This is a genomic window from Collinsella aerofaciens, from assembly GCF_015670745.1.
GTDB lineage: Bacteria > Actinomycetota > Coriobacteriia > Coriobacteriales > Coriobacteriaceae > Collinsella > Collinsella aerofaciens_T.
Genome location: NZ_JADPCH010000010.1, coordinates 1 through 80,976, shown reverse-complemented (window position 1 = coordinate 80,976; position 80,976 = coordinate 1). Strand labels below are relative to the sequence as shown.

The window sequence follows — 80,976 nt, the reverse complement described above, 5'->3', positions numbered from 1 at the left end:
AGATTCTAGGACGAAGGCCGTTCTTCGTTAAACGGGCGCTAGGGCGTCACCCTTACACCAACATTTTCGACGCGATCTCACGCTGTGCGGCATGGAGGTGTGGGGCAACCTGATGCTTCGCGGTACTGGGACCCTAACGGCGACGGGCTCGCAGTGCGGGATCCACGTTTCGCAGGCGCTCGTGGTGGACGGCTGCACCGTCGATGCCCGCGCGGATGGGGCCGATATTACGGACGAGGCGGTCGCCGGCGTGATCGCTGGCGACATGGCCGTGCGCGGCGGCGGGCGCGTCGTTGCCGCGGGCGCCGGGTCCGGAGCGGGCGTGCGCGCCTACGGCGTGTATCTGCAGGATGCGGGCCTTGGCGATGGTGACGCCGGCTGTCGGCTTTCCGTCGATGCCTCGTGGCTTGATGCGGCCGGTGCCGACGGCGGCGTTGCGTGCACGAGCGGGTCGCTTGTGTCCGCGCGTTTTGTGACGCCTGCTGGTGGGGTCTTTGGTGCTGGTAGCGTGGTGGATGCCGTAGGGGCCGTGGCACCGCACGTGGTGGTTGAGCCCGATGTCGCCACGCCTCCGGCGGGGGAGACCGACGGGCGCGACGTGCCAGGTGGCGGGTCGGGCGAGCCTAATGGTGGCGCCAGTCCTGCTGCAGGGCAGCCCGGTGCGGGGCCGACGACGGATCCCGCGGTGAAGCCTGCGGCCACGTCGCCCAAGACAAACATAACGACCAAGACGACGGTGACCGCGTCTTCCAAACCAAAAACCGCCGCTGCGACTACAGCGACACTCCCCAAGACTGCAGACAACAACTTGATCGCCGTTTCCTTAACGCTTTTCATTCTGGGAACAGCGCTCCTGACAGCCGTATATCGCTGCTAATGCCCCGTTTAAGTGAGACCAGGGGAGAGGTGAATGCAGCTATTGGAGAAGTCTTTAGCCTTCCAATAAATCAATTTCTTAGGGATTGGTGCCGTATCAGCTATCGCTGCGACGGCACTATTTTGTTCAGCTCGACCGCCTCTCGATCTATTACCGATGTTGAGCCTTACACCCCATCCGCCAGAGCGATAAGATAATTGCAATCCAAATGCTGCCGTTTATAAAGCTTCTTGTTCCACTAAAGGATTGATATATGTCTAGTGAAGCCAAAGTTGAGGTTGAAGATGTAGCCTCGTATATCAAATACATCAACGGACTTTCACCAACAATAAATGGTGACGCCAAGACATATGAATCTACATTTGTTTTCCGAGGACAAGGATCGACTAAGTTTGATCTTGTTCCGTCAATCGGAAGAGACAGCTATTGGCGTAAACCGGGATCGAACACCATTTCCCCTATCACAGGCAGCCTTACGCACGAGGCGGATATTATTGAAACTGCCTGCCGCATATTGCCAAATGTCTTCAAGCGAGATTTGCTTCCGATTGATCTTTTAGCCTGCCTCCAGCACTACGGAGTCCCTACCAGGCTATTAGATGTAACTTCAAACGCACTTGCCGCCCTCTATTTCGCCTGCGGCAATCCTGATGCCGTGGGCGAAGTATTTATCTTTAGGCGACCGGGAGGGGATAAGCGGGAATATCCCATCTGCCAGGCAATTGCGGACTCTTGGCATCTGTTTATGAACTCAAAGCTTCTGTCTCGTTTTGCCTCACTTGCAATATCAAGGCCATACTTTGACTATCAACGTGATCTAGTGCTTTCAATTTACCCTGAGCCAACTGATCAGGCAAAATGGTTTAAGAAGTGCTGCGAAGATACATTATTTGTTTACGGAACTAGATATCTTGATAGACAAGCCGCTCAGTCCGGCCAATATATTCTTTTCCCAAATGACATTCGTGGTAAGGATTTTTCTTTGTCGTTTGATGACTTAATAAGTCCACTGCCCAAAGACAGTCCCGTGATAGCCGGTCGTTGCATAGTGCCATCTAATAGAAAAGCATCAATACTGAACGAGTTGAGTAAACTTGGCATTACCGAAGCTTCGCTCTTTCCCGACAGCATTGAGAAGAGATGCGCCGGCATAGTGAGTGAGATTAAGAGACACCGTCGCTGAAGACTGCTCTTAATATCAGCGTAGAGAATTATGCTTCAGGCATTATGTCATACGTGCTTATAAGGTTCATTGCCTAAAATCTCAATTTAAAACCGATATTTGTTCAAAGCTAACAAATATCGGTTTTAAAACTATATAATTGTTCTTGTTATTTAAGGATGTCTGTGAATAATCGATATATTTGAGAAGGATTCTAAAGATGATCCTCAATTTTTCATTTAAGAACTTTCAGAGCTTTCGAGATACTCAGCAGTTCTCGTTTGAACCGATTTCGAGCAAAAAGGAACTTGGACCCGTGCGAGTGGCTGCGGTTTACGGCGCAAACGCGTCAGGCAAATCAAATTTCCTAAATGCTCTTTACTTTGTCTCTTACTTTGTTCGTACAGGTTATGCGACAGGCGATGCGAATTCTCAAATACCCATCGTCCCCTTTTTACTTGACTCGGAGTCACGATCAAATGACACAGAATTCTCGATAGATTTTATCGCCAGCAATTTGAAGTATGAGTTTTCATTTGGTGTAAACAAAAATGAGGTTACTTATGAGAACCTCACCGTATACCGATCGAAACAGCCGTCCCTCCTCTATGACCGCTCTTCGATAAACGGCGAACAGTCGATTAAATTTGGTAGCACCTTTACAGGCGTCAAAAAACAACTTTGGGATATCACGCGCAATAATTCTTTGTTCTTATCTGCCGCCGCGGCGGCTGGAAGTGATGTAATTCAACCCGCATTCGCAGCTCTTGCCAATGACATCAATCTCTATGATGCAACGCATTATCTAGCAGAACTCGCCACCATAAAAAAGCTGTTTATCAACGATGACGCACGAGCTCAGATGCTATCTCAGCTCATTAAATATGCTGATATCGGAATTGACGGCATGGATGTCCGTCAATCGGAAGGCGTCATGGGTTTAAAAGAATCACTCATTGGACTCGATGAGATTCCGGAAGAGGCACGTAATAAAATTGCAGATGACTTTAAATTGTCGTTCGCTTATGACCTGTTCTTCCACCATAAAGGCTCGGGAGATGGCTTTTGGCTGGGCTCCGCCCATGAATCGGAGGGCACAAAAGCTGCGCTGGCGTTTTTCTCGGTAGCCTTACGTTCTTTAAGCAGTGGGGCCACAACAGTAATTGACGAGCTTGATTCGAGCCTTCATCCTACGCTCCTGCGCGACTTCGTCTCACTGTTCGCCGATCCCGACACAAATCCAAAGGGCGCGCAGCTAATCTTCTCGACCCATGATGTCACCTTGATGACGCGAACCAGCCCTATGGAAGAGGTGCTTGAACGTGACCAGGTCTGGTTTGTGGAAAAGGACTCTGAAGGTGCTTCGCAATTAATTGCTGCGATGGAGTATTCGCCTCGTGCAAATGAGAATCTGGGGCGCAATTACTTAAACGGTGTCTATGTGCCGTTGCCCAACCCAAGTTTTCATCAACTTGTGGCCCAACTCATGAAGGAAGGCGCTGACATAGATGGCTAAAACAGAAAGGAGGGGACTTGCTCGCGGCCGCAAAAAGCAGACAAGAGCCAAGCGAAAGCGCCACCTAATTGTCTCCAATGGAAAGGTGACCGAAACCGAATACTTTAACTTCCTTATTACTGAAATGGACGTTCGCGGAAGCGTGCGGTATCGGCATATTGACGGAGACCCTTTGAAGGTGGCCAAGCAGCTTTCGCGAGAGCTCGATTCAGATAAAAAGGCCGTTAAAGCAGGCGAAATCGAAGCATTGAGTTCCGCATGGATCGTAGTCGATTCAGATGAATTCAGAAACCTATCCGCAGCAGAACGAGAAGCAAAGACAAAAGGAGTTAGGCTCGCGATCTCCAATCCATGCTTTGAAGTATGGCTTATCGATCATGTCTCGCCATGCCCGGAAACTTTTGCATCGACGCCACAATGTGAGAAAAGAGCGCGCGACCTTGGCGTTCTAAAATCTACTGACCCCAACAGGTCCTCCGCGTCAAAGTTCAAGTCGGTAAATCTCGAAATGATTGACGGCAACAAGGGCCAGGCTTTGACCAATGCCGCAAAGCACAATACGGATAATAAACGTCGTGCAAGAGAAATGAATCCGGACAACGTTGCCGCCTATCAAGTATGGACAGACTTGCCTGATCTTGTAGATGACGTATTTGGGTCTGGTAACTAGTGCGATTCATCCCGCGTTAGGGGCAGATTTATAACTCAAAAAGTTATAAACGAGGTAGCAATGCTTTGGAGCTATGTTCAACTAGATGACGGCACTCAGTTTGCCTACTCAGAGACAAGAGATGACGGGACCGTTCGCGTAGCCGTCGAGCGTCCGGTTGACCTTGGCTTTGACCATGCAGAATGCTTCTTGCCTGCGGTCAAATGGTTTAACGTTGAAGGATTTACTGCTGATGACCTCAATTTCTTGAAAGAATTTGTTAGATCAAACGCCCCGTTTATCTTCGAGCTCGCCGAACGCCAAAAAAAACCGGACTGGTGGTTTCGACGCTGGCCCCCTGACGTTCTACTGTTGAACGGCAAATAACCCATGATTTCGCCTACCGACATATCCACCTCCGCCTCTCGCGTGCTTGCTCAATACGACGTCAGCGAAGCATATTTATTTGGCTCGTTTACCCGAGGCGAACAAACGCCCGGTAGCGATATTGACTTGCGCCTAGTCTGCGGCAACACCATGACGTTCGGCACGCTTTACGAACTCTCCCATGAGCTCGAGAGGGAACTTGGGCGAAAGGTTGATATCGTCACCAACCCACCAGAGCACATGCGCCCGGCATTCCGCAAAAGCATCGAGCAAGATGAGGTGCGTGTCTATGAAGCTCTGTAAGCAGGACGAGGCGTTAGTGTGCTCCGGCATGATCAGCAAGTCTGAATTATGTCGCATACTTCCGGACTCGGCGAGCCTTAGAAGCAAGTATTGAACTCAAACTCGGTTCCAGACACCCTCTTGCTATTTGAATACAGGTATCGCTCTAGCGATAGTATGTTATACTATCGCTAGAGCGATACCTGTTAGGAGACTCGCGTGGAACTATGGCATGGTTCTCAGAAAATCATTGAGACTCCCCAACTTGGCCTGGGGAAAATCCATAACGACTATGGACAGGGATTCTATTGCACAGAGAGCCTCGACCTTGCAAGGGAATGGGCATGCTCGCGCGATGCCGATGGCTTTGCGAATCGCTATGAACTCGATATAGCCGATCTCAAAGTTCTCGACTTGCTATCGCCGCAATATTGCGTCCTGCATTGGATAGCGTTGCTCGTTGAGCATCGTTCTTTTCGCAAAGATACCGCCATTGCCGCGGGGGCGTGCGAATATCTCCATGATAACTTTCTACCTCAGACGAGCACTTGCGACGTAATAAGGGGGTGGCGTGCGGACGACTCGTACTTTAGCTATGCCAGAGCTTTTGTAAACAATACGATCACCGTCGATCAGCTTGGACGATCTATAAGGCTCGGTAACCTGGGGGAGCAGATTGTGCTCAAAAGCGAGCGTGCGTTTAAGAGCATTCGTTTTGCTGGATTTGAACGTGCGCAGCAAGCTCTGTATGGTCCATTGGCCAAGGAACGAGATGAAGCGGCAAGGGCGCAGTATCGGGAGCTCCTTGCCGAAAACCCGTTTGAGGGAATACGTATCGTCGATATCATTCGAGAGGGGATGACGGGCGATGACCCACGCCTACAGTGAGATGTATCTCGAGGATGCAATGAGAACGCTGGGCGAGGCGGTCGATTTTGCTCTCTGTGACCAAGGGCTGACTCCAGCCGAGTTGACGGCGATCATGTCGAACGCACTTGAGATGAAACAGTTTGAGCGCGGTATGCCTCGCGTCGTCTGCGGCATGGCGGGCGACGAGCTCGCGCGCGATATTATCGCCCATGCGGGACTGACCCCCGTCAGATGTAGGGAGACCTATCCGTTCGACCGTTCACCTCAGTATTGGGCGGGGTGGGTTATGGCCTATACGCAATGGATGAGCAGCTTGGGCTTTAATAAGCTACTCGAAGTCGCTCCGCTCGATTGGATCATCGGCTCGTACCATCCGCTCCACGAGGCCTCCGAAGATAAATTCGCCCAGATTGTCATCGAAAAATGGAACAACGCCCAGGCAGACAAAAAGGGCCTCAAGGCGGCACGAAAGGCTGCCGGACTAACGCAAAAACAGCTCTCCGCCCAATCGGGGGTTAAGCTTCGCGCCATACAACTCTACGAGCAGAACCAGCTCGACCTACGCCGCGCCTCGGTTTCCTCGGCATTGGCGCTTGCAGACACCCTAAACTGCACCATCGAAGACCTCGTCTGGCAACCGATTGCTCTGGAGTACGACTCGCAGGCTATTTCGTCTGTAAAGCTATAGAGGAGTCAGAAATGCCTTGGAGCTATGTTCAACAAGATGACGGCGCTGATTGCGTTGCTCAAGAAGATCATTCAACTGCGCACGTGGCAAATTCAGCATCACCGATTTTGCTCGGCGGCACCACGTCAATCGACGAAGCTATTCGGCTGACCATTTCGAACATGCCCAACGCGCTCAGGCTCTTGGAGAACTCCTGATGGCGGACACGAAGCGGGGAGCGCATCCGTTCGCGCCGCTCGTGCTCGATGATGCCGGTTTGCTCGAAGATATGGCCGCGACCGTGATGCGCCTGCACAGCACGCTGATGACGGTCGGACGCTGCTATACAACCGACGCCACAGGCGACCGGGCCGCGCTTGAGCTTGGATGCGTCGAGTCCGTGCTTGCGGGTGCATTCTGTACGATATTCGGTCAATCGCCGGTCGATCGCTTCGCAGACATCTTTGACCAGGTCACCTACGTGGCCGAGCACATGGTCAAGGACCACATCTTTGAAGACGGTAACAAACGAACCAGCCTTGTCTTTGCGTTGTCCGTCTTAAGGTTCGCAGGCACTCCGGTCGTGCTGTCTGACAGCCCCGAACCAAAAGACAACCAGTACTACGCCTGGATCCAGGACCTCGTTTCCAGTCGCCGCACGAACAGCGAGCTAGCCGAAGAGCTGCGCTGCGGATTCGTTGCGGGCACGGGCGATCTGTCGCTCGTATAGAATCTAAGCATCCGCACGCCGGTTAATGAATTGATTGGACACCACATGGAGATCCCCAGCACCCTGTGCAGTAATGTGTACGACTTCGCGTTTTGCCCCGAGCCCTGCTACGACCGCCTTGTCGACCTCGCCGATCCCGAGGACTGGGGTCCCGGGAACCGCATCCTCAGAAACTACTTGTCGTTTTCGTTTAGCCGCGCGGTGTTCCTGACCGAGCGCGACGTGGACCAGACCGCGCCGTCCAACCTGCCGCTGGTGTTCGACGACGACCGCTGCCTATTCAACACCGGCCTGTACACGCGCCGCTACGAGACCATCTACGGTCTGTTTGAGCCCAACACCAAGCCAGACGCGCGCCAGCGCTGGTTTTTGAAGGGCTTCTTTAAGGAGAGCGACCCCATGCTGGTCTCGTTTGAGTACCTGCCGCGCCGCGTGCGCTTTGCCGAGGACCCCTCCGAGCTAGTCTTTGACTACCGCCTGCCTATCCGCTCCAACATCGACCACATTCTGGGCGATGAGGAGAACCTGACGCGTATTCCCGCCAGTCTGATGGGGGAGGGTAACTCGTTGCTGCTGCGTCGCGCCTTTGAGGGCGCCGTCGTCGAAGCCGCCCGCCGCGCCGCCGCCAACTACACGCTCGCCGTGCCGCAGTTCTACGGCGGCCGGATCCAGCTGCTCTTGCCGCTGTGCCTGACCGGCGACAAGCCCGAGCTGGCGCTGACCATCCAGCGCGAGGACGGTTTCTACGCCGCGCGCACCTGCCTCACGCTCGACATGGCCTACAACAACGCGCGACCTATCTGCCGCCCCGAGACTTCGTGGATTAAGCGGTAAATGGTGGTTTAGCTGCGGTTTTGTCGATTACTTTGGTTGCTTTGGCTTGGCTAGCACCCACGAATTTAAAATCGGGGGCAAAAAGTTCTTGGTAAACCACGTACGGCTATGTTAGTATCTCTTTTGCCGAAAGGCGACGGGCGATTGGCTCAGGGGTAGAGCATATCCTTCACACGGATGGGGTCACAAGTTCGAATCTTGTATCGCCCACCATCTAAAGCACAGGTCAGTGGTGTTTAGCCTCTGACCTTTTTCTTTATGACACCAAAATCGAAGCGAAGTTACCTAAGGCGTTATATGTTACGCAGTTCACCTTAGGTGTCGTCATTACACGTTTTGCAAAATGCGTCTGCGTTCATTCATTGAATTCCGTGCGTAATCTATGTGCAATTGTGGAGACAGAGACCACTGGCGCATAGCTCGTACCAGCACATTCATGGCTCGATCAACCTTTCAACTCATCCCATCCAATATTTGGTCAGCATTTGGCCAGCTTCCAGTACTTACCCGCATGATGCCCCGGTAGATAATCTGCCATGCCCGCAATCCGCACGGCCTACGGTCGAAACTAGGGGAGGTCCACATGGACGAGATTGCCTGCGCAAACACCGCATTCCGCTACTGGCGCTGCCCACCGCAGGTCCGCGACCTCTACCCAAGACTGCCAAGCCCAGAAGACGGCAGGCGAGCCCTATCTCAATCGCCCTTTGTAGTCGACGTCCTCAAGACCCCGATTATTACCACAACAGTGCCCGGTGGCGTTAACTACCATTCGGGATTACGGACAACAATCCACTGTGATGATGCTTCGGGGGTGGATAGCACGCTGGAAACCGCGATGAGCTTTAGGGTTACCAATCCACTTGCGACGCTATTTACCATGGCGCGCTTTGTGTCTCCAACCGATCTTGTCCTTGCCATGTACGAATTTTGCGGATGGTTCTCAGTCTTTGAGCCCACCGCCGCAGCAGAAGCAGAACTACTCAAAGCTGAAGGCGCCGCACAGGACGCCACCACCGAATCCCTCTTTGACCTCGATGAAAGCCAAGACGAACCACAATGGAAACGCGTTTATGCGCGTATAAAAGTCAAAGAACAGGTAAATACGAAGGGGCCCAACGGACAAAAGAAGACGAAGGAGGTCACAAGGCTAAAGGGCACTTCGCTCTGGATGAGGAAACCGCTCATCGAATTACACGAGCTTCATGAGTACGCCAGTAAGATGAAAAAACGAAAGTGGGGTACGAAGTTTTACAACGCCGCGCAGCTGGTGACAGGTATAGCAGCTTCTCCGCTTGAAGTTGCAGGAATTTTATTGCTATCGCTTCCTCGATCTCGCGGCGGTGCCGGCTTTCGAAACGTTTATGTTAACGACCTTACGCCGCTCACCGCATCGGCGCAGAGCATTGCAGGGCAAAAAGTCTGCTACGGGGATATCGTGATCGTGAATCCAACCATAATGAAGGCAGGCATCGTGGAGATTCAGGGAGAGGTTATCCACGGATCAGGCGCCGTGCTCGACCACGATGCCAAACGCATGACGGCGCTGCAAAGTATGGGGTATGACGTCTTTCTGGTTACGCACGACATGCTTAACGATGCCGAGCAGCTTGATGCGATCGTGCGAAGTCTTTGCTCGCGCTTGGAATTGCGCTATAGGTGCAAAACTAAGGCGCAAAAGACGACGGAAATGGAGTTGCGAGCCAACGTACTATGCAACTGGCTGGAAATCGGTCGTTAGACGGGTGCCTTGCTCACTTCCGGACGCCCTCTGTCGGCTGCCTGCGATGCCGCCGCCACGAAACCGGCCCATCTACTACGTTTAAGCCCGACCCCTCGACCATACCCCGTATTTCGCGAAAACCGCAGGCCGTCTACCTGCGATTTTATTTTTGCCCGAGGCGCCATGGTCGGGGGATGCCGGCCAAACGTAGTAGATGGGCCGGTTTCGTGGCGGGAGGCCCCGGGGGCGGCCGGGGTGGAGCCTGATGGGAGGGCGGCGGCAGCGCCGCCCTCCCGCGGGGCGCGCCCCGTGGGCTTAGTCGGGCATCGCGGGCCCATCGCTCTCGAGTCCGTCCCGCATCCGTGCCGCCGCCCCAGGAAAGTTTTTCCAAAATTGTCCTTGCATCGCCGGGGGAGTTCCCGTATAATACTTCTTCGCACGGGGGCGTAGCTCAGCTGGGAGAGCGCTTGACTGGCAGTCAAGAGGTCAGGGGTTCGATCCCCCTCGTCTCCACCCGAGCATTGAATGAGGCTCCAACGCAAGTTGGGGCCTTTTTTCATATAGGCACACAAGGTCAAAGGCGGCACCATGATCCTCCTGGTCGACAAGATCGAAAAAAGCTTCGGCGCGCGCGTCCTCTTTAGCGGCGCATCCTTCCAGATCAACCCCGGCGAGCGCTTCGCGCTCGTGGGCCCCAACGGCGCCGGCAAAACTACCATGCTCAAGATCATCATGGGCATCGACAGCCCAGACGCCGGCCAGGTCCAGTACGCCAAGGACTGCCAGGTAGGCTACCTAGAGCAGGAAACCAACCTGGAGCACAAGGACACCACCATCCTTGCCGAGGTCATGGCGGCCGCCAAGGAAATTCGCCGCATGGGCGAGCGCGCCAACGAGCTGCAGGCCCAGATTACCGAGCTCTCCGAGCAGGGCAAGGACGTCGACGCACTCCTTAACGAGTACGGCCAGGTCCAGGACCGCTTTGAGCATCTGGGCGGCTACGAGCTCGAGAGCAACGCCCGCAAGATCCTGTCCGGCCTGGGCTTTAAGGTCACCGACTTTGAGCGCCCGTGCTCCGAGTTCTCGGGCGGCTGGCAGATGCGCATCGCGCTGGCCAAGCTGTTCCTGCGCCACCCCGACCTGCTGCTTCTGGACGAGCCCACCAACCACCTGGACCTCGAGAGCGTCCAGTGGCTGCGCGGCTTTATTGCCAACTACGACGGCGCCGTCCTCATCGTCAGCCACGACCGCGCCTTCATGGACGCCTGCGTCGACCACGTCGCCGCACTCGAAAACCGTCGCGTAACCACCTACACCGGCAACTACAGCAGCTACCTCAAGCAGCGCGAGGACAACCTGGAGCAGATGCGCGCCAAGCGCGCCGCCCAGGAGCGCGACATCGCCCACATGCAGGTCTTCGTCGATAAGTTCCGCTACAAGCCCACCAAGGCAGCCCAGGCCCAGGAGCGCATCCGCAAAATCGAGCAGATCAAAAAGGAGCTCGTCATCCTGCCCGAGGGCCACAAGCATATCGACTTTAAGTTCCCCGACCCGCCGCGCTCGGGCGATATGGTCGTGGGCCTCGAGGGCGTCTCCAAGTCATACGGCGACAAGCACATCTACAGTGACATCGACCTCAAGCTCTACCGCGGCGAGCATGTGGCGCTCGTCGGCCCCAACGGCGCCGGCAAGTCCACGCTCATGAAGATCCTCGCCGGCCTGGAGCCACCCACCACCGGCACCCGCGACCTGGGCACCAACGTGGGCGTGGCCTACTACGCTCAGCACGCACTCGAGGGCATGACCGAGTCCAATACCGTCCTGCAAGAGATCGACACCGTCACGCCCAAGTGGACCGTGCCGCAACAGCGCAGCCTGCTGGGCGCCTTCCTGTTTAGCGACAACGACGCAATCGAAAAGCAGGTTCGCGTCCTCTCCGGCGGCGAAAAGGCGCGTCTGGCCCTGGCCAAGATGCTCGTGGCGCCCGAGGCGCTCCTGTGTCTGGACGAGCCAACCAACCACTTGGACATCGACTCGGTGGACATGCTCGAGAACGCCCTGCAAAACTTCCCCGGCACCATCGTGCTGATCAGCCATGATGAGCACCTGGTACGCGCCGTGGCCAACCGCGTGATCGACATCCGCGATGGCAAGGTCACGGTCTATGACGGCGACTACGACTACTACCTCTACAAGCGCGAGGACCTCGCAGCCCGCGCCGCCGCCGAGGCGGCAGGGGAGAGCGCACCGGCCGCGACCAAGTCCGCTAAGGTCACCGCGGCCCAGCCCGACACCCCCGCCACCGCCTCCAAGCCCGCCGAGGGCAAAAAGACCAAGGAGCAAAAGCGCGCCGAGGCCCAGGCCCGCGCCGCACTCAACAAAAAGCTCAAGGGCGTGCGCAACCAGCTCAAGAAGATCGAGACGGAGCTCGATAAAAAGCGCGCCCGCTATGACGAGCTTATGGAATTGATGGCAAGCGAAGAGCTTTATGCCGATCAGGATAAGTTCAACGCGGCGCTGGGGGAATATAACGGCCTTAAGCAAGAGCTTCCCAAGCTCGAGGACGAATGGCTGGAGCTTTCCACCCAGATCGAAGAGGAGACCGCGCGTGAACTCTCGTAAGGCCACTGCTGTGGCGATGAGCATCATCGCTATCGCTTGTCGCATCTGCGGCATCTTTATGAGCGCGATGACCGTGCTGCTGTGCTTTAGCGGCCTGACCGCCAAGCTGCAGATCGTGGGCTTTGTCGTTGAGCTTTCGCGCGCGCTGCCGAGCGCCATCGCCGGCTACGGCGTCATCACGTCGCCCTTTGGCGGCGTGTTCCGCCTGGATTACGCCATTGTCGCTGTGATCCTGTTTGTGGCCGATTACCTGCTCACGCGCGCCTCGCGCCGCGTCCGCTAGGAGAGCGCCATGTCCAGCAGCTACATCATGAACCTGCTCGCCAGCGCCGTCGCCGTCATCGTTGGCATCGTCATTCACGAGAGCGCGCACGCCGCCGCGGCCTGGGCTCTCGGCGACAAAACGGCGCGCTCGCGCGGACGCGTATCGCTCAACCCGCTCAACCATATCGACCCGTTTGGCACCATCATCTTGCCGCTGCTCATGCTCGCCGCAGGCGGTCCCGTGTTCGCCTTCGCCAAGCCCGTGCCCGTCTATCTCAACAACCTCAAGCACCCCAAGCGCGACGAGGTCCTGGTGAGCGTAGCCGGCCCCACATCGAATATCGCACTCGCGTGCCTCGCGGCCGCCCTCATGCACGTAACGTACGGCAATCTCTACGCCAGCATGTCCTTTGCCGTGGCGTCCCAAATTATGAACTTCGGCGCCACGTTTATCGTGGTCAACCTGTCGCTCGCGTTCTTTAACCTCATTCCGATTCCGCCGCTCGATGGCTCGTCGATCATCGTGCCCTTCCTCAAGGGCAAGGCGCTCAACAACTACTACCATCTGCAGCAATACGCTATGCCCATCCTCATCCTGGTGCTGTACCTGCTGCCTACGTGGACCGGCATCGACGTAATCGGCCGCTATTTCGACGTTACCGTGTATCCGCTCGCTGAGCAGCTGCTCAACTTCGCAATCGCCGGCATCTAAGGTAAACTTACAGGTCGACCGTGCAAAACGGTAAGAACATGCACCCAAACCGCGCCGCGAAGGCGCCGTCAAAGGAGGTCGAAGATGTCGTATCGCGTGTCGACGCAGGTCTACAGCGGACCGTTCGACCTGCTGCTGCAGCTGGTAACCCGCCAAAAAGTAGATATCGGCGCCATCTCCATCAGCGAGGTGGCCGAGCAGTACCTTGCCGAGGCCGAGCGCATCGAGGCGCTGGACCTTGACGTGGCGAGCGACTTTTTGCTGGTCGCGGCAACCCTTTTGGACATCAAGGCTGCCTCTCTGGTGCCGCAGGAGGCCCCGCGCAAAGCCGATGACGACGATGACGAGTTCGACGAAGACCTCGAGGAGCTCAGCACGCTCGACGGCGACGCCTTGCGCGAGGTCCTGATCCAACGCCTGATTGCCTACAAACAGTTTAAAGGCGCGGCTGCGGCCCTCGGTGCCCGCATGCAGGCCGAAAGCTGCATGCACCCGCGTGTGGCCGGCCCCGACCCCGAGTTCTTGGGCCTCATGCCCGACTACCTGGCCGGCATCACCCTGCGCGGCCTCGCCGTCATCTGCGCCGACCTGGACGGCAAGCGCCAGACCTTCCTGCTGGAGGCCGAGCACGTGGCACCGCATCGCGTGCCGCTCGACCTGACGGTGGCCTCGGTCGACCGCTTTACCATGGCGCACCAAACCTGCACCTTCCGCGAGCTGCTGGACGGCGACGCCACCACCGAGCAGCTCGTCGTCACCTTCCTGGCCATGCTTGAGCTCGCCAAGCGCGGCTCGCTCACGCTGAGCCAAGACGAGATCTTTGGAACCATCCGCATCAACCGCGTCGAGGGCGCCGAGGCCTACGTGCCCGGCGAGGGCCCCGAGCTCACCGAATAGGAGCCGCAACCATGTCAACCCTTTCCACGCTGGAGGCAAACAGCCTCAAAGGTGCCCTCGAGGCGCTGCTGCTGGTGTCGAGCGACCCGGTGAGTGCGCCCGCGCTGGCCGGCGCACTGGATATCGCCCCCGGCGAGTGCGCGTCGCTGCTCGCCGAGCTCAAGGTTGAGTACGAGGAGGCCAACCGCGGCTTTCAGCTGCGCGAGGTCGCCGGTGGCTGGCGCCTGTTTACACATCCCGCCTACCACGATGTGGTCGAGGCCTATGTGTTGAGCTGGGACACGCAAAAGCTGTCGCAGGCGGCGCTCGAAACCCTGGCCGTCATCGCATACCACCAGCCCGTGACGCGCGAGGTGGTCAAGGGCATCCGCGGCGTCAACTCCGACGGCGTCATCGCGTCGCTCGTGGACAAAGGTCTGGTGCGCGAGCTCGGCCGCGACCCCCAGCGCGGTCAAGCCATCATCTACGGCACGACCAACGCCTTCTTGGAAAAGTTCGGTCTGCGCTCCACCCGCGACCTGCCCGATCTGGAGCAGTTTGCCCCCGACGAGCAGTCGCGCCAGTTTATCCGCGAGCGTCTAAGCGGCCGCAGCATTCAGTCCACGCTCGAGGAGCAGGCCGAAGATCTGGACGAAGAGCGCGAACTGCTCGATACCGATGTTGAAGATGTTGAGGCAGTCGAGGACGAGGATATCCAGGTCAGCGACAATGCCCCGGAGGATATGCATGACGAGAACTAACGAAGCAGGGGAGACGCGAATCGCCGACGCCACGGGCATGCCCACGACCGACGCCCAGCCCGTCTACCCGCACACCATGCGCCTGCAGCGCTTTTTGGCGCGCGCGGGCGTGGCGAGCCGCCGCGGCTCGGAGGATCTGATGACCGCCGGCCGTGTGACCGTCAACGGCGAAGTCGCGACCGAGCTGGGCACCAAGGTCGATGTCGACCGCGACCACATCGAGGTCGACGGCATGCCCGTCAAACTCAACCAGGGCGCTGTGTACCTGATGCTCTACAAGCCGACCGGCTACCTCACCACCATGAGCGACCCGCAGGAGCGTCCCTGCGTGGCCGACCTGGTCCCCCGCGACCGTTTTCCGGGGCTTTTCCCGGTGGGCCGCCTGGACCGCGACACCACGGGCCTGTTGCTCTTTACCACTGACGGCGACCTGTCGCAGGACCTGCTGCACCCCAGCAAGCACGTCTACAAGACCTACCAGGCCCTCGTAGACGGCCACCTCACCGACCGCGATTTGGAACCACTCCGCCGCGGCATCGAGCTCGACGACGGCCCGTGCCAGCCGGCAATCTGCCGCATTATCAACGCACGCGAGGCCGAGGCCGTGGCGCCGCAGGGCGTCAAGCCCGGCACCACCGCCGTCGAGGTCATCATCCGCGAGGGCCGTAAGAACCAGGTCAAGCGCATGTTGAGCAAGATCCACCATCCGGTGATCCGTCTGCATCGCTGCAACTTTGCCGGCCTGGAGCTCAAGGACGTAGCCAAGAGCTCGTGGCGCGAACTCACCGATCGCGAGGTGCAGATCCTCAAAAGCGGTGGCATCCCGCCAAAGCAGGCGAGCTCCAAGCGCAACGGCGGCAAGCCCCAAGACACGCCCGCCAGCCGCACGCGTCACCACGGCAGTCACGGCTCCGCACCCAAGCGCAACACCTATCGCGAGCGCTACACGGGCTAGGCAACCCGCCGCGCCCCAACGCCCGCGAACCATACCTGCACGTCAACCATCGAAAGGAAGCATTGCATGATCGTCGCCATCGACGGCCCCGCCGGTTCCGGCAAGTCCACCATCGCCAAGGAGATCGCCCGCCAGCTTGGCTTTAACAAGCTCGACACGGGCGCCATGTATCGCGCCGTCACCTTCGCCGCGCTCGACCGCGGCATCGACCTGGACGACGAGGCAGCCATCGATGCCCTCGCCGAGCAGATCGAAATCCGCTTTACCAACGGAACCGGCGAGGATACGCGCCTGACCATTGACGGCCAGGACGCATCGGCCGCCATTCGTACCCCGCAGGTCGACGCCAACGTGTCCAAGGTCTCGGCCTATCCGGGCGTGCGCGCCGCCATGCTCATCCACCAGCGCCGCGCCGCCGAGGACCGCGATATCGTGGCCGAGGGTCGCGACATCGGCACCGTCGTGTTCCCCAACGCGCAGGTCAAGATCTTCCTGACTGCCGACCCGCGTGAGCGCGCCCGCCGCCGCGTGCTGCAGCGTCACCAAAACGACGCCCAGCCGCTCACGTCCGAGCAGCTCGAAGCCGAGGTCGACGAGACCCTCGACGCCCTTAAGCAGCGCGACAAGCTCGACAGCAGCCGCGAGGTCGCCCCGCTCGTGTCCGCTGAGGACGCCGTGCACGTCGACTCCACCGCCCACACCATCGACGAGGTCGTCTCGATAATCGAGAACCTCATCAACAAAAGGAGGTAGCCCATGCGCCTGTTTAAGCAGACGCCCGAGGACTATTACAACGCCCCCTACGCCGATTTTCCAGCGCTCATCCGAGGCACCGTCGTCGTAGTCATGGCCATCCTTTGGGCCTTCTCCAAGCTCATGTGGCGCTGGAAGGTCGAGGACGCCGATCTTCTGTTTGAGCGCCAGGAAGGCCGCGGCAGCGTGGTCATCTGCAACCACACCTCGATGGCCGAGCTCTTGGCCGTGGAGACGGCGCTGTTCTTTGGGGGGCGCCGCGTGCGTCCCATCTTTAAATCGGAGTTCGCCAAGACCAAGATCGTGCGCTGGGCCTTTAGCCGCGTAGGCGGCATCCCCGTGGAGCGTGGTACTGCCGATATGAAGTGCCTGCGCGCCGCCCAGCATGCGCTGCAGCGCGGCGAGGACGTCCTGATCTTCCCCGAGGGCACGCGCATCCGCTCGCGCGAGATCAAGCCCGAGGTCCACGGCGGTTTTGCGCTCATCGCTCAGATGGGCAAGGCACCCGTGAACCCGCTCGCCATCTGCGGCTGGTCCGACATCACGCCCGCGGGCAAAAAGATCATGCGCCCTAAGAAGTGCTGGATCCGCGCCGGCAAGGCCGTCTCGCTTTCCGACGCACCGGCCGGGCTTAAGCGCACGGAGCGCCTGGAATGGTTTGAGTCCGAGGCCATGAGCCGCGTCTACGCCATGCGAGACGAGCTATGCGCCGAGCATCCGGGCAGGTTCTAGCCATGAGCGAGAACGTTACGAACACTGCCGCGACCGCGTCCGACCAGGCAACAGCGCCTACCATCGAGATCGCAGCACACGCCGGCACTTGCTACGGCGTACAGCGTGCGCTCGATATGGCGCTGGCCGCCGCGCCGCAGGCAGGGGAGTGCACTCAGGTTCATACCTTGGGTCCGCTCATCCATAACCCCATCGTGGTACGCGAGCTCGCTGAGGCAGGCGTTGGCTTGGCCGAAACCCTGGATGACGCCGCAACCGGCACCGTGATCATCCGCGCCCACGGCGTGGTGCCGCAGGTAATCGATGCTGCCCGCAAGCGTAGCCTAAACGTGGTCGACGCCACCTGCCCCTACGTGAAGAAAGTCCATATGGCAGCCGAGCGCCTGGTGCGCGAGGGCTACCGCGTGGCGGTCGTAGGCGAGCCGGGTCACCCCGAGGTCGAGGGCATTCTTGGCCACGCCGGCAAAGATGCACAGGTCGTGAGCTGTGCCGCCGACGCCAATGCCTTGTCGCTCAAGGGCAAGGTAGGCCTCGTCGTGCAGACCACCCAGACCGCGCAGAACCTCGCCGAGGTCGTGGCAGCTATCACCCCGCGCGTGCAGGAGCTGCGTGTGATCAACACCATCTGCGCCGCCACGAGTGAGCGTCAACAGGCAGCAGCCGCACTTGCCAACCGCTGCGACTGCATGGTCGTCGTGGGCGGCAAGAACTCGGGCAACACCCGCCGCCTGGCGCAGATTTGCGCAGACGCCTGCGAGCGCACGTATCACATCGAGGAAACTTCCGAGCTCCAGGCCGCGTGGTTTACCGACGCTCACCACATCGGTATCACCGCCGGAGCCTCCACCCCGCAAGAACACATCGAACGCGCCGTCACGCGCATCAAGGAGCTTTGCTGCTAACCATGGACCAGACCGTACCCGCATACGCCGCCGAGGTGGCCGATTACGGGCGCAGCCGCGACCCCGAGCCGGGTGAGGGCGCGCTCGTTAAGAACGTGCGTCCCGAATCGCCCGCATGGGATGTGGGTATCGAGCCGGGCATGCGCGTGCTCACGGTCAACGGCGAGCAGCTTACCGACATGATCGTGTGGCTCTGGGAGGCAGACGACGACACGGTCGACCTCGAGGTTTTCGACCCGCGCGATGGCACCGTCACCCCCGTGGAGCTCGATCGATTTCCCGGAGAGGATTGGGGTCTGGAGTTCGACGGCCCCATCTTCGACGGCATGCGTACCTGTGTGAACGCCTGCGTGTTCTGCTTTATGACGATGCTCCCCAAGGGCGGCCGCTCCACGCTCTATATTCGCGACGACGACTACCGCCTGAGCTTTTTGCAGGGCAACTTTGTCACGCTTACGAACCTCACCGACGAGGACGTGCAAAACGTCATCCAACGCAACATGAGCCCCATGAACGTGTCGGTCCACGCCGTGAGCCCCGATGTCCGCCGACGCATGATGGGCCGCAACGCCCAGCGCGGCATGGATGTGCTCGAGGCCATCATGGCCGCCGGCATCGAGATTCACGCGCAGATCGTGTTGTGCCCCGGCATGAACGACGGCGAGGAGCTGGAAAAGACCCTGCGCTTTTGCGAGGAGCACGAGCAAATCACAAGCCTGGGCATTGTGCCGCTCGGTTTTACCAAGCATCAGAACCGTTTTAGCTGGTCCTACAGCGACAAGCCCGAGCTAGCGCGCGAGACCATTGCCATGATCCGTCCCTACCAGGATCGTGCCTACGAACGCTTTGGCCGCCACACCTTCCAGATGAGCGATGAGTTCTATCTGGACGCCGGCATCGATCCTCCCGAGGCAGACTTTTACGACGGGTACCCGCAGTACTACGACGGCATTGGCATGATCCGCTCGTATCTGGACGAGACCGACGACGTGCTGGCTACCGACGCCGAGCGTCTGGCCCGCGTCCGCGAGGCCGTCGCCGCCCGCAACCAGCGGCTTCTGTGTCTCTCGGGCGAAAGCGCACGCGACACGGTGGCCCGCTTTGTGGAGTCGCCCCAGGGACTCGCCGGCACTGTCACGGCCATCAAGAACCGCTATTTTGGCGGCAACGTGGACGTAACCGGCCTCATCGTCGCGTGTGACATTCTGGAGCAGCTGCCCCAAGATCTGTCGGGGGTTATGCTCTTTGTGCCTAAGCTCATGTTCAACGCTGACGGCATGACGCTTGACGAGTATCATCGTGACGATTTACTCGCAAGCCTTACCAGTCGCGGCGCCGAGGTTCATGCGGTGTCGACCATGCCGCATGAGCTGCTCGATACCCTGGAGCACATCCTTGGCATTGTGCCTGCCGACTCTACTAATTCCGCTAACCCTACCCATTAAAGGAGAGCAGATGAAACCTATCGTCGCCGTCGTCGGACGCCCCAACGTGGGCAAGTCCACGCTCGTTAACCGCCTGGCCCAGACCTCGGACGCCATCGTCCACGAGTCCCGCGGCGTCACGCGCGACCGTTCGTATCACACGGCCGATTGGAACGGTCGTGAGTTCACCATCGTCGACACGGGCGGTATCGAACCGCTCAAGAGCGATGACGTCTTTGCCACGTCCATCCGCGACCAGGCGCTCGCCGCCGCCGAGGAAGCCGCCGTCATCCTGTTTGTGGTCGACGGCCGCACCGGCGTTACCGAGGAGGACGAGTCGGTCGCCCGCATGCTCAAGCGCTGCGACAAGCCGGTCTTTCTGCTGGTGAACAAGCTCGACAACCCCGATCGAGAGAACGACAGCATCTGGGAGTTCTATTCGCTCGGTATCGGCGAGCCCACGCCGCTCTCGGCCCTGCACGGCCACGGCACGGGCGACCTGCTCGACGACATCGTGGCCGTGCTTCCGGAGGAAGAGGACGAGGTCGCCGATGAGTTCCCCGACGCGCTGAACGTCGCCATCATCGGCCGCCCCAACGCCGGTAAGTCGTCGCTGTTCAACCGCATCCTGGGCGCCGACCGCTCTATCGTGTCCAACATTGCCGGCACGACGCGCGACGCCATCGACACCGTCGTGGAGCGTAACGGCAAGCACTACCGCATGGTCGACACCGCGGGCATTCGCAAGAAGAGCACCGTGTACGAGAACATCGAGTACTACTCCATGGTCCGCGGCCTGCGCGCCATCGACCGCGCCGACGTGGCGCTGCTCGTCGTCGACGCCTCCGTGGGCGTTACCGAGCAGGACCAGAAGGTCATGGGTCTTGCCATCGAGCGCGGCTGCGCCATCGTTGTGCTGCTCAACAAGTGGGATCTGCTCGACGACGACCGTAAACGCGAGGCCTGCATGGAGACCATCGACCGCCGTCTGGGCGTCATGGCTCCCTGGGCCCAGTACCTGCGCATCTCTGCCCTCACTGGCCGCAGCGTCGAGAAGATCTGGGCGATGGTCGACGCCGCCGAAAAGACGCGCTCGCAGAAGATCAGCACCTCGCGCCTCAACACGTTCCTCACCGACCTGCGCGAGTTCGGTCATACCGTGGTGGACGGCAAGCGCCGCCTGCGCATGCACTACGTGACCCAGACGGGCGTCAACCCGCCGACGTTCACGTTCTTCGTCAACCACAGCGATCTGGTCAACGACACCTATCAGCGCTACGTCGAAAACCGCATGCGCTCGACCTTCGACTTTGCCGGCACACCCATTCGACTCTTCTTTAGGAAGAAGGAGCAAAAGGATGCATAATCCGATTCTGCTGACCGCCATCTGCGCCGTGGTCTCGTTCTTTATCGGAGCGATTCCGTTTGGCCTGATCCTGGGCCGCGTGTTCAACCACACCGACATTCGCAAGGCGGGCTCCGGCAACATCGGCACCACCAACGCCCTGCGTGTGGCCGGCCCCAAGGTAGCCGCGCTCACGCTGCTGCTCGACTGCCTTAAGGGCGCCATCTGCGTCCTTATCGCGCGTCCGCTCATTGCCGACTTGGGCTATGGCTTTCCGCCGAACATTATGGCGCCCGGTGCCCCCGGCGACTGGATGCTCGGCGTCATCTGCCTGGCAGCCGTGTGGGGCCATATCTTCTCGCCCTATCTCAACTTCCACGGCGGCAAGGGTATCGCAGTTGGTCTGGGCGTTATCCTCGCCTGGTACTGGCCCATTGGCCTGTCGCTGCTGGGCATGTTTATCGTGGCCGTCGCCATCACCAAGTTTGTGTCGGTGGGCTCGCTTGCCGCGGCCATCGGACTTCCCATCGCCGCTTGTGCGGTCTTTCCGTACAGCAGCCTAGGCCTTAAGTTTTGCATGGCGATGATCGGCATCACCGTGGTGTGGGCCCATCGTGCGAACATCAAAAAGCTCATGACCGGTAAGGAGTCCAAGCTCTCGTTTACCAAGCGCGTCACCGAGCCCGACGATAAATAGGAGAGAGTCATGAATGTTGCGCTGATTGGCTCCGGCTCCTGGGGAACCGCCGTCGCCGGCCTTGCTGCCGCGCGTGCCGAGCGCGTGACCATGTGGGCCCACAGCGAGCAGACGGCCGCCGGCATCAACGGCGAGCACCGTAACCCCCGGTATTTGGTGGGCTACGAGCTGCCCGGCAACGTCGTCGCCACCACGGACCTGGTACAGGCGCTCGACGGCGCCGAGGCCATCATCTTCGCCGTTCCTTCGACGCACCTTCGCAGCGTGTGCCACCAGGCCGCGCCCTTTATCGCAGCCAATACCCCGGTGCTCTGCCTCACCAAGGGCATTGAGCCCGAGTCCGGCCTGCTCATGAGCGAGGTCATCGCCAGCGAGATCGGCAACGAGGCGCGCGTGGCGGCGCTCTCGGGCCCCAACCATGCCGAGGAGATCTGCCGCGGCGGGCTTTCTGCCGCCGTCATCGCCAGCAAAGATCCGCAGATAGGGGAGACCTTTAAGGACCTGCTCCTGTCCACGGCCTTCCGCATCTATCTGTCGCAAGACATGACCGGTGTCGAGGTCTGCGGCGCCATGAAAAATGTCATCGCCATCGTGTGCGGCATCTCCGCCGGCACCGGTGCCGGCGACAACACGCTCGCCCTCATCATGACGCGCGGCCTGGCCGAGATTAGCCGTCTGGTGCATGCCCGCGGCGGTCAAGCTATGACCTGCATGGGACTTGCCGGCATGGGTGACCTCATTGCCACCTGCACCTCGGAGCATTCGCGCAACCGCACCTTTGGCTACGAGTTTGCCCACGGCGTGTCGCTCGACGAGTATCAGACGCGCACGCATATGGTTGTCGAGGGCGCCGTCGCGGCCCGCAGCGTGAGCGAGCTTGCCCGTTCACTGGGCGTAGACATTCCGCTCACCTTTGCCGTGGAGCAAACGCTCTACAACGGTGTTACTTTGGATAGGGCGCTCGAGATTCTTACCGACCGCGTACCCTCCCAAGAGTTCTACGGACTCACCGACTAGCGCAGAAAGGCTTCTACCATGGGTTCCATTAAAATCGCTCCGTCCATCCTTTCGGCCGATATGGCCAACCTCAAGGGCGACCTCGACAAGATCGCCGGCGCCGACTACGTGCACTTCGACGTCATGGACGGCCACTTTACCGGCAACCTCACCTTTGGCGTCGACATCCTCAAGGCCGTCAAGCGCTCCACCGACGTGCCGGTCGACGCGCACCTGATGGTATCGAACCCCGACGAGACGGTCGATTGGTACGCCGACGCCGGCGCCGACATGATCACCGTGCACTACGAGGCTTCCACGCACCTGCACCGCACGCTCACTCATCTGCAGCAGCGCGGCGTCAAGGCCGGCGTTGTGCTCAACCCCGCCACCCCCGTGTGCGTGCTCGAGAGCATCATCGACGTCGTCGATATGGTGCTGCTGATGAGCGTGAACCCAGGCTTTGGCGGCCAGAGCTTTATCCCGGGCACCATCGCTAAGCTCCACGAGCTCAAGGCCATGTGCGAGCGTCACGGCGTTTCGCCCCTCATCGAAGTCGACGGTGGCATTTCTTCCAAGAACATTGCCGAGGTCGTCAAGGCCGGCGCAAATGTCCTGGTGGCCGGTTCTGCCGTATTTAAGTCCGAAGATCCCGCTGCCGAGGTTGCGCTGCTGCAGAAGCTGGGCAACGAGGCTGCACAGGAGGCATAAACCCTTATGACCGCAGGTCAAAACCGCATACCCGTGAATCTTGACTACGCCGCCTCGACGCCCATGCGCGCCGAGGCGCGCCTTGCGCAGCGTGAGTACGACGATAGCGAGCTAGCGGGCGTCAACCCCAACTCGCTGCACTCGCTCGGCCGCAAGGCTGCCGCGCGTCTGGAGGTTGCACGTCGCGAGATCGCCCGCAGCTTTGGCGCGCGCGTTCGCCCGTCTGAGATTGTTCTGACCAACGGCGGCACCGAAGCCAACCAGCTGGCGCTACTCGGTCTTGCCGAGGGTGCACGTCAGCGCGACCGTAAGCGTAACCGCGTGATCGTATCTGCCATCGAGCACGATTCGATTCTGGACAACCTGCCGCTGCTGCGTGCCGCAGGCTTTAGCGTCGACCTGGTGCAGCCCTGCCGCATGGGCTACATTGAGCCCGCCACGCTTGTCGAGCTACTAGGCGACGACGTGGCGCTCGTGAGCATCATGGTTGCCAACAACGAGACCGGCGTGGTGCAGCCCATCCGCGAGCTGGCCGCCGCCGCACATGCTGCCGGTGCCCTGTTTCATACCGATGCCATCCAAGGCTACTTGCATATTCCGCTCGATGTCACCGAGCTGGGCGTCGATGCTATGACCGTTGCCGCGCACAAGATCGGCGGTCCTGTGGCATCTGGCGCGCTCTACGTTAAGACCCGCACCCCACTGCGACCCCGCATCTTTGGCGGCGGACAGGAGGCCGGTCGTCGTGCCGGCACGCAGGACCTGCGTACACAGCTGGCTTTTGCCGCTGCCGCCCGCACGTTGGCGCCCCGCGTGGCCCAGGAGCGTACAACGCTGCAGGCCTTATCCGACAAGCTCTACGCCACGCTTACGGCCCATCCGCGCATTCACGCCACCATGGGCGACTACGCGCAAGCCGACCGTCTGCCCGGCATGGTATCGATCTACATTGACGGCATGGACTCCGAGGAGCTCATCATCAAGCTCGACGCCGCCGGCTTTGAGGTGTCGGCTGGCTCGGCATGCTCGAGCGGCAGCATGGACCCGAGCCATGTTCTCAGCGCCATGGGCATTGGTCGCGAGCAGGCATTGGGCGCTCTGCGTATCTCGTTTGATGACCGTGTGAACCCTGTCGACCTGGACGAGTTTGCCCAGACGCTGCTCTCGATCGTGGGTGCCGCATGATCGTCGCCGAGCTTGAACGTGGGCTGCTGGCGCGCTACCCCAAGGCGGACGCCGAGGGCTGGGATCACGTAGGACTCTCCGTTGGCGATCCGGCCGCGGAGATCACCGGCGTTGCCTGCGCGCTCGATGCGACCGAAGCTAATGTTCGCCGCGCCCAAGAAGGCGGCGCCAACGTGCTGCTGACGCATCATCCCATATACATCAAGGCGCCCGAGGCGTTTTGTCCGTCGGATTCCGCACGCCCCCAATGCAGCGCGGCGCTCTACGAGGCAGCGCGTTGCGGCGTGAGCATTATCTCGCTCCACACCAACCTGGACCGCTCGCACGAAGCCCGCGTCTGCCTGAGTGAGCTGCTGGGTGCCGTACCCGTGAGCTCACTGGAGCACGTGGACGACCCCGAGCCGACCGGCCTGGGCGCGCTTGCAACGCTCAACGACCCGTGCACGCTGCGCGATCTTGCCACCCGTGCTGCCACAGCCTTCGGAAGCGACCCGCGTGTGTGGGGCGAAGTTGATCGCCCGTGCCGCACCGTCGCCATTTTGGGCGGCTCCCTGGGCGACTTTGGAGAGCTCGCCATCGCCGCCGGTGCGGATGTTGTCGTGACGGGCGAGGCAGGCTATCACGTGGCGCAAGACCTTGCCTTGCGCGGGCTGTCGGTGATCTTGCTCGGCCACGACCGCTCCGAGGAGCCGTTCGTTGATATATTGATGAACTCTGCAGTTGACGCCGGGGTCAACCCCCGTCATGCGATTAAAATACTGAACCCTTGCCAATGGTGGACTGTGACAAAAGGAGAGAACTTATGAGCGCCGGCGCTACGCTACTCAAGCTGCAACAGATCGATTTGGAGCTCGCCCGCAACAAGAGCGAACTTGCCAATATGCCGGAGCTCAAGGAGCTCGCTTCCAAGCGCAAGACCCATGTGAAGCTCAAGTCCGAGATGACCAAGCTCTACGCCCAGCGCAAGGATCTGGACATTGAGCTCGACGATCTCAACACCACCGAGATTCAGACCAACAACGCCATCGAGGCTGCCAAGAAGCGCCATGTCGACGGCTCCGACTACCGCGAGGTTCAGGACCTGGAGAATGAACTCGCCACCCTGGCCAAGCGTCTGGACAAGATTGAGCACACCCGCAAGGACGTCGTTGTCGCCCATAAGGAGGCGCTCGACCGCGAGGCCCGCGCGCAGGCAATCATCGCCAAGTTCGAGGAGGGCGTGAAGGCCGATACCAAGGCCGCCCGCGCCAAGGCTGCCGACCTGCAGGCTCAGATTGACGCCGCCGCTAAGGAGCGCACCGCGCTTGCCGCCACACTGCCGACCGACGTGCTCACGGACTACGAGCGTCTGCTCAAGCAGTTCCGCGGCCTGGCGGTCGAGACCATCCAGGGCAACATCCCCACGGTCTGCCACACCGCGCTGCAGGCATCGTCCATGAGCGACCTCAACCACGACGGTAGGTCAATTACGCACTGCCCATACTGCCACCGCCTCCTGGTACTCCCGAGCAAGGAAGCCTAGCGATGGCGGCGGCATCCAACAATTCAATGCAACTTGAGGGAAAAACGATCCTGCTGGGCATTACCGGCGGGATCGCCGCCTATAAGTCGTGCAATATCGTGCGCTTGCTGCAAAAGCGCGGCGCGCGCGTCAAGGTCGTTATGAGCGAGCATGCCACCGAGTTTGTGGGCCCGCTCACCTTCCGTGCGCTCACCAACGAGCCTGTTGCCGTGGGCTTATTCGACGATCCCTCCGACCCCATCCACCACATTTCGCTGGCGCAGGAGCCCGATCTGGTGGTCGTGGCGCCCGCGACGGCCAATATCATCGCCAAGATGGCCACCGGCATCGCCGACGACCTCATCTCCACCACGCTGCTTGCGACGCCGCGACCCATCGTGATCGCACCCGCTATGAACAACGGCATGTGGAAGGCGCCGGCGACGCAGGCCAACATGGCCACGCTGCGCGACCGCGGCGTGCATGTGGTGGGTCCGGGCAGTGGCTACCTTGCCTGCGGCGACGTGGACACGGGACGCATGAGCGAGCCCGAGGACATCGTCGAGGCTGTCTGTGAGGTGCTCAACCCCGCGCCTCAGGACCTGGTAGGTAAGCACATCGTGATTACCGCCGGCCCCACGCACGAACCGATAGACCCCGTGCGCTTCATCGGTAACCGGTCGTCGGGCAAGATGGGCATCGCCCTGGCGGGGGAGGCCGCACGCCGCGGTGCCGAGGTCACGCTGGTATTGGGGCCGACATCGCTCGATGTGCCCAGCGGCGTGGAGTGCGTGCGCGTGCAGACCGCCGCAGAGATGCTCCAGGCGGCCCTGAGCGCCTTCCAGACGGCCGATGCGGCAATTTGTGCGGCCGCCGTCGCCGACTACACCCCCGCGGCCCCTGCGGACCATAAGCTCAAAAAGGCCAACGAGCGCCTGGATCGCATCGAACTGGTCGAGACGGTCGATATTTTGGCCGAGCTCTCGCGCCAGAAGGGCGAGCGATGCGTGATCGGATTTGCGGCCGAGACCGATAACGTTGTCGAGTACGCAGAGCGCAAATTGACCCGCAAGGGGTGCGATGCAATAATCGCCAACGATGTCTCACGCACCGATTCGGGCTTTGGGACCGACACCAACAAGGCCTGGATCGTGAGTAAAGCGGGTACGCAAGAACTTCGCGTGCTAACAAAACCCCAGCTCGCAGATACAATTTTGGACTTGCTTCAAAAATTATAAAAAAGTTCTTGCACAAGTCTAAAGTTTCGGGTTAATATACTCCCTGTTGCGAGCGAGAGCAGAGCAACAGACAAAAGCTTCGGGACGTGGCGCAGCTTGGTAGCGCACTTGACTGGGGGTCAAGGGGTCGCTGGTTCGAATCCAGTCGTCCCGACCAGAAGTTTGCAGGTCAGGCACTTAGTGCCTGACCTTTTTTGTTTTAATCACCATGATTATTTTGCTTAAAGTAACAACGTTCCCGATCGATGTAATCACCGAATCAAAACGTGTACATTAGCCACCAAAATCGACATTTTTTGACATGTTTGGAGGCAGATGTACACAAATGCGAAATCCCCCGCCTAATAGCGCCCTCCACATGTCTGGACTCTCTATGGCTGCGCTGGATAGACATCGCCGGAACGGGTATAGTATCGAAAGTTTTGTCGTTAACCAGCGGGGGAGTCCTGTGGGCATCAAAAAGAAGATCAAAAAGGAGCTTATCGGCACTTCCGATTACCCGTCGAATAAGATCTTTACGATCTCCAATTTCATCACCTTTACGCGCCTGATCCTCACCCTGGTATTTCTGTACCTGTTTGTGACGGACAACAACCGCGTCATCGCCATTGTTATCTACGCCGTTGCCGCCTCCACCGACTGGATGGACGGCCAGATCGCCCGCATGACTAAGACGGTCTCATGGCTCGGCAAGGTCATAGATCCCATCTGCGACCGTGCGCTGCTGTTCACCGGCGTCTTGGGACTGGTGGTCCGCGGAGAGCTACCCATCTGGGTCTGCGTGCTCATTATTGGCCGCGACATCTATCTGGGCATCGGCACGCTTATCGTTCGTCATTATCACCGTCGCCCCATCGATGTCGTCTTCCCGGGAAAGATTGCCACAGCGCTGCTCATGACTGGTTTCTCGCTCATGCTGCTCGGTTTCCCCGTTATTGACGGCCTGCATCTTTTACCTTCATCCCTTACGGCCTTCCCGGGCCTCAACGGAAGCTCGGTGCCCCTCGGCATCTTCTTTGTGTACGGCGGCGTGATCTTCTCCATGCTCACGGCTGTCATCTACTCCATTAAGGGCGGAGCGGCCATTAAACAGGCTCTCGCGCATCCCGAGGACGAGGACATCGACTTTCTGAACCCTGAAATCGAAGACTGATTCGTTGGGGTATGATTACGTACGGTTCATTATTTGCGGCAGGTCCGCGATAAGTTAGGGGTTGTCATGGACAACATGGTTAACAATATGCCTCAGAATGATAAGACCGCGGACGCTACCTGCGTATTCCGCGTTCCTTCAAGCGACGTCACCGTTCCCGACCTCATGGCCAACGTGCGCATCACCGCCCCCGTTCTGTCCATCGTCAAGGGTCCGCAGACTGGTGCCGCTTTTGAACTCGAGGACGACGTGACCACCATCGGCCGCGATCCTGCGAACGGCATCTTCCTCAATGACATGACCGTTTCGCGCAGCCACGCGCGCATTATTCGCGAGGGCCTCGGCGCTCGCATCGAGGACTTGGGCTCGCTCAATGGCACCTGGGTCGACGGTGCCATCGTCAATGCAGCCCCGCTGCACGACGGTTCTTCCGTCCAGATCGGTACGTTTACGCTCATCTACCACGAGAGCACGCCGGAGCGCATCGAAACCGGTGAGTAGGGCATGGCCGAACGCAACTATCTGAGTATCGGCCAAGTCGTCAACCTACTTCGAGGCGCATACCCCGATCTTTCGAACTCAAAAATTAGATTTCTAGAGGATGAGGGGCTCATTACCCCTCATCGTACGCCAAAGGGATACCGTCAGTACTCCAAGGAGGACGTTGATCGCCTGGAGGTCATTCTGCACCTGCAGAAGACCCGCTATATGCCACTCAACGTGATTAAGCAGCGCTTGGAAAACGCCACGGACCTGTCAACGCTCGCCTACGAGGTGGGCTTGCTGTCCGATGTTCCGCTCAAGACGGAGCCCAAGGAGACTAAGCAAAAGCTGCATCCCATCGAGACCATTCCCGATATGCTGGGCGTCGAGATTTCGTTTATCCGCTCGCTCGCCGAAAACGACCTCATTCGCATCATCAAAAGCCCGCAGAACCGCGAGCTCGTCGATGGTCGCGATTTTCCGATCATCCGTTACTGCTCCGAGCTGTCGCGCTTCCATATCGAGCCACGCAACCTGCGTCAGTACGTGTCTTCCGCTAACCGCGAGTCCTCGATGTTTGAGCAGGTGCTCGTGAGCATGCTCGGAATGGATACCTCCGATGACGAGCGCGACGCCAAGCTCGAGCGTGCGTTTAAGAAGCTTCACGACCTGACGGAGGGCGTGCACACCGCGCTGCTCAAGAACCGCGTTTTTGAGTCGCTCAACGCCGTGGTCGAGGACGCCGACATCGATGCACTCGATGAGGAAATCACGCGTTCCGAGTCCACCAAGGCCAAAAACGAAGAGCCAGCCGCGCCGGTTTCGCACGAGGATTCTCTCGTAAAGCCGCTCAAAGTCGTCGCCCCTTCGCAATCCGGCGCCGCCACCGCGGGCAAATAACCGCTGCTGAAATTTCGGCAATCCATGAAAGGTCACGCCATGTATGACTTCGAATCTCATATCGTCGATATTCCCGACTATCCCGAACCCGGAGTCGTATTTAAGGACATCACGCCGCTCTTTGGCAATCCCGAGGCTCTCAAAGCCATGACCGATGCCCTCGCCGAGCACTTTGCCGGCATGGGAATCACCAAGGTCGTGGGTCCCGAGGCTCGCGGCTTTATGGTTGGCGTACCGGTGGCTGTAGCCCTTGGCGCCGGCTTTGTTCCCGCACGTAAACCGGGAAAGCTGCCGCGCGAGACCGTGAGCCAGAGCTACGAGCTCGAGTACGGCACCGATTCAATTGAGATCCATGCCGACGCTATCAGCTCTAAAGATACCGTGTTGATTCTGGACGACTTGGTCGCGACGGGCGGAACCGTCGAGGCAACAGGTAAACTGGTGCGAGATATGGGCGCAAAGCTTGTCGGTTATGGTTGTATCCTTGAGCTTGCGTTTCTCAACCCGCGCGAGAAGCTCACACCGTCTAATGACGATGTGGAGCTCTTTAGCCTGGTGACGGTGGACTAGCCGTTACCCTTAGTTACTGGAAAGGAAGCTACATGCGCACAGCAAACACGCACAAAAACATGGCACGCTGCGCTGCTACGGCAACCCTCGCTTGTGTTTTGGGCTTGGGCCTCGCGGCTCCTGCCTACGCCGATACCGCATCCGACCTTGCCTGCGCTCGTACGAAGCTCGAGCAGATCGGTACCCAAACTCAGCAGATTTACGATGAGCTCGCCACGCAGACACAGGCGCTCGATCAGACTGCCGGCGAGATCACGCAAAAGCAGCAGGAGATCGCCGATGGTCAGGCTAAGCTCTCGACCTATGTCGCCGGCGAGTATAAGACCGGCGGCCTGAGCTTGCTTCAGGTTCTGACGGGTGTCGATGACCTGAGCGATATGCTCAACCGTCTGTTCTACTACGGCAAAGTTTCCGATAAGCAAGCTCAGACCATTCAAGAGGTCAAGGAGCTTAAGCAGCAGCTCACCAATAAGCAGTCCGAGCAGGAAAAGAACGTCGCCGCCACGCAAAAGAAGGTCGACGAGCTTAACGCTCAGCAGGCTGAAGCCCAGAACGTCGTAAACTCCCTGGATTCGCAGCTGCAGGCCGAGCTTGCCTCCGAGGCCGAGGCCAACGCCGCGCTGCAGGCCGGCATCAACGCCAGCACCGCCGAGAAGGCCACGGTGAGCAACGAGACTGCCGGTACGACCGAGAACACCAACAACGGTGGCCAGACCAGCAATAACAACAACCAGGGCGGCAACACTCCGGCTCCTACGCCGGCACCTGCTCCGACGCCGCAGCCCTCCACGCCTGCTCCGGCTCCGACGCCTTCTGCTCCGAGCCAGTCCGTCGATGGCGGTTCTGTTGTCTCGCGTGCATACAGCAAGCTTGGTTGCGCCTATTCCTGGGGCGGAATTGGCCCGAACAGCTTCGACTGCTCTGGTTTTGTAAGCTATTGCCTTACTGGTCGCTATTGCCGCCTGGGCACCACGGGCACCTTTATGGGCTGGACGCGTGTGTCCGATCCGCAGCCCGGTGACGTTGTAGTCAACTCGTACCACACCGGCATTTACATCGGTGGTGGTCAGATGATTCATGCGTCCGACTACAACACGGGTGTTATCATCAGCTCCGTTGCCGCCGGCATGAACAACAACTACATTTTCGTGCGCTACTAAGTATTCAGATAAAGCAAACGGATATGGACCTCGTGGCTTTGAGTCATGGGGTCCATTCTTTTGCCTTTCGTGCAGTCCGCTATCTAGTTTTGAATACTAGATAGCGGCCCAATCGGTCTGCAAGATGGCTATAATTGAATGGGAACGATTAGAAAGGACCCTCTATGAGCTGGGCACTTATCTCCGATTCAAGCTGCAACCTTCGCGATTGGCAACCGACCGCGCCCCATACCATCTTTGCATTTGCGCCCCTCAAAATTCGAGTGGGGGAGCGTGAATTCGTCGATGACCTTTCGCTCGATGTTCAAGAGCTCAACTGCGCTGTTCAGGCGGAGACGAACGCTTCTTCGAGCGCTTGTCCCAGCGTAGGGGAGTGGGCCAAGCTCTTCAAATTGGCAGACAAGACCATCTGCATGCCGATCTCTGAGGGCGTGTCGGGCAGCTACAACGCGGCAGCCACGGCTCGCGATATGGTTCTTGCCGAGGAGCCCGACCGACAGATTCATCTAGTCAATTCACGCGCAGCTGGCGGCAAAATGGACCTCATTTTCTTGCTGTTCGACCGCTATCTTGCAAGCAATCCGGATGTCTCATTCGAGGAAGCTTGCGCATACTTCGATAGCCTTGAGCAAAACAGCAAAATCCTCTTCAGCTTGTGCAATTACGAAAACCTCGCCAAAGCCGGACGTATCCCTAAGGCAGCCGGCGTTATTGCCAACAAGCTCAATATCCGCATTTTGGGCACGGCGAGCGAGGCCGGTAAAATCGAACTCGTCGGGCACACGCGTGGCGAAAAGAAGATGCTCAACAAGATCATCGATACCATGGAAGCCGAGGGTTTTACGGGCGGCGAGGTCGTCATCGATCACGTTGAGAACGAAGCTGGAGCCCAGGCGCTTACTGACCGCATAGTCGAGCATTGGCCCGGCTCCAAAACCATCATCATGCCCTGTAACGGGCTAGATTCATACTATGCCGAAATGCATGGGCTCATTATCGGCTACGGCATGGGCGTGGCTTCGGGCAAATAAAGTCCAATCAAGCAAAAATACGGGCGGTACAAAGCGACAGATGGCTCTTTGTACCGCCCGTTTTATACGTCGGCTAGCTATTAAACCCGTTGAACTTGAGATAGCTCATCAAGTAAGCCTTCGAAACGAAGGACGATACCGCGCTACGCACAAGCAGCGACTCACGCGTTACCTGATGCGCCGTATCGGGCACGGGAGTCTGCTCGACGGAAAACGCCGCACGAATCGATGCCTCGAGCTGATCGACCACATAATCAAAGGCCGTCGGGGCATCGTAGCTCAAACGCTGAATGTTAAAGAGTGCCTGCACAGCAGCAATAGGTAGCACCTGCTTAAAGATGCAGATAGCGATCAGGCGGGCAATCTGCTCGCGGCCATATTGCTTTTTGACCGGAGCAGGCACTAGGCCGACCTTTACGTAGTTATTGATCATCGATGGCGTAATGATAGGCTGCTCAACGCAAATGAACAGCGGCTCCATCCACAGCGCAACATACTCAATAACCTGGTCGCGGTAGAGCGTCACATTGGGCAACTGGTCATAGCGCGGCAGACTCAACGTATTGAGTTTGCGCACGATATCGGACTGAATAAATGCATCGGGCAGCACAGTGGGCTGAATATCCTCAGGCTTAATGCTGACCGACGAATCAGACATCGGAATAACGTGTTTAACGTGGTTCATAAAGGTCCTCCGTTCATTTTCTATATTGTATTCTAGGTTATCTAGTTTTGCATACCATATAGCCTGCAAGAAAAATGGCGGGACAGTGCACTGATGCATCGTCCCGCCATTTAGTTAATAGATAACAAACTTACATAAGATATATTATCGTACTTATCTACGGAGAAACGCGTATACGCTCGTTGCCGCTATGGCTCCATCAGAAACGGCAGTCACAACCTGGCGTAAACGCTTGGAACGGATGTCGCCAGCGGCAAATAGACCTGGCGTGCGGGTCGCCATGGAATCATCAGTAACAATACCGCCGTCCGGCGCCAGATCGACTAGATGCTCAACGAGCTCGGAATGGGGCTGCGTTCCGGTAAAGACAAAGATACCAAACGAGCCAGGGACAAATGACTCGGTGTGAGTTTCCCCGGATGCATTGTCCTTAAAGGTAATCGTCGTTGGCATGGCTTCGCCCGAGAGCTCGACAATACTAGTTTGGTACCTAACTGAAATATTATCTTTTGCAAGAACTTTTTGAACCACACCATCGGGGGCACGGAACTGATCGCGGCGCAAAACGATGGTCACGCTGCTGGCGATTTCTGACAAGAACAGAGCTTCCTCGCAGGCAGCATTGCCGCCGCCGATGACAAAAACCTGCTTGCCGCGAAAGAACATGCCGTCGCACGTCGCGCAATACGAAACGCCGCGACCGCGATACGCATCCTCGCCAACAAAACCAGCAGATCGCGGCGTGGCACCCATGCAAGCGATAACGCTCGAGGCCGACGTATCGCCCAAATCGTGATGCACCGTAAACAGCGCTGCATCGGCATCGTAATCGATACCCGTAACCATGCTCCATGTAACCTGTGCTCCCAGGCCCTCTGCATGCTGCTGAAAACGCTCACCGAGTTCGGCGCCACTCAAGAGCGGAATGCCCGGATAGTTCTCGACTTCATTGGTCGTGGCGATCTGCCCTCCCGACATGCCCTGTTCAATCACGGTCGTCGTTAGGTTGGAGCGCGCCGCATAAATGGCCGCAGCATAGCCCGCAGGGCCGCCACCGATAATCGCAACATCGATCGGCTGATGGGTAGTCATGAAGAGACCTCCTGTCGAAAGATTGGCGTTCTTTGCGCTCATACCCAAATTTACGTGAACATGACACTCATGCACTACAATGATAAATCGCGTAACAAAGCTGAAGGGGAGTTATCGATGGATCAAACGCAGATGAGCAATAGCGCTCCCCTGCCCATGCAAGCCACTCCCCAACCGGAGCAAATGACCGTTTCACCTGCACAAAAACCCCTGGTAACCATTGTGCACGCATCGGTTGGATCGGGCCACAAAGCCGCCGCCAACGCGATTGCACAAGCATTTGACCTTATCCGCGGCACCAAGGGAATCCCTAAGGATATTGAGATCGAAGTCCTAGATATCCTCGATTTTGGACGCATTAGGTTCGATGGTAATAAAACAGCAGCGTCGTTTACCGGCGCCATGCGTCCCATTTACGACCTGACCTGGCGATATACGCTTACAGGACATCTACTCTGGGGCGGCGGCACAGCATGGTCACGAATTATGTTCCCCGCCTTCAACGAATACGTCCGGACCCGCAGGCCCATAGCCGTGGTCGCAACACACATTACGGCGGCCAACGTCGCTGTGGGCGCCCGCGTCATCACGGGTATCGATTACCCGGTCATCTGCGTACCAACAGACTATGAAGTTGAAGGCTTTTGGCCCCACAAGGACACCGACCTATTCTGCGTAGCCAACGAGTTTATGGCCGAAACGCTGCGCCCGCGCAAGGTTCCCGAGTCAAAGATCCGCATAACGGGCATTCCCATTCGTGCCGGTTTCGATTCAGATTACAAACGCGAAGATGAGCTCAGCAAGTTCAATCTCCCCATAGACAAAACCGTCGTATTGGTGATGGCCGGCGCCAGTTTGCCCCAACCATACGTGCGTTTCCGTGCCGCGATGGACCACACGCTCCCCTTCTTACGCAGCTTTGAGGACATGCACTTTGTCTTTTTACCGGGCAAGGATAAGGAATACGCCAACCGACTCAAAACGCTCTTCGACGCCATGAAGCTCGACAACGTGACGGTACTGGACTACGTAGATGACATGGCGGCCCTCATGCACGGCTGCGACCTGGCAATCCTCAAATCGGGCGGGCTCACCGTCACCGAGTGCCTGTGCGCGCATCTGCCGATGATCCTACTGGGCAAATCATACGGTCAGGAAAAGGCCAACACCACGATGCTCACCGGCATGGGCGCCAGCATGCATGTCACCACCGCACGAGAACTCATCGTAACCCTACGTCACTTGCACGACCATCCCGAATCACTCAAAGCCCTACTCATCAACGGCGAAGTACTACGCCGCCCTCACGCTGCCAAAGACATCGCCATCGCAACCATGGAGCTCGTAGGCAAGCCCCAAAAGCGCAAACGAGCCTTCTGCCGCTTCTACTGGGGCGGAAAGCCCGCGCATATCCGCTAGTCGAATGTCCGCCGCTCTGCCGGAGCCGCCCTTATATCATTCCATGCTCAAACATTCTCGCTTCGCTGCGAAACTGCGCGTGGAACGATATAAGGGCGGCTCCGGCAGAGCGGCTGCGTTTACTTACTAGCAGCTACTTCGGTATCCCCTCCATTAGAACCTGCAAAGGTAAAACAGGAAAATATAAATACAGTAAGCCGATGCGACAAAGGCGGTATCCCTTTGCCGCATACTAACTAGAACCTAAAACACATTCCCGGTTAGGATTTACAAGGATGTAGTCCAGCTAATAGAGAGTCAGAACAACAAACAAGTCGTAATTATATTGATGAGGCCCACCGCGCAAGTCGAAATACATATTCAAGTATGTGGCCTCTCACCCGGGGCCCACACATATCGTCCCGCGCGCAGTTTCGCAGCGTAGCGAGAATGTTTGAGCACGGGATGATATGTGTGGGCCCCGGGTGAGAGGCCAACTCTACATCTTGAAAATGATTAAGCGACGCCGCTGGAGCCGAAGCCTCCGTTGCCTCGGTCGGTTTCGTCTAGTTCTTCTACTTCTATGAGGTTGACCGTGGGGACTTCTTGGATGACAAGTTGGGCTATGCGGTCGCCTTTGTTGATTTGGATGTTGTTGGAGGGATCCAGGTTAATGAGGATAACCTTGAGTTCTCCTCGGTAGTGGGCGTCGATGAGGCCCGGCGTATTGACTATAGACAGGCCCTGCTTGATGGCCAAGCCGCTGCGGGGCTGGACGAAGCCGGCGTAGCCATCGGGCAGGGCGATGGCCAGCCCAGTAGAGACCAGACGGCGTTCGAAGGGCTTCAGGACGCAGTCCTCGTTGGAGCGCAGATCCAAGCCGGCATCGGTGGGATGGGCGTATTTGGGAAGCACGACGGTGGGGTCGAGACGCTTTATGTTAACGGTAATGTTGGACATGGAATCACCTTAGCTTGTCGAGCTCTTGCAGAAACTCATCGACGTCTTTGAAATCGCGGTAGACCGAGGCAAAGCGGATGTACGCCACCTTGTCGATCTTGGCCAAGCGCTTGAGCACCATGTCACCCAACTCATGGGACGTGACGGCCGTCAGCGTGCGAGAGCGCAGCTCGACCTCGATGTCGTCGATAATCTCATTGAGCTTCTTAGTGTCGATATCGCGCTTGATGGTGGCGCGCATCAAGCCGACGAGCAGCTTATTCCGATCGAACCGCTGCTTGGTTCCGTCCGACTTAATGACCTCGATTGGGTCTTCGCATCGCTCGAACGTTGTAAAGCGGTAGTTACACGAGCAACATTCGCGACGGCGCTTGATGGTGTTATTTGACTCCTGCATACGGGAATCAACAACGCGGGTATGTGCCTTGCCGCATTTAGGACAGCGCATGGTACCTCCTCTTAAACGATAACAAGGGTACCATGCGCAGCGCGATAATGATTACGAACGAGCAGGAACCTTAAGATGCGCACCGGCGGCGAGCGAACCATGCTCCAGATGATTGACGTTACGGATCATATCGGAAGTCTCTTGCGTGGAAAGGCCTTCGATAGGATATTCCTCGGCAAGCGACCAAAGAGAATCACCAGGCTGAACGCGAATGTTCTCGTAGGTAACGTTGGAAACGGACTCGGCATAAGCGGCGTGACGAGCGCTAAAGACCGACGTAGCGAGGACAAAAAAGAGCGTAAGCGCAACGGCAACGGCGACAATCGTCGGAACCTTCAGGGCAACGCGGGCCGGCGCAACTACAGCCTGCTGATTGCGAGCAGGCTTTACGGTCAAAGGCTGAAAGCCGGAGCGGCCACCCTGAACAACCGTAAAAGTGGGTTCTGCAGGCGTCTCGAGCTTAAGGGCGAGGTTTCCCTGGACCATATTCGTTGCGTTCATCATGTTCTCCTCTCGCGTGTTTTGCTGAGAACAGTTTTATCAAGCCGCGCGGACAAAAATGTCTAGCGCGAGAACGAATGTTCGGTTATTATTATCTTCGAACAGTTGTTCCTGTCAAGCATAATTCGAACATTTGTTTGACATGGGTAGAGAGGATGCCCTGATGGCTCGCAAAATTACCAAGCGTCAGCAGCAAATTTACGACTTCATCAAGGAATATCAGCAGGAGAAGGGTTATCCGCCCAGCGTGCGCGAGATGGCTTCTGCCGTGGGCCTTTCCTCCCCCAGCACCGTGCACGCCCATCTATCTGCCCTGGAGGCGCGCGGGCTACTCAAGCGCGATGCCACCAAACCGCGCGCCTTGGAACTCTTTAACGAGGACGGTTCCTCTGTCTCAATTTCTAAAACTGACGAGCCCACCGCACCTCGCGGAACGGTCTCGCTACCGCTCGTTGGTCGCGTCGCGGCTGGGATTCCCATTCTGGCCGAGCAGAATATCGAAGACACTTTTACTATCCCGACCGAAATCGCCACCGATCAGGGTTCCTTTATCCTTGAGGTGCATGGGAGCTCAATGATCAATGTCGGCATCTTCAATGGCGATTACATCATCGTCCGTGAACAAAAGAGTGCCATGAACGGCGAAATTGTCGTGGCCATGATTGATGGTTCAGCGACCGTCAAGACGTTCTACAAGGAGCAGGGACGCGTACGCCTGCAGCCCGAGAATGACACCATGGAGCCTATCTATGCAACAAATCCCGTTATTTTGGGCAAAGTCGTCGGCTTGATGCGCCGGTTCTCGTAATGCGAAAACGCATCACCATCTTTGATACCGTCCGCGGGTTTACGATGATTTCAATGGCAGGTTTTCACGCTTGCTACGATCTCGCCTACCTGTACGGTTGGGATATGCCCTGGTTTACCCAGACTGTCTTTCAAGACATCTGGCGCGCCAGCATCAGCTGGGTATTCTTGTTTATCGCGGGTTGGATGTGCACTCTTTCGCGCAACAATATCAAACGTGCCGCCAAATACGCCTTAGCAGCACTCGTCGTCTGGTTGGCAACAACACTTGTCTCAGTCGACGATTCGGTTAATTTTGGCATCATCTACTGTATGGCCGCATGTACCGGCATCGTAGCGTTGACCAATCCCGTCCTTAAGAAGATTTCGGCGAGATTGGGCATGTCCCTATGCCTTGTGTTGTTCGCCCTCGCCTGGAGCATCCCCAAAACGACCTACCCTGTCCCCTACCTGGCGTGGCTAGGATTTCCGAGCCCTGGGTTTATCTCAGGTGATTTCTACCCCATCATCCCGTTTATCTTTATGTATCTTGCAGGATACTTCGCCGCACACATAGCGCAGGGAATCGGTAAGACCGCCCCAAGCTGGGCCTACGCCAACCCCCTACCGGCGCTCGCCAGCCTTGGACGTCATGCACTCCCCTTTTATCTGCTGCATCAGCCCATCATTCTGGGCATTTTGGAGCTCGTCTACTCGGTGCGATAACGCTCTAGACGTGGCGCGATTCGGGCCGGCAACTTCGCCACAATGCGAACTCCGTCCTCTAGATATTCCTCATGCAGAAGGGTTCCCTGCTCATGCACCAACGTGATGAGGGCGCCCTCACGATACGGGATATCAGCGGAGAGCAACACATCGGTGGCAGCCGCCTCACGAGCAATATGGTCGACGAGATCGTCGAGTCCCTCGCCCGTCTGGGCCGAAAACAGCACGGCCTCGGGATAGCGACGACGGAAACTTAATCGATCAACGCTATCGAGAAGATCGATTTTATTGAATACGGTCAGCGTTAGGCGCTCTCCGGCGCCGATCTCATCAAGCACGCGGTCGACAGCCTCCAGCTGCCGTTCATAGTCCTCGTCAGACGCATCTACGACTTTGAGAATTAGATCGGCACCCAAAACCTCGGACAGCGTCGATTTAAAGGCATCGATAAGACCATGCGGCAGCTTTTGAATAAAGCCGACGGTATCGGTAATCGTCATTCCGCGACCGCCGGGCAGGCGATACGAACGCGTCGTCGGGTCGAGCGTAGCAAACAGCTTGTCCTGCGAAAGTACCGTAGAGCCGGTAAGACGATTGAGCAACGTCGATTTACCGGCATTGGTATAACCGGCTAACGCGACGCGAAACGCCGGTGACTCAATGCGGCTCTTGGATTGAACATCGCGACGCTGTTCAACCTGCTTGAGCTCACGACGAAGCGCAGCGATCTTATTACGAATAAGGCGACGGTCGACCTCGAGCTGACTTTCGCCCTGACCAAAGCGCGAGCCGATGCCGCCGCGCGTCTGTTCCTTGGCGAGATGACTCCACATGCCACGCAGACGAGGCAACAAATATTGAAGCTGTGCCAGCTGTACCTGTAGGCGTCCCTCACGCGTCTGAGCATGAAGGCCAAAGATATCCAAGATCAGTGCAGTACGATCGATAATCTTTACCGGCTCGCCCACGGCTTTCTCCAAATAGGATTGCTGCGAGGGCGTCAGGTCGTCGTCAAAAATAACGACATCGGCATCCATGCGATGTACCAGGCCGCACAGCTCTTCAACCTTACCGGAACCGATAAACGATTTAGGATACGGCTTTACCAAACGCTGCGATAAGCGTGCCACGCACTGGGCGCCAGCCGTGTGGGCAAGACGCTCCAGCTCATCAAGCGAGCGATCGAGCGGCCATGCATTGTCGCGCCATTCAACACCAACCAAAATGGCACGCTCGGGCTCGGGTGCCGTGGGAACAAGAGGAAAACGGGCCATTAGGCAGCCTCAATACGATGCAGGATATCCTCAACGACCTCATCGATCGTAAATTTATCCATATCAAACCACGCGATACGGTCATCGCGCTTAAACCACGAAAGCTGACGCTTGGCATAACGACGCGAACGCATCTTGATGAGTTCGCGAGCCTCATCCATGCTCATCACACCATTGAAAGCATCGATGATCTCTTTATAGCCAATTGCCTGCATCGACGTCAGGGCATCTCCCAGCCCCTGGCCCATAAGACCGCGGACCTCATCGACAAGGCCCTGCTCAAACATCAGATCGACACGCAGGTTAATGCGCTCGTAGAGCACCTCACGATTACGCGTCAGACCAAACCACAGAGCGTGATAATGCTCGCGCGGAACACTAAACTGCGACTTTTGCTGCGCATAGGAAACGCCATCATCGTGCATTTCGAGCGCGCGAATCACGCGACGCACGTTATGGGGATGAATAACAGCAGCCGATTCTGGATCACGCTCGGCAAGCAGGGCATGCAGTTCTTCCTCACCAATACGCTCGGCAAGCTCCTGATAGCCCGCACGGCGATCGTCCTCAAGTTCACCCGAGGGAAAGTCCATCTCATCAAGGGCAGCCTTGAGATACAGCCCCGTACCTCCGCAAAAAACAGGCAGGCAACCCGAACCAAGGAGACGTTCAACATGCGCGCGAGCGTCAGCCTGATAAAGCGCAGCAGAATATGCCACACCCGGCTCTACAATGTCGACGAGACGCAGTGGCGCCGTACACTCATTGGGCGCCATCTTTGCGGTACCGATGTCCATGCCGCGATAGATTTGCATCGCATCGCACGACAGCACTTCGGACGAAAGACGAGCTGCCAAACGGTCGGCAACATCACTCTTACCAACCGCCGTCGGACCGACGATCGCAACGGCGGAAAGACCTGTCCCGGGAGAAACCATTAGCGCGGCTCGCCCACAACGGAGCCGGACAAATACCAGGTCTTGGCAACGTCAACGTCAACATCAACGATCTTGCCAACAAGCTGATCGATGCTGTAACCCTCGGGGATAGGCGCATGAACGGTCTGATTCTTGGGGCTCTTGCCCAGCAGGACCGCGTCGTTCTTTTTACTCGTTCCCTCAATGAGCGCCGGCACCACAGTATGAAGCTCACCCTGGTTATACTCGTGCGCCGTGGTCTCGATAACCTTAACCAGGCGATTGAAACGCTCGAGAATAACCTCATGCGGCGTAGGATCGTCAATCTCGGCGGCCGGGGTACCGGCGCGCTTGGAATAGATGAAGGTATAGGCCTGAGCATAGCGGACCGTCTCAGCAAGTGAGAGCGTCTGCTCAAAGTCTTCTTCAGTCTCGCCCGGGAAGCCAACGATAATGTCGGTCGAGAGCGCGATATCGGGCATGCGGTTGCGAATGCGATCGACAAGGCCCAGATAGTCCTCGCGTGTATAACGGCGATTCATCTCTTTGAGGATCCGTGTCGAACCTGACTGGACAGCCAAGTGCAGCTGCGGCATAACGGCAGGCGTCTCGGCCATGGCGTCGATGGTCTCGGGCAGCAGGTCCTTGGGATGTGAAGATGTAAAGAAGATGCGCTCCACACCCGTATCGCCTACGGCGCGCAGCAAATCGGCAAAACGCGGCTTGCCAAACAGATCGCGACCATATGAGTTAACGTTTTGGCCCAACAGTGTGATCTCGCGCACGCCCTGGCGCACCAAACCGGTCACCTCGTCGACAATCTCCTCGAAGGAGCGGCTCTTTTCGCGACCGCGCACGTACGGCACGATGCAGTAGGTGCAGAAATTATTGCAGCCCGTCATGATGGGCACCCAGGCGTGATACTGGGTCTCGCGATGCCACGGCATGCTCATGGCATCCGTATCCTCATGCTCATTGGTGCGGATATGACGCTTGCCGTCAAGGAACGCCTCGGCAATGAGCTCGGCCACATGTGCGATAGAATGCGTGCCAAAGATGACATTGACGTTATCGACGTTGGTGAGCAGGCCCTCACCATCACGCTGCGCGATACAGCCACCCACGGCAACCACGCGCTTGCCCGAAGGCGAAGGCGGCAGGCTTTTGCAGGAATTGCACTGACCGTACAGGCGAGTATCGGCGGCCTCACGCACGCAGCATGTCATGAAGACAACGATATCGGCATGCTCGGGATCGAGCGCCATGAGGCAACCATACGAATCGAGCAGACCGCTCACGCGCTCGGAATCGTGCTGATTCATCTGGCAGCCAAAGGTGCGAATAAAGTAGGTTTTACCGGCAAGAATATCGCGTACGGAACGCTGGTCCATGTGCATAAGTCCTAACGATGGGGAGCAAAACGAGGCAATCAGAAGCTATGCCACAGGCTTAACATCATCCATGACGACGTTATCCATTGCAGCTCGATTGATCTGGTGAACGTAAATAGAAAGACGGATGGCCGTGCGCGACTCCCCGTTAATAAGGATGTCGGAGAACACGGGCGCGCAGGAAATATCAAACCCGGTTGGGATCAAAAAACCGCGCGCGATAGCAACGGCCTTAATGGCCTGGTTGACAGCACCAGCGCCGACACACTGGATGTTGACGGGTACACCATCCTTGACCATGCCGGCGATGGCGCCGGCAACGGACGCGGGCGATGATTTGCTTGATACCTTCAGGCAATCCATGAAGAAACTCCTGCGTTTAAAAGTACGTTTTAACTGCAATAACTGTATCGTACCGAGTGGACTCGGTAAAGGCACTATTCCTCTTTGGCAAGATCGAAGGTCACAGTGATTCGATCACGCGAAACACGAATCTTTGGGTCGCCACAAAGGTTGAGATAGTACCGGGCGGCAAGGTCATTAAAGTCACGCTCCACAGCACGCGAAAACTGTGCCATGTCATCCTTGGCAATACGTAGCCCGCGACGATCCTTCGCAAGATCGACAGGAGCCGGCGCATGCGAGGACGAATCACGCTCGCGCAGCAGACGCGCGGTCACACCGCGAACGGGCTTAATCTGCCCTGCCAAAATGCGATGAGCAGTGCGCTCGGACATCTCAAGACCCAAACCCGAACAGATACGGATAAAGTCCTCGGCATCAGAGGCAAGGCCTAAACGATCGACAACCGGAAGCTCACTCTCGTCATCAATGAACAGGAGACGCGACGTATCGAGCCGACTTGACGCCTGAGCATAAAGGGTCGCGGCAATCTCAGACGGAGAACCAAGATAGACATCGCAACCACGCAACTCCTCGAGCGCAAACTCACAAGCAGCGCGAATAATATTATGCGGGCCGCGAGCACAGACATAACGTCCGTCCTCATCCTTGACGGCCTGGGGCCAGCTGGACTGATCGGCACGCTCACTGAGGCGGTCGGCCGCAACGCTCACCTTAAAGGCCGAGCCAAGGTCGACACCAGACGTGACCACACGGGCCTCGTCAGTGTTCTGCTTGATCGAAAACAATGCCATGCCACGACCGTGAACGCCCCAACGGTCCATCTTCATGCTCTCGAGCTTGGAGGTAACGCGGGCATCGAAGATTCGCTCTTGCATATCCTGTGGAACGCCCGAACCGTTATCCAGAAAGACAAGCGTGCGGACGCCATCTTCCTTGGTCGTGGCGAGATAGACCTTGTCGGCACCAGCATCGCGAGCATTACGGAGCATTTCGATGACGATATCCTCGACATGCTGAATGTCGTGCTTTGCCTGGCGCCGCTCGGCCTCCGAAACGCGGAGGCGGACATACCCCTCGCCAAGGTTCTCCTCGACGCGAAGGTTGCCCTCCCCCGACATCGACGCGATAAATGAGATGAGCTCGTTCGCGTCGCTCATGTTATTTAGCGATATCGACAGCGCGGCTCTCGCGAATCACGACGACGCGCACCTGACCGGGATACTCCATCTCTTCCTCGATCTGATGGGCGATATCGTGAGCCAGGACCGTGGACTGGGCATCGGAGATCTTGTCCGGCTGAACCATGACGTGTACCTCGCGACCAGCCTGCATGGCATAGGTACGCTCGACGCCTTCATGGGAGTTGGCGATCTCCTCGAGCTTCTCGAGACGCTTGATGTAGTTCTCGGCAGACTCGCGACGGGCACCGGGGCGAGAAGCAGAGACAGCATCAGCGGCCTGTACCAGGACATCGAGCACCGTGTTAGGGTCGACATCGGCATGGTGAGCCTCGATAGCATGAACGATAACGGGCTTCTCGCCATAACGGCGGGCAAGCTCGGCGCCGATGACGGCATGCGGACCCTCGACGTCGTGGTCAATTGCCTTGCCCAGGTCGTGCAGCAGGCCGGCGCGCTTGGCGGTCACAACGTCCAGGCCAAGCTCGGAAGCCATCACGCCGCACAGGTCAGAGACTTCGAGGGAGTGCTGAAGCACGTTCTGACCAAACGAGGTACGGTAGCGCAGGGCACCAAGGGTCTTGACGATCTCGGGGTGCAGGTCGTGAATGCCGGTATCGAAGGCAGCCTGCTCGCCAGCCTCGCGCACGCGCTGCTGAACCAGGTCGGCAGCCTTGTGATACATCTCCTCGATGCGGGCGGGGTGAATGCGGCCGTCGGCGATGAGGTTCTCGAGGGCAACACGGGCGGTCTCACGACGGACCGGGTCGAAGCTCGAAAGAACGACGGTCTCGGGCGTGTCGTCAATCACGAGGTTGACGCCGGAAACCTGCTCGAAGGTCCGGATGTTGCGACCCTCGCGACCGATGATACGGCCCTTGAGGTCATCAGAGGGAATGTGCACGGAGGTAACGGTGACCTCGGCTGTGTGGTCGGCAGCGCAGCGCTGAATCGCCAGGGACAGAATCTCCTGGGCGGTCTTGTGGCACTCGGCGCGAACCTGCTGCTCGGACTCGCGAATGATCGTGGCGGCCTCGTGGGTGACCTCGCCGCGAACCTTATCGAGGAGCTCCTTGTGGGCATCCTCGCGGGTCAGGTCGGCGATACGCTCGAGCTCGGAGGTCTGCTTGGCGCAGAGCTCCTCAAGCTCGCGGGAGCGTTTCTCGACCTGACCGGCCTGGCTGGACAGCTGGTGCTCACGCTTGTCGAGAGCGTCGTTTCGGCGATCGAGGGACTCCTCGCGCTGCATCACACGGTTCTCGAGCGTACGAATCTCGCTCTTACGCTGCTTGTCCTCGGCCTCGGCGGCCTGCTTGTTCTTGATGATCTCCTCTTTAGCCTCGAGCAGAGCCTCTTTTTTGAGGGTCTCGGCCTGACGCTTAGCATCACCGATCAGGGACTCAGCCTGCGCGTGTGCCGACTGAATCTTTTCGTCGGCCTCGTGAAGACTACCCTGCTTGGCGGTGCGCATGTAGGCAATGGCGGCGATGGCACCCAAAACGATGCCAACGAGCGCTGCGATGATAGGCATGCTCACTCCTTTTTATGGATTCGTTACACAACAAAGCGAACCGTCCTTACGAACGGCTCGCGACATTTGAGTAATATGGGCGCAGCTTATGCGGGTCGGATACAGATAAACATATAAACAAACTCATCACAGATGAGCACATATCACAAAGCAAATGACAGTGTTTATCGTACGTTGAACCACAACAACTGTCAAATAAATGGCCCCGGCACGGCGGCTAAAACGCGGTGAACGGCAGGGCCACAAAGCGCATACGCCTAAACCGCACATTTCTCGCGTTCGGCATCGAGACGTGCCTTAACGGCATCGGCGGCGATGTGATACGAGAAGCCCTTGCCCATCAAAAACCGAACCAGTTTTTCAAATCCGCGCGTCTCTGGAACACGCCGCTTGGCGAGCAGGGCTGACGCACGCGCCAAATCGTCTTCGACGGCAAAATAATCCTCGGGATAACCGGGAATGTCATCGAGCACAACATGACGGCGCTTGAGCTCTGTCTCGATTTTGCGCTGTCCCCAACCGCGCCGCTTGCGCTCCTCGATAAAGTACGAGCAAAAGCGGCTCTCGTCTAAAAAGCGATACTCGGTGGCGCGCTCGACGGCGAAATCGATCGCAGGCTGGTGAAAGCCGTAGCGAGCTAGCTTGTCACGGACCTCACCCGTCGCATGGTCGCGGCGCGATAGCATCTCGGTCACCATGGTGAGTGCACATTTACGCTCGATGAGCTGCACCGCCTCACGAAAGTTGTCCCAATCACAGGGAAGATCGAGGCGGTTTTTGACATACAGCCGCGCGACCCGCACGGGAATCCAAATGGACCGCTCAAAACCGCCCTCAAGCTCACAATCGATATGTGCGCAAGGCTTTTTGGACGCATACCCGCTCGAGAACGAGGAGACCGCCTTCTTATCGGGAAAGACGACCGTGGCCTCGGTCACCGTATACGACATGAGCGTAACCGCTACTCGTCGTCATCATCGAGCATGGCGGAACCATCGATGGCGTAAAGCTCGTCAAACTCCTCAGGCGCAGGCTGATCGGTCAGCTCGACCTCGGACGGAGCATCGTCATCAAACTCAAGCCCGCAGGCAAGGCGGACCTTATGCTCAATCTCGTCAGCGCAATCGGGGTGTTCGCGCAGGAACGCCTTGGCGGCCTCGCGACCGTTGCCGAGCTTGTCCTCGCCATAGGCAAACCAGGAGCCCATCTTCTTGCAGATGCCGCACTCGACAGCCATGTCCAGAATCGAGCCCTCCTTGGAGATGCCCGTACCGTACATGATGTCGAACTCAGCAGAACGGAACGGAGCCGCCACCTTGTTCTTAACGACCTTGGCGCGCACGCGGTTACCGATAACCTCATCCTTAAGCTTAATGCTGTCGATGCGGCGAATGTCGATACGCACCGAAGAGAAGAACTTAAGGGCGCGGCCGCCCGTCGTGGTCTCGGGGTTTCCGAACATGACGCCGATCTTCTCACGCAGCTGGTTAATGAAGATGCACGTCGTATTGGACTTGGACAGCGAGCCGGCGAGCTTGCGGAGCGCCTGGCTCATCAGGCGAGCCTGAAGACCGACCGTAGTATCGCCGATTTCTCCCTCGATCTCGGCACGCGGGGTCAGCGCGGCGACGGAGTCGACGACGATGGCATCGATGGCGCCGGAACGCACGAGCATGTCAACGATCTCGAGCGCCTGCTCACCCGTATCGGGCTGGGAAATGAGCACCTCGTCGATATCCACACCGATGCGCGCGGCATACGTGGGATCGAGCGCGTGCTCGGCATCGATAAATGCCACAACGCCGCCCATAGCCTGGGCCTCGGCCAAGATCTCGAGCGAAAGCGTCGTCTTACCGGAGGACTCAGGACCGTAAATCTCGACGATACGGCCGCGCGGCACACCGCCGATACCCAGAGCGGCATCGAGGGCCAGGGCGCCCGTGGGAATGGCCTCGACCTCGAGCTCGGGACCACCGTCGCCGTACCTCATGATGGAACCCTGGCCGAATTTCTTCTCGATCTCGGCCTTGGTGGTGGCGATCATCTCATCGCGCTCTTTACCCGTCGTGCGAGCATGAACGGTACGTACGGGACCTGAATTCTTGGCCATGAATAGCCCTCCTCTTAACAACCTGCATCGATAATAAACGAACGGCTGTTCGTGGTCAACCGTTCAGGCCAATCATATGCAGGCGGTCTTTCCAAAACCCAACCAAACGCCGACCAAACACTGACCAAATACTTGACCACAAAGGACCAAATATGAACAAGGCAGGCAAAAATACATCTACAACCAGCACAAACGCTAAATTTGTCAGAGGTCCCTATCTCCACAATTAAGGGGCCCTAAGGCCCCTTAAAACATGTCTATTCCATAGAATTGAGCACAAGGGCAATGCGACCCAATGCCTCCGTGACCGCATGCGCACGAACACACGAACGGTCGCCCTCATGGTGGCAGCGCACAGAGTCCACGACCGGCACGCCCCCATCGGCGGAACGATGCGCCCAGCCAATATAGAAAGTGCCCGCCGGATCGTCCTCAGTGCCACCGCCGGGGCCGGCATAACCCGTTGCGCCCACTGCAATATCGCTCTGGTACAGCTCCAGCGAACCCACCGCCATCTCGCGCGCGGTCTGATGCGACACCGCGGTATAGCGGTCGAGCGTCTCCTGCTCAACACCAAGAACGCGATGCTTAATCTCATCGCAATAGGTCACCACACCGCCACGCAGCACCGCCGAGGCGCCCGGGATATCGGCAATCGTCGATGCGATCATACCCGCCGTCAGCGACTCAGCCGTCGAAACCGTCACGCCCCGAGCGCTCGCGCGCTCGACAATATCGCGCGCCAGCTCCTCATTGTGTGCGGAAATCTGCTCAAAAGATTCCGTCATACCCACCAGGACCTAGACCGAAAAGACGATCTTGCGGCAGTTCCAGAAGTACTGGGCGCCCGAGATAACGGTCAGGACAACGGCAACGGCGTACAGGAAGCGCGACACCGAGTAGATGCCGAGCGTCAGCGCCACCGGGCCAAGGTGCAAGCCGGCCATCGCAAAAACGCACAGGTAACCGCAGATGGAGACCATCGTGGTTGCCGTCTTGTACTTGCCGAGCTTATCGGCCGCAACGACCACGCCGGCCGCACTCGCAACCATGCGTAGGGCGCTCACCAGAAGCTCGCGGAACAGGATAATGAACACGGACCACACGGTCACCGCGTCAAAATCCAAGAACAGCAGCAGGGCCGAGAACACCAGCAGCTTATCGGCGATAGGATCCAAGAACTTACCGAAGTCGGTGATCTCGTTGCGCGAGCGCGCCAGATAACCGTCGACCTTATCGGTGCACGACAGGATCACATACAGAATGAAGGCAGCGGCGGCGAGCGGGCCGTCAAAGGTGCTCCAATCCGTACCGGCAACACTCGTGTGAGAAAGCGCCGAGACGATCATGAACACTGGGATAAAGACGATGCGAACGCACGTCACGATGTTGGCGGGCGTCCAGACACTCGTCAGTTCCTTATTGCTCTCGTTTGCCACGACGCTCTCCTACTCCACAACATGACCGATAAGCTCATAGCAGAAGCTATCGGTAAACTCGACGGTCAGAATATCGCCCACGGACGCCTCGCTGGCGTCCAGATGCACCGCTCCATCGGAATCGGGCGCCTGGAACCAGGCATGGCCGATCAGCTCGGCGCCGTCCTCGGTCTCTTCGATACCGTCGACGATCACCTGGGCGCGCTCGCCCACATGGGCGGCGGTGGCGGCAAAGCCGAGCGACTCGGCCAGGTCCATGGCCTCCTGGGCGCGCTCGAGCTTGACCTCTTCGTCGACCTGTCCGTCCATCTTGGCGGCCAGGCTGCCCTCCTCCTGCGAGTATGCAAAGACACTCGTGTAGTCAAAGCCGACGGTGTCCATAAAGTCGATAAGGTCGCGGAACTCGTCGTCGGTCTCGGTCGGGAAACCGACCATGGCCGTGGAACGAATCACGATGCCGGGGATGCGCTCGCGAAGGTCGCGGAACAGATCCTCGAGCTCCTGGCGCGAACCGGAGCGACGCATGGCCTTGAGAATGCGCGCGTCGCAGTGCTGCACGGGGATATCGATATAGGGCAGCACCTCGGGCGTATCGCGAATCGTCTCGATGAGTTCGTCAGTCATGCCCTCGGGCTGCAGATAGAGCACGCGGATCCACACGTTATGAGGACGCACCGCCTCAGCAACGGCCTGCAGCAGCTGCGCCAGATTGCGCGGCGCGCCCTCGGCGAGGTCCTCGTCGGCGAAGTCGGTACCCCAGATGCCCGTGTCCTGACCGATCAGAACGATCTCGCGGACGCCACCGGCGACCAGGTCGCGTACCTCGGAGATGATGCTCTCGGCATTGCGCGAGTGGTAACGACCGCGGATATACGGGATCATGCAGAAGCTGCAGAAGCGGTTGCAGCCATCGGAAATCTTGACGTAGGCGACAGCACCCTCGACGGTACGTTTGACCTGCGGGATATAGGCTGCAATCTCACGCTCGACACCCAGCACGCCATCGATGACCGCCACGATGCCATCTTCCTCGTCGGCCTTCACAAAGGCAGCGACCTCGGGCAGCTCGTCAGGCAGGTCATCGCCATAGCGCGACGGCACGCAGCCGCACATGACGATGGGGCAAGAACGAACGCCGTCCTGAACCTCGTTGGCGAGCTCGAGCGTGGTCTCGATGCTCTCGGACGTTGCGGAGGCGAGGAACGAGCAAGTATTGACGATGGCGATATCGGCATCCTGCGGGTCGAATGCCTCCTCGTAGCCCGCGGCGGTCAAAAGAGAACGCATGCGGTCGGTGTCAACCTCGTTCTTAGCGCACCCGAGGGTGATGTAGAGCACGGAGCCCAACGGTGTATCCATGTTGGAGAGCGGTCCTTTCGATTGATATTAGCGGTAGTTGGTGAACTGCAGCGGCTGGCCGTAGTCCTGGTCGCGCAGGAACTGAATCACGGTCTGCAACGCGTCCTTCGAAGCAGAGGAAACACGCAGCTTGTCGGCCTCGATGGTCACCTTGACCTTGAGCTTTTGATCCTTGATGTCCTTGTTGATCTTCTTGGCGGTCGCCTGGTCGATACCCTCGACGATATGGCCGAGCACGCGCACGGTGCCGCCCGATGCCGCCTGCGGAGCATCCCACGAGACAGCCTTGAGGTCGATGTCGCGCTTGATGAGCTTGGAGCTCAGCACGTCGACAATCTGTTTGGAGACAAAGTCGGCCGGGGCGTTGATCGTAAAGAGCTTGTCGCCCTTCGAAAGCTCGATCGTGGCGCCGGAATCCTTAAGGTCATAGCGCTGGGAAATCTCGCGCGTGGTCTGCTGGAAGGCGTTGTCGACCTCTTGCATGTTGACCTCGGACACGACGTCGAAGCTGGAATCTTTAGCCATGATGTTTCCTTTCGCGTACGAGCGGCCTAGTAGCTATCGTACGAATTGTCGGTAGAATCGGTGGGTGTCTGACCGTCAGTTGCGGTATCGGCGCCATCCGTGGACTGGGCATCGGTACCGTCGGTGGTATCGGTACCATCGGTGGTGTCGGTACCATCAGAACTTTCACCATTCTCGGAATCAGACGTCTCCTTCTTGGGAACGGTGATCGTCACACGCGCCACGCCCGAGGTCTTGGTATCGTAACGAACCTTTTCACCGTTCTTGGTAACGGTGACATCGGAAGGCTTGGACGTGGTGATCTCGATCGAAGACTCGGGCGTGTACTCCTGCTCAAAGGGGCCAGTCGCCTGGGCGCCATAGACCGACTTGCCGTCAACCTTGACCTCAATCCACGCGGTCTTTCCCTTGGCAACGGAGACTTTGACCTTCGTGACCTCGTTCTCTTCCTTCTTGGCCGTCGTCTTGGTGGCGTCCGAATCAGTCGACTCATCCGTCGCCTCATCGGTGTCATCGTCCTCGTCGACCGTTTCGGTCTTCTTAGAAGACTTCTTGGTCGTCATCTTGGTAGCAGTGGGCGTCTCGGGCGTGTTCTCGGGCGCCGAAGATGCGCAGCCGCGCAGAAGCACCACGATGAGCACAATCAACAGCAGCACAACGGCACCGATGCCGGCGTAGACGATACGCGGATCGAGCCCGTTGTTTTGAGGAGTACGTGATCCGCCGCGTCCACGACTGGAACTGCTGCGGCCGCCTCCCTGAGGCATACGACCACGATTGCTATCGGAACGGCCGCGATAGCCACCCTGGCCCTGAAGGCTGCGCTGACCCGAGCGGGGCGCAAGTTCACCGCGGCCTTGATAGCCACGCTGGCCCGAACGCGGAGCCGAAGAGCGCTGGCCATACGGCTGTGATTGAGAGCGAAGACGCGGCGTCACCTGCGTGGTATCGGCATCCGCATAGCCACCGCGAGAGCGTCCGGTGGAGGCACCACGGTAACCGCGATCGGAATAGCCGCCGTCGCCGTAGCCGGCACGAGGGTCACGCGCTACACCGCGGGCAGCGGGAAGTGCACGGTCCTCGGGCATCGGCGTACTGCGGAACCGGTCACGCTGTGAGCGAATCTCCTCACCCGAACCCGTCTCGGTAATATAACCGGCCTGCTGAGGACGCTGTCCATAGCGGGTCGAACGACCGCCCTGAACCATCAGGAAGCGCCCGTTGTCGACCGAGGAACGCGAATTGACGTAGCCAGCGGCGTCCTGAAAACGACCGCCCTGCTGCGACGTCTCGCGCTCATATGCCATCAGATCGTCAAAGTAGGCATTGACGACCTCGCGCGGATTGAGGCCCAAAAAGCGAGCATAGCTCGAAATCATGCCCTGCGCATAGCCGCGCGGCGGCATCGAAGCAAAGTTACCGGTCTCGAAAAACTCGATGATCTGCGGCCTGATTTTGATGGTGTTGGCGACTTGCTGAATGGAAAGGCCCATTCGGCGACGCTGCTCGAGCAGCATGTCACCAAAGCGTGCAGCCATCAGAATCCTCCAAACTCACGATCTTCACGTGCCATCTCGGCGTCGACAGATTCCAGCGCGGCAAGCCCCTCCTCGTCCAGCAGGACCTCGCGCGGCTTGGAACCGTCGGGCGGACCGACGACACCCTTTTCTTCCAGCATGTCCATAATACGCCCGGCGCGCGCATAGCCAACCTTCAGACGACGTTGCAGGCCAGATGTGGAGCCAAGCTGCGATTCCACCACAATATGGGCGGCTTCCCAAATGAGAGGATCATCGTCTTGCGGCTCGGCGACTCCGGTGCGGACAATGCCGCCGCCACCCGCCATGGACATGGAAGCGGGCGCCACGGCAGACAGGATCTCCTCGTGGTAGTCGGGCTCGCTCTGCGACTTGACGAACTCGACAATCTCGTTGATTTCGTCATCCGAGACAAAGCAGCCCTGGATACGGCGAGGCTTGCCCCAGTCGACCTTTGAGAACAGCATGTCGCCCAAACCAGTGAGCTTTTCGGCGCCCATCTGATCAATGATGACGCGCGAGTCGATACCCGTGGCGACGTTAAAGGCGATGCGGTTGGTGATGTTAGCCTTGATAAGGCCCGTCACCACGTTGGAGCTCGGGCGCTGCGTGGCCACGATAAGGTGGATACCGGCGGCACGGCCCAGCTGAGCAATACGCACGATCGAGGCCTCGACATCCTTACCGGCGACCATCATCAGGTCCGAGAGCTCGTCGATGATGATGACCAGGTAGGGCATCTTTTGCGGCGGGTTATCGTAATGCTCAAACTCGCCGGCGGCCTGCTTTTCGTTGTAAGTCGAGATCTTACGCACGTTGAGACGCTCGAAGACCTTCAGGCGACGCTCCATCTCGGACACGGCCCATTGCAGAGCGCTCGCGGCCTGCTTGGGCTCGGTCACTACAGGCACGTAAAGATGCGGCAGACCGTTATAGCCCGCAAGCTCGACGCGCTTGGGGTCGACCATGATCAGGCGAACGTCCTCGGGAAGGGCGCGCATGAGCAAGGTCGTGATGATGGAGTTGATCATGACCGACTTACCGGAACCCGTGGTACCGGCGATCAGCAGGTGGGGCATCTTGGCAAGGTCGGCGACGACCGGCGTACCCTCGGCATCTCGACCGATGGCGAGCTCGAGCGGACCGCCCTTCACATAGGGAAGCACGTCGCCCAGGTTGACGTTCTGGCGCTTGCGATTGGGGATCTCGATACCCACAAGCGAGGTGCCGGGGATCGGGGCAAAGATACGCACGGACTGGGCAGCAAGCGATAGCGCGATATCGTCCTCGAGGCTCGAAATCTTGCTCACGCGCTCGCCCTCGCCAGGTTGCAGCTTAAAGGTCGTCACCGTGGGGCCGGCGATCCAGCCGACCACGCGGGCACTACGACCAAACTCCAGCAAGGTGGACTGAAGCGACTCGGCAGTCTGTTCCAGCTCCTTGTCAGAAGACGCGGAGGAAGCCGACTGCGGGTTGGCATGCAGAATCTCAAGTGGCGGAAGTTTGAGGCCGTCCTCTTCTTCGCCCTCGTTATCTGCGGCGCCGCCGTCCGCTCCCCCATCGCTAGCCGCAGCCGATTCGACAGCACTCAAGGCAGGCGCATCGGCAACCTTGGGATGCTTCAAGAAGTCGGGGGTCTGAGGTGCTGCCGAGACAGGATTCACGGCAAACGGCGGCTCGGACTCGTCGATCTTATCGGGGTCGTCTTCCATCGAAAGCTGACCGGTTACCTGGTCGCGCTTTGCATGGCGACGCGGCAGCAAAGTTGTCTTTGCGGTCTCAATCGGAGCCTCGTCGTCCTCGTCATCGCCCTCGGTGAGCTCAATCTCGCTCTCGGACCAAGACGGGTCGGGCTCACTCGTATTGAGTTTGGGCGCAGCCTTGCCCTTCTTGGCATGGCGGCGCGGCAACAGCGTCGTCTTAGCGCGCTCAGCTTCCACGGCATCGGACACGTCGACAAACGGATCCTCGTCCTCGTCGTCATCGTCCAAAACCGCTTCCACATCGTTGCCCATGACCGTGGTCACGGCAGCATCGGAGCCCTTTTGACGAAGAATGCTCAGGTGAGGACGGGCAACGCCGGGCACCGACAGGGCCTCATCGTCACCCCACGGACTCGCGTTGACGTCGGCACGACGGCGCTCGGCAAAATCTGCCGCACGGTCGCGGGCAGAGCGCAAAACGCCGCCCACCGAAAAGCCGATGATGACCAGGCCCACGACGACAAGGCCCAACAGGACCACCATCGCGATAGGCTTACCCAGGGCATTCTGCAGCGCACTCGCAATAAACGCACCAATGTAGCCACCCGAGGCGGACAGATTTTGCGGCGTGAACATAAGGTCGCACGAGTCGCTCGTACCTGGCACCATCAACGAAAGAATGGAGACGACGGCGATAAAGACCACGGCGCCGCCCGCAACAGAGCGCGCGTTGAGCGGCGAGTCCTCGCCTAAAAAGAGCGTGGCGGCAAACAGCAAAATGACGATCGGCAGCACGTAGGCGCCCAGACCAAAGCCCAAGTGGTAGAAACCGGCAACCGCAGCCGTAACGGGCGCAGTCGCCGGCGAAATCACGGCAATAAAGGACGCAATCGCCAAGACGGCAATGACCACGCCGGCGATATCGCGGTTGGCCGAGGGCTCGACCAAGGGCTCGAAATCATCGAACTCGGACTCGTGACCCTTATTGGCACGCAGATGGGAACCGGCACCCTTAGCAGATGCCGGTTGGTTGTTGGCCTTATTGCCTTTGGCGTTTTGTGCAGATCCGCGCGCCAAACTAAACCTCCATGACGACCGGGATGATCATCGGACGAGTGCGCGTACGGCTCCAGATAAAGTTGGAGAGCGAGTCGCGCACGGCCTTGCGAATGGCATCGGAACCGCTGCTCGTAAAGCTGAACTTGCCCTTCTCGATCGTCTTCATAATGGACGCGGAGGCATCCTCGGAGAACTGGTCGTCGATGGCAAACGAGACGCCGCGGCCCGAGAACTCGATGGCCTCGATCTTCTTGTGCTTGAGCGAGACGATGGCGACGGCCGTGACCATACCGTCGTTGGCGAGCTTCTGGCGATCGCGCAGGACGATGGGGTCGGTATCGCCGATACGCAGGCCGTCGACGTAGACGACGCCGGACTCGACGGGCGTACCGCGTTTGACGATACCGCCGCGCATCTCGAGCGTGTCGCCGTTATCGAGGATAAAGATATGATCGTCCTTGATGCCCATCTTGCGGGCCAGCTGGGCATGGGCGCGCAGATGCACGGCCTCGCCGTGAACCGGCATAAAGTACGTGGGCTTGGCCATGGCCATCAGGAGCTTGAGCTCCTCCTGGCTACCGTGACCGGAGACGTGGACGAGAGCGCGGTTCTTATCCCACACGTCGCAGCCGAGCTTGGCCAGGCTGTTGACGACCTGCTGGACGGCCTTCTCGTTGCCGGGAACGGGAGTTGCTGAGAGGATGACGGTATCGCCCTCGTGGATGGAGAGCGTCTTGTGCTCGCCATTGGCCATGCGGGACAGGGCCGACAGCGGCTCGCCCTGCGAACCGGTGCACATGACGACGATCTTGTCGTCGGGCAGGTTATCGATATCGAAGGCATCGATGATATCGGCATCGTCGATGTTGAGGTAGCCCAGCTCGCGCGCGACGCGGGTGTTGGTGAGCATGGAGCGACCGGTCACAACGACCTTACGGCCGCACTTACGGGCGGCATCGCAGATCTGCTGCAGGCGATGAATGTGGCTCGAGAACGACGCGACGAACACGCGACCCGGGGCGTTCTTGATGGCGTGCAGCAGATTGGGACCAACCTCGGCCTCGGACTTGGTAAAGCCGGGAACCGTGGCATTGGTGGAGTCGGAAAGCAGCAGGTCGATGCCCTGCTTGGCAAAGCGGCTGATAGCGGCATAGTCGGGCGTGACACCATCGATGGGCGTCTGGTCGAGCTTAAAGTCGCCAGTGTGCATAACGGTGCCCTGATTGGTGCGAATGAACACGCCCAGAGCGCCGGGGATGGAGTGCGTCATCGAGAAGAAGTCGAGCGAGATGCCGCCGAGGTTGACATGGCTGCCGCCCTTAACCTCGCGGAACTTGGGTGCGCGGATGCGGAACTCAGAAAGCTTGCCTTCGATAAAGCCAAGCGTCAGCTTGCTCGAGAAGATGGGCACCTTGTTGTTGAGGTCCTGCAGCAGATACGGAAGCGAACCGGTGTGGTCCTCGTGGCCGTGGGTAACGATGATGCCGCGGAGCTTCTCCTCGTTCTCCAGAACATAGGTGTAGTCGGGAAGCACCAGGTCGATACCGGGCTGGGAATCGTCGGGAAACATGAGGCCGGCGTCGACGAGCACCATGTCGTCGCCGCACTCGAAGACCGTCATGTTCTTGCCGATGCCGTCAAGGCCGCCGAGCGGAATGATCTTCAAGGGAGATGATTTTTTAGCTGCCATAGGTTCGTGTGGTTTCCTTTCTTCGAAACGGGTCTGGAACAACCGACGGGGCGCTTCTGGCAAACCGACCGCCGGGAACGTACAAACATGCATCACAGAGTCGATGCAATAACCACAGTATGATACCCATTTGCACAACAACAGACCACCCATGCATCAAAGCCCCATCTGAACCTGTGTATCCCGCCGGTCAGGGCTCAGCGGCCCCGGCACGGGCTAAGTTTCCTGCTCTACAGTCCTGCTCACGACGGAGGCCACATTAAGTGGCCTCCTGTTCGTGCGGAACTCGCGATAAACTTAGCCCGTGCCGGGGCCGCTGAGCCCTGACCTGCCAATATGAGATAGGTTTATTTTGGTAGGTTTTATCAGGGGAAATACTGCTGTGTCTATCTACTGATCTGAAATCTGACTACTGAATAGACTGTCTAACTAAATAGCGAGCGGCACTAACCAGCCCTTTTGCTTGCGCCCGGGAGGGCCGCATATGAAGTTTATCGCGAGTTCCGCACGCAAAGGAAAGCACTTAATGTGCTTTCCGTCTTGCGCAGGACTGTAGAGCAGGAAACTTCATATGCGGCCCTCCCGGGCGCAAGCAAAAGGGCGACCCCTGTACGGAGTCGCCCTTGTTGAGCTGCTTATGTGTAGCTGTTACTCGGCGTCGTGGTGACGGCGGGGCTTGCGACCTCCGTTGTCGCCGGGACGGCGCGGACGGTCGCTGCGCTCGGAGCGCTCGCGACGCGGACGCTCACGGCGCTGGAAATGCTCGCCGTCGCCCTCGGAGGCACCCTCGGCGCGAGCCGGGGCCTCGGGCTTGTCAAGACGATCGAGCGAGATCTTGCCGCGATCGTCGACCTCGATGACGACGACCTTGACCTCGTCGCCCACGTTGAGGACGTCCTCGACCTTCTCCACGCGGCCCTTGGCAACGCGGGAGATGTGCAGCAGGCCGTCCTTGCCGGGCAGCAGGTTCACGAAGGCGCCGAAGGGCTGAATGGAGACCACGCGACCGGTGTACTCCTCGCCCGGCTCGGGAACCTTAATGATGAGCTTGATGCGCTCGACAGCCTGATCGACGGACTCGCCGGTGCCGCCGACAAAGACGGTGCCGTCCTCCTGGATGTCGACCGAGGCGCCGGTCTCGTCCTGGATACCACGGATGACCTTACCGCCGGAACCGATGACGTCGCGGATCTTGTCGGTCGGAACCTGGATGGAGACGATGCGCGGGGCGGTGCTGCGCGTGGTGTGGCGCGGCTCGGGGATCACATCGAGCATCTTCTGCAGGATGAAAGCGCGACCCTCCTTGGCCTGCTGCAGGGCGCGGGCCAGGATGTCGAAGGTGAGGCCGGTAGCCTTGTTGTCCATCTGCAGGGCGGTGATGCCCTCGGTGGTGCCGGTGACCTTAAAGTCCATGTCGCCCAGGAAGTCCTCGAGACCCTGGATGTCGGACAGGACCACGGTCTTGCCCTCCTCCTGGATCAGGCCCATGGCGATACCGGAGACCGGGCGCTTAATGGGCACGCCGCCGTCCATAAGGGCGAGCGTGGAGCCGCAGGTCGAAGCCATCGAAGAGGAGCCGTTGGACTCCATGACCTCGGAGACGACGCGGATGGCGTAGGGGAACTCGTTCTCGTCGGGGAGCACCGGAAGCAGAGCGCGCTCAGCAAGGTTGCCGTGGCCGATCTCGCGGCGCTTGGGGCTGCCCATGCGGCCAGTCTCGCCGGTGCAGAACGGCGGGAAGTTGTAGTGATGCATGTAGCGCTTGCCCTCGGTAGGCTCGATGGTATCCAGACGCTGGCCCTCGTTGAGCATGCCGAGCGAAAGAACCGAGAGCACCTGGGTCTGGCCACGCTGGAACAGGCCGGAGCCGTGAACGAGCGGCAGGTAGTTGTCCTTCACCATGATGGGGCGGATCTCATCGGCGGCACGGCCGTCGACGCGCTCGCCGGTCTCGACGACCATGGTGCGCATGGCCTTCTTCTCGAGCTTCTTGAGCGCCACGGGGATCTCGCGCTCCCAAGCGGCCTGCTCCTCCTCGGTGAACTCGGCGCGGATGGACTCCTTCAGAGCCTCGACCTTACCGATACGGGAGAGCTTGTCGGCATCGCGAAGGGCGGCTGCCATCTCGTCGTAGTGGGCGAAGATGCGCTCCTGGACCTCCTCGACGGGCTGATCGAGCGGGTACTCCTTCTTGACGATGGGGCCGTTAACCTGCTCCCACTCGGCGACGAACTCGTCCTGAGCCTGGCAGAAAGCGGCAAGGGCCTCCTGGCCAAACTTCATGGCGGCGAGCATGTCGTCCTCGGAGATCTCCTCTGCGCCGGCCTCAACCATCGAGATGAAGTCGGCGGATCCACCCAGCTCCAGGTCCAGATCGGAGTTCTCGCGCTCCTCGTAGGTGGGGTTGACGATAAACTCGCCGGTCTCCACGTTACGGCCGATGCGCACACAGGCAAGCGGGCCCTCGAAGGGCACGCCGCCGAGCGTCATGGCCAGGGAAGCACCCATGACGTTGATGACGTCAAAGGGGTTGACCTGGTCGGCGACAAGCGAGGTAGCGACGATGTGCACCTCGTTGCGGAAGCCATCCGGGAAGCTCGGGCGAATCGGACGGTCGATCATGCGCGCGGTGAGCGTGGCCTTCTCGCTGGGACGGCCCTCACGCTTGAGGTAGCCACCCGGGATGCGGCCGGCGGCGTACATCTTCTCGTTGAAGTCGACGGTCAGCGGGAAGAAGTCGTAGTTCTTGCGCTCCTTGGAGACGACCACGGTGTCGAGCATGGTGGTGTCGCCCTGCTTGACCAGGCAGGCGCCGGTGGCCTGCTTGGCAAGCTCGCCCGACTCAAAGGTGTAGGTCTTGCCGTACAGCTCAAAGGTCTTGGATACGAGTGTCATTGTTCTCCTTTACCCCACAGGCCCCTTGCCTGCGGGCTTCTCATGTGACGCGGGCCCCCTGCCCCCGCCACGCTTCAGAGCGTGATTGTTCACGCCCTTACACAAAAAGAGCGCCCCGCTGCGCAGGACGCTCTTAGCATGTACAAATCCTACTGGATGTTGTCGCGGATGCCCAGAGCCTTGATGAGCTCACGGTACTCGACGATGTCGTTCTTCTTGATGTAGGAGAGAAGACGACGACGACGACCGACGAGCATGAGCAGACCACGACGGGTGTGGAAGTCCTTCTGGTGGGACTTCATGTGCTCGGTCAGCTCCTTGATGCGCTCGGACAGGATGGCGACCTGAACCTTGGGGTTGCCGGTGTCGACCGGGGTGTTACCGAACTGGGCAGTCAGCTCCGCCTTGCGCTCTTTGGAAACAGTCATTGTTTCACCTTTCGTTTTGCGTCGCCATCGGGCGACTCGATTCGCCTCGGACTGGGAAGCCGCCGGTGGAGCGAGCAACCAAGGTCGAGGTACCAACAGGTCGGTATGTTACCACAAGCAGCCCGCGCCTGCGCATCATCACCGACCCAACATGAATTCCATCGCACGGAGGCGCTGATCGGTGTGCGTCGCAGCCCAAACATGCGAAAGCCCCAGCAAAAAGGCTGCGGTATGCGGGTCGATTCGCTCGGCCAAAAGCGCATCGAAGGTCATGGACATGAGGGCGCGCAGCCATGCGGCCTCACCGGTCGACACCAGTTCGGCACCTGGAACGCTCGACGCGCACGACCCGCACATGAGGCCGCCCGCCTGGGGCGAAAAATACGACAGCATGGGGTCTCCGCACAGCACGCAGGCCGAAAAATCGGGTCGATAGCCAACGTGCGACAGCAGCTTAAAGACATATGCCGCAACAAGTAGATCCATATGCGCCGTGTCGAGCCCGCTGCCCACCAGGGCAAGCGCTCGCTGCGTTATAGCAAAGGTAAACGGGTCCTCGGCGTCCTCGAACGAGCACACGCGCGCGACCTCGGCGATCGCGCTTGCGGCGCAGGTCGTCTCGTAATAGGGCGCAGCGCCGAGCGGCGCCTCCATAAGCTCGGCCTGAGAAACCACGTCGAGTGACCGTCCATGCGCGAGCAGCATATCGACCGTACAGAACAACTCGCAGCGCGCAGCCAGACGTCCACCGGGTTTGCGGGCGCCCTTTGCCACGGCACGAACCTGCCGGCCCCGCTCGTCAAGCATCGTCAAGATCAGGTCCGTCTCTTTGAGCTTCGTCTTATCGAGGACGAGCACCTTCGTGCGATATGTCCGGGAGCCTGCCATTGACGCGAACTAATCTTCCGCGTTGTACCCAAAGCGGCGAATCTGGGCCTCGTCGTCACGCCAGCCGGCCTTGACCTTCACGTCCAGCTCCAAAAAGACCTGCGTGCCAAAGATGCGCTCAAGATCGCGACGGGCGTCGATACCGATATGCTTGATCATCTCGCCGCCCTTGCCGATGATGATGCCCTTCTGGCCCTCACGCTCGACGTAAATGGTGGCGTGCACGCGTAGCACCTTCTTGGTCTGCTCGAGCGCATCGCAGATCACGCCAACGGAGTGCGGGATCTCATCACGGGTGCGGCGCAAGACCTTTTCGCGCACAAACTCAGCAACGAGCGTCTCGTCAGAAGCGTCGGTGCCCATGTCCTCGGGGAACCAACGCGGGCCTTCGGGCAAAAAGTGCGCAACGGTCTCGATAAAGGCATCGACGTTGAAGTTCTTGACCGACGACGTCACGATCTCGTCGTCATATTCCATGAGCTCGTGGGCGGCCTTAAGCTGCTCCATGACCTGTGCGGGGTCGGCCTCATCGGCCTTAGTGAGCACCAGGACCTTCTTGCAACGAGCGCATCTGACACGCTCGGCAACCCAGGCGTCTCCCCTGCCGATGGGCTTGGTGGCATCAATCAAAAACGCGACGACATCGACATCGTTCAGCTCGAACAACGCACTCTTGTTAAGCTCGGAACCCAGGCCGTCCTTAGGCTTATGAATACCCGGGGTATCGACAAAGACCAGCTGGTAGCCGGGGCGGTTGACGACGGCGCGCATGCGGCGGCGAGTCGTCTGGGCCACCGGCGAGGTGATGGCGACCTTCTTGCCGTAACAGGCGTTGAGCAGCGTGGACTTGCCGGCGTTGGGACGACCGACCAGGGCCACAAAGCCGCTGCGGAAACCGGGCTCCACGTCGCCAAAGCCCGCGAGGTTGTCGTCCTCGTCGCACAGGGCGTCGAGCTCCTCATCGCTCATGCCCTCAAACGGGTCGAACTCCTCGGCCTCGTCATCCAAAATCTCATCGATAGGCTGCATATTGTCGGACATGGGAATCCCTTTCTAAATAAAGCCGAGCGCGTGGGCAAATACCAGCACGCCCACAATCGCGGCGGTAATGGAAAGTACGTATACGGAAGCGGCGGCGATGTCCTTCGCACGCTTGGCCAGCGGATGGAGCTCCTGGGTCGCCAGGTCGACGATGGCCTCCATAGCGGTGTTGCACAGCTCGCCGTGAATCACCAGGCCACAACAGATGATAATCGTGGCCCACTCGGCAATGTCGAGCCCCACGACGCAGCCGGCAATGACGGTGCACACGCCCGCAACGAGCATGACCTTAATGTTGCGCTCGGTCTTGACGGCGGTGACGAAGCCCTCCATGGCGTAGGAAAACGACTTAAAGAAGGACGGATGGTCCTTGTTCGATCCGGGAATCATAGACGGCTCCTAGTCGTGGGCGTGGTTGGTGATGGGGCCGACGTGGACTAGCTTGGGGTCCTCGCCGCGCTCGAGCGCCAGATCGCGCAGGATGGCGTCCTCGCGGGCCTCCATGACCTCGGCCTCGTCGTCCTCGATGTGGTCATAGCCCAGCAGGTGCAGCATGCCGTGTACGAGCATCAGACGGCACTCGTCAGCAGGGCTATTGCCAAAACCGGGGGCCTGACGGGCAATAACCTGCGGGGCCAAGATAATATCGCCGAGCTCGAGCGTCTCATCGACGGGAATGTCATCGTCAAAGGCCGAGTCGCACTCAAACGAGAGGACATCGGTGGTGCGGTCGATACCGCGCCACTCGTGGTTGAGCTCGTGCATCTCGTCCTCGTCGACATACGAAAGGGAAATCTCGACTTCACGCTCAACGCCTTCGGCGGCAAGCACGACCTCGCAGATGTGTTCTACCTCCTGCGCGTCGAGCAGCGTATCGAGCTCGGCATCGTTGCTGATCAATACACTCAACGGGACTCCTTTCGGTCGCGCGGGCGCTGCTCGCGCACGTCATCATAAGCATCATATGCCTCGACGATACGTCCCACCAAGGCATGGCGCACCACGTCGGCACGCTCGAGGTGCGAAAATGCGACATCGTCGACACGGCCCAAAATCTTCTCGACATCCGCCAAGCCACCACGACGACCCACCAGGTCGCGCTGGCTCAGGTCGCCAGTAATCACGAACTTGGAGTTAAAACCCAAGCGCGTCAGAAACATCTTCATCTGCTCGGGCGTGGTATTTTGCGCCTCGTCGAGCACCACGAAGGCATCGCTCAGCGTGCGGCCGCGCATATAGGCAAGCGGGGCAATCTCGATCACGCCGCGCTCCATAAGCTCATCGGTGCGCTCGCGATCCATCATGTCAAAAAGGGCGTCGTAAAGCGGACGCATGTAGGGATCGATCTTTTCCTCGAGGGTGCCGGGCAAAAAGCCCAGATTCTCCCCCGCCTCGACAACCGGACGCGTCAAGATCAGACGGCCCACCTCGTGACGCTTGAGCGCGGCAACGGCGAGCGCCATAGCCAGATAGGTCTTACCGGTACCGGCAGGACCCAAGCCAAACGTGATGGTATGCGAGCGGATGGCATCCACATAGCGCTTTTGCCCAAGCGTCTTGGGGCGAATGACGCGGCCGCGATACGAAAGCAGCACGTCATCGCGAAGCGACGTAGCCTCGTGCTCACCGTCGCGCAAGACGACCAGGCAGCGAGAGACATCATCGGCAGACAGCGTGCGCCCGGCGGCCGCCTCGCGAAAAGCGTGTTCGAAAAAACGCGCCACGAGTTCGACCTCGTCCGGGTCACCGCACACGGCGATGCTATCGCCACGGGCGACCACATGGGCGCAAACCAAGCTCTCGAGCGCGCGAAGGACGCCGTCGCCGGCGCCCAAAACGCATGAGGGATCAATTCCCTCGGGAACGGTAAGTCTAATCTTCGAGGCTTCCATGAACCTCCCTGCGTGCATGGACCAAGCCGGAATCATCGACTCCGATGATAGCAACATCGAGCAGGCACGGGGCTGTAAGTCCACAGGTATCGTCAAGACGGGCATGATGGAACGAGCCGAGCGTCAGGTTGTCACCATACTCGAGCACGGCACGCTCGACCGTGCCCACGCGACGACGAGCGTCGGCAATAGCGAGCTCCTGTGCGGCGGCTCGCATACGACGGCTGCGCTCGGCCATAACCTCGGGCGGCACCTGGTCGGGCATATCGGCGGCAAGGGTGCCGGGACGCTTGCTGTAGCGGAACACGTGCATACGCGAGAAACCAACACGGCGACACAGAGCCAGCGACTCCTCGAACTCCTCGTCCGTCTCACCAGGAAAACCGACGATGACATCGCACGAAAGGGACGCCTGGGGCAAGTTGGCGCGAATCATACGCACCGTGTCCTCAAAGGCCTCGGCGCTATAGGGACGGCCCATGCGATGCAGGGTCGCCGTGCAGCCGGACTGCACGGGCAGGTGCAAAAACGGGGCGATACGCTGCGGGTGGCGCGCCATAACCTTAAGCAGGCGCTCGGAGATATCCATGGGCTCGACCGAGGAAATGCGCACATGCGGAATAGACGTGCGCTCCATGATGGCCTCGAGCAGCTCATCGATTTCGACGTGCTCGTCGGTCGCGCTCTTGCCATCGTAGGCACCCAGGTTCACACCGGTCAGCACCACCTCGGGCACGCCGGCCTCCTGGGCCTCACGAACTTGCTCGAGCACGGACTCAACGGGCACGGAGCGCTCGGGGCCGCGTGCCTTCCACACAATGCAATAGGTGCAGCGATGGTTGCAGCCGTCCTGAATCTTCACGCCCAGGCGAGAGCGACCGAGCGCATCGACCACCTCGCCATCACTACAGGCGGGAACGCTATCGGACTCAACGCCCAACACCTCGCAGACACGTTCGGCGACATCGATCTTGGACGGCTCGGCGATCACGCGATCCGAAAGCTCCAGCAGCTCCTCGGGATGTAAATTGACCACGCAACCGGTCACAAGCACATAGGGCTCGTTAGGATGGGCCAGCGCATGACGGACGGCCTTACGGGTCTTGGCCTCGGCCTCGCCCGTAACGGCACAGGTGTTAATGACGATCAGATCGGCATCCTGGGGATCCACAATAGCAAAGCCCAGACGCATAAGATCGGCAGTGATACGGTCAGACTCAACCCGGTTGACGCGGCAGCCGAGGTTGACGACGGAAATATGAGGTGCGAGCACGCGGGCTCCTTAATCGAGGATATCGTCGAGGGCACTCTTAATACGGTCGGTCACCGACTTCTTACCAGAAGCGACGTCATCGCCCATCTCATCGGCAAAAGCACGGAGCAGTTCGCGTTGCTTATTGGAAAGATTGGTGGGAACGACCACGCGCAGTTGCACGATCAGGCGGCCACGCGAACCGCCACCGCCAATGCGCGGCATGCCGTAATTATTGACGCTCACGGTGTCGCCGTACTGGGCGCCGGCGGGAACCGTCACCTTAACGACCTCGTCGGGCATAATGCCCTCGACCTCGATCTCGCAGCCGAGCGCAGCCTGCGCAATCGAGATATCGCTCACCAGGTACAGGTCGTCACCGTTGCGCTTAAAGCGCTCATGGTCGGCGACGCGCACGTTGACAATCAGGTCGCCCGAAGGCTCGCCGCGAAGGCCGGCCTCGCCAAAGCCGCTCACACGCAGCTGGCGACCGGTCGAAACGCCGGCGGGAATATCGATGTCGATCTTTTCGTGCGAAGGCGTACGGCCTTGACCGTCGCAGGTCTCGCAGGGATGATCGATAACCGTGCCCTCGCCATGGCAGTCGGGGCAAGGCGAGGAAGACTGAACCTGGCCCAAAAACGATCGCTGAACCGTCGTGACGTAGCCCGTACCGTGGCAGCGGCCGCACTGCTTTTCCTGTGCGCCCTCTGCCCTACCGGTGCCATTGCAGTCCTCGCAAGGAGCAAGGCGGTCATAGCTGATTGTCTTTTTGCAGCCGAGCGCCGCCTCCTCGAGCGTCACCGAAAGCGAGATGGCCATGTCTCGTCCGCGACGACGCTCACGACGGCTGCGGGCGCCACCGCCGGCACCGCCGCCAAAGAACGACGAGAAGAGGTCGTCCATGCCCATGCCACCAAAGATATCGTTGATATCGACGTAGCCCGAACCACCAGGGCCGTCGGCAGTGCCGTAACGGTCGTAGTTAGCACGCTTCTGCTCATCGGAAAGAACGGAATAGGCCTCGTTGAGCTCCTTGAACTTGGCCTCGGCCTCGGGGTCGTCCGAAACATCCGGATGTACGGTACGGGCCTTCTTTAGAAACGCACGCTTAATCGTCCGCGCGTCGGCATCCCTGTCGACGCCAAGCACCTCGTAGTAATCCCTATTTTCCGACACGACCGAATCCTTCCGACTTTCATTATTGTCACAGTGCGTCCTATACCCAAGCTGGACCGACCGCAAACAAAGGGTTTGATGTTATTGCATTTGGTACGGCGAAAGCATGGCCCGTTGCGAGCAGCTTGCGAACCAAACCGACACGAGCGCGAACATGAAGCCATTGGCAAAACCGTTGGCAAACTGCATCGCACCGCGCTTCCACCACAGCAGGCCGCGATGAAGCACACCGTCCGAAAGCACCATGAACAGGCCCATGGTAAACGGAATAAAGCACATCACGGCAAAGGCCGAGAACACACCCGAGATGGCCGAGAGTACCAAAAACGGCGCTACGATGCCCATCAGGTAAAAACCGGTACGAGCTTTGCCTTCCAAGCGCTCGGCCTCAACATGGGCGCGGCCGACCAGGTCGCCGCCCGCGGCACCGTTGGTGCCAGCATGACCCATGCCGCCAATGCGGACCTCGTCGCCATCGTGCGTGCCGGCAGGAAACTCAATCGTCTGCTCGGAGGTTACGCGAGTACGACCGCTGCCGCCGCAATCAGGGCAGGGATCGGCCACGACTTTACCGGAACCGCCGCACTCGGGGCAGACCGACTGGAACGCACCCGCACCAAACAGGAAGGACAGGTCGACGTCGATGTGGCCGCGGCCACCGCAGCTCGGGCAGGTATGGGCATGCTCAGACGAAACGGAGCCCGAGCCGCCGCAATGTCCGCACGTATCGAAACGCGTATAGCGGACGGTCTTGCGGGCACCGCCCTTGGCCTCCTTGGCGTCGAGTTTGATATCGACGACCACGTTGGCACCGTTCTCGGGATTATAGGCAGCCTGCCCACGACGCTGCTGGCCCCAGGCACCGCCAAAAGGAAAGCCGCCCTCAAAAGGATTGCCATAACCCGTGCTGCCGGCGTAGCCGCCACCATAGGGCGAAGCCGTAGGAGCACCGGCAAAGGGATTGTCCGAACGCATGGCGTCGTAGCGCGAACGCTTCTGCTCGTCCGAAAGCACGGCGTAGGCCTCGGAAACCTCTTTAAACTTTTCCTCGGCATCCGGCTCTTTGTTGACGTCCGGATGGAGCTTGCGGGCCTTTTGCTGGAAGGCCTTTTGAATATCACGCGAGGTGGCGTCCTTGGAGACACCCAGAATCTCGTAGTAATCTTTTTCGTTCATCGTCGCCATGCGCGGCAACCTCCTGCTCACAGCAGCGTATATATTCCGGTAATTCTACCCGAGCGACCTAAGCTAGATCCCAAAACAGCTCGAACAGAACATTTCCATCGAGCCAGCCCAGGTGGGTCGGCGCCAGACGAGCTCGAACATGACCCGCGACGACATCTGCCGAAGTGAAGGGTCCCCCATGGACCCCGAACGTCTCGGGCACCCAAGTGGCAAGACCCAATTCGAGTGCGCGATCGCAGGCAGCTGCCAGCTCATCGGCCGGGATGACACGAGCCGCGCGAACCAACAGGTCGGACGCGACACCGCGCGTCATGCGACAGGCGAGCATCAGGTCTTCGGCCGCAGCCTCGCGCTGCGACAGATGTTCGGCCTCGAACGCCGTCGCGTCATCGTCGCGTTGCACCAGACGCACGCGGTGCGCATCGCCTCGAGAAGACACGCCGGAGAACAAACCTGCAAGACGGTCGAAATCCTCGGCGTCGAGCATGCCCGCGGCAGAACGACCCAGGCCCAGGTAGCCCCGTCCGGTCCAGTAGGCAATGTTATGGGCGCACTCATGGCCGTCGAGCGCATAGCTCGCCACCTCATAGGGGTGATAACCGGCCGCACCCAGGAGCTCGCGTGCCATATCCATGCAGGCGGCCTGAAAATCCTCGTCGGGCTCGAGCGACTCGTCGCGACACGCCATGAGGTAGAGCGGCGTGGCCTCCTCGAGCGTGAGCGGGTACACCGACACATGATGCGGCGCCGCCACCAGCACGCCATCGAGCGTGCGCTTCCAACTCGCTGCGGTCTGCCCGGGAAGTCCGCACATAAGGTCGCACGACACGTCAAGCCCAGCGGTCTTGACTGTCGCGATGGCGGCGAGCGCCCGATCGGCATCGTGAATACGGCCGATAGCGGTAAGTTCGGTGTTATCGAGCGTTTGCACGCCCAGAGAGACGCGTGTGACACCAACCTTGGCAAGTGCAGCGGCAAGCTCGGCGGTCAGCGACTCGGGATTGGCCTCGCAGGTAAACTCAACGGGGGCGCACCACGCACGAATACGCCGCGCCAGCTCCACCAGGCGCTCCCCCGCCAGCGACGGCGTACCGCCGCCAACATAGACGGTGCGGATCTGGTCAAGGGCACCAGCCTTGCCAAAAGCATCGAGACGCGCGAACAACTGCTCAAAATAGGCATCGAGCGCAGCGCTCAGATCACACGGAGCAAAACTGCGCGAGTCAAAGTCGCAGTACCGGCACTTTTGGGCGCAAAACGGCACGTGCACGTACAGCGCGGTAACGGCCACCCTTAAGCCTCCAGCGGATGAGGGGGCACCGATTCGCCGGCGGCAAGTGCGGCCTCGCAGGCCACCACATCGCGCTCGATCTCATCGACCAGCACCATAAACTCCTCGTATGTGGAACAGCGCACCACATGGGCACGCCAAGCGGCGGCATGGGGCATGCCTTTTAAGTACCAGCTTGCGTACGTGCGGGCACGCGACATGAGCGGCAGAAGCTCGTGCGTCAGCGTTAGGTGTTCACGCAGGGCGTCCAGGCGCTCGACGGAGCTGCGCGCCGGCACCGGTATGCCATCGAGCGCAAGGGCGCGAGCATCACCGAACACCCAGGGATTACCATAGATGCCGCGCGCGATAAACACCGCGCTGGCACCAGAACTGCGCAGATGCTCCGCGGCATCCTCGGCGCAGAACACATCGCCCGAACCAATCACGGGAATCTCGACGGCATCTGCGACCTCATCGACGACAGACCAATCGGCCTGCCCCGTATAGAGCTGCGTGGCACAACGACCGTGCACGGCAACTGCGGAGGCGCCCGCCCCTTCGAGCATCTGGGCAAACGTTGCGGCGTTGCGGTCCTCGGCATAAAAACCCTTGCGAATCTTCACGGTCACGGGAACATGAGCCGCGCCCACAGCTGCCTCAACAATCTTCTCGGCCAGATCGGGTGTGCGCATAAGCGCCGAGCCCTCGCCCTTGGTAACGACCTTGCGGGCGGGGCATGCCATATTGATATCGATGAGCGACAGACGATCGCCCACACGATCCTCGACGGCGGCGACGGCGCTCGCAAACTGCTCGGGCTTGGAGCCAAAGAGCTGCACGCAAATCTGCTGCTCCTCGTCGGCCGGCAGCACCAGGCGCCACGTTTTGTTGCTAGCATAGGCAAGGCCCGCCACGCTCACCATCTCGCTATAGGCGAGATTGGCACCGCGGCGACGGCACATGATGCGGTAGGCGGGGTCGGTCACGCCCGCCATGGGAGCCATAAGGAACGGCTGCTCGGCATAGGCGCCCAGCAGCCGCAGACTATATTCGGAAAGCGCCATAGACCTACTCGTCCACCTTGAGGATCGCCATAAAGGCCTCCTGCGGAACCTCGACAGAACCGATGGCCTTCATGCGTTTCTTGCCCTCTTTCTGCTTCTCGAGCAGTTTGCGCTTACGCGAGATATCGCCGCCGTAGCACTTGGCAAGCACGTCCTTGCGACGCGCCTTGACGGTGGAGCGGGCAATGATCTTGTTGCCGATAGCACCCTGGATGGGAACCTCGAACAGCTGACGCGGAATGATTTCCTTGAGCTTGTCGCATAGACCGCGGGCAAGACCGTAGGCCTTGTCCTTGTGGACGATAAACGACAGCGCGTCCACCTCGTCGCCCGAAAGCAAGATATCGAGCTTCACGAGCTCGGAGGGACGATACTCGTTGAACTCGTAGTCGAGCGAGGCATAGCCCTTGGTTCGGCTCTTGAGCTGGTCAAAGAAATCCAAGATGAGCTCGGCAAGCGGCATATCGAAGCGCATCTCGACCGACTTGCTCGTGAGATGGATCATGTCGGTAGTAATGCCGCGGTGCTCGATAGCGAGCTGCATGACGGCACCCGTATACTCGGGCGGGCAGATAATCTTGGCCTTGAGGTAGGGCTCCTCAATGCGCTCGATGCGCGTAGCCTCGGGCAGATCCTGCGGGCTGCGGACATCAATCATCTCGCCGTCAGTCTTGTAGACGTGATAGTCGACCGATGGACTCGTGGCAATGAGGTCAAGATTGAACTCGCGCTCCAGGCGTTCCTTGACGACTTCCATGTGCAGCAGGCCCAAGAAGCCCACGCGGAAGCCAAAGCCGAGCGCCACCGAGGTCTCGGGCTCCCACACCAACGACGGGTCGTTGACGTGCAGCTTATCGAGCGCGTCACGCAGGTTCTCGTAGTCCTTGTTATCGATCGGGAACAGGCCCGTATAGACCATGGGCTTGGCCTCGCGGTAACCGGGAAGCGGCTCGGGGCAGGGATTCGACGCCCACGTGAGGGTATCGCCCACGCGAACGGCCTCGGGGTCCTTCAGGCCCGTGACCACGTAGCCCACCTCGCCGACCGTCAGCGCATCGACCGGGGTCTCGGCGGGACGCTTGACGCCCACGCCATCGACCAAAAAGTCGCCCTTTGCCTGCATCATGCGCAGGGTATCGCCCTTTTTGATGGAGCCGTCAAAGATGCGCACCGTGGCGACGACGCCACGATACTCGTCGAAGTACGAATCCAGGATGAGTGCCTTGAGCGGCGCGTTCGCATCGCCCTTGGGCGGAGAGATCAAAAAGACAATGGACTCCAGCAGATCGTGGATGCCCTCGCCGGTCTTGCCCGAGACACACACGGCATCATCGGCAGGAATCGCCAGGTCATCCTCGATCTCGGTCTTAACCTCGTCGGGATGAGCCGAGGGCAGGTCGATCTTGTTGATGGCCGGCACAATGTCCAGATTGGCGTTCATGGCAAGCGTCGCGTTGGAGACGGTCTGTGCCTCGACGCCCTGTGTGGCGTCGACAACGAGCACCGCGCCCTCACAGGCTGCCAGCGAGCGCGAGACCTCATAGGTAAAGTCCACGTGGCCCGGCGTATCGATCAGATTGAACTGATACGTCTCGCCATCGTCGGCGTCATAGGACACGCGAACGGCATTGGACTTGATCGTGATGCCGCGCTCGCGCTCGATATCCATGGTGTCGAGCAGCTGCGACTCCATGTCGCGTTCGTCGACGGTATGGGTGAGCTCGAGGATGCGATCGCTGATCGTGGACTTGCCATGGTCGATGTGCGCAACGATTGAGAAGTTGCGGATGTGGGAAATGTCAATTGAAGTATTCATGCGGACTATCTTACCCGAGCGGTACAAAAAATGGAGCCTGTTCCATAAAACAGGCTCCATTTATGCGCGTAATCTGTGTGGTGTGAAATTTACAACTTAGGCGTTGATGCTGTTCACGAGCTTGGCAAGACCGGACTTGCGGTTGGAAGCCTGGTTCTTGTGGATAACATGCTTGGCGGCAGCCATGTCGAGACGCTTGGTGACGGTCTTGAGGGCAGCCTGGGCCTTCTCGGCGTCGCCCTCGGCGACGGCGGACTGGACGTGCTTGGTCAGCGTCTTGAGCTCGGACTTGACAGCCTTGTTACGCATGCGAGCTGCCTCATTGGTGCGGATACGCTTCTTCTGAGACTTGATGTTTGCCACTTCTGGAGTTCCTTTCGAGTTCCTTGCAAAAAATGTATGACACCTCTGAGACACGGTGAGGTCATGCAAGCGCCTACTATAGCACGCTCCCCCTCAAAGGGATAGAACGAATTTGTCAAATAGGCAGGTATCATCACGATTTTCTCAAGATGTTCGTAATCCAGAGCAAAAGCGCGGTCTGAGAATCGGCCGAACCCTTGAGCGCGAGCTCCACATCAACGGCACCCTCGAGCGCTGCGACGAGCTCTGCCATCGAAAAGCGACGTGCCCAGGTCAGGTGATTCTTGACCTGCCAGGACTGGAGTTTGAGCGTTGCGGCCAGCTCACGACCCTGTCCGCGCGCATCGAGCGCCTTGGCAACGATAAGCTCGCGAATGCGGCCGCACAGCAATGTGTACGTCCACACGTAGCTCTTGGCGGGCATTAGATTGAAGAGCTCGAGCGAACGGCGCATGTCACGGGCCGAGACCGCATTGAGAAAGTCCCAGGGTTGAACCTCGGCCGTTCGTACAATCCAGCGCTCAACGTCGGCAAGCTCAATCTGGGGCGCCTCGACCATCTGGGCAAGCTTAGCCAAGTCGTTATCGAGCATGCGAGTGTTTTCACCCGAACGCGAAACGAGCTCCTCGGCGGCCGCCGTCGAGATCGACTTGCCGTGCTGCGTCGCCATCTGTTGCACGCGGCGCGGTAACTCCCAGCGCTTGGTGCCGGAGCAATCGATCACGGCCTTCTTGTCGATTTTGGCGATCGCCTTATACAGGCGCGTGTTCTTGGCAAGCGAGTCGGCGATGATGAGGCAGACCGTCGTGGGGCTGGGACTCGCCAGATAGTCGACAAGCGACTCCGAGACCGCCTTAGCGAGCTTTGAGCAGCCATCAAGGATTACCAAGCGAAACTCGCTGCCCATCGGAAAGGTGTTAAGCGATCCGATAATGGACTCGATATCGGGGTCCTTGGTCATGTCGCGCTCGTCGAGGTTGAACTCGACCATTCCCGACTTTTCCAGACGCGCCTTCATACGCGAGACGGCGTGATCGCGCTTGACGCCGTCGGTACCGACGATCAGATATGCCGGCAGCAGACCGGTTTCGGACATTACGCTCCCCTCCCGCAGGCCTTCGTATTCGTTCCGTGCCATTCTAGCCCAGGGGCCCACCACACGCCATCGACGTCGTCACGGTCGCTGGCATCGCATCGCAAAGCCCTTTGCGGTCGGGCTGATGGTGATATCACCATGTTCGATGGTGCATGCGAACGCACCGCCCGCTTCCTGAACGGCATCGATGCAGGCATCCGACGGATGACCGTATCGATTCCCCTTGCCGGCGCTCGCGAGGGAAAGCTCGGGTCTCAGGACATCCAGCAACTCACCATCGACTGAAACCTTGGAGCCGTGATGCCCAAGTTTAAGGACATCGATATCCCCCACCTCCTGCACGAATTCCCGTTCTTGGTCGAGCTCGGCATCACCAGTGAGGAGCATACGCAGGCTCTTGCCTTCCTGAACATAAGAGAGTAGCAGGACAAGCGAGTCCTCATTTCCCTCGCCATCTACGGACTCGAACGGCCACATCACGCGGGCACAAAATGAGCCGATGTCGACCGTATCCCCACGGCGCACCTGCCGATACTCAACGCCAGGTCGATTCAATACCTCGGCAGGAGCATCCTCCAACGCATCCGCCGCCACGGCAATCGTTCCGACCGAAAACTGTTCGAGCACGGCAGGTAGACCACCCCAGTGATCCTCATCCCAATGCGTCACAAAGACGGCATCGATATGGTGCACGTTATTGCGAACCAACGCCGCTACCACGCGCTCATCGAGCCCGCAGTCGACGAGTGCTAATGCGTCGCCCTGGCGGATAAGAATCGCATCCGCCTGGCCCACATCGAGCACCGTCACCGAAGGCGGAGCGAATCGATCCCAGTAGACGTACGGAATCGCAGCCAAGAGCACCAGGCATGAAAGCCCCACCGCCATAGGACGTGCACGGGGACGCGGCCACCAGACCAACAGAACCGCCAGCAAACACGGCACTAGGTAAATCCACATGCTATCGGGCGGCACACTCACAGATACACCAGGCACGGCGGCAAACAGTTGCTCGAAGAACAGTGCGCAACGGGCGGCAACCATGGGCACAACGAGCGCCCAAATCCGCAACGGTTCCACGAGCGAAAAGGGAACCAGCACGATCGACACAGCAAGCAGTACGCTCACCACCGGACCGATGACTGCATTTGCCAGCGGAGCAATGAGCGAGAACGTACCGAAGGCAGGAATGGTAATGGGAAGTGTTGCCAGTTGCGAGCACAGCGTGACGGAAAGTATGTTGGCAACGCCCGATGGCACACCCAGCTCACCCAAAGCGTAGGTCGCATAGGGGCAAAAGCACAGAATGGCTAAGACGCTGGCACACGAGAGCTGAAAGCCCATCTCGAACAGCACCGTCGGCCGCAGTAGCACAAAGATGGACATGGTTACGAAGAGTGCCGATGCGCCGTGCCGGCGACGCCCCGCGCCGTTTACGACAAGCGTCGCGAACACCATGCAGCACGCGCGCACGGCCGAGGGAGACGCGCCCGTAAAGGCAGTGTAGCCCACAAGCGCCATCGCCAATATCGCCCGCTGAACACCACGTGAGCAGCGAGTCTTTTGCAATACACCCTCGATTACAAATCCCACGATAGCCAAATGGCTGCCCGAGACGGCGATAAGATGCGCCGTTCCCGTTACCGAAAACCAGTCGCCCGCCGGCTGGGCGCGCAGTTCGGCCGAACGACCGCAGACGACACCGGCTATGAGTGCACGCGCCGGGTCGGTCGCAGGCGCGATGGACGCAAGCAGCCCATTTCGCAGCCGAAGCAGCGGTCCCGGAGAGCCCTCATCGGCCGACACAATCCGAACGACTTTAACCTTGCGCACCTCGCCTCGGAGCACGCGCGATCGTCCATACGCATCGTTCTCAAAACGTGAAACGCGACCGATAACACGCACGTACGCCCCGACCTTGAGCTCGCGGTCGCACGATAGGCGAACCGTTGCCAAGTTCTTACCGTCCGCGCGTGCCTCGCAGGTATAGGAATACACGTCGTCGTTTATGGATGGATCGCCCTGCACGATAAACTCGAGGCCGCTTGCCGCTCGACCGTCGAGCGCCTTCGAGGCGCTGAGCGCACCCACAGCCCACCACGCCGAGACGACCGCTCCCGCCACGAGACCGACGGACGCGGCATACAACCACCGCTTCAAAGGGGCAAGCCGCGCACAAGATTGAGCCAGCACAACGAATACCGTCGTCGCAACGGGAATGGCCCATAGCAGCCCGACCGCCGGCGCCTGCTCCCTCAGCAGCGCATCAGCGGCCACGTTGAGCACCGAGGCGCAGCTCATGCACATGCCGGCACACAGGGCCATCGTCCACGGCATCAGGGGCCGCGGAGGCATCACATGCTCGCGCTCGGTCGCACTCATACGCAGATGCAATCTTTGATTTTGGCAAGCTTCTTCTCGCCGATTCCCGATACACGCATCAGATCGTCAACCGAGGCAAAAGCACCGTTCTTTGTCCGCTCATCGATAATCGACTGTGCCATGGAGGGACCGATGCCCGAGAGCGTCTGCAGTTCTGCCGCGCTTGCCGTATTGATATTTACTAGGCCTGTTGCGCCACTCACGCCCGATGATGCGAAAGCCCCACCATCAACACCGGCTTCCGCAATGGACGTCTGCTGCTCCCCTACCGTTGGAACGTGAATCTTCTGTCCATCGACGACCTTAGATGCCCGATTGAGCCCCGTAACGTCTGCCTCAGGCGCCAGCCCGCCGGCGGCATCAATCGCCTGAGCCACCCGCGCGCCGTCTTTGAGCCTGTATACACCGGGCGACACAACAGCGCCATCAACATCGACATAGACTTCTGCCGCGGCAGACGCCTTAGACGAAGAGCCTTCGGATGTCTTTCCGCTCGAGGCATCGCCGGATCCCGGCTCCACCAACGAGTCTGAACCGTCAGTGCGCTCAAACGACACGCCGCCGGCACCGCCGCCAAGGTTCGCCATCGCCAAGCCGCTCGCCATCGCAATGACGACCAGTATCGCCACGACCACCGCCTTATGACCGAACAGCTTGTCCGCCAAGCGGTCCATCTTTTTGACCCGTTCGTGTTGTTCGCGCTGCGCCATAGCAAAACCTCCCAACACCATCGTGTCAGGAAAGGAACTCCGCAACAGCTACGCTCCAAAACCGGTTTTAGCGGTCAAACCAAAAACCGACCAAAACCTTGCACAAATCTGTCCATTTATTCAGGCACACGTCAGCAAATGAACACTTAGCCGCAAAATGCCCAGATAGCAAAAGACCGACGATGCAGGCGCATCGTCGGTCTATGCACAAATTTACTCGTGATCTTGGTAAATCTCACGCGGAGCAAGCTCCGAATGTTTGCGTTTTAAGGTCTTGGGGGCCTTATACGTGTTGCTCTCGAAGTCGATGTACTCGGTCTGTTTGAGCAGGCGCTCGATCATCTCCTCGTGATCGAACAACTCCCAGGCCTCATGCACGGCATCGAGTTTAGCGTGCGTCTCGGGACGGCGCGGCATAAATAGCGTGCAGCAGTCGGGAGCGGCCTCAGTCGAGATATCGAACGTGCCGATCTCCTCGGCGCGCGCGATGATCTCCTGCTTGTCCGAACCGATGAGAGGACGGAACACGGGGATCTTCACGGCCTCGTTGACGGCCATGATGTTCTCAAGCGTTTGGGAGGCAACCTGCCCAAGTGATTCGCCCGTAACGATAGCCTTGGCACCCTCGATGTGTGCAATGCGCTCGGCAACCGAATACATAATGCGGCGATACATAATCACGCGCAGGTTGCTGGGACAGGTGACCGAAATCTCACGCTGGCAGTCACCAAACGGCACCACGTACAGGCGGCCGATCTGGACACCCGGCTCAAGCGCACGGATGATGTCCTGCACCAAATACTCGCTCGTATCGGGCGTCTGCGGACGACCAGAGAAATGTACCGGCACGCACACCGCGCCGCGACGCGCGAGCATCCAGGTCGCCACCGGAGAATCGATACCCGACGACAGCAGCGTCACGACCTTGCCGGCAGAACCCACCGGCAGACCGCCCACACCGCGCTCGGAGCGCGCATACACGTAGACGCTACCCTGGACCACCAGTACGTGCACCATAGCGTCAGGATCGTGCATCTGAACCTTTTTATCGGGGAAGGCCTCGCACAGTACCTCGCCCACCTGACGATTGATATCAATCGAGGTGAGCTCATAGTCAGTATTGGAGCGCTTGGCGTGCACCTTAAACGAATCGAAAGGACCAAACTCGCGCAGCGCCTTGACGGCGGCGGCACAGTACTCCTGCGGGTCGCGGTTAGTGTGATACGCCAAAGACACACGAGCAACGCCGGGAACGGTGCGAATGACACGCGCCGCCTCATCGGCCTGATGCTCGTTAAAGGTCACGAGGATATAACCGGAAATTCGAGACACGGCATTCACGGAAAAGGCGGCCAAGGCCGCCTTGATGTTATCCATGAGGATATGCTCAAAATGTGCGCGGTTCTTACCCTTCAGTCCAACCTCGTGATAGTGGACCAGGCAGACGCGAGCCGCCATTTAGGCTTCAGCAACCTTGTGGCCGAGCGCCTTCTCGTAACGGGCCTCGTCGTAAGAGATGTCGCCGTCGACAATCTCGTCCATAGCCATCGAGATGGTATCGGCACCGGAAAGCCCGATGGTGATGTCATCGACATCCTGGACGGCAAGCACGCGGTTGTGCTGGCCACGCAGCATGCTATTGATGTCGCAGGCGCGCTTGGAGGCAAGCGAAGCGAGCAGGAAGCGGTTGTGATCGGTCTTCTCCAGAAGATCGTCAATGCAAGGCTTTACAACGGACACGGACCTCAGTTCCTTTCATGCATATCGAGAACGCGAACGAGTTCATCGGTCGCGCGGTCGAGATCGTCATTAACCACGACGTCGTCGTAGCGGTCGGCAAGGGCAAGCTCATCGGCGGCGTTTGCCATACGCAGCTCAATCGTCTCGGGCGTCTCGGTACCGCGACCGACTAGACGCTCGCGGAGCACCTCAAGCGAAGGCGGCTTGATAAAGATCAGCACGGCCTCGGGGAAACGCTCCTTCACCTGCAGGGCGCCCTGGACATCGATCTCCAAAATCAGAGACGCGCCCGAGGCGAGCTTGGATGTGACCTCGCTCACCAACGTGCCGTAGCAGTTACCGTGGACCTCGGCCCACTCAACAAACTCGCCGTTTGCCACGCGGCGGTCGAACTCCTCGCGCGTCAGAAAAAAGTAGTTGACGCCGTCGACCTCACCTTTGCGTGGTGCTCGCGTGGTAGCCGAAACCGTCAGGCCCAGGTTCGAGCGGCGCTCGCGCACACGAGTGACGAGCGTACCCTTGCCTGCGCCTGACGGTCCAGAAATCACAAAGAGCTTGGAATCCTGAGCGCTCACTTATTTGGTCAGCTGCTCGAGGAGCTGCTCGCGCTGACGGACGCCGAGGCCCTGGACGCGACGGGTAGCGGAGATACCGAGCTCCTCCATGATCTTGGCGGCCTTGGCCTTGCCATAACCAGGGAGAGACTCGATGAGGGTGGAAACCTTCATGCGGGAAGCGATGGGGTCATCGGAGTTGAGCACGGACTCAAGGGACTTCTCGCCCTTCTTGATCTGCTCGCGAAGCTCAGCGCGGGCGTGACGTGCGGCAGCAGCCTTCTCAAGAGCCTGCTTGCGCTGCTCATCGGTAAGCTGAGGGAGTGCCATTCGTACCTCCAAGTAGTTGGGTTATATCTGATTCAATAGTTGGCATTTTAGCACGTAGAACGTACAAAATGCCCAATCGCGGCTCCATAGGTTAGACGATACCCGCAAAAAGTGCAATATACTGCGCCCAAAGTTAAGCCCCTGACCTGCGATTCCACACAAAGGATGGGAAAGTTTACGCAGGCACAGGGGCTATTTTGTGCTAATGGGGGGTGCGGACAGAAAGTTGGACCGTGAAGCGGTCCGGACTGGAGGTTCGCATGTACAGCAGGGAGAAGGTCGAGCTCTTCCTCCTGGCGACGGAGGACGGCATGGGGCCGACCGCCGCCGCGAAGTTCGCGGGGGTCTCGGTGGGCGCGGCCAAGAAGTGGGCGACGGGGCACCTCCCGCACAGCTACACCGGGGCGCGCTGTAGAATCGGGGCGAGGAAACCGCCACGGAAGGAGGCCAGCTTGGGCCCCGACAAGTCGATCTACGCCCCGCCGGCGACCGGCCCGCTCGCCGGGCTCAACGAGGACCAGATAGAGAACCTGCTGCTCAGGGCGGTGTTGGCCGACCCAAAAGCGGAAGGGTGGGACCCGGCTTCGATCTCGAACAGGAGCAAGTGCGAGCTCGGCGAGAGATTGAGGCGGGCGACCGCCCTGCCCCTCCGCTCGATCACAGGTTTCTTGAGGATATCGAAGAGCTCCTATGAGTACTGGAGGCCCCGCGTCGCCGCGCCGCGCGACCGCGACGCCGACATTCGCGACCGCGTGGTGCGCATCTTCCGCGAGGGCTCGGGGTGCTGGGGGTACCGCACCGTCTGGGCGCGCCTGCGCCGCGAGGGCGTCCGGGCCAGCGAGAAGCGCGTGGCCCGCGTGATGCGCGAGGAGGGCCTCGAGGTCGTCTACAACAAGAGGCGCGCCCGGGGCTACAGCTCCTACGCCGGCGAGGTCTCCAAGGCGCCGGAGAACCTCGTGAACAGGAGGTTCCGCGCCGACGAGCCCAACCGGCTGTGGCTCACCGACATCACCGAGTTCAGGCTCCCGGGCGGCGAGAAGGTCTACCTGAGCCCGATCGTCGACTGCTTCGACGGGATGCCCGTCGCCTGGTCGATCGGGCTGCACCCCGACAAGCGCCTCGCGAACTCGAGCCTGCTCAAGGCCTGCGCGGCCAGGCCGGCGGGCGCGCGCACGACGATCCACTCGGACCGGGGCGGCCACTACCGCTGGCCGGAGTGGATCGGGATCTGCGAGGAGAACGGCCTGGTCAGGAGCATGTCCGCGAAGGGCTGCAGCCCGGACAACTCGGCCTGCGAGGGCTTCTTCGGCCGCCTCAAGAACGAGTTCTTCCACTACAGGGACTGGGAGGGCGTGACGGCCGAGGAGTTCATGGGCAGGCTCGAGGCCTACCTCGTGTACTATCGCGAGGAGCGGATAAAGAAGTCCCTCGGGTGGCTCAGCCCGATGGAGTACCGCAGGAAGCTTGTGGAGTGGGAAGGATAAACTGGACTTTCTTTTAAGGATCCTCAAGCGTATTGCCGCTCGTATTCCACTGGAGACATG

At 59.2% G+C, this 80,976-nt stretch carries 81 protein-coding genes and 3 tRNA genes; 43 read left to right on the top strand and 41 right to left on the bottom strand.

What is annotated here, in order from left to right; genetic code table 11:
- The first annotated feature begins 112 nt into the window (after positions 1 to 112).
- The 39 genes from I4W07_RS05255 to I4W07_RS05065 all read left to right on the top strand — a co-directional run bounded on the left by I4W07_RS05255 (position 113) and on the right by I4W07_RS05065 (position 32,668).
- Entirely contained in the window at positions 113 to 877 is a 765-nt protein-coding gene (locus tag I4W07_RS05255; RefSeq protein ID WP_196025845.1) for a hypothetical protein, read from the top strand.
- A 253-nt stretch (positions 878 to 1,130) separates the two neighbouring features.
- Positions 1,131 to 2,060: an FRG domain-containing protein gene (locus tag I4W07_RS05250; protein WP_196025844.1), complete on the top strand. Its 930-nt coding sequence runs from the start codon at positions 1,131 to 1,133 to the stop codon at positions 2,058 to 2,060.
- Positions 2,061 to 2,259: 199 nt separating this feature from the next.
- A complete protein-coding gene (locus I4W07_RS05245; RefSeq protein WP_196025843.1) occupies positions 2,260 to 3,555 on the top strand; it encodes an AAA family ATPase in 1,296 nt (431 codons plus the stop codon).
- Positions 3,548 to 4,225, top strand: coding sequence for an RloB family protein (locus I4W07_RS05240; RefSeq protein WP_196025842.1), 678 nt, complete (start codon positions 3,548 to 3,550; stop codon positions 4,223 to 4,225). Before I4W07_RS05245 ends, I4W07_RS05240 begins: the two co-directional genes overlap by 8 nt.
- Positions 4,226 to 4,285: 60 nt before the next feature.
- On the top strand, positions 4,286 to 4,591 hold the full coding sequence (locus I4W07_RS05235; RefSeq protein ID WP_196025841.1) for a hypothetical protein: 306 nt from the start codon (positions 4,286 to 4,288) through the stop codon (positions 4,589 to 4,591).
- Between the two features lie 3 nt (positions 4,592 to 4,594).
- Positions 4,595 to 4,894: a nucleotidyltransferase family protein gene (locus I4W07_RS05230; protein WP_196025840.1), complete on the top strand. Its 300-nt coding sequence runs from the start codon at positions 4,595 to 4,597 to the stop codon at positions 4,892 to 4,894.
- A 198-nt stretch (positions 4,895 to 5,092) separates the two neighbouring features.
- Entirely contained in the window at positions 5,093 to 5,761 is a 669-nt protein-coding gene (locus I4W07_RS05225; protein WP_196025839.1) for a DUF3990 domain-containing protein, read from the top strand.
- Complete coding sequence (locus I4W07_RS05220; RefSeq protein ID WP_196025838.1) at positions 5,742 to 6,431, top strand: helix-turn-helix domain-containing protein; 690 nt, start codon at positions 5,742 to 5,744, stop codon at positions 6,429 to 6,431. Before I4W07_RS05225 ends, I4W07_RS05220 begins: the two co-directional genes overlap by 20 nt.
- Positions 6,432 to 6,442: 11 nt before the next feature.
- The gene (locus I4W07_RS05215) at positions 6,443 to 6,628 is read left to right on the top strand and encodes a hypothetical protein (protein ID WP_117757177.1); all 186 of its coding nucleotides are present in this window, start codon (positions 6,443 to 6,445) and stop codon (positions 6,626 to 6,628) included.
- On the top strand, positions 6,628 to 7,140 hold the full coding sequence (locus I4W07_RS05210) for a Fic family protein (protein WP_196025837.1): 513 nt from the start codon (positions 6,628 to 6,630) through the stop codon (positions 7,138 to 7,140). The genes I4W07_RS05215 and I4W07_RS05210 overlap by 1 nt, the downstream gene beginning before the upstream one ends.
- A gap of 45 nt (positions 7,141 to 7,185) precedes the next feature.
- On the top strand, positions 7,186 to 7,974 hold the full coding sequence (locus I4W07_RS05205) for a DUF3825 domain-containing protein (RefSeq protein WP_230317491.1): 789 nt from the start codon (positions 7,186 to 7,188) through the stop codon (positions 7,972 to 7,974).
- 138 nt (positions 7,975 to 8,112) lie between these two features.
- Positions 8,113 to 8,187: transfer RNA gene (locus I4W07_RS05200), tRNA-Val, on the top strand.
- Between the two features lie 370 nt (positions 8,188 to 8,557).
- Positions 8,558 to 9,715 (top strand): hypothetical protein, encoded by a 1,158-nt coding sequence (locus tag I4W07_RS05195; protein ID WP_196025836.1) that lies wholly within the window; start codon positions 8,558 to 8,560, stop codon positions 9,713 to 9,715.
- A 422-nt stretch (positions 9,716 to 10,137) separates the two neighbouring features.
- A tRNA-Ala gene (locus I4W07_RS05190) sits at positions 10,138 to 10,210 on the top strand.
- 75 nt (positions 10,211 to 10,285) lie between these two features.
- Positions 10,286 to 12,319, top strand: a complete 2,034-nt coding sequence (locus I4W07_RS05185; protein ID WP_196025835.1) for an ABC-F family ATP-binding cassette domain-containing protein — start codon at positions 10,286 to 10,288, stop codon at positions 12,317 to 12,319.
- The gene (locus I4W07_RS05180; protein WP_055250169.1) at positions 12,306 to 12,602 is read left to right on the top strand and encodes a hypothetical protein; all 297 of its coding nucleotides are present in this window, start codon (positions 12,306 to 12,308) and stop codon (positions 12,600 to 12,602) included. Before I4W07_RS05185 ends, I4W07_RS05180 begins: the two co-directional genes overlap by 14 nt.
- A gap of 9 nt (positions 12,603 to 12,611) precedes the next feature.
- Positions 12,612 to 13,295: a site-2 protease family protein gene (locus I4W07_RS05175; RefSeq protein WP_196025834.1), complete on the top strand. Its 684-nt coding sequence runs from the start codon at positions 12,612 to 12,614 to the stop codon at positions 13,293 to 13,295.
- 84 nt (positions 13,296 to 13,379) lie between these two features.
- Positions 13,380 to 14,192 (top strand): segregation and condensation protein A, encoded by an 813-nt coding sequence (locus tag I4W07_RS05170; protein WP_196025833.1) that lies wholly within the window; start codon positions 13,380 to 13,382, stop codon positions 14,190 to 14,192.
- Between the two features lie 11 nt (positions 14,193 to 14,203).
- A complete protein-coding gene (scpB, locus tag I4W07_RS05165; protein WP_196025832.1) occupies positions 14,204 to 14,932 on the top strand; it encodes an SMC-Scp complex subunit ScpB in 729 nt (242 codons plus the stop codon).
- Positions 14,919 to 15,887, top strand: coding sequence for a pseudouridine synthase (locus tag I4W07_RS05160; RefSeq protein WP_412766519.1), 969 nt, complete (start codon positions 14,919 to 14,921; stop codon positions 15,885 to 15,887). Before scpB ends, I4W07_RS05160 begins: the two co-directional genes overlap by 14 nt.
- A 66-nt stretch (positions 15,888 to 15,953) precedes the next feature.
- On the top strand, positions 15,954 to 16,640 hold the full coding sequence (cmk, locus tag I4W07_RS05155; protein ID WP_196025831.1) for a (d)CMP kinase: 687 nt from the start codon (positions 15,954 to 15,956) through the stop codon (positions 16,638 to 16,640).
- A 3-nt stretch (positions 16,641 to 16,643) separates the two neighbouring features.
- Positions 16,644 to 17,372 carry a lysophospholipid acyltransferase family protein gene (locus I4W07_RS05150; RefSeq protein WP_196025830.1) on the top strand — a complete coding sequence of 243 codons (729 nt, stop codon included), beginning with the start codon at positions 16,644 to 16,646 and terminating at the stop codon, positions 17,370 to 17,372.
- Between the two features lie 2 nt (positions 17,373 to 17,374).
- On the top strand, positions 17,375 to 18,274 hold the full coding sequence (gene ispH, locus I4W07_RS05145) for a 4-hydroxy-3-methylbut-2-enyl diphosphate reductase (RefSeq protein ID WP_195503906.1): 900 nt from the start codon (positions 17,375 to 17,377) through the stop codon (positions 18,272 to 18,274).
- 2 nt (positions 18,275 to 18,276) lie between these two features.
- On the top strand, positions 18,277 to 19,719 hold the full coding sequence (locus tag I4W07_RS05140; protein WP_196025829.1) for a DUF512 domain-containing protein: 1,443 nt from the start codon (positions 18,277 to 18,279) through the stop codon (positions 19,717 to 19,719).
- A 10-nt stretch (positions 19,720 to 19,729) separates the two neighbouring features.
- Positions 19,730 to 21,064: a ribosome biogenesis GTPase Der gene (gene der, locus I4W07_RS05135; RefSeq protein ID WP_196025828.1), complete on the top strand. Its 1,335-nt coding sequence runs from the start codon at positions 19,730 to 19,732 to the stop codon at positions 21,062 to 21,064.
- Positions 21,057 to 21,740 carry a glycerol-3-phosphate 1-O-acyltransferase PlsY gene (plsY, locus tag I4W07_RS05130; protein ID WP_196025827.1) on the top strand — a complete coding sequence of 228 codons (684 nt, stop codon included), beginning with the start codon at positions 21,057 to 21,059 and terminating at the stop codon, positions 21,738 to 21,740. Before der ends, plsY begins: the two co-directional genes overlap by 8 nt.
- Positions 21,741 to 21,749: 9 nt before the next feature.
- Positions 21,750 to 22,757 (top strand): NAD(P)H-dependent glycerol-3-phosphate dehydrogenase, encoded by a 1,008-nt coding sequence (locus I4W07_RS05125; protein WP_196025826.1) that lies wholly within the window; start codon positions 21,750 to 21,752, stop codon positions 22,755 to 22,757.
- Positions 22,758 to 22,775: 18 nt separating this feature from the next.
- Positions 22,776 to 23,447, top strand: coding sequence for a ribulose-phosphate 3-epimerase (rpe, locus tag I4W07_RS05120; protein ID WP_195445808.1), 672 nt, complete (start codon positions 22,776 to 22,778; stop codon positions 23,445 to 23,447).
- A gap of 6 nt (positions 23,448 to 23,453) precedes the next feature.
- A complete protein-coding gene (locus tag I4W07_RS05115; protein ID WP_148346660.1) occupies positions 23,454 to 24,632 on the top strand; it encodes a cysteine desulfurase family protein in 1,179 nt (392 codons plus the stop codon).
- Positions 24,629 to 25,438 carry a Nif3-like dinuclear metal center hexameric protein gene (locus I4W07_RS05110; RefSeq protein WP_196025825.1) on the top strand — a complete coding sequence of 270 codons (810 nt, stop codon included), beginning with the start codon at positions 24,629 to 24,631 and terminating at the stop codon, positions 25,436 to 25,438. Before I4W07_RS05115 ends, I4W07_RS05110 begins: the two co-directional genes overlap by 4 nt.
- Positions 25,435 to 26,154 carry a zinc ribbon domain-containing protein gene (locus tag I4W07_RS05105; RefSeq protein ID WP_196025824.1) on the top strand — a complete coding sequence of 240 codons (720 nt, stop codon included), beginning with the start codon at positions 25,435 to 25,437 and terminating at the stop codon, positions 26,152 to 26,154. The genes I4W07_RS05110 and I4W07_RS05105 overlap by 4 nt, the downstream gene beginning before the upstream one ends.
- Positions 26,155 to 26,156: 2 nt before the next feature.
- A complete protein-coding gene (gene coaBC / locus I4W07_RS05100) occupies positions 26,157 to 27,371 on the top strand; it encodes a bifunctional phosphopantothenoylcysteine decarboxylase/phosphopantothenate--cysteine ligase CoaBC (RefSeq protein ID WP_230317490.1) in 1,215 nt (404 codons plus the stop codon).
- An 80-nt stretch (positions 27,372 to 27,451) separates the two neighbouring features.
- Positions 27,452 to 27,528: transfer RNA gene (locus tag I4W07_RS05095), tRNA-Pro, on the top strand.
- A gap of 291 nt (positions 27,529 to 27,819) precedes the next feature.
- The gene (locus I4W07_RS05090; protein WP_196025823.1) at positions 27,820 to 28,524 is read left to right on the top strand and encodes a CDP-alcohol phosphatidyltransferase family protein; all 705 of its coding nucleotides are present in this window, start codon (positions 27,820 to 27,822) and stop codon (positions 28,522 to 28,524) included.
- A 66-nt stretch (positions 28,525 to 28,590) separates the two neighbouring features.
- Positions 28,591 to 29,025, top strand: coding sequence for an FHA domain-containing protein (locus I4W07_RS05085; protein WP_006236002.1), 435 nt, complete (start codon positions 28,591 to 28,593; stop codon positions 29,023 to 29,025).
- A 3-nt stretch (positions 29,026 to 29,028) separates the two neighbouring features.
- On the top strand, positions 29,029 to 29,907 hold the full coding sequence (gene ftsR / locus I4W07_RS05080) for a transcriptional regulator FtsR (RefSeq protein ID WP_148346656.1): 879 nt from the start codon (positions 29,029 to 29,031) through the stop codon (positions 29,905 to 29,907).
- A gap of 39 nt (positions 29,908 to 29,946) precedes the next feature.
- Entirely contained in the window at positions 29,947 to 30,477 is a 531-nt protein-coding gene (locus I4W07_RS05075) for an adenine phosphoribosyltransferase (protein ID WP_196025822.1), read from the top strand.
- Positions 30,478 to 30,509: 32 nt separating this feature from the next.
- A complete protein-coding gene (locus I4W07_RS05070) occupies positions 30,510 to 31,637 on the top strand; it encodes a coiled-coil domain-containing protein (protein WP_230317488.1) in 1,128 nt (375 codons plus the stop codon).
- A gap of 164 nt (positions 31,638 to 31,801) precedes the next feature.
- On the top strand, positions 31,802 to 32,668 hold the full coding sequence (locus I4W07_RS05065; protein WP_196025821.1) for a DegV family protein: 867 nt from the start codon (positions 31,802 to 31,804) through the stop codon (positions 32,666 to 32,668).
- 73 nt (positions 32,669 to 32,741) lie between these two features.
- Here the strand turns inward: I4W07_RS05065 and I4W07_RS05060 are convergent, their stop codons facing one another.
- Positions 32,742 to 33,353 (bottom strand): DUF1836 domain-containing protein, encoded by a 612-nt coding sequence (locus I4W07_RS05060; protein WP_195919805.1) that lies wholly within the window; start codon positions 33,351 to 33,353, stop codon positions 32,742 to 32,744.
- A gap of 153 nt (positions 33,354 to 33,506) precedes the next feature.
- Positions 33,507 to 34,445, bottom strand: coding sequence for an NAD(P)/FAD-dependent oxidoreductase (locus I4W07_RS05055; RefSeq protein WP_196025820.1), 939 nt, complete (start codon positions 34,443 to 34,445; stop codon positions 33,507 to 33,509).
- Between the two features lie 69 nt (positions 34,446 to 34,514).
- On the opposite strand from I4W07_RS05055, the gene I4W07_RS05050 reads away from it, so the two are divergent.
- Positions 34,515 to 35,864, top strand: coding sequence for an MGDG synthase family glycosyltransferase (locus tag I4W07_RS05050; protein ID WP_230317487.1), 1,350 nt, complete (start codon positions 34,515 to 34,517; stop codon positions 35,862 to 35,864).
- 495 nt (positions 35,865 to 36,359) lie between these two features.
- On the opposite strand, the gene dut is transcribed toward I4W07_RS05050, so the two are convergent.
- From dut to I4W07_RS05035, 3 genes are read right to left on the bottom strand one after another with little or no spacing between them, the layout of a single operon-like run.
- Positions 36,360 to 36,803 (bottom strand): dUTP diphosphatase, encoded by a 444-nt coding sequence (gene dut, locus I4W07_RS05045; RefSeq protein WP_196025819.1) that lies wholly within the window; start codon positions 36,801 to 36,803, stop codon positions 36,360 to 36,362.
- 4 nt (positions 36,804 to 36,807) lie between these two features.
- Positions 36,808 to 37,251, bottom strand: a complete 444-nt coding sequence (gene nrdR / locus I4W07_RS05040; protein ID WP_022093781.1) for a transcriptional regulator NrdR — start codon at positions 37,249 to 37,251, stop codon at positions 36,808 to 36,810.
- A gap of 51 nt (positions 37,252 to 37,302) precedes the next feature.
- On the bottom strand, positions 37,303 to 37,752 hold the full coding sequence (locus I4W07_RS05035; RefSeq protein WP_196025818.1) for a LysM peptidoglycan-binding domain-containing protein: 450 nt from the start codon (positions 37,750 to 37,752) through the stop codon (positions 37,303 to 37,305).
- Positions 37,753 to 37,915: 163 nt separating this feature from the next.
- Between I4W07_RS05035 and lexA the strand changes: the two genes are divergently transcribed.
- The gene (lexA, locus tag I4W07_RS05030) at positions 37,916 to 38,560 is read left to right on the top strand and encodes a transcriptional repressor LexA (protein ID WP_196025817.1); all 645 of its coding nucleotides are present in this window, start codon (positions 37,916 to 37,918) and stop codon (positions 38,558 to 38,560) included.
- Positions 38,560 to 39,264 carry a heparan-alpha-glucosaminide N-acetyltransferase gene (locus I4W07_RS05025; protein WP_196025816.1) on the top strand — a complete coding sequence of 235 codons (705 nt, stop codon included), beginning with the start codon at positions 38,560 to 38,562 and terminating at the stop codon, positions 39,262 to 39,264. The genes lexA and I4W07_RS05025 overlap by 1 nt, the downstream gene beginning before the upstream one ends.
- Here the strand turns inward: I4W07_RS05025 and hflX are convergent.
- The 36 genes from hflX to mihF form a co-directional block, all read right to left on the bottom strand.
- Complete coding sequence (hflX, locus tag I4W07_RS05020) at positions 39,249 to 40,538, bottom strand: GTPase HflX (RefSeq protein WP_196025815.1); 1,290 nt, start codon at positions 40,536 to 40,538, stop codon at positions 39,249 to 39,251. The two genes, I4W07_RS05025 and hflX, sit on opposite strands and share 16 nt — an antisense overlap.
- A complete protein-coding gene (gene miaA, locus I4W07_RS05015) occupies positions 40,538 to 41,476 on the bottom strand; it encodes a tRNA (adenosine(37)-N6)-dimethylallyltransferase MiaA (protein ID WP_196025814.1) in 939 nt (312 codons plus the stop codon). Before miaA ends, hflX begins: the two co-directional genes overlap by 1 nt.
- Positions 41,476 to 42,846 (bottom strand): tRNA (N6-isopentenyl adenosine(37)-C2)-methylthiotransferase MiaB, encoded by a 1,371-nt coding sequence (gene miaB / locus I4W07_RS05010; protein ID WP_196025813.1) that lies wholly within the window; start codon positions 42,844 to 42,846, stop codon positions 41,476 to 41,478. Before miaB ends, miaA begins: the two co-directional genes overlap by 1 nt.
- A 45-nt stretch (positions 42,847 to 42,891) precedes the next feature.
- The gene (locus I4W07_RS05005; RefSeq protein WP_006235982.1) at positions 42,892 to 43,209 is read right to left on the bottom strand and encodes a stage V sporulation protein S; all 318 of its coding nucleotides are present in this window, start codon (positions 43,207 to 43,209) and stop codon (positions 42,892 to 42,894) included.
- Positions 43,210 to 43,283: 74 nt separating this feature from the next.
- Positions 43,284 to 44,369, bottom strand: a complete 1,086-nt coding sequence (locus I4W07_RS05000; RefSeq protein WP_006235981.1) for an ATP-binding protein — start codon at positions 44,367 to 44,369, stop codon at positions 43,284 to 43,286.
- A gap of 1 nt (position 44,370) precedes the next feature.
- Positions 44,371 to 45,921: a ribonuclease Y gene (rny, locus tag I4W07_RS04995; RefSeq protein ID WP_117770339.1), complete on the bottom strand. Its 1,551-nt coding sequence runs from the start codon at positions 45,919 to 45,921 to the stop codon at positions 44,371 to 44,373.
- Positions 45,922 to 46,178: 257 nt separating this feature from the next.
- Positions 46,179 to 46,871, bottom strand: a complete 693-nt coding sequence (locus I4W07_RS04990) for a regulatory protein RecX (RefSeq protein WP_196025812.1) — start codon at positions 46,869 to 46,871, stop codon at positions 46,179 to 46,181.
- Between the two features lie 11 nt (positions 46,872 to 46,882).
- Positions 46,883 to 48,031, bottom strand: coding sequence for a recombinase RecA (recA, locus tag I4W07_RS04985; protein WP_022094695.1), 1,149 nt, complete (start codon positions 48,029 to 48,031; stop codon positions 46,883 to 46,885).
- Between the two features lie 257 nt (positions 48,032 to 48,288).
- Positions 48,289 to 48,819: a CinA family protein gene (locus tag I4W07_RS04980; RefSeq protein ID WP_196025811.1), complete on the bottom strand. Its 531-nt coding sequence runs from the start codon at positions 48,817 to 48,819 to the stop codon at positions 48,289 to 48,291.
- Positions 48,820 to 48,831: 12 nt separating this feature from the next.
- Positions 48,832 to 49,380: a CDP-diacylglycerol--glycerol-3-phosphate 3-phosphatidyltransferase gene (pgsA, locus tag I4W07_RS04975; protein ID WP_230317493.1), complete on the bottom strand. Its 549-nt coding sequence runs from the start codon at positions 49,378 to 49,380 to the stop codon at positions 48,832 to 48,834.
- A gap of 99 nt (positions 49,381 to 49,479) precedes the next feature.
- Positions 49,480 to 50,829 (bottom strand): 30S ribosomal protein S12 methylthiotransferase RimO, encoded by a 1,350-nt coding sequence (rimO, locus tag I4W07_RS04970; RefSeq protein WP_196025809.1) that lies wholly within the window; start codon positions 50,827 to 50,829, stop codon positions 49,480 to 49,482.
- A gap of 27 nt (positions 50,830 to 50,856) precedes the next feature.
- The gene (locus I4W07_RS04965; RefSeq protein ID WP_195503837.1) at positions 50,857 to 51,354 is read right to left on the bottom strand and encodes a YajQ family cyclic di-GMP-binding protein; all 498 of its coding nucleotides are present in this window, start codon (positions 51,352 to 51,354) and stop codon (positions 50,857 to 50,859) included.
- Positions 51,355 to 51,380: 26 nt separating this feature from the next.
- Positions 51,381 to 52,892 (bottom strand): helix-turn-helix domain-containing protein, encoded by a 1,512-nt coding sequence (locus I4W07_RS04960; RefSeq protein WP_196025808.1) that lies wholly within the window; start codon positions 52,890 to 52,892, stop codon positions 51,381 to 51,383.
- On the bottom strand, positions 52,892 to 55,672 hold the full coding sequence (locus tag I4W07_RS04955; RefSeq protein ID WP_230317486.1) for an FtsK/SpoIIIE family DNA translocase: 2,781 nt from the start codon (positions 55,670 to 55,672) through the stop codon (positions 52,892 to 52,894). The genes I4W07_RS04960 and I4W07_RS04955 overlap by 1 nt, the downstream gene beginning before the upstream one ends.
- Position 55,673: 1 nt before the next feature.
- Entirely contained in the window at positions 55,674 to 57,344 is a 1,671-nt protein-coding gene (locus I4W07_RS04950; protein WP_117654800.1) for a ribonuclease J, read from the bottom strand.
- Between the two features lie 648 nt (positions 57,345 to 57,992).
- Positions 57,993 to 60,239 (bottom strand): polyribonucleotide nucleotidyltransferase, encoded by a 2,247-nt coding sequence (locus I4W07_RS04945; RefSeq protein WP_055309899.1) that lies wholly within the window; start codon positions 60,237 to 60,239, stop codon positions 57,993 to 57,995.
- A 149-nt stretch (positions 60,240 to 60,388) separates the two neighbouring features.
- Complete coding sequence (gene rpsO / locus I4W07_RS04940) at positions 60,389 to 60,667, bottom strand: 30S ribosomal protein S15 (protein WP_035138510.1); 279 nt, start codon at positions 60,665 to 60,667, stop codon at positions 60,389 to 60,391.
- 138 nt (positions 60,668 to 60,805) lie between these two features.
- Positions 60,806 to 61,555 carry a DNA repair protein RecO gene (recO, locus tag I4W07_RS04935; RefSeq protein ID WP_196025807.1) on the bottom strand — a complete coding sequence of 250 codons (750 nt, stop codon included), beginning with the start codon at positions 61,553 to 61,555 and terminating at the stop codon, positions 60,806 to 60,808.
- 9 nt (positions 61,556 to 61,564) lie between these two features.
- On the bottom strand, positions 61,565 to 62,596 hold the full coding sequence (gene era, locus I4W07_RS04930) for a GTPase Era (RefSeq protein ID WP_196025806.1): 1,032 nt from the start codon (positions 62,594 to 62,596) through the stop codon (positions 61,565 to 61,567).
- 12 nt (positions 62,597 to 62,608) lie between these two features.
- Positions 62,609 to 62,986: a diacylglycerol kinase family protein gene (locus I4W07_RS04925; protein ID WP_196025805.1), complete on the bottom strand. Its 378-nt coding sequence runs from the start codon at positions 62,984 to 62,986 to the stop codon at positions 62,609 to 62,611.
- Between the two features lie 9 nt (positions 62,987 to 62,995).
- Complete coding sequence (gene ybeY, locus I4W07_RS04920; RefSeq protein WP_195233636.1) at positions 62,996 to 63,505, bottom strand: rRNA maturation RNase YbeY; 510 nt, start codon at positions 63,503 to 63,505, stop codon at positions 62,996 to 62,998.
- The gene (locus tag I4W07_RS04915; protein ID WP_196025804.1) at positions 63,502 to 64,488 is read right to left on the bottom strand and encodes a PhoH family protein; all 987 of its coding nucleotides are present in this window, start codon (positions 64,486 to 64,488) and stop codon (positions 63,502 to 63,504) included. The genes ybeY and I4W07_RS04915 overlap by 4 nt, the downstream gene beginning before the upstream one ends.
- Complete coding sequence (locus I4W07_RS04910) at positions 64,469 to 65,761, bottom strand: MiaB/RimO family radical SAM methylthiotransferase (RefSeq protein ID WP_196025803.1); 1,293 nt, start codon at positions 65,759 to 65,761, stop codon at positions 64,469 to 64,471. The genes I4W07_RS04915 and I4W07_RS04910 overlap by 20 nt, the downstream gene beginning before the upstream one ends.
- A gap of 9 nt (positions 65,762 to 65,770) precedes the next feature.
- On the bottom strand, positions 65,771 to 66,919 hold the full coding sequence (gene dnaJ, locus I4W07_RS04905; protein WP_099431798.1) for a molecular chaperone DnaJ: 1,149 nt from the start codon (positions 66,917 to 66,919) through the stop codon (positions 65,771 to 65,773).
- An 81-nt stretch (positions 66,920 to 67,000) separates the two neighbouring features.
- On the bottom strand, positions 67,001 to 68,104 hold the full coding sequence (locus tag I4W07_RS04900) for a DnaJ domain-containing protein (protein WP_196025802.1): 1,104 nt from the start codon (positions 68,102 to 68,104) through the stop codon (positions 67,001 to 67,003).
- 58 nt (positions 68,105 to 68,162) lie between these two features.
- Positions 68,163 to 69,395: a radical SAM family heme chaperone HemW gene (hemW, locus tag I4W07_RS04895; protein ID WP_196025801.1), complete on the bottom strand. Its 1,233-nt coding sequence runs from the start codon at positions 69,393 to 69,395 to the stop codon at positions 68,163 to 68,165.
- A 2-nt stretch (positions 69,396 to 69,397) separates the two neighbouring features.
- Positions 69,398 to 70,441 carry a tRNA dihydrouridine synthase DusB gene (gene dusB / locus I4W07_RS04890; protein ID WP_196025800.1) on the bottom strand — a complete coding sequence of 348 codons (1,044 nt, stop codon included), beginning with the start codon at positions 70,439 to 70,441 and terminating at the stop codon, positions 69,398 to 69,400.
- A 4-nt stretch (positions 70,442 to 70,445) separates the two neighbouring features.
- Positions 70,446 to 72,257, bottom strand: a complete 1,812-nt coding sequence (lepA, locus tag I4W07_RS04885) for a translation elongation factor 4 (protein ID WP_117770326.1) — start codon at positions 72,255 to 72,257, stop codon at positions 70,446 to 70,448.
- A 96-nt stretch (positions 72,258 to 72,353) separates the two neighbouring features.
- On the bottom strand, positions 72,354 to 72,620 hold the full coding sequence (rpsT, locus tag I4W07_RS04880; RefSeq protein ID WP_022094714.1) for a 30S ribosomal protein S20: 267 nt from the start codon (positions 72,618 to 72,620) through the stop codon (positions 72,354 to 72,356).
- 133 nt (positions 72,621 to 72,753) lie between these two features.
- A complete protein-coding gene (gene holA / locus I4W07_RS04875; protein WP_196025799.1) occupies positions 72,754 to 73,716 on the bottom strand; it encodes a DNA polymerase III subunit delta in 963 nt (320 codons plus the stop codon).
- 78 nt (positions 73,717 to 73,794) lie between these two features.
- Positions 73,795 to 76,098, bottom strand: coding sequence for a DNA internalization-related competence protein ComEC/Rec2 (locus tag I4W07_RS04870; protein ID WP_196025798.1), 2,304 nt, complete (start codon positions 76,096 to 76,098; stop codon positions 73,795 to 73,797).
- Positions 76,095 to 76,808: a ComEA family DNA-binding protein gene (locus I4W07_RS04865; RefSeq protein ID WP_195568769.1), complete on the bottom strand. Its 714-nt coding sequence runs from the start codon at positions 76,806 to 76,808 to the stop codon at positions 76,095 to 76,097. Before I4W07_RS04865 ends, I4W07_RS04870 begins: the two co-directional genes overlap by 4 nt.
- A gap of 213 nt (positions 76,809 to 77,021) precedes the next feature.
- Positions 77,022 to 78,266: a tRNA uracil 4-sulfurtransferase ThiI gene (thiI, locus tag I4W07_RS04860; protein WP_022094718.1), complete on the bottom strand. Its 1,245-nt coding sequence runs from the start codon at positions 78,264 to 78,266 to the stop codon at positions 77,022 to 77,024.
- Positions 78,267 to 78,548: a DNA-directed RNA polymerase subunit omega gene (locus I4W07_RS04855; RefSeq protein WP_035138532.1), complete on the bottom strand. Its 282-nt coding sequence runs from the start codon at positions 78,546 to 78,548 to the stop codon at positions 78,267 to 78,269.
- A gap of 5 nt (positions 78,549 to 78,553) precedes the next feature.
- Entirely contained in the window at positions 78,554 to 79,123 is a 570-nt protein-coding gene (gene gmk / locus I4W07_RS04850) for a guanylate kinase (protein ID WP_055309885.1), read from the bottom strand.
- Positions 79,124 to 79,432 carry an integration host factor, actinobacterial type gene (gene mihF, locus I4W07_RS04845; RefSeq protein ID WP_006236130.1) on the bottom strand — a complete coding sequence of 103 codons (309 nt, stop codon included), beginning with the start codon at positions 79,430 to 79,432 and terminating at the stop codon, positions 79,124 to 79,126.
- 260 nt (positions 79,433 to 79,692) lie between these two features.
- Here mihF and I4W07_RS04840 point away from each other — a divergent pair, with 260 nt between their 5' ends.
- The gene (locus tag I4W07_RS04840; protein ID WP_196025797.1) at positions 79,693 to 80,916 is read left to right on the top strand and encodes an IS3 family transposase; all 1,224 of its coding nucleotides are present in this window, start codon (positions 79,693 to 79,695) and stop codon (positions 80,914 to 80,916) included.
- The last annotated feature ends 60 nt before the right edge of the window (positions 80,917 to 80,976 follow it).

What these genes read in the sequence shown, in the direction of transcription:
- I4W07_RS05255 (WP_196025845.1), top strand. Translation starts at nt 113, where the DNA reads ATGCTTCGCGGTACTGGGACCCTAACGGCGACGGGCTCGCAGTGCGGG.
- I4W07_RS05250 (WP_196025844.1), top strand. Translation starts at nt 1,131, where the DNA reads ATGTCTAGTGAAGCCAAAGTTGAGGTTGAAGATGTAGCCTCGTATATC.
- I4W07_RS05245 (WP_196025843.1), top strand. Translation starts at nt 2,260, where the DNA reads ATGATCCTCAATTTTTCATTTAAGAACTTTCAGAGCTTTCGAGATACT.
- I4W07_RS05240 (WP_196025842.1), top strand. Translation starts at nt 3,548, where the DNA reads ATGGCTAAAACAGAAAGGAGGGGACTTGCTCGCGGCCGCAAAAAGCAG.
- I4W07_RS05235 (WP_196025841.1), top strand. Translation starts at nt 4,286, where the DNA reads ATGCTTTGGAGCTATGTTCAACTAGATGACGGCACTCAGTTTGCCTAC.
- I4W07_RS05230 (WP_196025840.1), top strand. Translation starts at nt 4,595, where the DNA reads ATGATTTCGCCTACCGACATATCCACCTCCGCCTCTCGCGTGCTTGCT.
- I4W07_RS05220 (WP_196025838.1), top strand. Translation starts at nt 5,742, where the DNA reads ATGACCCACGCCTACAGTGAGATGTATCTCGAGGATGCAATGAGAACG.
- I4W07_RS05215 (WP_117757177.1), top strand. Translation starts at nt 6,443, where the DNA reads ATGCCTTGGAGCTATGTTCAACAAGATGACGGCGCTGATTGCGTTGCT.
- I4W07_RS05210 (WP_196025837.1), top strand. Translation starts at nt 6,628, where the DNA reads ATGGCGGACACGAAGCGGGGAGCGCATCCGTTCGCGCCGCTCGTGCTC.
- I4W07_RS05205 (WP_230317491.1), top strand. Translation starts at nt 7,186, where the DNA reads ATGGAGATCCCCAGCACCCTGTGCAGTAATGTGTACGACTTCGCGTTT.
- I4W07_RS05195 (WP_196025836.1), top strand. Translation starts at nt 8,558, where the DNA reads ATGGACGAGATTGCCTGCGCAAACACCGCATTCCGCTACTGGCGCTGC.
- I4W07_RS05185 (WP_196025835.1), top strand. Translation starts at nt 10,286, where the DNA reads ATGATCCTCCTGGTCGACAAGATCGAAAAAAGCTTCGGCGCGCGCGTC.
- I4W07_RS05175 (WP_196025834.1), top strand. Translation starts at nt 12,612, where the DNA reads ATGTCCAGCAGCTACATCATGAACCTGCTCGCCAGCGCCGTCGCCGTC.
- I4W07_RS05170 (WP_196025833.1), top strand. Translation starts at nt 13,380, where the DNA reads ATGTCGTATCGCGTGTCGACGCAGGTCTACAGCGGACCGTTCGACCTG.
- scpB (WP_196025832.1), top strand. Translation starts at nt 14,204, where the DNA reads ATGTCAACCCTTTCCACGCTGGAGGCAAACAGCCTCAAAGGTGCCCTC.
- I4W07_RS05160 (WP_412766519.1), top strand. Translation starts at nt 14,919, where the DNA reads ATGACGAGAACTAACGAAGCAGGGGAGACGCGAATCGCCGACGCCACG.
- cmk (WP_196025831.1), top strand. Translation starts at nt 15,954, where the DNA reads ATGATCGTCGCCATCGACGGCCCCGCCGGTTCCGGCAAGTCCACCATC.
- I4W07_RS05150 (WP_196025830.1), top strand. Translation starts at nt 16,644, where the DNA reads ATGCGCCTGTTTAAGCAGACGCCCGAGGACTATTACAACGCCCCCTAC.
- ispH (WP_195503906.1), top strand. Translation starts at nt 17,375, where the DNA reads ATGAGCGAGAACGTTACGAACACTGCCGCGACCGCGTCCGACCAGGCA.
- I4W07_RS05140 (WP_196025829.1), top strand. Translation starts at nt 18,277, where the DNA reads ATGGACCAGACCGTACCCGCATACGCCGCCGAGGTGGCCGATTACGGG.
- der (WP_196025828.1), top strand. Translation starts at nt 19,730, where the DNA reads ATGAAACCTATCGTCGCCGTCGTCGGACGCCCCAACGTGGGCAAGTCC.
- plsY (WP_196025827.1), top strand. Translation starts at nt 21,057, where the DNA reads ATGCATAATCCGATTCTGCTGACCGCCATCTGCGCCGTGGTCTCGTTC.
- I4W07_RS05125 (WP_196025826.1), top strand. Translation starts at nt 21,750, where the DNA reads ATGAATGTTGCGCTGATTGGCTCCGGCTCCTGGGGAACCGCCGTCGCC.
- rpe (WP_195445808.1), top strand. Translation starts at nt 22,776, where the DNA reads ATGGGTTCCATTAAAATCGCTCCGTCCATCCTTTCGGCCGATATGGCC.
- I4W07_RS05115 (WP_148346660.1), top strand. Translation starts at nt 23,454, where the DNA reads ATGACCGCAGGTCAAAACCGCATACCCGTGAATCTTGACTACGCCGCC.
- I4W07_RS05110 (WP_196025825.1), top strand. Translation starts at nt 24,629, where the DNA reads ATGATCGTCGCCGAGCTTGAACGTGGGCTGCTGGCGCGCTACCCCAAG.
- I4W07_RS05105 (WP_196025824.1), top strand. Translation starts at nt 25,435, where the DNA reads ATGAGCGCCGGCGCTACGCTACTCAAGCTGCAACAGATCGATTTGGAG.
- coaBC (WP_230317490.1), top strand. Translation starts at nt 26,157, where the DNA reads ATGGCGGCGGCATCCAACAATTCAATGCAACTTGAGGGAAAAACGATC.
- I4W07_RS05085 (WP_006236002.1), top strand. Translation starts at nt 28,591, where the DNA reads ATGGACAACATGGTTAACAATATGCCTCAGAATGATAAGACCGCGGAC.
- ftsR (WP_148346656.1), top strand. Translation starts at nt 29,029, where the DNA reads ATGGCCGAACGCAACTATCTGAGTATCGGCCAAGTCGTCAACCTACTT.
- I4W07_RS05075 (WP_196025822.1), top strand. Translation starts at nt 29,947, where the DNA reads ATGTATGACTTCGAATCTCATATCGTCGATATTCCCGACTATCCCGAA.
- I4W07_RS05070 (WP_230317488.1), top strand. Translation starts at nt 30,510, where the DNA reads ATGCGCACAGCAAACACGCACAAAAACATGGCACGCTGCGCTGCTACG.
- I4W07_RS05065 (WP_196025821.1), top strand. Translation starts at nt 31,802, where the DNA reads ATGAGCTGGGCACTTATCTCCGATTCAAGCTGCAACCTTCGCGATTGG.
- I4W07_RS05060 (WP_195919805.1), bottom strand. Translation starts at nt 33,353, where the DNA reads ATGAACCACGTTAAACACGTTATTCCGATGTCTGATTCGTCGGTCAGC.
- I4W07_RS05055 (WP_196025820.1), bottom strand. Translation starts at nt 34,445, where the DNA reads ATGACTACCCATCAGCCGATCGATGTTGCGATTATCGGTGGCGGCCCT.
- I4W07_RS05050 (WP_230317487.1), top strand. Translation starts at nt 34,515, where the DNA reads ATGCACTACAATGATAAATCGCGTAACAAAGCTGAAGGGGAGTTATCG.
- dut (WP_196025819.1), bottom strand. Translation starts at nt 36,803, where the DNA reads ATGTCCAACATTACCGTTAACATAAAGCGTCTCGACCCCACCGTCGTG.
- nrdR (WP_022093781.1), bottom strand. Translation starts at nt 37,251, where the DNA reads ATGCGCTGTCCTAAATGCGGCAAGGCACATACCCGCGTTGTTGATTCC.
- I4W07_RS05035 (WP_196025818.1), bottom strand. Translation starts at nt 37,752, where the DNA reads ATGAACGCAACGAATATGGTCCAGGGAAACCTCGCCCTTAAGCTCGAG.
- lexA (WP_196025817.1), top strand. Translation starts at nt 37,916, where the DNA reads ATGGCTCGCAAAATTACCAAGCGTCAGCAGCAAATTTACGACTTCATC.
- I4W07_RS05025 (WP_196025816.1), top strand. Translation starts at nt 38,560, where the DNA reads ATGCGAAAACGCATCACCATCTTTGATACCGTCCGCGGGTTTACGATG.
- hflX (WP_196025815.1), bottom strand. Translation starts at nt 40,538, where the DNA reads ATGGCCCGTTTTCCTCTTGTTCCCACGGCACCCGAGCCCGAGCGTGCC.
- miaA (WP_196025814.1), bottom strand. Translation starts at nt 41,476, where the DNA reads ATGGTTTCTCCCGGGACAGGTCTTTCCGCCGTTGCGATCGTCGGTCCG.
- miaB (WP_196025813.1), bottom strand. Translation starts at nt 42,846, where the DNA reads ATGGACCAGCGTTCCGTACGCGATATTCTTGCCGGTAAAACCTACTTT.
- I4W07_RS05005 (WP_006235982.1), bottom strand. Translation starts at nt 43,209, where the DNA reads ATGGATTGCCTGAAGGTATCAAGCAAATCATCGCCCGCGTCCGTTGCC.
- I4W07_RS05000 (WP_006235981.1), bottom strand. Translation starts at nt 44,369, where the DNA reads ATGAGCGACGCGAACGAGCTCATCTCATTTATCGCGTCGATGTCGGGG.
- rny (WP_117770339.1), bottom strand. Translation starts at nt 45,921, where the DNA reads ATGCCTATCATCGCAGCGCTCGTTGGCATCGTTTTGGGTGCCATCGCC.
- I4W07_RS04990 (WP_196025812.1), bottom strand. Translation starts at nt 46,871, where the DNA reads ATGTCGTATACGGTGACCGAGGCCACGGTCGTCTTTCCCGATAAGAAG.
- recA (WP_022094695.1), bottom strand. Translation starts at nt 48,031, where the DNA reads ATGGCCAAGAATTCAGGTCCCGTACGTACCGTTCATGCTCGCACGACG.
- I4W07_RS04980 (WP_196025811.1), bottom strand. Translation starts at nt 48,819, where the DNA reads ATGACGGAATCTTTTGAGCAGATTTCCGCACACAATGAGGAGCTGGCG.
- pgsA (WP_230317493.1), bottom strand. Translation starts at nt 49,380, where the DNA reads ATGATCGTCTCGGCGCTTTCTCACACGAGTGTTGCCGGTACGGATTGG.
- rimO (WP_196025809.1), bottom strand. Translation starts at nt 50,829, where the DNA reads ATGGATACACCGTTGGGCTCCGTGCTCTACATCACCCTCGGGTGCGCT.
- I4W07_RS04965 (WP_195503837.1), bottom strand. Translation starts at nt 51,354, where the DNA reads ATGGCTAAAGATTCCAGCTTCGACGTCGTGTCCGAGGTCAACATGCAA.
- I4W07_RS04960 (WP_196025808.1), bottom strand. Translation starts at nt 52,892, where the DNA reads ATGGCTGCACGCTTTGGTGACATGCTGCTCGAGCAGCGTCGCCGAATG.
- I4W07_RS04950 (WP_117654800.1), bottom strand. Translation starts at nt 57,344, where the DNA reads ATGGCAGCTAAAAAATCATCTCCCTTGAAGATCATTCCGCTCGGCGGC.
- I4W07_RS04945 (WP_055309899.1), bottom strand. Translation starts at nt 60,239, where the DNA reads ATGACACTCGTATCCAAGACCTTTGAGCTGTACGGCAAGACCTACACC.
- rpsO (WP_035138510.1), bottom strand. Translation starts at nt 60,667, where the DNA reads ATGACTGTTTCCAAAGAGCGCAAGGCGGAGCTGACTGCCCAGTTCGGT.
- recO (WP_196025807.1), bottom strand. Translation starts at nt 61,555, where the DNA reads ATGGCAGGCTCCCGGACATATCGCACGAAGGTGCTCGTCCTCGATAAG.
- era (WP_196025806.1), bottom strand. Translation starts at nt 62,596, where the DNA reads ATGTCCGACAATATGCAGCCTATCGATGAGATTTTGGATGACGAGGCC.
- I4W07_RS04925 (WP_196025805.1), bottom strand. Translation starts at nt 62,986, where the DNA reads ATGATTCCCGGATCGAACAAGGACCATCCGTCCTTCTTTAAGTCGTTT.
- I4W07_RS04915 (WP_196025804.1), bottom strand. Translation starts at nt 64,488, where the DNA reads ATGGAAGCCTCGAAGATTAGACTTACCGTTCCCGAGGGAATTGATCCC.
- I4W07_RS04900 (WP_196025802.1), bottom strand. Translation starts at nt 68,104, where the DNA reads ATGGCGACGATGAACGAAAAAGATTACTACGAGATTCTGGGTGTCTCC.
- dusB (WP_196025800.1), bottom strand. Translation starts at nt 70,441, where the DNA reads ATGGCGCTTTCCGAATATAGTCTGCGGCTGCTGGGCGCCTATGCCGAG.
- lepA (WP_117770326.1), bottom strand. Translation starts at nt 72,257, where the DNA reads ATGAATACTTCAATTGACATTTCCCACATCCGCAACTTCTCAATCGTT.
- holA (WP_196025799.1), bottom strand. Translation starts at nt 73,716, where the DNA reads ATGTCCGAAACCGGTCTGCTGCCGGCATATCTGATCGTCGGTACCGAC.
- I4W07_RS04870 (WP_196025798.1), bottom strand. Translation starts at nt 76,098, where the DNA reads ATGAGTGCGACCGAGCGCGAGCATGTGATGCCTCCGCGGCCCCTGATG.
- I4W07_RS04865 (WP_195568769.1), bottom strand. Translation starts at nt 76,808, where the DNA reads ATGGCGCAGCGCGAACAACACGAACGGGTCAAAAAGATGGACCGCTTG.
- thiI (WP_022094718.1), bottom strand. Translation starts at nt 78,266, where the DNA reads ATGGCGGCTCGCGTCTGCCTGGTCCACTATCACGAGGTTGGACTGAAG.
- mihF (WP_006236130.1), bottom strand. Translation starts at nt 79,432, where the DNA reads ATGGCACTCCCTCAGCTTACCGATGAGCAGCGCAAGCAGGCTCTTGAG.
- I4W07_RS04840 (WP_196025797.1), top strand. Translation starts at nt 79,693, where the DNA reads ATGTACAGCAGGGAGAAGGTCGAGCTCTTCCTCCTGGCGACGGAGGAC.